The following is a 105,331-nucleotide window of genomic DNA, read 5'->3' as shown; positions in this document are numbered from 1 at the left end:
TTCAACCGCACAGCCTCTTCGACGGCGATCTCGTCGAAGGGGTTCATGCTCATCTTGACGTTGGCGATGTCAACGCCCGTGCCGTCGCTCTTGACGCGAACCTTGACGTTGTAGTCGACGACCCGCTTGACGGGGACCAGAATCTTCATGGTTGTTGCCTCTGTTGTACTGAAATGTTGGAAGGCATCAGCCCCCCAGTACGCCCGCTTCTTTCAGCCGGGCGATGCCTGCGGCGTCCCGGTGCAGCAGTTGTTCGAGGATGGCCGGGCCGTCGGCGCCGAGCGCAGGAATGTGCGCGCGGGGGCCCGCGTTGCCATGCGTCATCCGAAAAGGCGTGCCCGCGACGACGAAGGCGCCGGCGCCGTCGTTCATCTCGCACATCGTTCCGCGCTCGCGCACCGTCGGCAGCGCCATCGTCTCCTTGATGTCGAGATAGCGCGAACAAGGCACGTGGTGTGCGTCCAGGATGCGCTCGCACTCCTCGGCGGTGTACTGCGTGGCCCACTTCGCCAGTTCGGCCAGGAATTCGTCCCAGTGCTTCTGGCGTCCGCGGCCGGTGGCGAAGCGCGGATCGTCCAGCCATTCGGGATGGCCCGTGGCTTCGCACAAGGCGATGAAGTTGTCCTGCGTGGTGGGCGCCACCACCAGGTGCCCGTCGCTCGCCGGCGTCGGCTTGTAGACGAAGTGGATCGGCTGCTCGGGGAACTGGGCTTCGCCCACCTCGCACACCATCAGGCTGATCATCGAGTCGAGCAGCGACAGGTCGACATAGTCTCCCTTGCCCGTGCGCTGGCGCTGCACCAGCGCCGCCTGGATGCCGCCGAAGGCGAGCGAGCCTCCCAGCACGTCGGCGACGAAGATGCCTGTGTTGGGCGGCCGGCTGGCGTCGTCCTGGTAGGAGCGAAGCGCGCTGTCGAAGCCCGAGAGCGCATGCAGCGTCGGCGCGTAGGCCCCCTTGCCGTCGCCGGACTTGCCCTGGCCGAAGCCCGAGATCGAGCAGTAGACCAGCCGCGGATTGATCTCGCTCAAGGTCTCGTAGCCGAGGCCCAGTCGCTTCATCACGCCCGGTCGGAAGTTCTCCACCACCACATCGGCTTCCTTGACCAACTCATGGACGATGTCGCGCGCTGCGGGGCTCTTGAGGTCGAGCACGATGCTGCGCTTGCCGCAATTCAGCGACGCGTAATAGCTGCTGCGGCCTTCGCGCAGGGGAGGACGGCTGCGCGTGAGGTCGCCGGTCTTCGACTCGATCTTGATGACGTCGGCGCCAAGGTCGGCCATCAGCCGCGTGCAGTACGGACCCGACATGACGAAGGTGAAGTCGAGCACTCGCACGCCGGAGAGTGCACCCTGGGCGCTCGGAGAAATCGCGGGCATGAACGTGCTCAGCGAAAACCGAGCGCCCGACGGGCGATCACCATCCGCTGGATCTGGTTGGTGCCCTCGTAGATCTGCAAGACCTTGGCATCACGCATCATGCGTTCGACATGGTTGCCGCGTACGTAGCCGTGACCGCCGAGGATCTGCACAGCGTCGGTCGTGACCTTCATCGCGGTGTCGGTGCAGAAGCACTTGACCATCGAAGCCATCTCCGTGAGTCGATCGGTTCGACCGGCGTCGATCGCACGCGTGCACTTGTAGAGCAGGGCGCGCGCCGCCTCGATCTGGATGTGCATGTCGGCCAGCATGAACTGCAGGCCCTGAAATTCGCCGATCGCCTTGCCGAAGGCCTTGCGCTCCCTGGCGTAGGCGACCGCGATGTCGAAGGCGCCCTGCGCGACGCCTACCGCGCTAGCCGCGACCGTCGGACGGTTCAGGTCGAGGATGTGCATGCACGAGAGGAATCCCTTGCCTTCCTCGCCCATGCGGTTCTCCACCGGCACCCGCACGTTGTCGAAATAGATGTCGGCATGCGGCGTGCCGCGCTGGCCCATCATCTTCTCGCTCTGGCCGAGCGAGATGCCGGGCGACTTCATGTCGACGATGAAACAGCTGATGTTGTCCACGCCGCGCTTGGCCGTGTCGCCGGTCTTGGCGAACAGCGTGATGTAGTCGGCCAACGGCGCCATGGTGATGAAACACTTCTGGCCGTTGACCACATAGTGGTCGCCGTCGCGCACCGCGCTGGTCCGCATCGCGCCCACGTCGGAGCCTGCATGCGGCTCGGTGATGGCGACGGAGCTCACGACCCCGCCCTTGGCCACCAGCGGCAGCCATTTGCGGCGCTGCTCCTCGGAGCCGAAATGAAGCAACGGCAGCACGAAGGAGATCGTGTTCTGGTTGATGAGCTGGGCGCCGGTCATCGAGACCTTGGCGACAAGTTCCTTGGCCATGCAGGTCGTCGTGAGGTCGAGTCCCGGGCCGCCGTATTCCTCGGGCACCCTGGCCTGCATGAGGCCCAGTTCACCGAAGACCGAGATCAGGTGCTTCGGAAATGTTTCGGTCTCGTCCATCTCCTGGGCCAGCGGTGCGATTTCCTTGTCGACCACGCGTTGCAGGCTGTCGAGCAGGGCTTCCTGCAGTTCGGTGCGTTCTTCCATGTGTGTCTCCGTGAATGCGTCTGTGGAGCCAATGGTGCTTCTCGCGCCCGGACATGGAAATAACTGCGCCTGCACATCATCTGTGAATCGGCTTCACGGATGAAGTGCGCGCGGCCGCCGCGTTCGCGGGCTGACGTCGCGACAGCGACGACTACAGCATCGATGCAGATCGCGATGCCATCATCACGGCGATGCGTCGGACCCAGCGTCCATTCGCATGCCGCTTGCCGCGTCGAACAGATGCACCGCGCCCGTCTTCGGACGCAGGTGCATGACATCTCCCGGCGCCAGGGCCAGGCGATCATGGAACAGGGCGATCACCTGCGTATCGCCCAGGCGCAGGCTGAGTTGAGTCTCGGAACCCAGTGGCTCGACCAGCAGAACTTGCGCTGGCGTACCTTCGCCCGCGGCGCGGATCTCGAAGTGCTCGGGCCGGATACCGCAGACGGCCTCGCGTCCCTCGTGCAGGAGCGTGGCAGCCGATGAGAGGGGCAACAGTGCGCCTGCGGCCGCAAAGCCCTTCGGCGTGCAGCGACCGGGGATGAAGTTCATCGCCGGCGAGCCGATGAAGCCCGCCACGAACTGATTGGCCGGACGGTCGAAGAGTTCGAGCGGCGAGCCGACCTGCTCGACCCGACCCGCATTGAGCACCACGATGCGGTCCGCCATCGTCATCGCTTCGACCTGGTCATGCGTGACATAGACCGTGGTCGTCTTGAGGCGCTGGTGGAGGCCCTTGATCTCGCCGCGCATGACGATGCGAAGCTTCGCATCCAGGTTGGACAGGGGCTCGTCGAACAGGAACACCTGCGGATCGCGCACGATGGCGCGCCCCATGGCGACACGCTGGCGCTGGCCGCCGGAGAGCTGGCGCGGATAGCGCTCGAGCAACTGCGCCAGCCCCAGGATGTCGGCCGCCCAGCGCACGCGCTCGGCGATCTCCGATTTCGGCCGCCCGCGGTGCTCCAGCGAGAAACCCATGTTGGCCGCCACTGTCATGTGCGGATAGAGCGCGTAGTTCTGGAACACCATCGCGATGTCGCGGTCCTTCGGATCGAGGTCGGTCACGTCGCGCCCGCCGATCCGGACGCGGCCGTGCGTGACGGCCTCCAGCCCGGCGATCATGCGCAGCAAGGTCGATTTTCCGCAGCCCGAGGGGCCCACCAACGCCACGAACTCGCCGTCGTGGATGTGCAGGTCCAGCCCGTGGATGACCTGCACGGCGCCGAAGCGTTTCTGGATTCCGGAGAGAAGGACTTCTGCCATGAACGAGATTGGGATGTGGAAGCTCAGCCTTTGAGCCCCGTGTGGGCCAGTCCTTCGACGAACTGCTTCTGCGCCAGCACGAAGACGATCAGCACAGGCAGCGCGGTGAGCGTGGCCGCGGCAAGCTGGATGTTCCACATCGGCCCGCCGTAGGCATCGGTGTACTGCGTGAGCGCCTGCGGCAGCGTGAACTTGGATGGCGTCGACAGGAAAACGATCGGCTCCAGGTACAGGTTCCAGCTGTGGAGGAAGGTGAAGATCGCCACCGACGCCAGGGCCGGCCGCGCCAGTGGCAATGCGATGGTGCGGAAGATCTTGAAGCGCCCGAGGCCATCCACGCGCGCGGCTTCTTCCAGTTCCTGTGGCAGCGCGATGAAGAACTGGCGCATCACGAAGGTCGCGAAGACGCTGGGCGCGCCGAAGACCGGAATCAGCACCAGCGGCCAGTGCGTATTGACCCAGCCGAGCCTCAGGAACATCCGGAACAGCGGAACGATGGTCACTTCGGAAGGGATCAGCAAGCCGGTCAGCACGACGACGAACAAGGCATTGGCGCCGGGGAAGCGAATGCGTGCAAAGGCATAGCCGGCCATTGACGAGATGGCGAGCGTGGCCGCCGTCACCACCGCCGCGATCCATGCCGAGTTCCAGTACTGCTGCGCGAAGGGCTGGACCGTGAACACCTGCTTGTAGGTGCTCCAGTCCGGGTGCGTCGGAAAGAGCTGCGGCGGAAACACGAAGATGTCGCTGATCGGCTTGAGCGAAGACGTCAGCATCCACCAGGTCGGGAACACGAAGGGAATCAGCAGCACGCACAGCAGCCCGTACAGCACGACCTTCATGCGCGCGGAGATCTCACTGTTCATGGAAGACGAACTTCTTGCGCATCTGCCACTGGGCCAGTGTCAGCAACGCAACGATCGCGAACAGCACGATCGCCAGCGTCGAGCCATAGCCGAAGCGATGGAACTGAAAGGTCTGCTGGTAGAGGTAATACACCAGCACCGTCGTCGACACGCCCGGCCCGCCTTGCGTCAGCACTGCGATCTGTGCGAACACTTGCAACGAGCCGACGATCGTGATGATGGACGTCAGCAGGATCGTCGGGCTGATGAGCGGCAGCGTGATGCGGCGGAACTGCTTGAAGCGCGGCGCCCCGTCGATGCGTGCAGCCTCGTAGAGTTCGCGCGGCACGCCCTGCAGCGCTGCCAGGAAGAGCACCATGTTGAGCCCCACGTTCTTGAACACCTGCACCACGATCACCGAGAGCATGGCGGTGGCGGGCGCGCGCAGCCAGTTCGGCCCTTCGACGCCCACCAACTTGAGCACGCCGTTGATGCCGCCGTTGTGCTGCAGCAGGAAGCCCCACACGATGGTCCAGGCGACCAGCGAGACCACCACTGGCGAGAAGAACAGCGTGCGAAACACAGTGATGCCCGCAAGCTTCTGGTTCAGCAGCACGGCAAGCAGCAGGGCCAGGCTCATGTTCAGGACCACCAGCCCGGCCGAGAACAGCGCCGAGGCCAGCAGCACGCCGGGCAGGGTGGGGTCGCTCAGCAACAGTTCGTAGTTGCGCGCGCCGGTGTAGTTGAAGGTGTTGGCCAGCACGTTCCACTCGTGCAGCGAATACCAGAACACCAGCACCAGCGGCACGAGCACGAACACCAGCGTGCCCGCCAGTTGCGGCGCGGCGAACAGCAAGCCCGCTACGCTGTCGCGCCGCGCGATCGTCCAGAACGGCCGTGGCGTGGCGAGCGGCAACTCTGGCGCGGGATCTGGTGAACCAGCCATGGCGCTTGCAGCGGCGCCTTACTGCGCGAGCAGCGGGCCGATCTGGGCGCAGATCGCGCGTGTCGCCGCCGGGATGTCGGCCTGGGGCTGCCAGACCGCGTCGAGGCCGGAGCGCACCATCTGCTGGAGCCGCGCGAAGTCCGTGTGCGCAGGCATCACCTTGCCGGTCGAGATGCCCGAGACCACGACCTTGTCGAGTTGTGCCGGCGAAAGCAGCGCGTTGGTCTTGCCGAGCACCTCGGCGTTGAGCAGTGACTTGCGCGCCGAGGGGAAGAACTGCGCCAGCTTGGCCGAGTTCTCCGGGTTGGTCATGTAGCCGACGAATGCGGTCGCCATCGCCGCGTCCTTGCCCGCCTTCAGCACGCCGATGCCGGCCTGGCCGACGATCGCGTAGTCACCCACCGGACCCTTGGGTAGCGGCACCAGGTCCCAATCGAAGCGCTTGTCCTTGGGCAGCAGCGAAGCGCGGCTGATCTGCGTGATCGTCATCGCGGCGTCGCCGGCGAAGAAGTCGACGTTCTGGCCCGGTCCGGGAATCGCCTTCTTCACGAAGATCGCGTCGTGGATGAAACCCAGGGCATCGACCATGGGCTTGTCGGCGAAGGTGCAGCGCTTGCCATCCGCACTCCAGGGCGCCGCGCCCCAGGCATTCCAGACCGAGGACAGGTACTGCCATGCCTGGTAGTTGAAGTCGCGCACCACCAGGCCGCCCTTGCCGGACTGCGCCACTGCTTGCGCGGTCGCAATCGCATTGGGCCACGTCCATTGCCCGGCGGCGATGAGTTCCGCCGGGGTCTTGGCGCCCGCCTTTCGGATGAGGTCGTTGTTGACGAACACGGCGAAGGGCGAGGTCGAGAAGGGATAGGCGTAGAGCACGCCGTCCTTGGACCAGCGCTCGGCGGCGGACGGGCTGATCTCGGCCACGTTGTAGCCCGGCGTGGCGGCGAGCGCCTTGGTGAGCGGCACGAGCGCGCCCGAGTTGACGAAGTCGTAGGCGCTGGTTTCGAAGATCCAGGCCATGTCCGGTGCGTTGCCGCCGGCGATCTGCGTGGTCAGCGCGGTGGTGTAGTTCTCGAAGGGCAGCGACTCGAAGCTGACCGTGACGTCGGGGTGTTCCTTCTTGAAGCCTTCGGCGATGCCGTTGAAGAGCTTGAGGTGCGCTTCATTCGCGCTCCAGATGGTCATGCGCAGCTGGGTCTCGGCCGACGCGCCGGCGGCCAGGGCCAGCGACAGGGCCAAGCCGCCGGCAATGGCGCGGAGCGTGACGGACTTCTTGCGTTGGAACATGGTGGTCTCCTCGGTGTCTCGATATCAATAGGCGCGCACGTCGGGCCAGCGTGTTTCCACGCCTGCGCGCGCCAGCAGCGCCTGGAAGGTGGCGAGTCGTGCGTCGTCGGCCTGCACCTGATGCGGCGTGGCGTTGTGGTCGAGGCAATGGGCGGCCAGCATCCCGGCCACTTCGCCCACGTTCCATTCCACCGGGTGCAGCCGGTAGCAGCCATTGGTGATGTGTGTGGTGGCGATGTTCTTGCCGCCGGCCAGCAGGTTCGTCATGCGGCGCGGCAGCAAGGCGCCGAGCGGAATCTCGAAGGGGCAGGACGGCACGTCGATGTAGTTGTCGCCGCCCGTGGACGGGTGCAGGTCGATGCGGTACATGCCCACGCCCACGCTGTCGCGGTAGCGCACGGCGCCCCGGTCGCCGCGCACGGCATGCGACAGGTGCTGCTCGACGATGCGCGTCACGCCGAGGATGCGGCGACCCTCGCGGATATAGGGCGCCATGGCCAGGCCGTGCGAAGTGCCGGTGACGTCGCCGCGAAGCCGCAGTCCCGGAAAGCCCGCGCCGCCATCGGTGCGCGGCGCCTCGGTCTGCAGCCAATAGAAGACCGAGTGCGACAGCTCGGCCGCCGATTGCAGATGGCGCGCCTTCTCGGCCTCGGACACATCGAGGATCGAGCCCTCCATGTAGTCGATCATGGGCCAGTTCACCAGGCAGATGTCCGAGGCGTAGGCGCCCGGCGTGAAGTTGCGCCGCGCGGCGATGCGTCTGAACGTCCACAGGTTCTGGTCGCCGCCGCTTTTGCGCTGGTCGGCATCGACCAGCAAGGGATCGTCATCCGGGTTGGGCGTGAAGGAGCGCTCGGTGATCTCCAGCGTGCGCGGATTCGGCGCCTTGAAGCCCAGCAGCGGCCCGCCCCAGAAGTGCGGCTGGTACGCACGCCAGAAGTCGTAGTTGCGCGGCTTGTCGATGGTGTGGTCGCCGTCGACGTGGTCGATCGCGAAGCAGATCGAGACCGCCTGCACGTTGTGCGGCTGCGCCGTGGTCGGCGCGCTCGGTTCACCCGTGTCGGGCTGGCTCTCGAAACCGATCACGTACTCGCAGCCCGTCAGTGGCAGGAGGTCGCCCAGTTCGGTCGCGTCGATCACGAAGGCGGCTTCGACCGTGATCTCGTCGGCCGTGTCGCGATGGCGCAGCGTCACCGCGCGCACCGTGTCGCCCTGGGTGTCTGCCGCGATGGGACGGTAGGGTTGCAACACCGTCAGGCGGCCGGCGCCGCGATGGGGCGCCAGCATGGCTTCGAGCACCGCCAGACCGACGCGCGGCTCGGCGCAGATGCGGCTGACCCAGCCCGCGCCCGGGTTGAGTTCGTCCCACGCGCGGCTGGCCGCGGTGAGCGGGTAGTGGTCGCGGTAGTAGCGCCGGATGCCGTCGCGCAGCGTGCGATAGCGGCGTGTGACGCCGAACTGCTCCACCCAGCTGTGCTCGTCCGGCGGCACCGCCTGGCTGGTGAGTTGCCCGCCGATCCAGTCGTACTCCTCGCTCATCACCACCGTGCGGCCGGCTTCCAGCGCACCCAGCGCGGCGGCCACGCCGCCCAAGCCGCCACCGACCACGAGGATGTCCGTCTTCATTTCTCGCATGCTTGTGTCGTTCCAGTGGGTGAGTTCGCAGGGTTCAGCGCGCCTTCGCGGGGCCGAGGGTTTCGCCGCGGATCGGCTCGCAGGGCAGCAGCACTTGTTGCACCGCTTGCGTCATGCCGCCTTCCACGCGTCGCACGAGCATCGCGGTGGCTTGGCGACCCATCTCCTCGCGCGGAATGGCGAACGACGCGAAGCGCGTGTCGCTGCCTTCCGTGCGGACGTGCGAGCCCAGCGCCACGACTGAGAAATCGGCCGGCAACCCCAGCCCGCGTGCTCTTGCCGCACGCTCGAGGCGCACTGCATCGGCCAGTTCGACGCAGAAAGCCGCGGTCGCGCCACTGGCCAGCAACGCATCGAGCAACTCGCCGTCGTCGGCCGTCGTGTCCGGCAATTGAAGGACCAGTTCGAGGTCGTTGCCGAGCGCGGCTGTGAATCCCGTCCAGCGATCCAGCGGCGATTCGGCCGGGCCGATCGACCCGAGATAGGCCAGCCGCCGATGCCCCAGTTCGCGTGCCTGCCGCACCAGCGCGCCGGTGGCCGTCGCGTAGTCGCCACCGACGAAGGGCACGGGCCCGCCCGCATCCTCGCGCCGGCCGATCGCGACGAAGGGATAGTCGCCCGCCACCAGCCGCGCGAGTTCGGCCCGGTCGAAGGTCTTGCCCAGCACGATGCAGCCGTCGGCGATGCGCAGTCGGCCTTCCTCCGCAAATATCTTTCGCTGGACGCCTTCGCCTGCGCCGGTCAGGAGCAGCAGGTCGTAGCCGCGCGCCTGCGCCTCCTCCTCGATGCCGAACAGGAAGGGCAGGAAGAAGTCGGCGTGGGCGTTCGGGAAAGCCGGCTCGTAGGTGAACACGCCCAGGATCCGGTTCGAGCCCCTGGCCATGCGGCGGGCGATCGGATCGGGCACGTAGCCGGTGTCGCGAATGATCTTCTGCACCCGTTCGCGCGTTTCCTGCGGAATGCGCGCCAGCGCGTTCTCGGCGCCGTTGAGCACCAGGGACACCGTCGCCTGGCTCACGCCTGCGAGCTTGGCAATGTCTTGCTGGGTGATGCGGCGAGCGGCGGGCATGGGCTTTGCTGATGCGTATTACCGAGTTGGTAATGCGCATTATCAGCAAAACTTTCAAGAAAATCGAGGTGGCAAAGGCGAGGGATTTCCCGAGGAATTTCCTGGGGCTCAGGGGGTTTCGATCGCTCCGACCTCGAAGAGATACGACTGGGAGCGAAGCCTCCTCTTGTCGAAGCCGGCCTCCCAGGGAAACCGCTCTTTTCCGTCGGGCCACACGATCTGCACGTAGTTGTAGCGACCGCGTGCGAGCTGGGGAGGGACCAGCAGTTCGATGCGGGAAGCGTCTGCCGACCGTGGCATCAATGGAACCCGCGCGGCGCCGAGGACCATGACGCCTTCGTGCACGGGTTCGCCTGCCTTCACACGTTCCGCGATGACGTCGAAGACCCCCTTGGCCTGCGGCGGTGCGACGCCGAACATGATCAAGTCCGGATGCGCGAAGGTTTTCTGCAATCCGACCGTGTAGACGAAGGTCGCGGCCGTGTTCCTTGTGCCGACGCCCGCCATGGCCCAGCCTTCCCGCGCGATGCGGCGCTTGAGAGTCGCGACAACCTCGGGTTGGATGAACATCGATCCCACCATATCGCAGCAATGCCGAACAATCGTCCGGCGCCAGTATCTCGCGTCACCGAAAGCACTGACAACCAATCGCTGCGGGTGGGTGCGCCTTCATGGCGCTGACGTCTACCTCGTGGCCGTGTGAAGTTCGGCCTTGGCATCCCCGTCGGCCGCTGTCTCTTCGTACGCCCTGCCGCCGGGCACCAGGGCCGAGTGTGCGCGGCGCGAATGGATCAGCGGATAGAACATCTCCACGAACCAACGCTCCTTGCCGAAGGTTAGGTCGTCCTGCAGACCGACCTTGGCCGGGTAGCGACGGGTGATCTTGGCCGTGCCGAAGATCATGTCCCAAATGAACAGCAGATTGCCGAAGTTGCCCTTGTAGTGGCCGATGCCGTCGTCGTTGGTGAGCGCGTGGTGCGCCCAGTGCGTGGCCGGCGTCGAGACTGTGCGTTCGAGCACCCAGGCGAGGGGGTGCAGCCACTTCGTGCGGTACAGCGGCGCATCCCACGGCACGGCACTGTGCGCGCCCAGGATCACCGTGAGCTTGACCACGATGTAGACGAGGTAGGCGTCACCGAAACCCAGGTAGATGAGCACGCCGGAAGCCCACAGGCCCGGCATCATCAGGTAGTAGAAGAAGTTGTTCCGGTACGTGATGCGGATGCTCATGTAGTGCGCGGTGTGGTGCGCACGATGCAGCGGCCACAGCAGCGGCGAGTGCGAGATGCGATGCCACCAGTACTGCGTCATGTCGTCGGCGACCAGCAGGATCGCGCCCATGGCCCACCACGGCAGGTGCGCCCACGCCCCGCGCTGGCCGGGCATGGCCAGTTCGCTCAGCTTGCCCGTCACCCCGAAGATGAAGGGCTGCGACACCGCCAGCAGCGCCAGGAACATGAACAGTTCCAGCTTGGTGTCGTCCTTGGTGGCATTGAAGCGTTCGTGCTTGCCGGAGCGGATCTCCAGCACGGCAAAAAACAGGATGATCGCGACGAGCACGATGTTTTGGATGAGATTCACCAGGTTGTCTCCTTGGCTTTGATCGGCAGGCCGGGTCCTGTGTCTGAACGCCGGGGCTCTTGGAATGAGCGCGATTGTTCAGGCGAACTCCGATTGAGTCCAATGCATAGTTGGTCAAGAATGAATGCAGTGGACGCAATTGCCAATGAAGGAGCGGCTCATGGACCTCAAGCGCTGGGCACACATCGTCGCGGTCGCCGACCGGCGAAGCTTCATCCGTGCCGCCGAACAGGTGCACCTCAGCCAACCGGCGCTCACCCGCAGCATCCAGGCGGCGGAAGCCGAGCTGGGACTGCAGTTGTTCGACCGCGGAACGCTGGAGGTGGTGCCGACGCCCGCGGGTGAGTTCGTCGTCGCGCGGGCCCGGCAACTGGTGTTCAACAGCCGTTGCCTGGAACGCGACGTCGAGCTCTACCGCAGCCGCGGCCTGGGCGACACGGCGTTCGGCGCGGGTCCGTTTCCCGCAGCCACCTTCCTGAAGCCGCTGCTGGCCGCGATGCGGCGCGAGTTTCCCGGCATCAACCTGCGCGTCGAGATCAGCAACTGGCAACTGCTGCTGAAGCGCCTGCTCGAGGAAGACATCGAGTTCTTCATTGCCGACCACAGGGACCTCCCTTCGGACCCCAACCTGCATATCCGGCCGCTGCGCAGCGATCCGGGGGGCTTCTATGTGCGTGCCGGCCATCCTCTGACGGAGGGCGGCTCCGTCACGCTGAAGCAGGTCTGGACGCATGGCGTCCTCTCCGTGCGGTTGCCTGTCGACGTGCGCGCGGCGCTCTGTCGCCTTCTCGGCCTTGAGTCGTCGGCGGAAATCTCCCTGGCCCTCGAATGCGACGACGTCGAGGTGCTGAAGGACGTCGCGCTCGCCTGTGACTCGGTCCTGGCTGCGACGCATGCCTCCGTGACAAAGGAGGTCGCGGCCGGCAAGCTTCACCCGGTGAAAGTGACCGGGCTGCCACCTTTGTCAACGGAAATGGGCATCGTCACCCTGCGCGGTCGCACACCGTCGCCGATGGCCGAACTCATCATCAGCCGGTTGCCGAGCGTGGAGGCAGTTGCACCTTGAGGCGGGCCCGGCGCCCGGTGCCAACGATCAGGCGGGAGAGCATGTCGTCGAGCTCCGCATCGGTATCAAGCATCGGCCGTCGTCACGGGAGGCGAGGCGACCATCCGTCGAAGCGCATTCTTCTTGCGTACCTGCAAGACGAACGAGACCACCTGCCAGCCGATGAAAAATGCAATGAGCGCCATCAGCGTGCCACTGATGGGCCGCGTGAAGAACGTGGTGAAACTCCCACGGCTCAGCAGCAATGCGCGGCGGAAGTTCTCTTCCAGCATGGGGCCCAGGATGAAGCCCAGCATCAGCGGAGCGGCGTCCAGCTCCAGCCGCATGAACATGTAGCCCATGAGGCCGAACGCAGCCGTGATGTAGATGTCCTCCAGGCTGTTGTTCACACTGTAGGTGCCGACGCAGCAGAAGAAGAGGATCGACGGGAACAGCACGCTGTATGGGATCTTGAACACCGAGAGCCAATAGCGCACCAGTGGCACGTTCAGCACCAGCAGGAAGACATTGCCGATCCACATGCTGGCCACCAGGCCCCAGAAGAGCTCGGGGTGGCTGGCAATCATGTTCGGCCCCGGCTGGATGCCCTTGATGATGAAGGCCGCCAGCATCAATGCCATCACGGCGTTCTCCGGGATGCCGATGCTCATCAGCGGGATGAAGCTGGTGCGCGCTGCCGCCTCGTCGGCCGCGGCCTGGCCGGCCACGCCTTCGATGCAGCCTGTGCCGATCTCGTGCTTGTACTTGCTGACCTTCTTGTCGATGGCGTACGCCGCGAACTGCGCAATCGTGGGACCGCCGCCGGGCAGGATCCCCAGGAACGAGCCTACGACGCTGCCGCGCAGGGCGCTCGGGATGATCCGCTTGAACTCCGCCCACGTCGGGATCAGGTGGATCTTGCCGTTGAAGGGCGAGCGTTCCTCACGGGAATCAAGGTTCTTCGTGATCTCGGCGATGCCGAAGCAGCCCAGCGCGATGCTCACGATGCCGACGCCGTCGATCAGGAAGGGCAGGTCCAGCGTGAAGCGCGCGAGCCCGCTGTTCACGTCGGTGCCGACCGTGCCGAGCAGCACACCGATCATGCACATGGCCAGGCCGTTGAGCAGGCTGCCCGTGGTGACGAAACTCACGCACACGAAGCCCACCATCATCATGGCGCAGTAGTCCGCCGGACCGAAGAGGAAGGCCACTTCACCCAGCATGGGCGCCAGGAACGCCAGCACCAGGATGGCGACCGAGCCGCCGATGAAGCTGGAGACGCCTGCGGTGAACAGCGCAAGGCCCGTCTTGCCCTTGAGCGTCATCTGGTAGCCGTCGATGCACGCGACGATGCTGCTGGCGTGCGGGATCTTCATCGTGATGGCGCTCACGCTGTCGCCGTACTGCGCGCCGTAATAGATGCCCGCCAGCATGATCAGCGCACCCGTGGTGGGGATGGAGTAGGTCAGCGGCAGCAGCAGGCTGATGGTGGCCAGTGGGCCCAGGCCGGGCAGCAGGCCGACCAGGGTGCCCACCGTGCAGCCGATGGCGCAGAACAGCAGGTTCTGCAGGGTCAGGGCGTGTGAAAAGCCGAACGCCAGGTTGTTGAGGACGTCCATCAATAGAGCGGCAGGTTCAAGCCGAGGAATTTTTGAAGGACCAGAGCCATCGCGACCAAGGCGGCGGAAATCTTGACGTTGCGCACCCACGAGTAGGAAGTGCCGGCCAAGGTGGAGAAGAACACCATGAAGATGATCCCCACGATCATGTTCACGTAGGTGGAAATCAGTGCCAGGCCACAGAGACTCGCCAGGATGATGGCGATGTTCTTGAAGTTGAGGTTCAGTTGCACGCGCTCGACGTAGAACGATCGAATCACGGTGATCACGCCGATCAGCAACAAGAGTGAACTCACCAGCGCGGGAAACAATCCCGGTCCCGCGCGACTGAAATCCCCGATCGGGTAACGCAGCGCCTGAAGGCCGAAGGCGAGTGAGATCGCCATGAGGAATAGACCTCTGACAAGATTTCGGTTCATACGCTGAATTCCTCCGGATTCCACAAGAGCGGGCGCCCATGGTCATTTCCTGTTCCTGATCGGAATCTGACGGACGCGTGAGGGGAATTACGTACCGGGAATCAACAGAGAGACATTCGACGAGACTCGAATGTGTCTCGTCGATTTGACGTCAATCAGGCCGTCGTCGCATCCTTGCGTCGAAGGTCACCACTGAACCAGGACGGCAGCCACGAGCACGATCAACGCATAGCGCGTGAACTTGTAGACGGTGGGGTTCCAGGCCTTGAAGCGGCGCCGCCACCGGCCGGTGACGAGCGAGATGCGGAACATTCTGCTGATCAGGCCGGTGCGGTCGCCGACATCATTGGGCGATGCCGCCGCAGTCATCACGTAGCGGGCGAAGGCGCGGTTGATCGCCTCGGCCCAACGGAAGCGCAAGGGTCGCTCCAGGTCGCACAGCAGGATCAGCCGTGTGCGGTCGGTGTCGTTGCGCACCCAGTGAATGAAAGTCTCGTCGAAGACGACGGAGGCGCCGTCACGCCAGCTGTAGGGTTCGCCATCGACCCATATCCGGCAACGGTCGTCATTCGGCGTGGACAGTCCCAGGTGATATCGCAGCGAGCCCGCGTAGGGGTCGCGATGGCGCTTGAGTTCGGCGCCGGGCGGAAGCTCTGCGAAAAGCGCGCCCTTGATGCGGGGCACGCGCTGCAGCAACTCGACGGTGCGGGGGCAATACCGCGCGGCGGAGCGCGGCGATTCCTCATACCACTTGAGGTAGAAGCGCTTCCAGCCATGCTTGAAGAACGAGTTGAAACCCGCGTCGTCGTTCTTCTCCGAAGCCTTGATGCGGCGAAGGGCCGCCAAGGCCTCGGCCTCACCGCGGATCGTCTCCCATTCGGTCTCCAGCTCGCGCAGTCCCTCGAATTGATCCACGCTGACGTAGGGCGTCGTCGGCACGCGGGACAGCGTGTAGAGCATCACATTGAGCGGGGCCAGGAAAGCGGAATGATCGAACAACTGCTTGCGGAAGCGGTGACGCTCTTTTCCGCGCAGGTGCACGTAGATGATCGACGCCAAAAAAAAGCCCACCGCAATTGCTTTGAGCATCTTCTCTTCCCAATCTCCGGCAGCACACTCCCTTGCCCGATTTGGTATCGGAAGATAGTCCTTTAGCTGCTGCGTTGGTGTAGGGAAAATCCGACGTGCGCTGTGGCGCTTACCAGCACGCTCGACTCATTCAGCCTTGGGGGAGTGACGCTGCCACGGGGGCAACTCGGCGCCGCAGTCGCTGCAGAACTTGGCATCAGGCGCGTGGCCTTCGCTCAGGCATTCGTGACACGTGCGTGTGGTGGGTTCGTGACGCAGTCGTTGCGAGGTGAGTTCCGCACTCACGATGCCGGTCGGTACGGCAAGCGTGCCCCAGCCCAGCAGCATCATCATGGAAGCGATAAAGCGACCGATGTCCGTATGGGGTGCGATGTCGCCGAAGCCGACGGTGGTCAATGTGGTGATGGCCCAGTACACGCCAGTCGGGATGCTGGTGAAGCCGTTCTCGGGTCCTTCCACGAGGTACATGAGCGTCCCCATGATCACAACGACCAGCATCACGAAGGCCATGAAGACGAGGATCTTCCGCCTCGACGAAGCAAGCGCGTGCCCGAGGGCGCCGAATTCCGCGACGTACTCGGTGAGCTTGAGGATCCGGAAGATGCGCAGCAGCCGCAACAGCCGAACATCGATCAGCGCATTCGCGCCGGGCACGAAGACCGCGATGTAGGAGGGCAACAGCGCCAGCAGATCGATGATGCCGAACACGCTTCTCGCGTAGCGCAAGGGGCGCCGTACGCAGACAAGCCGGGCCACGTATTCGATCGTGAGCGCAATGGTGAAGGTCCATTCGAGGACGTCGAGCAAGGTCTCGTGCTTGGCGTGGATCGAAGCGACGCTGTCGAGCATGACCACGGCAACGCTGGCCAGGATCACGGCGATGAGCGCCAGGTCGAATCGACGTCCAGCGCGCGTATCGGCTTCGAAAATGATGGTGTAGGCGGTCAGTCTCCACCCATGATCGGGCCGTCCGAACTTTGAATCCGAGACCGGCGGGGAGGGTTGTGTTGCCATCGCCGGAATCGTATGCCATTCGCTCGCCGAAATGGTCGCGCGGCCTGCCGTCTGCATAATTGGTGCGCCCGCTCTTTTGTTCCCACACGATGCCCGTCGAGACCCCACGCGAAACGCAGACCGCACGCTTCCAGGAAAAACGCGACGCCATCCTGAGCGCGGCCGCCTCGCGGTTCAACGAGCAGGGCGTGAAGGGCGCGACGCTCGCCGACATCGCGGCCAGCGTGGGACTGGTGACCGACAGCGTCACCAACGACGCTGCCCCATCCCAGGCATGGACTCCCTGATCGCCGCTTCCGGGCGCGCCCTTGCCGCCGGCGATGCACTCGGTGCGCTCAAGCGGATCGCGCTGCGCGACGATCCGCCGGCGTTGGCCTTGCGCGGCATCGCCATGGCCCAGCTCGGCGAGCATCCGCGCGCCCGCGAGTTGTTGCGCCGCGCCGCGCGCGCCTTCGGCAGCCACGAAGTCCTGGCGCGTGCGCGTTGCGTCGTCGCCGAGGCCGAAGTGGCGCTGGCGATGCGCGATCTGGGCGGCTCGACGCGATCGCTGGCTGCGGCGGCCGCGACGCTCGAGGCGCATGCCGATCACGTGAATGCCGTGCAGGCGCGGCTGATTGCGACGCGACGGCTCCTGCTGCTCGGTCGCCTCGAGGAAGCCGCGGCGGCGCTGGCGCGGCTCGATGCGCGTGGCCTGGCACCGTCGCTGGCGGCGGTGGCCGAACTGACTGCGGCGGAACTGTCGCTGCGCTCGCTGCGCATCGGCGCGGCGCGTGCGGCGCTCGCCCGTGCGCAGGAGGCGGCCTCTCGCGCGGGCGTGCCGGCGCTGCTGGCCGAGGTGGCGGAAGCCCGGGCCGCGCTCGATCGGCCCGCGGCCCGGCGACTTTCCGTCGACGGCGAGCAGGCGTTGCGCCTCGACGAGGTTGCGGCGCTGCTGGCCTCGGACGCATTGGTTGTCGATGCCTGCCGTCGCGGTCTGCAGGTCGGCGACGCGTGGCGGCCGCTGGCGCGCCGGCCCGTGCTGTTCTCATTGGCGCGTACGCTCGCCGCGGCATGGCCCGGCGATGTCGATCGGGAAACGCTGATCGCCTGCGCTTTCCGCACCCACCACGCCAACGAGACGCATCGGGCGCGCCTGCGGGTCGAGGTCGGTCGCCTGCGCGCGCATGTCACGGAATTGGCGCTTGTCGAGGCCACCGCGCGGGGTTTCGCGCTCCGGCCGCGCGGCGAGCGCGCCGTCGTCGTCCTGGCGCCGCCGATCGATGGCGACCAGGGGTCGGTGGTGGCATTGCTCTCCGACGGCGCAGCCTGGTCGACCTCGGCGCTGGCGCTGGCCCTGGGAGCCAGTCAACGCACCGTCCAGCGCGCCCTGGCCGATCTCGAAGCCGCCGGCAGGGTGCGTTCGATCGGGCAGGCGAGGGCGCGTCGCTGGCTGTCGCCGCCGCTCGCAGGATTCACGACGATCTTGTTACTCCCCGCCGCGCTCTCGATTGAATAGAGTTGCCTTGTCGCGCCGGGCCCCGGCGCATCACAAGGAACTCGACATGACCGGCAAGACAAGCAGAAGCAGGCCTCACACCACGGTGCGTGCGGCCGAGATCGTGCGCGAATACGGCCCCTTCGAGGGCGTCAGCAAGGTCGCCGGCGTGACGCACGACGGCCACCACATCTGGGCCGCCACCGGCACCAGGCTCGTCGCCTTCGACCCCGAGAGCGGCGAGACCACGCAAACGCTCGACCGCGCCTGCGACGCCGGCACCGCCTTCGACGGCACGTACCTCTATCAGATCGCCGAGGAGCGCATCGACAAGATCGATCCGGCCACGGGCAAGGTGATGTCGTCGATCCCGGCGCCCGGCCACGGATACGACTCGGGGCTCACCTGGGCCGAGGGCAGCCTGTGGGTCGGGGAGTACCGCGATCGCAAGATCCACCAGATCGATCCCGAGACCGGCAAGGTCAGGCGCACCATCGAATCCAACCGCTTCGTCACCGGCGTGACCTGGGTGGACGGCGAGCTGTGGCACGCGACCTGGGAAGGGGAGCAGAGCGAGCTTCGCCGGATCGACCCGGCGAACGGCACCGTGCTCGAGCGGCTGGAGATGCCGAGCGGCACTGGTGTCAGCGGGCTCGAATCCGACGGGGCGGATCTCTTCTATTGCGGCGGCGGATCGAGCGGAAAGATCCGCGTCGTGCGGCGCCCGAAAACCGACCACCCGTCGTGACTGCAAGGAGCACATCATGAACACACTGAATCATCCCGTCGTGCCGAAGGCGCAATGGATTGCCGAGCGCAAGGCACTCCTGGCCCGCGAAAAAGAGCTGACGCGCCTGCGCGACCAGATCGCCAGCGAGCGCCGCGCGCTGCCATGGGCGCACATCGACAAGGACTACGTTTTCGAGGCCCCCGAGGGTCGGCGCAGCCTCGCGGATCTTTTCGAGGGACGCCGCCAGCTTCTGGTGCAGCACTTCATGTTGGGCCCGGGTTGGGCGCAAGGCTGCCCGAGTTGCTCCTACATGGCCGATCACATCGGCGGGATGCAGGTCCACCTCGAACACCGTGACGTCACGGTGCTGGTCGTCTCGCGCGCACCGCTCGCCGAGATCGAGCGCTTTCGCCAGCGCATGGGGTGGCAGTTCAAGTGGGTGTCATCGAACGGAAGCGATTTCAACTACGACTTCGGCGTCAGCTTTACGCCCGAAGAGCGCGCCAAGGGCGACGTGAACTACAACTTCAGCATGCGCGCCTTCCCGAGCGAGGAAGCGCCTGGCGTCAGCGTTTTCTACAAGGACGATGCGGGTGAAGTCTTCCACACCTACTCGACCTACGGTCGCGGCGTGGAGGTGATGATGGGCACCTACAACATGCTGGACCTCACGCCCAAGGGCCGCGACGAGCAAGCAGGGCACGGCATGGCTTGGGTGCGCCATCACGATCGCTACGAGCCTGCGCCCGTCGCCGCCGCGGCCTGAACATCATCGAGCACGCGTCATGGCAAACCTCTGGCCGTGGCTGGTGGTCGCGGGCGTCGGCGCCCTCCATGGGCTGAACCCCACCACCGGCTGGATGTTTGCCGCCGCCTGGGGCGTGCGTTCAGGCGACAGGGTGCAGGCGTTGCGGGCGCTGGTGCCGATCGCGATCGGGCACGTCACGTCGATCGCGCTCGTGGCTGCCGCGGTGGCGTTCGGCCTGTCGATGAATCGGGGCGTGTTGCAAGCCGTCGCGGCCGGGCTGCTTGTCGTCGGTGCGATCGTTCGCCTGACCGGCCATACGCCCAAGATGGCGCGCGCGCCGGCTGGTCATGCCGGCTTGGCGCTCTGGTCGTTCTTGATGGCCACCGCGCATGGCGCCGGATTGATGCTGGTACCGGCGCTGATCCCGATCTGCATGGGAGACACGTCGGCGCGCGAGATCACCGCATCGGGCTCGCTGATGCTGGCGTTTGCCGCGGTCGGCATTCACACCGCGGCGACGCTCGCCGTCACCGGCCTGATTGCTGCCGGGGCTTGCCGTGGATTTGAAGTCGGCCTTCGGCTACGGCGCCGATGCCGACCCTGAGCACGGAGATGCATCCTCAAAATTGATGATCAGAGCAGCCGTGACCCGGTACAAACTCGCACCCAAGGGTTTCGAGGCAACGGGGATCGGTGCGGCGCAAGTCCTCCCCATCCACCATCCGGAGGAAAAGCCATGGGAAAGATCATCAAGGCCGGTGCCTGGTGCAACGGCGAGATTGCCTATCTGGCATGGGAGGCCGACGCGCCCATTGCGGAATGCCTCGGCTTCATGATCACGCGGGTCCACGAGACCGGGCCTGACGCCGGCCAACGGCGCATCCTGCCCACCTGGATCGCCTTCAGGGACCAGTCGAATCCCGACTGGCTCGACCAGGACAGCTCGGTTTGGCCGATTCAGCAATATGAATGGCGCGACCTCACGCTGCGCCGCTCGCGAAACACGGCCACGGTGCGTCCGATCGACTTCAAGGTCCACTACGAGATCGTTCCCGTGGGCCTCCCAGCTCCGGGCAGGCCACCTGTGCCGCCTTCCGCGACGGCGATCTATCTGGATGCCAATGGAAAGCCTCGCTACCAAGGCAATCCGAGGCAGCTCTTCATCCTCGACAACGCCTTCTCGACTGCGTCCATCGACGTCACGCACGCCGCGGGCGCGTCGGTTCGCGCAACCTACACCAACGGCATCCTGTCCACGCAGAACCTGCTCCAGCAGTTGGAATCCGTGCAGGGAACCAAACCGGCCGGTGTCGCACCGGGTCCGACGACCGGGGTGACACCCGGGTTGCTGTCCACGCTCAAGAAACACATCCCGGTCGAGGGCGATCCGATCCGGGAGTTCCTGACGGCCGACGTGCTCTCTTTCCTGCTCGAGTTGCTTGATCGGGCCGAGCGCGACGGGGGCGAGCTGTATCTGGCGCTGTACGAATTGCACGACCCCGAACTGATCGGCCGCCTGACCAAGCTGGTGAAGTCCGGACAGGCGCATGTCATCTTGTCGACTGCGGGCTCGACGGATCCCAATCCGAAGAAGAATCCACCGGTGCCGAAGAAGCCGATGGTCTGGGATACCGAGAACCATGATGCCCGCGTGGGCCTGCACGCTGCCTCCGCCGTCAATGTGCAGGACCGGCTCTTCAACAACCAGTCGCACATCGGCCACAACAAATTCGCCATCTACGTGAAGGGCGGCGTTGCGCTGGCGGTGCTGACCGGCAGCACGAACTGGACGGAAACCGGCCTCTGCACCCAGTCCAACAATGCGATCCTGGTGGAGGACCCTCAGTTGGCCGCGATCTACCTGGACTATTGGAAGCGCCTGCTCGACGATCCGCAACCGGCAGGGCAAGCCGTCAGCGTGCCGGTGAACGGCAACAAGAAGATCGACGGCTTCGCCCCGAACAGCGGTGTGCAGGGCGTGGACCTCCGCACCGCGAACGCAAAGCCGATCGCACCCGTGACGCTGGCCGACGGCAGCACGACGATCGAGGTGATGTTCTCGCCGAACACGAAAACGAAGACCAAGAGCTCGAGTTCGCCGACGCCTGTCGATCTCGGCCGGGTCTACACGCTCATGGAGCATGCCAACAGCGCGATCCTGTTCCTGACCTTCCTCCCCGGGGTGAAAGGCGAACAGAACATCATCGGCGAGGCAGCGGCCCTTGCCGCTCAACGAGCGGGCCTGCTCGTGCAGGGCGCGATCAGCGACCCCAGTGCGTTGCCGCCGCCATCGATCGCCGGCGAACCGACAACCTACAAGAAGCCGGACGGCTCGACGGCAAAGCTGCCGGCGCCGGCCATCTGGTGGCCTGCGGGCCAGGATGGGCGAATCGCGATGGTCCGTGCCGCGGCGGTCACGGCGCAGACGGGAGACCTGGAGCCGGAGCTTTTGAGCGCCGGACACGCGATCATTCACGACAAGATCATCGTCATCGACCCGCTGGACCCGGTGGCCTGCACGGTGATCACCGGCAGCCACAACCTTGGCTACAAGGCGTCGTACCAGAACGACGAGAACCTCTTGATCATTCGTGGCAATCAGGCGCTGGCGATTTCCTATGCGATCCACGTACTGGATGTCTACGACCACTACGTCATGCGTGCAAAGCTGGCGGACAAATTGAGAAAGTCGCTGATCGCCACCGGAAAGCCGCCGCCGGTCGAGGTCGGTGGGTTTCTCGATCCGACTGCCAAATGGCAATCGAGATGGATCCAGGCTGCGCGGCCGCCTTCGAGCGCGGAGTACTTTCTCAATTCATGAGGACGCTGGCCGGGCTTCATGGCCGTGCGACGGTTCTGGCTCCAGTCTTGGCGATATTCAGCGTTCGCGCGCGGGCTCGCGACGCGCATAGAACTCCGCGACGCTGTCGAGTTCTTGTGCCGTCAAGGGCCGCACCATGTTGCGCATCTGGCCGAAGCTGTCGTTGCGGCGATCGCCCGACGCAAAAGCCTTCAGCTCCTTCAACAGGTACTCCTTCGGCATCCCTTCCAGCCACGGCGCGCCCAGCTTGTGGTCGATGCCGCCATGGCACGCCACGCACGGCACGATGTTTCGCAGCGGATCGCCCACGCGCACCAGCGCCGGTGCGCCCGGTTCATCGGCATGCACCGGCGCCGCGCGCGCCTTGGGCAGCGAGTCGTAGTACGCGGCGACATCCTGGATGTCGCGCTCCGACAGTCTGTTGGCAATGGTCTGCATGAATGCGCTGGTCCGGTTGCCGAGCTTGTAGTCATGCAACTGCTTGATGATGACCTCCGGATACTGTCCGGCGAGGTTGGGCGAGCCACCATCGCTCATGCCCTGCGCGCCATGGCACATGCTGCATTGCTGGATGGCAATGGTGGCGCCGCGGCCGGTTGCGTCGCCCGCACCGGAGCGCCCCATGGCGTTGGTCAGTATGACGTTGGTCGTGCCGGCGCCCGGCTTCGGCCACTCCTTCGCGGCGGTCCATTCACTGGGCACGCCTGCCGCCCGGCAGATGCTGTCCCAGACGCTCCTGGCGGTGAAGTCGCCGTGCCTCGACGGCAGCCACACGAAGCCCACGAGCAGCGCCACCGCGGTCAGCGCAACGAGTCCGAGCACGCTCCGGCGAAACCATCGGTTGCTCCACGAGAACATGCCGGCTTCCTGCATCACCGGCCTCCAATGGGAATGACAGGAACCGAGGCATTCTGCAGCGACGCCAACTGCGCGATCGGAAAGCCGTAGTTCACCACCGTGAGAGCGATCATCAGCGAGACCCAGAGCGCGAAGCCGTTCAATGCCACCGGCGTCGTCGCAGGCATGTGGATCGGTGTGCTGAAGCTGTAGGGCGCGGGTGCCGCGTCGCTCTTGCCCGCGCGTGCCAGGATGTAGATGAAGAGGAGGGCGGACAGCACCAGCATCAGCCCGCCGAGGCTCCCCGCGACGAGCGTCCAGCCCTGATTGCTGAGCGCCGGGTTCGAAAAGTCGAAGTACGACATGCGCCGCGGCTGTCCGAGCAGGCCGACCCAATGCCACGGCATGGTCATCACCATCATTCCGACGAACCACAGCCAAAGTTGCGTCTTGACGAGGCCGACCGGCAGTGCCTTGCAGCCGGTGAGTTGCGGCCACAGGTCATACGCCACCACGAAGTACATGATGACGATGGCGCCCGCGAAGATCAGGTGGAAGTGCCCCGTGACCCACTGCGTGTTGTGGACCGTCTCGTTGAGCTGGAAGCTCATGTTGATGAGCCCGCCCGCGCCGCCGAAGCCCAGCATGATGAACGAGAAGGTGACGGCCAGCATCATCGGATTGCCCCACGGCAGCGCCTTCACCCATCCGAAGATTCCCTTGCCGCCGCGCAAGCGCGCGGCGATCTCGACCGACGCGACGATCGTGAACACCGTGAGGAAGGTGGGCACCGCCACCATCGCCGTGAACGCCGCATGCACGAACTTGAATCCGGCCCCCACTTGCGGGTCGGCAAAGAGGTGGTGGATGCCGATGGGCATCGAGAACACGAGGAAGAGCACGAACGCGACGCGCCCCATCGTGTCGCTGTAGAGTCGCCCGCCGATGGCGCGCGGGACGATCGTGTAGAACGCGATGTAGGCCGGCATCAGCCAGAAGTACACGATGGCGTGCAGCGTCCATGAGAAGAACACGCGTGCCAGTCCGGCGTTGATCGTGTCCGTCAGGCCCAGCGCAGCGGGCAAGACCAGGAGAAGGATCTCGACCGCCGCACCCACCGATGTCCACGCCCACAGGTAGGCGCCGGCCACGTTGCCGAACATCGCCAGCGGCACCGTGGCGCCGGCGTTCCTTTTCTTCCATGCCCGCAGATTGACCGCCATGAGCGCGACCCAGATCCACGAGCCGACCACCACCAGCACGATGCCGAGGTAGTAGAAGGGGCTGCCGATCATCGGCGGGTAGAAGGTGTAGAGCACCGAGGCAAGGCCCAGCGCGACCGGCGTTGCCGCCGTCACGGTGCCGGCGACCACGAGCCAGAAGCCGGCCCATGCCCAGCGCAGGCCGATGAGCGGCTGCTTCAGCGCCAGTTCGCTGATGGCGTAGCCGAAGCCCATGGCCACCAGCGTCGGGAGGACATAACCCATCACCGTGCCGTGCGCGGTCACCGACCGGTAGTAGTGTTCGGGGTCGCCGACCCACGCGCTGAGCGGGCTGCGCACGAACATCTGCCATTCCCCCAGCACGATGGCCGCGCCGAACGCGATGAAGGCGATCCAGAAGTGCGCGAGCACGAGTTTTCTAGCGAGGAACACAGCTCATCCTCTCTGCGCCCTTGGCCTTGGCGAGGAACTCGTCGGCCGGCAGCACCTGCACATGACCCCACATTGCCTCGTGGCCCGTGCCGCAATACTCATGGCAAGGCATCAGGCGCTCGCCGGGCTTGTCGAAGGTGGCGGTGAAGGTCGCGACGAATCCCGGAATCAGCATCACGTTGGCGTTCGTCTTGTCGACGACAAAGCCATGCACGGCATCGGCGCTGGTCGCGCGAAAGGTGACCGACACGCCGGCCGGAACGACCAGGCATTGCGGCTCGAAGGAATACTGCTGCGCGACGAGCCGCACCACGACCTTGCCGTTCGCATCGACCGTGGTGCCCAGGTTGTTCTCGACGAACTCGCCCGACACGTGCAGCGTGCGCGGATCGACGGTCTCCACGCGGGACGGCGGCATCGACGCCCAATGCAGTCCGGTGAAGATCATCATCACGAGCAGCAGGGCGATGATGAGCATGACGATGATCGCCCAGCGCCTTTCCGCCCCGGCAGCAACCGCCTCCGATGCGTGCGACACGCCGGCGTTCATCGAAGTCACTGGATGGCTCCTCGCGGCAGGTAGACCAGAAAGTAGAAGAGGAAGACGATGGCGACCACGATGAAGGTGGCGAGCCCGACGACGGCAAAAGTGCCCGCCGGTCCACGCGCGACGATGTCGTCGACACGCGCATCCTCCCGCGCCGGGTCGGCGCCTTCGGCCGCGGTCGGAAGATCGGTGTGGGTTGCCATCGCGCGGGCCTTCCTTGCTGCTATTCGGGGACGAGCGTGCGCAATTCGCTGACGCTGGCGGCGGTCACCGGCGTCCCGCTGTTTTCCCATGCGACGCGGATATAGGTCACCACCGCCGCCACCTCGTCGTCGTTGAGGATGTGCGAGAAGGGCGGCATGCCGTGCGGCTTCGGATTGCGCTTCGTGCCGGGCGCATAGCCGCCGTTCAGCACCATGCGGATCGAATTCACCGGCGAACTCATCGTGATCGACTGATTACTGGCGAGCGGCGGAAACTGCGGCGGATGACCCTTGCCTTCCTCGCCGTGGCACATGAAGCACTGCGTCGCGTAGATCTTGCGGCCGAGCTCCATCACGTTCGGGCTGACCAGCCGCGCGCTGCTCGGCGGCGGCGGTTCGGAGTCGCGCTGCGGAAGCTCCTTCAAATAGACCGCCATGGCTTCGACATCCGCGTCGGAGAGGTACTGCAGGCTGTTGTAGACCACTTCCGCCATGGGCCCGTAGACCGTGGCCCGATCCGAAATGCCGGCCTGCAGGAGGTCGGTGATTTCCTTGAGGTTCCAGTTGCCAAGTCCTGCCTCGCGGTTCGACGTGAGCGAAGGCGCATACCAGTTCTGGTTGGGGATCATCCCGCCTTCGAACTCCTGCGACGTCTTCGAGCCGCCGAGCTTGTTGATGGCCGTGTGGCACATCGCGCAATGGCCAAGGCCTTCCACCAGGTAGGCGCCGCGATTCCATTGGACGGACCTGCTCTTGTCGGGCTGGTATTCGCCCTCCTTGAAGTAAAGCGCCCGCCAGCCGATCAGCAGGTCACGCTGATTGAACGGGAACTTCAACTCATGGGGCCGGTTCTGCTGGCTCACCGGCGGCACGGACATCATGTAGGCGTAGATGGCGTCCGAGTCCTCGCGCGTCACCTTGGTGTAGGAGGCGAAGGGCATCACCGGGTACATCAGCGAGCCATCGCGCGCGACGCCCTGATGCATCATTCGATAGAAGTCGTCGGCGGTCCAGCGGCCAATGCCGGTTTCATCGTCCGGGGTGACATTGGGAACGAAGAGGCTGCCAAAGGGAGTTTCCATCGCGCGGCCACCTGCAAACTGCTGGCCGCCGGGCGCGGTGTGGCATGCGATGCAATCACCGGCGCGGGCCAGATACTCGCCCCTCGTGATCACCTGGGTCGTCGGGCTCGCTTCAACCTTGCCGGGCTCCGTTGGCAGATACCCGGGCATGAAGTAGAGGAAGCCGGCGACGAGCACCACCACGATCGCCGACGCGGCGAGAAGGAGGTTGCGTGTTCCTCTCCGCATGGGGGCCTACATCTGGCTTCCGCACGACAAGGGCATGCGCTGGAGGTTGGACGATGCGGGAGAAACATCGCGCGGCGGATCCTGGGACGAGAGCCAGGTCGCCACCGCGTACACATCCTGTTCCGACAAGCGGTCGGCAATGCGCTTCATGCAATCGGGCTGCGCCGCTTGCCGGTTGCCCGTGCGCCAGCGCGTGAGCTGCGCAACGATGTACGAGGAACGCAATCCGACCAGTCCCGGGATGCCCGGCTCCATGCCGGTGAGCCCGGGGCCGTGGCAGGAGATGCAGGGTGGTATCTGCTTGCTCGCATCGCCCGCGACGGCGATCGTCGCGCCGCGTTTGATCACCGACTCCGGGGCAGTGGTCGGTTGCTTCGGTTCGAAGGCAGGCCGCTCTTTCGCGAAGTGCTCGGCGATCTCCCGCAGATAGGAGTCCGGCAGATAGGCCACCAGGTAGTTCATCGGCGGATACACCCGCTTGCCATCACGAAAGGCGACCAGTTGGTTGTAGAGATAGGCCGCAGGCTTGCCCGCAATGCGCGGAAAGTACGGGTTGCCGGTGCCTTGTCCCCCTTGGCCGTGACAGGTTGCGCAGCCTTGTACGCGCGCTTCCATCGAATCGACGGACTTGAAGGCGGGGATGGCCGGATCTTGCTGCGCCAAGGCGGCGGAGGCAAAAGCCATGATGAACACCGCAGTCGCCAGTTCAGGCTTCACGAACGTGGTCTCCTCTTTGGTCTGCGCGCCTGGATCGGCAATCACGGCCGGCGATCGATAATTATCTGACCGTCTCGACTGCCCGCATTGATATTTGTCAGTTCATGCGTGCGTGGTGCACGCCACTTTGCCTCACCCGCTAAAGTTGCGCCATGAACCAGCACGCCAAGGCCGACCTACGCCCGGCACGCACCGAGCAGGAGGTCCGCGTCGACCTCGCCGCGGCCTACCGCATGGCCGCGCAGAACGGCTGGGATGACACGGTCTACACCCATCTGTCGGCCAGCCTCCCCGGCGAGCCGGGCCACTACCTGCTGAATCCGTTCGGCGCGACTTTCGACGAGATCACTGCATCGAGCCTGGTCAAGGTCAACTTGCGCGGCGAGGTCGTCGATGGCTCCGGCGCACGCGTGAACCCGAGCGGTTTCGCGATCCACGGCGCCGTGCATGCCGCGCGACCGGAGGTCGAATGCGTGATCCACTTGCATACGCCCTGGGGCGTGGCCTTGTCGATGCTGCCGAACGGCCTGCAGCCAACCTCGCAATACGCGATGCGCCTGCACCGGCGGCTCGGCCGCCATGCCTACGAAGGGCTGGCGCTCGGCGTCGATGAGCAACGACGACTCGTCGCGGATCTCGGTGCGCTCGATGGCTTGATCCTCGACAACCATGGCACGCTGGTCGTCGGCCGCACCGTGGCCGAAGCCTGGATGCTGATGCACCTGCTCGAGCGCGCAGCGCAGGCGCAATTGCGCGCCATGGCGGCCACGGGCGGCGAAGTGCGAGTGGTCAGCGACGAACTCGCTGCGCGTACCTATCGTGAATGGGTCGGCGACGGCAGCGAATGGGATGGCGACGTGGAATGGCCAGCCCTGCTGCGGCGGCTCGACCGCGCCGCACCCGGCTATCGGGATTGACTGATTGAACGATTTATCTGGAGAACTCACATGCCCACCATCCGCGTCGAACTGTTCGAGGGTCGTACGGTCGAGCAGAAGCGCGCCCTCGCGCAAGCCTTGACCGAGGCCACCGTCCGCACACTGGGCGGATCGCCCGACGGCGTTGACATCCTGTTCTACGACATCGCGAAGCACGACTGGGCAACCGGCGGCAAGCTCTGGAGCGAGCCTGCGTCGCCGCCAGCCGGTTGAACCACGGCGCTCAGGCCCAACGCCGGACGGCTTCGGCGGTGTCGCTCGGCTTGGTGTTGAAGCAGATCCGGGCGCCAGGGGCCGCTTGGTGCACCACGTTGATCAGCCGCTCGAAGAGAAGGAAGTAGGTGGGAATGGTCCGGATACCGGCACCGATGACCACGCAGTCGAATGGCTTTTCGGAGAGCTTCCGAGCCACCACGTCCGCAGCCGTTTCCCCGAGATCGGTCAGGCAGAGCTCCGCTTCATAGCCCAGGCCGGCAAGCTTTGCCTGATCCGCATCGAGGCCGGCCCGAACCTTGTCGGCGTTCATGTCCGGCATGGTGCTGAAGTCGACCAGGCTCGGCTCCAATTCGATCACCAACACCTGCGTTTTCGTCATCGTCATCGGGATCTCCTTTGAAGCCAGGCTTTCGCAATCAGCCGCGCGTCACCTCGATGCTGTACAGCCCCCACGGACACAGCGCAAACCGTTCCTTGAGCGGCTTGTCCTTGAACGCGGCGAGCGTATCGGCCTCATAGATCGCCCATTGCGGCCCCAGTCCCCCGAGCGCCAGCGGCGTGCCGTCGATTTCCGTCGCGACGATCATCCGGTAGCTTCGCGCATCGGCCATCTTCAGCGGCACGACATAGCCGTCCACGGCGCGAAGGGCAAGCATGACGTCGCCGGCAGGCGCCACGCCCGCGGCTTCCACGACGCCGGTCAACAGCGGTCCGGCGAGCGAATGCATCTTGCCGTCGTACTCCAGCGTTGCGCGGATTCGAACGGCGGGCAGACGGCGCAAGGCTTCGGGATCGAAGACGTATGCCTTGTCGAACTTGACGCCATGCTTGACCATGAGCTGATCGAGCGCCGGATCGACGGGGCCTCTGTTGGTCTTGCCGATCGCACCGCTGACGGTCAGAAGGCCGGGACCCCGATGGGTCGATTCAGCGGCTGTCGCGTGAACCGAAGGGAGCAGGCCGGCGAGTGTCGCCGTGCCGAGGAAGCGTCGTTTGTTCATCGCGCAATTGTGGGGCGATGCACGGGGTAGCGTCCATCATCGCCGCGAAGCGGCGCCGATGGGTTCAGCGCTCCTTCTCCGCATCGCGACGCACGATTTCCTTCACCATCGCGGTGAACTGATTCGCGAGCATGTTGCGCACCACGATCTTGCCGATGACCGGCGGCACCGCGAAGTCGGGTACCACCCGACCCGAATAGCTCAGGCGTACGGTGCCGGCGGGCAGTATCTCGAGGGTGTAGCGGCCCTCCATCTCCCGGAGGTTCCCGCTAACGGCGCGCGCCATGACACGCCGCTGAGGTGATTCGACGACGGCCAGTTGCGTCTGCACCGCCTGCCTGAAGAAGAGGAAGTTGAACTCGCCGGTCTGCTCGACGAGGAGTCGGTCGGCATCACGCTGCACCACGCGGGAGGTGAGCATGTAGGGAATGAATTCGGCGAGGTGGTTGTAGTCGGTGATGACGGCCCACACCGTGCGCGAGTCCACCAGCATCTCGGCGGACGCCGTCACGGTGATGTAGTCGCCTTGGCCGTTGGTCTCGATCTCGACCTGCGGCACGTTGGCGGCCGCCTGGGCGCAAAGGGCCCCGGCAAGCAGCAGGGCCACGGCGCCCGCGCGCAGATTCGATGCTGCGCAGCCTGGCGCCGTCCTCGGAAGCATCACGTCCCCGTCTTCGCGGCGCGCTGGCTCCGATACTTCGCGATCTCCGCCTTCAGGTCGGAGTACTCTTCGCACGGTAGGAAGCAGAGCTTGTCCAGCACCTTCAATTCCTGCTCGGCCCGGGCAACGTCACCCATCTGCAGATAGGCTTCGCCGAGATACTCGTGCGCGCCCCTGTGCTTCGGGTTGATCTTCAGCGCCTTGTCATAGGAGGTCAGCGCTGCATCGATGTTGCCCATCTTGCGCTGCGCGTGGCCGAGCTCATTCCAGGCGTCGGCGTCGCCGGGACTGCGCGCGACGTAGACGGTCATGTGCGCCTCGACCTGCTTCCAGTCCTCCTTGCCGACTGCGGCCATGCCCGCCCTGAAGTCGGGGTCCGGATTGACATTGACCGCCTCGCTGCCGCCACCGCCGCCTCCACCGCCTCCGCCGCCGCCCCCACCTCCACCACCGCCGCCGCCGGCGGCCAGTGCGGACAGGCTGAAGGCAAGGGACACGCCGGAAATGAACATCACGATTGCATGTTTCATGGTGAGTTGCTCCTTGATGACAGGGAAATCAACGGTTGTCGATGCGGCCATAAACGCCGTGGGTCCCTCCGCTGGGCCCGGCGGCAAAGAACAGCGTGTTCGTGGGCTGGCTGTTGATGCCGTTTCCGAACGCGATTCCGCGCAGACCATCGATCATGACCGCGTTTCCGGCAGATGTGGAGAGCGTCCCCATGAATGCGCCGGTCGTAGGGTTGAAGGCACTGATCGTTCCGTCGCCTGTATTGGCGACGAGCAATGCGTTGCTGAAGGGCCCGAAGTTGGCCGGTGCCATCGCCATGCCCCACGGCACATTGAGCGCGCCGCCGGGCGCAACGAGTCGCGTGACGAGATGACCCGAGGTGTCGAAGACGTCGACGGCGCCGAGGCCGGCACCCGCGACCGGGTTGAGCTCCTGCGCGTCCTGTCTGGCGTAGCTGACGTAGATCTGACCGCCGATCGCCTGGATGCCGAACGGCGCATAGCCGGCCGGCATTGCCTGATCGACGAAGCTGCCCGCGACGTTGGCTTTCGCGAAGTTCGAGTCGAACATGTCGACGGTCGCATGATGGAAATCCGCCGCGTACAGGAAGTCCGACGCGCCTTGGCTGGCAAGCGCGAGGCCCGTGTAGACCGTGCCCGCGGCTCCGCCGTCGAAGACCGTGACCGCATGGGTCATGTCGACGCCGGGTGACCAGCCCGACAACGTGCCGGCTTGTCCTGCGAAGATGAAAGCGCTCGCGCCGGACATGCCGTTTGCCGTGACCATGAAGTCCTGATGGCCATTGAAGACGATGCCGGTTGGCATTGCGTTGCCAGAAACGCCGGGCGGGATCGACACGATCAATGATTGCGGAACGCCGTTGCCGTCATAGAGCGTCGAGGTCGATGACCCATTGTTCGCCACCCAGACAAACCCGCTCGGGTTGAAGGCCACGCCCCACGCATTGATGAGACGCGCGTCATTGCCGGAGCTGCCATAGATGTTGTTCGCGGCAGAGAGATCGGACACGAGGTTGGTCGCGACATAGCTCATGCCGGTGACGGTGCCCATGCCGGGGGGAGAGGCGGTGCCGGCGCCTGGGATAGTGCCCGGCACGAACCCGCCACCGGAATACCCGCCACCGCCGCCGCAGGCGGCCAACATCAATGCGCTCGCACAGGCGAGCCCGCACAACTTCAGGCGATAGGCTTTCATTGCATTTCCTTTCAGACCGGGCCCGGTGTATTCCGCACCTAGGCCGAAAGGTTCATGCGTCCACGCTTCAGAAAGTCAGAAGGCCAGCGACGCGCTCAGCACCAGCGCGCCGCGCGACGCTCGCGCGTAGGCCGTCGGGTAGACAGCGCTGCGGCCGCCCTCGACCCAGGCGAGTTGCACTTCCCACGCATCGCGCGCAACGGCGAGCCCCACGCTGCCATCGAGGTTCACGCCCCCGCCTTCGGTGGGGGCTCCGCCAAGGCGCATCAGGGCGCCGATGTGGGCGGTCACGCGTGTGATGGCCGAGATGGGCAGGCCGACGTTGAACTCGCCATAGGCCGTGCGGGTGCCGCTGCCGAAATAGTCGGGTGAATAGTGCAACCGCGTGTTCCACCGTTCGCCGTTCAGGCCGGTGAACACCTCGTAGTAGTCGTAGCGCGAATCCGTGCCGAAGTGAACACCGGTCACGCCGGCTTCCCAGCCGAGGCGATCCGACAGCCGGCCCGCATACCCCGCGTAGCCGAGCACCTGCACCTGCCATCGCGGCCGGTACAGCATCACCTCCGTGAGCGATGCGCCGCCAAACCATCCGCCGGGATCGTCGTAGGCGGCGCTCAGGCGAAGCGTCGGCTTTTCATTGCTGAGCGAAATGCCGCGGTAGCGATAGTCCGAGAGGAATGCGATGTTCCCGCCGACCTGTGCGAACGCGACGCCGCAGACGAGGAACAACGAGGGGCAGAGCGCGGCACGCAGACCGGCGGTCGGCATGTCACTGACGGACGTTGGAGGGTATCGTGGAGCGCGTCACGGTGCGGACGCAGGCATCATCGCCTGCGACGCGTGCCAGTGTGGCACAAGCGTTGATTCCTCCGCCGGGAAAAGATACGACGCTGGCGAAAGAGGGCGCCGCCGCGTTTCCTGGCGACCGCTCGCGCATCAGGGCGAACAGTCCCGTCACATGGGCTGCCGCGTAGGATGAACCGGACACGAGGTTCCAGCGGGCGCCGGGGAGGGTGGTCGGTACATCGCGTCCGGGTGCGACCAGGGCGCGCGGCAAGGCCGGCTCGCCGGTGTCGTCGGCGACGGCCACGACCCCGGCATGCGAAGCCGGGAAGCCGCCGTCCGGCAACTTTCGATCGACGGCACCGATGACGCTGATGTGACGTGAAAGCGCCACATCCAGCAGCCTGTCGAGCAGGCGATCGGGCGGCCCGCTGAGGCTCAGGTTGATGACGGCCGCATCGTGCGTGATCGCGAAGTGCAGCGCCATCGCAAGGCTCAGGCTCGAGCACAGCGTGGCCTGGCTGCTCTGCTGCCAGCAGGCGCGCAACGCGAGCAGCCGTGCGTTCGGCGCGACGCCGACAATGCCGACGCCGTTGTCTGCGCGCGCGGCGATGATGCCGGCGACCGCCGTGCCGTGATCCTCTGGGACGTCGCGATGGCCTTCGACGAAATTCTCCTTCAGCACCACCTGGCCCACGAGGTCGGGGTGCTGCTCGTCGACACCGCTGTCGACGATCGCGACGCGCACGTCGCGACCGGTGGACATCTCGTGCAGATCCAGCAGGTGCCAGGCCTGTTCCACCGGCTGAAGCGGGTACAGCGGGTCATCATGGCCGCGGGTCCGAAAAACGTTCATCGGCTGGGCCCACGCGACGCGTGGGTCGCGAGACAGGTCCTCCGCGACACGCTCGGGCAACTGGTCGTCCGGCACTGCCATCACGAAGCAGTCCACGCCCAGCAGCGGCATCACCCAATTGGTGATGAGCGTCAACCCGTGCTCGCGTGCCAGCGCGGCGGCCACGCGGCGGCGCGCACCGATCGCCGGGCCGTCGCCATAGCCGCCTGAATAGGCGTTCTCGGGTCGATAGTGCTCCGGCGGGAGGCGCAAGAGCAGCAGCACCTGCTGATTGGCCGCGGGCGAAGCCACTGCCGGGGTCTGATCGGGCGGCGCGGCGCGCGCGGGCGGCTGCATGGCGGCGAGGGCGACCAGCCATGCGACCAGAATCCACTTCAAGGTCATGGCGCCGCCCGGCCATCGAGCGATTCGACAAGCAGCACGGCGCTCTCCTTGCGCAGCCGCTGGACCGCCGCCGTTTCGAGGCCGGCCGGCACGGCCAGCAGATAGGCATCGGTCGCAGTCGGCCCGTAGACCAGCCGCGCCTCGCTGTCGCGCAGCACGCGCCGCATTTCCTGCTCGGTGGCCTCGGGCCGGAATCTCACGATCAGGTTGCCGCCGGCGGTTGCGCCAGAGGCTCCTGCCGGCCCGCCCAGTGCCCGGTAGCGCTGATCGGGCGCAAGCTGCACGAGCAGCACGCCGCTCAACGTCGCGACCAGGACGCACTGGCCCGCCAGTGCCCAGCGAGTCCACCCAGGGGTTCCGAGCCATCGGTCCTTCAGCCGCGCCCAGACGCCTCGGCGTTGTCGCGGCGGCGCATCGGCGGCGATGCGATTGCGCAACAAGGCGAATCCCTGGTCGGCATTGCCGGTGGCGGCGGGCTCTGAATGTGCGCAGGCGGACTGAATCTCCCGTTCCCAGGCCAACTCGGCCTGACAACGAGGACATTCGGCGATGTGCGCTTCTACGCGTGCGCGTTCCGCTTCGTCGAGGCTCGCGCCGACGTACCACGGCAGCAGCGCCTGCACCCTTTGATGCAGGTCGGTGCCGAGTTGAACGACTCGCCCGCTCATAAGCTAACCTCCGTGCTGCGCACTGCGGTGCGAGCTTGCTTGGGGCGGCCCGGCGCGGCGCTCATAGCCAATCCTCCAGCCGGCCGGAGAGCAGCGTCTTCAACCTGCGCCGGGCGTGGAACATTCGCGTCTTCACGGTGTCGACGGGGCAGCCGACGACCTCGCTGATCTCGCGATAGCCGATGCCGTGGAAATAGGTCAGGTGGACGACCGCACGCTGCTCGAAGGAGAGGTGGTCCATGGCCTGCGCCAGCACTGCGCGTATTTGCGACTGCGCCGCGTGGTATTCGGGACCGGACTCCGTCGGCGCGGGTTGATCGTCTTCGTTCTCCTCCGGCATGGGCTCGTCCAGCCGGCTCAGCGCCTTCATGGCCTTTCGGTAGGCGATGGCAAAAATCCAGGTCGATACCTTGCTGGCGCCGTTGTAGGTTGCGGCCCGGTTCCAGACGACCAGCATCGTGTCGTTGAGCAGTTCTTCGACCAGCCCGGGACGACGTGTCAAACGGTCGAGGAAGCGTGTGAGTCGCGGGTGATAGGCGCGGTAGAGCTGCTCGAATGCCGGCAATTCGCCGTTTGCGATTCGGCCGAGGAGGCCCACCTCGGCGCGCTCGGCCAACGCCACGCCCTCGTCGTGCGTGCGAACGGCATCGAGGGGCATGCTCGGCATGAGAGGCTCATGAGTGGCGGCGTCCAGCGGACTGTACGCCGTCGCTGCCTTCGCACGTGTTACTGGGGTCATCGAAGCCTCGTTGAACTTCGGCACAGCCCATCCTGACCCGGACGGCACTGGCCGACTGGAACGGTTGATTCCAGTTGACGAGGAAACGGTTCAATCGGGCGCAGGTCCCGAGGCCCCTGCGCGTGCGGACTATTGAACGGAAATCTTCTTGCTCGTCGCGGTCGCGTCGAAGATGAGCGTCGAGGGCCACGTCTGCCAGGTGACGCCCAGCACGTGCGGCGCGTTCGGATCGCCCCGTCTGGCAAAGGCGCCCAGGCTCTTCATCATCGCGTCGGACAACTGCAGTCGCCCCGGTTTGTTGGCCGTGGAGTTCGCGATGTTCGAGAACAGAGACGGCCCGAAATTGCCGAAGACGAACGGCAGGTCGAATGCATGCGCGGCGCCGTAGATGTCGTTCCACGGTGCCGGCTCCACGTCCCAGTCGAACCGGTAGTACCAGACATCGTTCTGCTGCGCCTTGAGCGCGTTGAGGATGTTGTTGCGGCTCGGAATGAAGAACACCTGGTTCAGCAGATCCGTCCTTGCATTGAAGCCCGTGACCGGCGTCGTCACCGGCAGGTATTGCGCGGGAATCCACTGGTCGATGCTCACCGTGGCCGGGCCGTTGGGGTTGTAGCTGAACTGCGTCGAGAACAGGGTTGCATCGCTCACCAGTCGACCGCTGACACCGCCGAGTGCGGGCGACAGCGCCAGGAAGGTGGGAAACAGCTTGGCTTCGTCACGCGTATTGCCGGCAAGGACCGGCACCCGCAGGTAGTTTCCGGCCTGGATTGCCGCGATCGGGTCGACCGGCAACACGGCGCCATCGGGAATCGGGCCCGAGCCCGCCAAGCCGAGCGGGGCCAGTTTGGTGAGCAGGGTGCCCAGCAGCGTCGCCGGGCTCTTCGAGCGGAGATAGGCCGCGATCTGCGCGGGCGGCTGGCTGGCTGCGTAGGCAGCCGCAGAGGCGGCGTCGCTGGCGAGGCCGTCAGCGATCAATTGGTTCGCGAGCAAGGCGTTGCCCTGAGCGAGATATGTCGATTCGGGGCTCAGCGTCGGGATGCTGCCTGGAGGCAGGTTCGTGCCCAGCGACAGGCCGCCGCTGAGTGGCACCAGGCGATGGAACAGCTTGTGGCGCGCATTCGTGACCACCGGGGAAGTCAGCAGCGCATAGACGTTGATGGCGCCCGCCGACTGTCCCATCAGCGTGACATTGCGCGGGTCGCCCCCGAAGGCATCGATGTCGCGGCGAATGAACTCCAGCGCCTTGACGATGTCGAGCAGGGCGAAGTTGCCGGAGTCCTCCACCGGATTCGTGCCGGACTTGAGTTGCGGCACATCCAGGAAGCCGAAGATGCCGAGGCGGTAGTTCACTGTCACGACAACGGCATGGGCCGCCTTGGCGAGCGCCGCGCCGTCGTAGACAGGGTCCGCCGTGTAGCCCGACACGTCGCTCCCGCCGTGGACGAAAACGATGACGGGCAGGTCGTCCCGGTCGTTCGCCGGACGCCAGATGTTCAGGTACAGGCAATCCTCGCTGCCCACGGCCTGGTTCAACGTCGTGCCGATCGTCGCGTCGTACCGGTTGTTGGCGCCCGGGCCATAGATGCGGCCGTACTGCGCGCATGCATTGGCGAACTGTTGCGTCGCCCTGGTCTTCTTCCAGGAATCGGGGTCGACCGGGGCTTTCCAGCGCAGCGCGCCCACCGGTGGTTTCGCGAAAGGCACGCCCTTCCATGCGATGGTTCCCGTGTCTCTCGAGTCGTCGACGCCGACGACCTTTCCGAAGTGCGTGTGACGCTCGATGTCAGGAGGATCGTCGCGACCCCACGAAGGTGTCTGCGACAGAAGCGTGACACACGCGACCACAAACCAGGCAGTACGCATCATGGGCTTGTCTCCTCCAAAGGCGGCAACGGTAAGAGCCGCGTCATGGGCCACCTACAGGAGAAACCCGACTTCCGTGCTGCGCCGGATTGATGATTGCCTTGATCAAACGTGCCGACATGGTGCCCAATCATGGCTCCTCAAGGAGAACGTCCCATGAGCACTGAACCAGCGGAAAAGCGCCGGCTCGACGACGCGCATGCGAATCTCGCAGCCTGGAAGAAGTGGGGGCCGTATCTCAGCGAGCGGCAATGGGGAACGGTTCGCGAGGACTACAGCGACAACGGCGATGCCTGGAACTACTTCACCCACGACCAGGCCCGCTCGCGCGCCTATCGCTGGGGCGAGGACGGCCTGGGAGGCATCAGCGACGACCACCAGATACTGTGCTTTGCCCTGGCGCTGTGGAACGGCCGCGACCCGATCCTGAAGGAGCGCGCCTTCGGACTGGCCAACAGCGAAGGCAATCACGGCGAGGACGTCAAGGAGTACTACTTCTATCTCGACTCGACGCCGACGCACTCGTACATGAAGTACTTGTACAAGTATCCGCAGGGGGCCTATCCGTACAACGACCTCGTCTCCACCAACCGTGGTCGCGGCAAGCAGGACCCGGAATACGAGTTGCTGGACACCGGCGTGTTCGACGACAACCGCTACTTCGACGTCTTCGTCGAATACGCGAAGGCGGCGCCCGACGATGTGCTGGTGCGGATCACCGCCTTCAATCGCGGTCCTGATGCGGCGCCGCTGCATCTGTTGCCGACGCTGTGGTTCCGAAACACGTGGACGCAGCAGGGTGGGGGCTCGAAGCCGGTGCTGGAGCGTGTGGCCTCCACCGGGCCTGCGACCGTCCGCGCCCGTCACACCGATCCGCTGTTCCTGGAATCGCTGGACGAGTACTACCTCCATGGCGAGGGCGACGTGCCGTTGCTCTTCACCGAGAACGAAACCAACAACGCGCGGCTCTTCGGCGGGACCAACGCGTCAGCCTATGTGAAGGATGGCATCCACAACTTCGTCATTCACGGTGACCCGGCTGCAGTCAATCCCGCGGGGCGGGGCACCAAGGTGGCGGCCCACTACCAGCTCAATGTCGGCCCCGGACAGTCGCAGGTCGTCCGCCTGCGGTTGACGACCCAAGGGCCCGATACGTTGCCGAAGCCGTTCGACGACTTCGATGCCATCTTTGCGAATCGATTGAAAGAGGCGGACGACTTCTACGCAGCGATGACGCCGCCCGCCGTGCGGGACGACCCGGATCGCGCGAATATCATGCGCCAGGCGCTGGCCGGCATGCTGTGGACCAAGCAGTACTTCTACTACGACCTCGATCTCTGGCTCGACGAGCACGGCGCGGGCAACCAGCTGCCGCAATCGGAGCGCCGCAAGGTGCGCAATCTCGATTGGGGCCACATGTTCAACGACGACATCATCTCGATGCCGGACAAATGGGAGTACCCGTGGTACGCCGCCTGGGACCTGGCGTTCCACATGATCCCGCTGGGCATGGTCGACCCGGACTTCGCCAAGCAACAGCTCGACCTGATGCTGCGCAACGACTATCTGCATCCGAACGGCCAGCTGCCCGCCTACGAGTGGAACTTCGGCGACGTCAATCCGCCGGTGCATGCATGGGCGACGATGCAGCTTTTCCTGATCGACAAGGAGCGTCGCGGCGACGACGGCGACATCGAGTTCCTCAAGTACGCCTTCTCCAAGCTGCTGGTCAACTTCACCTGGTGGGTCAACCGGAAGGACCGTACCGGCGCCAACGTGTTCGAGGGCGGCTTTCTCGGGCTCGACAACATCGGTGTGTTCGACCGCTCTGCGCCACTGCCCACGGGCGGCTACCTCGACCAGGCCGACGGGACGGCATGGATGGTGTTCTTCAGCCAGCAGATGCTTCGCATCGCGGTCGAACTGGCGCTGAGCGAGCCGTTGTACGAGGAGTTCGTCGAGAAGTTCTTCCAACACACGCTGTTCATTGCAGGCGCGATGGACCGCGTCGGCGAGCGGCAGGACGAGATGTGGGACGAGGAGGATGGCTTCTTCTACGACGTGCTTCGCCTCCCGGACGGTAGCGCCACGCGCCTGAAGGTCCGTTCGATCGTCGGGCTGCTGCCGCTGGCCGGAGTCGCCGTGTTCGAGGAAAACATCATCGAAAAGCTGCCGAGGTTCCGCGAACGTGCGCGCGTGTTCCTGATGCGGCATCCCGAGCTCGCGGCGAACATGCATCTGCCGCAGGAGCCGGGCGTGGCCAATCGTCGAATGCTGGCGATCGTCAACGAACAGAAGCTTCGCCGCATCCTCGCACGCATGCTGGACGAGAACGAATTCTTCAGCCCGCATGGCATTCGCGCGCTGTCGCGCGTCCACCGCGATCACCCCTATGTCTTCGAGCACGGCGGGCAGTCGTATCAGGTGGCCTATGTGCCGGGCGATTCCGACTCGGGAATGTTCGGTGGCAATTCCAACTGGCGCGGCCCGGTATGGATGCCGATCAACTTTCTGCTCTACACATCGCTGGCGCGCCTGTATGCGTACTTCGGCGACGATTTCAAGGTCGAGTGCCCGACCGGATCGGGGCAGATGATGAACCTTCTCGAAGTCGCAAAGGAACTGGGCGAGCGCCTGAGCCGAATCTTCCTGCGCGACGGCGAGGGCCGGCGGCCGGCGCACGGCGCCGCGCACAAGTTCAGCGACGATCCCCATTGGCGCGACCTGGTGCTGTTCTACGAATACTTCCACGGCGACTCGGGTGCGGGCATCGGTGCGAATCACCAGACTGGCTGGACCGGCTGCGTGGCGCGCATCATCCAGACGAACGCGGTGGTGACGAAGGACTTGTTGCTCATGCCGGGCGCCGAGGCGGCGGCGGCGCACGCACTGCGTGTTGCTGCAGCAGCCGAGAATTCCGCACGGTGATTTCGTGGACAAACCTCGCTGCCTCCCCCCTGGGCGGATGATCACCCGGACTATTTCGTCCACGGCAGCGAAGCCGATCTGGCGCGAGCACCACAGAACCATTGCCGCTTGTCAACGAAGAGCGGGTCATCGGTGTTCGCCTACGGGCGTATCAACACGTTGACACGTAGGCCGTCGACGTATAAACTCGTGTCAACATATGAAAGTGTGCGCGCCATGGCCAACTCCTCGCTCCGAGTCGAGCAGACCGTCCAGACCTGGGGCAACGGCCTCGCAGTACGCCTGACGGCGCCGGTGGCGCGTGCGGCGCATCTTGCCCGCGGCGTGCCCATCAGTGTTGAAGTTGTGGAAGGTGGAATCTTTTTGCGCGTCACTGGCAAGCCAACCCTGAGCCTGGCGCAAAAGCTCCAGGCCTTTGATCCGAAGCGCCATGGCGGCGAAATCATGGCGGGCGCACGGGTCGGCGCCGAAGTCTTCTGATGGCGGCGGACAGGCCGCGGTGGGTGCCCGAACGTGGCGACATCATCTGGATCGATTTCAATCCGCAGGCTGGCAGGGAGATGAGGGACATGCATCCGATGCTGGTGCTGTCTCCCAAAGTGTTCAACGACCGTACAAGCTTGGTCGTCGGCTTGCCGATGACCACTGCGGCTTACAACGACACGAATCCCTTTGCAGTTCGTTTCACGGGTGCCAAGGGTGTCGTGAGCTATGTGCTCGCGCATCAACCCAAGTCCTTTGATTGGCGGGCTCGGGGCGGCAAAGCGCATCCTTGGAAGCGGGTGCCGCCGGACGTACTCGAGGAGGCGTGCGGGACCTTGAATCAGATCGTCACGCTGACTGACTGATCAGCGAATGGCGTCCCGAGGTCTGCACAGGATCCACGGCCTGGTTCTGGTGCGAATTTTCCGTTCAGCCGTACGCCGTCGTGACTTGAACTCCAAGCGATGAAGTCAGTCGAACGATGCCGGTTCTCCGAATCGTGACAAAACGCGGCGGCAGTCACCACGACTACGCGGAAAGGAAGACACCATGATCGAAGGCGAGGTAGTGAATGCTGGTGCGTGCGACCCGGATAAGTTGCTCAAGGCGTTGGCGGTCCGCTATGGCTTGATCGGCGCGGAGCAGCAGATGGACGACGCGCTGTGGGCCTTCTCGATGGCCGTCGTATCACTTTGTGCCGAGGTCGCGGATGCCGGCGTTGAAGCGGAGAGAGGCGGCGGTCCCGGCGACCTCATTGGAGGCGAACTTCTTGATTACCGAGTTCGCGAAGCTCGCTACAGCGCTCCGTAGCGCGCGACTGATACCGCCATGCACGCCATCGTGACCATGGCGCGGCTGGCTTCCTCCACGATATCGATGCAGGTCTCTAGATATTCGTTGAGATGCTTGGCAGTCGCAGCGCGGGCCCTGGGCATGCTGATGATCTCCGCTGCGACCAGCGTGGCGGCGACGTTCCTTTCATTCCGACTCCTATCGACTGTCATCGGAGTTGTGGGTCCGCTTTGCCTGATTCTTGCAATCTTGGCGACGGTTGTCGGTCTGGCCGAATTCATGCACCTGACCCAGCAGCCCGATGAGGAGGCGGCAGAGTATGTCAGGCTTCATCCGCTGCGAGACTGAAGTCGAAGGCTTGGCGAAGATCGTTCCTGCGGAACTAAAGTCCGCGGCAGTCAAAGATCCCGGAGAGGGTCTTTTCGAATTGCCTTCCCGCCGCCTCCAGGAGAGATTTGAGACCTTCGCCGCGGCGGATCATGGCTTGGTCGGTGCCGTTGACGCATCCTCGGCGGAGGTCTTCAAGTTCCTTCGCCAGCTTCGCCCGAGTTTCTCTGGTGTGAGTCAGCAGTGTGTGCACTTCAGGGGCTGCCGCCGCGTCAATGGGACGCTGGCTCGACCGGGCCATTAGTTCGTCGATATGCCGGAGACGCGCCTCTGATTCACGGATGTGCTGCTCGACCAGAGCGCTTGTGCTTTGCATGATTGCCTCTACTCATTCTCAACGCGACATTCGTTTGAGTGTCATATGGATTAGAGGCGCGTTGATGTCTTGGGTTCCGAGGTTTCCGTATCGAATGGAGGAACACGTCCTCGACCCGGCGCGCGTCAAGACGCACCGGCATGGGTCTTTGCGCAGAGCGTCCATTCGACCATGATCGTGCTACACGGTGTGATTCACTCCTCGGTTTCGGAGAAGGTCAATGTCGATGCCGGATAGAAGAAGGCAGGTTGCATTCCACACATCAACGTCATGAAGACAAGGGGTGAACTCGCTGACAAAGCCTTGAGATTGAGCCGACGCTCGCGCTCGAGACATTCGAACAGGAACCACGCAACGCGTTCGTACTCCGCGATCTGCGACCGTGCGAGATACGTCAATCGAATGAAGTCTGTTGTCATGCGGATCTCCTCGTCTACTGCTCTATGAAGGCGCATTCCCGCTTCGCCGACGCGAAACCGGTAACTTGAGAATGAGCGGCTTGTTGGAATGATCGGCAGGTGACGTCTGGCTCAACGCACAGAGACGCGCGGCCTACCGCATCAAACAAGAAAGGCAGGAACGCCTTGAATGGGGCACGTAAGAACCATCGAAGTCGCAAGAAGTGATGAGCCGGACGAACACGCCTTCACCCAAGCGGGGGTGCCATGCATCTCGTCAAAGTGGGGCAGGATTCTTGGCATCACGTCCATCGAAGGGGTTGGGAGAAGGGCTTGCAGGCACCATAGCATGAGGAAGTTTGCACTTCAAAGGTGTAGCGTGAGTCGCACCAGAACGTAGGGTCATCGTCATGCAAACTCGCGGCGCAGTGGGTCACTCCGCAGCCGGCGGCTATCTGGCATGAACCATGAGGCCATTGCTTGATTGGGTCGACGGCCACTCGTACACTCGACCGCATGCGTCTTCCGTCTTTCATCAACAGTACCTGCAAAGCTGCAGTGCCCATGCCCTTTTCGGCGGGTGCTGTCCTGCACGCGTGCTGGTTCGCGGTGACTGCTCTGGGAGTTCGTCAGCCGGCCGCACATCCTTAAGCCCGGCGATCCACTTCCTCCCTTTCAGCGCAGACCATCGATCGCCGGGCACAAGCCCCGCGCGGTAGTGACCGCCGCTTTTTGCGGCTCGGTCACATTCGATTGGAGTGCGCCATGCATGCAACGATTCAGGGCGAGCGTACGCTCACCGAGCTTGATTTCGCTCGTCTCACCAAGCTGCTCAACGGTCACATGCCGCCGGAACTCGCGGACCTCCTGGCAGCAACGGAAGTCGTCCCGTCACGCCAGGTCGCGGTCGACATCGTCACGATGTATTCGCAAGTGGAGCTCGTCGACGTCCGTACGCGGCGTCGACAAAAGCTCACCGTCTGCTACCCGGGCCATGCCGAGCCCGCCGCAGGATTCATCTCCGTGCTCTCGCCAGTGGGCATGAGCATGCTCGGCTTGCGGGTTGGCTCTGTCGCCACATGGCAAACGCCGAGTGGAGAAGAAGTTTCAGCCGAAGTGGCAGCCGTTCTTTTTCAGCCCGAAGCCAGCGGCGACTACTCGATCTAGCGGCCCGGCGCGACGCCCCGTCGTTTACTCCTACTGCCTCGTCATCTCATGACGGAGCAGCGGGTTCCCATTTCTGCGACCCAGGAACGACCAATGAACATCAAATCAATCCTCGCCGTCACCGAGCGCCAGGCCGCGGTTCAGCAAGAATACGTCGGTGCCGACCTGGTCGTGGTTGGCAAACGCCGCCGATCGGCGGTCGCCGAGTTCTTCTGTGGAAGCGTGGCGCAACGTCTCTTGTCATGGTCGTCCAGCGATGTGTTGGTCGTGCCCCATGACCATCGTTCGTCAACGCGCGCCGCGGCGAAGCTGAGGCTCGAAGTTGAGCGAGTCGACGGGCGGGGAGCCTTTTTGTCGAACAGAGGGCAGGCACTGTGAACGGCGCACGCTATCTCACCGCGGAAGAATCGATGCTGTTGAGCCGGACTGCGGAACGCTTGCTGCGCTTGGCCGAAGTCGAGCTCAACCTGGGCGAGCACGTCCTCAAGCTGTTGAAGCAAGCGACGCTTCGCCAGATGGACTGCGGACGTGTGGACATCGCCAGCATCAACTCAACCGTTCAGATCCAGATGCTGGGTTGTGGCGATCAGCTCGAGTTCACGCTGGTTTGCCCAAAAGACGCGGATCCTGCTGCGCGCCGCGTGTCGATTCTGACACCGCTTGGGCTGAGCTTCCTGGGTCGCGCTGTCGGTGCGGTTGTACGCGTTCCCTTGGCGAGTGGGCATTCCAGGTTTGCGACGCTTCTCGCGGCATGGAAATGCGCGAAGCTCGCTTTTCATTCGGATTCCGAGGAGGTCCGCGACGTGTGCTGACCGCATGCGCTTCGGGCCCGCGCGCCACGTCAAGTCATCGCTTGCCAGGCGGCCCACGGCATGCGATTGTCTTCCACGGCACGAACGCCGGGCACGTTTTCCGCTGCGACGCGGGCCGCATTTCTCTCGTCTTCGCTTTCGAGCAAGCCGCGGTAGCTCACGATGCCGTCGCGAACATCCACGCCTGACCAATCGGGACGCCACCATCGCTGCTTCTCCAGTTCGGCCAGCAATCGCCGCCTGATGCCCTCGTCTGTCTGCGCGTGGGGCTGCTCAAGGGCCTGCGTCTTCTGGGCGAGTGCTCGGATCAGATCGGCACGGGTCACGATGCCGACCATTTGATTGCCGCGCAGGACAGGGACACGCCTGATGTGACGCGCCTCCAGGATCAACGCAATTTGCCGGAGCGACGTGTCCTCGGTGATCGAAACGACGTGCCGGGTCATGATGTCCTGAGCCCGGCCGGCGTGCGATTTGACGTAGGCGACCGAGTTTCTATCGGGCCTGATCAATCGTGCCCACCAGGAGCGGTCGGGTGCGCCGCCGTCGGTGCCGATCTCGTACCGGTGAAGAAGATCGCCTTCGTTGACTATTCCGACGACGCGTTCGTTCTCTGCGACCAGCACTCCGCTGATGCGCTTCTCGATCAGAAGCGCCACGATCTCACGCACTTGGGTGTCGGGCGCGATGGTGATGACCGGCGTAGTCATGATGTCCTTTGCATTCATCGCCAAGCTCCTTGTGTCATGGACATTTTTGGCTCCTTCACCACGATCATTCTTGGGTGAATGTTCGGTCAACCCGGGCGAGAAGTACAACGACATTTATTGGACTTTCAATGCAATATTGTTCATTTCAAACCCTGTGGACTCTCGTGCATGCGCGTCTCCATTTCGGAACCGAATTGGACAATCGCTCATCCAACGGCGACCTGACAGAGCCGAAAGACCCATGAACAAGCTTCTCGCCGCGCTGGGACAGCGGATTGCCGACTACCTCTGTGCGCCGAAGACGCAAGGCATCATGGTCGCGACGGTCTCGCCGGAACTGCTCGTCGCGACACTGCGGCCCGGTGACGTGCTGCTTGTGGAAGGCAACGCCAGGATCAGCGCGGCGATCAAGTACCTGACCCACTCCAACTGGTCGCACGCGGCGTTGTTCGTCGGCGATGCGATCCCCGGCGCAGCAGGCGATGCCAATCGCTGCACGCTCGTCGAGGCGGACCTGCGCTTCGGCGTGCGTGCCGTCCCGCTCGATGCGTATACCCTGATGCACACCCGCATCTGCCGCCCGGTCGGGCTTTCGCCACCGGACGTGCTGCGGCTGATCGACTATGCAGTCGACCGCATCGGTGAAGGCTACGACTTGAAGAACCTGGTCGATCTGGGGCGCTACTTGCTTCCGATGCCACCCGTGCCGGTACGGTGGCGGCGGCGCCTGATCGCGCTAGGCAGCGGCGATCCGTCGCGCGCCATCTGCTCGACGCTCATCGCGCAGGCCTTCCAGGCATTGCGCTATCCGATCCTGCCGGACATTACTCGCATCGACGCCGACGACCCCGACCGTCGGCACTGCCATCGGGAAGTTCTGCACATCCGGGACCACAGCCTGTACGCGCCGCGGGACTTCGACATCTCGCCCTATTTCGATATCGTGAAACCCGGACTGCAGCATGGCTTCGACTACCACGGGCTGGAGTGGTGCGACCGCGGCTGACGGCTGCGGGGCGCCGTTCATGCCGCCGACTTTTTTCGCACCAAGCGCTTCTTCGGGGTCTCGCGCAGAAGCCTGTTCGTCACGCCGGGCACGATATCGACCGAAGGATTCTTGACCGGCGATCGCCAGGTGATCTCCTGCCACAGGGGAAGGCCTGCGAGCGCCGGACTGGCGTTGGCCAGGTCGGCCAGGCTGTAGCGATCGAGTTCGTCCAGAAATGCCCGGGTCGCGCGGGCCAGCACCGCGGCGAGTTCACATCCACCCGTCAGGACGCATTGGTTGTCAGCGCCGAAGCACTCCACGACGGCAAAGTCGCTTTCCAGTTGACGAATCACCGTCCCGATCTTGATCCTGGACGGATGCACTGCCAGCCTCATGCCTCCGTTGCGGCCTCTGACTGTCTCGACCCAGCCGGACTTGCCGAGGATGTGAGTCACCTTCATGAGGTGTGCCTGCGAGATCCCATATGCGTGGGTCAGGTCGGCAATCGTCATCAGGGATTGGGTGCGGGTGGCAAGCACCAACAGTACGCGAAGCGAGTAGTCGGTGAAGAGGGTCAAGCGCATAACAACGATTTTAGCTATTGCTTTGACACCATCGGGCTGCGCAGGGTGACTGGGCGGGGCGCTCACGATTTCGCCCCAGCGACCCAGGCTTAATGGAGATAGGTGCCGACCCAGTCGGCCGCGACCTTGTGCGTGATGCCGAGCGCATCCAACTCCGAGAGCATCTGCGGCGAATAGATTTCCGCGAAAACATCCGCGGGGACGATCGTCCCACCCTTGCCCGTTGCAGTGGTCGAATGCGGGTACGCACGCACCAGCACCGACTCCGCCCGAGTCCAGAGTACCTGCATGAATGCGAGGGTATCGGGTTGTCCTTGAATGGCCGAGTACGTCAGCGGACTGCTGGATTTGGCTGCCAGCAGGTAGTGTTGCATGAACAGCATGAAATCGACCATGCCACCGATGTTTTCGTCGGACATGACATTCTCTTGAAAGAGATAGGCCATTTCGGGGGCGCCACGCACCGCCGCTTCCAGAGCGGCAGCACCCGCATAGGCATTGAATTCGTCCAGCAGCGAGGAAAAGTCGTTGCGCGAGTTGCCAGCTGTGTCCGTGATATAGGCGTCGAAGCGCGCGGCGCGGGAGACTTTCAACGCCGCCGGATACGTGCTGTCCACGATCACGCGATTTGCGGTGTCGCCCATGCGCGTGCCGGTCAAGTGAACTTGCCCATCGAGAAGGTATCGCGAGTACCCATCTCCGCTGCAAATAGCCGATATGAGGAAATCGATGACGTGATTCGTTTCATGAACGCCGGTTCCGAGCGTGCCAAGCGTCACCGCGCGACCCGAGCTTCGAACCCACCACATCACGTCGGCAGGTGAGCGCTTGAACACGTCGTAGCTGTGCGCGGCATCCTGGCTCAGAAGAACGTCGTTGACTTCCTGCATGTCAGCCCCGGTGATCGCAGGCGAGGGGAGCGGATTGCCGGTGATCCGTGGGCAATCCGTCAGTGTCAGCGTCACGCCGGGACCCGCCGCCTCCGTGGGGACGGGGTTCTTTGCAGGCGCCGGCGTTTCCTGCGCTGGGGCCGATTCGGTCGTGGTCGTCGTCGGGACGGCTGCGACGCCGCCACTGCCCGCGCCACCTCCGCCTCCACCCCCACCTCCGCAGCCGACAAGGGCGAAGGTTGCCAGGATGGCGGCGACGGAGTTTGCGAGTACCAATTTTTTCATGTGCTTTCGGACCAGTTCTCTCATGTTGATGGAAGGGTGCTGCCAAATGGCGACAGGCAAGTTACTTGTAGAACCAGTGGGCCGGCACGGTCACCAGTTCGGGCACCAACACCATCGCGAACATGATGACGAACAGCACCAACATGAACGGCATCACACCGCGGGTGACCGAGTCCATGCTCACCTTGCCGACGCCCGCCACTGTGTTCAGCACCACGCCCACCGGCGGGGTGATCAGGCCGATGGCGTTGTTGATGATGAACAGCACGCCGAAGTAGACCGGATCGATCCCCGCGGCATTGACCAGCGGCATCAGCACCGGGCTCAGGATCAGGATCGTGGGCGTCATGTCCAGTGCCGTGCCGACGATCATCACGATCACCATGACGCAGGCCATCAGCAGGCGCGGGCTGTCGAGCAGCGGGCTCAGCAGCCCCACGACCTGCCCCGGGATGTTGGCGACAGTGATCAGCCAGGCGCTCACGGCTGACGCGGCGATGATGAACATGATCAGCGCGGTCGTGCGCGCGGCCGAGATGAACACCTCGAGCAACTGCGAGAACTTGAACTCGCGATACACGAAGGTCGACACGATCACGGCGTAGACCGCCGCCACGACACCCGCCTCGGTCGGCGTGAACACGCCCATGCGCAGCCCGATGATGATGATGAACGGCATCACCAGCGCCCAGGCCGCATCGCGGATGGCGCGCAGGCGCTCGCCCCAGCTGACCTTGGGCGGCGGCTCGATCTTCTCGTGCCGTGCCAGCCAGCCCCAGGTGATCCACAGCGACCCGGCCAGCATCAGGCCCGGGAAGATCCCGGCGAAGAACAGCTTGGCGATCGAGACGTTGGCGATGACGCCGAAGACCACCAGGCCAATGCTCGGCGGAAACACCGGTGCGATGCTGCCCGCCGCGGCGATCAGGCCGGCCGAGCGCGCCTTGTCGTGGCCGGCGGCCATCATCATGGGCAGCAGCAGGTACGACAGCGCCGCCGCATCGGCGATCGCGGAGCCCGAGAGTGCGGCCAGCAGGCAGGCGGCGACGATCGACACGTAGCCGAGGCCGCCACGCACATGGCCCACCATGACCATGGCCACGTTGACGATGCGCTTGGACAGGCCGCCCACGTTCATCACCTCGCCGGCCAGCAGGAAGAAGGGAACGGCCAGCAGCGGGTAGCTGTTGGCGCCGTTGATCACGTTCTGCGCCAGGATCTGCGGATCCAGCATGTGCAGGTACGCCATCAGCGCGCTTCCGCAGACCAGGAGCGCGAACGAAATCGGGATGCCCACCGCCATGGCGGCGAGCAGGGAGCCGACGAAAACCAGCAGCGTCATTTCAGCCTTCCGATTCCTTGATGATGATCAGGTCGTCATCGCTGATGCGACCCGTGAGCAGTTTGAAGAGGTCGGCCGCGAGGACGAGCGCGGCGGACACGCTGAAGACCAGGCCCACGCCATAGACCCAGGCCATGGACCATCCGGTGGAGGGCGCGGAGACGTCCCAGTTGATGACCGTCTGCGTCCAGGAGCCGCTGAACAACTGCCAGCAGACCATGAACATCAGCGCATAGCCGATCACCAGGCAGACCTTGCGGCCGGCGGGCCCGAGCCGCCCGACCAGCACCTCGGTGCCGAGGTGGGCGTGACGGTGCATGCCGACCACGGCACCGAGGAAAGTGAGCCACACGAACAGCCAGCGCGACATTTCCTCCGCGATGTCGAGGCCCGAATTGAACACGTAGCGAAGGATCACGTTGGTGAAGACCAGCACCACCATGCCCGCCAAGCAGCCGGCGATCGCGAATTCGAGGAAGCGGCAGTAGCGGCGCAGGACGCGGTCGAACCAGAGTTCGTCGCCGCCGCCCTCTTCGGGTGAATGCGGCGCGAGAGTGGATGTCATGGGAGGAAGTACCTTGGGAATAAGAAGGGGTGGGACAGGATGCCCACCCCAAGTCGTTCAGTGAACGGGGAACACCCCGCTCCCGTTCGGCCGAACCTGATCGTTGCCTGTGCGGCGCTTCGACAGGCTCGGCGTGAACGTTCGGAGGCGTTACTTGGCGCTGGCGCGGATGCGGGCCAGCTCGTCGTTGTAGAGCTTCACGATGGCGGGGTCGTAGCTGGCCGCGAACTTGTCGGTCACGGGCTTGACGAGCGCGCGCATGCGGTCCGTCTCGGCCGGCGCGACCTCGTTGTAGACCATGCCCTTGGCCTTCAGGCTCGCCAGCGACTTCTGCGCCGCTTCGCGGCTGACGGCGCGCTGGTAGGCACGGGTCTCGTCGGCGGCTTCCTTCATGAAGCGCTGCTCGGTGGGCGAGAGGCTGTCCCAGAACTTCTTGCTCACCAGCAGGATGTTGGCGGCGTAGACGTGGTTGGTCCCGCTCAGGTACTTCTGCACTTCGTAGAACTTGTTCGACTCGATGACCGAGAACGGGTTCTCCTGCCCGTCGACTGCCTTTGACTCCAGCGCGTTGTAGAGCTCGCCGAACGGCAGCGGCACCGGGTTGGCCTTGAAGGCCTTGAAGGTTTCGAGGAACACCGGGTTGGGGATCACGCGCAGCTTGAGGCCTTCGAAGTCTTCGACCTTGGCGATGGGGTGCTTGCTGTTGGTCGCGTTGCGGAAGCCCAGGTCCCAGTAGCCCAGCGCCACCAGGCCCTTCTCTGGCAGCTTGGCGATCAGCGCCTGGCCGAGCGGGCCGTCGAGCAGGGCGTCGGCCTGCTCGAAGGTGGACACCGCGAACGGGAAGTCGATCAGGCCGAACTCCTTGACGATGCCCACGAGGGATGTGGTCGCCGGAGTGCTGATCTCCTGCACGCCGCCCTGCAGGGCCGACTGCTGCTGGAACTCGGAGCCCAGTTGCGAGGCTGGGTACTCCTGCACCTTGAGCTTGCCGCCGCTCTTGGCGGCCAGCAGTTCGGCGAACTTGTGTTCACCCAGGCTCACGGGGTGGTCGGTGTTGTTGATGTGGCCGAACTTGATCGTGCGTTCCTTGACGTCCTGCGCGTTGGCCGCCGCGGCGCCGAAGGCGAGCAGGGCGGCGCACACGGTGGTGCGGAAGAACAGGTTTTTCATGAAAGCTCCTCGAAAGGCGATGGATCGCCGGGTGGATGAGTGGATGTCTTGCTCCGAACGGGGCGACGGGACTTTAGGTGCGCCGCTCCGCTTCGTTCCGCGCAGCATAACTGTGTTCTGAATTTGAGCGTACAAGGGAAAACCCCTTTTTGTGCTCTTTGTGAGCTCCGGATTCGTCCCCGTTGACGTATGCGGGGGAGTCCCGTAACTTCGCGGGTTCCTTTTTTTGAAACTGTGTTCTCTCTGAGAGAACGTCTGTAGAACGCTTGCGAGATCGACATGACTCTTTTCAATTTGCGTAAATCCCTCTTGCTCCTGGCCTTGTGCCTGCCCCTCGCCGTCTTCGGCCAGCATGGTCACGACGAGGAAGACATCAACGGCGACGGGGGCGACAGGGAAGCTCCCTCCCAGGGCAGCGACAGAAAGGACGACGCGCCCGTGTTCGCCGGCGTGTGGAACGTCCGCTTCGACCGAGGCGGCAGCGCCGTGCTGGACCTGCATGACTGGGACGGCTTCTGGACCGAGAAGGGCCGTTCCATCATGCCCGCCGTCTGCCAAGGCAAGAAGCTGCCGCTGACGGTGCAACTCACCCACCCGGACCTTGGCCTTTCGTTCACCGTCTTCGCCTCGACGGTGGATCCCAAGTGCCCCAACATCAGCTACCGGTTCAATCCGGTCGATGCCGCCGCCAAAACGATGAAGGCCACGGCCAGGGGCAACGGCCCGGCGACGATGAAGCTGGTGCACAGGCAGAAGAAGTCGTAGCCGCTGGCCGTTCCCATAGCGCTTCATTCATGAAAAACAATGTCTTCTCAGGCGCCTGCCTGCTGGCTATCACTTCATTCGCGGTCCATGCTCAGACCGCCGCGCCGACCCTGGGCGAGGTCACCGTCTCCACACCTCGTGGAGCGGAGCCGGTGTTCGATGTCGCCGGCTCCGTTGACAGAGTCGAAGGCGCGGACATGCGCGACAGCCGCCTCGGCGTGAACCTGTCCGAAAGCATGAACTCGGTGCCGGGCCTGCAGATCCAGAACCGCCAGAACTACGCGCAAGACCTGCAGATATCCATTCGCGGCTTCGGCGCGCGCTCCACCTTCGGCGTGCGCGGCGTGCGCATGTACGTCGACGGCATTCCCGCGACGCTGCCCGACGGGCAGGGCCAGACCTCCAACATCGACATCGGCTCGATCGACCACGTCGAAGTCTTGCGCGGTCCCTTCTCCTCGCTCTACGGCAACTCCTCGGGTGGCGTGATCCAGACCTTCACGGAGACCGGCGAAGGCCCGCCCAAGCTGGGCTTCTCGATCGCAGGCGGCAGCTTCGGCACATCGCGCATCGGTTCCATCGTGAGTGGCTCCACGGGTGCAGTGGACTACCTGCTGAGCGGCACCCACTTCGAGACCGACGGCTACCGCGATCACAGCGCAGCGACGCGCGACATCGTCAACGGCAAGCTGGGTGTCACCTTCGACGACGGCAGTCGCCTCAGCCTGGTGGCCAACAGCGTGCACCTGGATGCGCAGGACCCATTGGGGCTCACTGCCGACCAGTACGCGCTGAACCCGCGCAGCGCGACGGTGGCCACGCAGTTCAACACCCGCAAGTCCGTCGACCAGACGCAGGCCGGCCTCACCTACGACCGCCGTATCAATGCCGACAACTCGCTGCAACTCATGGTCTACGGCGGCGAGCGCAAGACCAGCCAGTTCCAGGCCATTCCACCTTCGGCGCAGGTCAATCCGTTGAGTGCCGGCGGCGTCATCGGCCTGTCGCGCGACTACGGCGGTGTCGACCTGCGCTGGACATCCAGGATGCAGCTGGCGGATCGCCCGTTCGAGCTTGTCGCGGGGCTGGACTACGACGACCTGCGCGAGCACCGCACCGGCTACGAGAACTACATCGGCTCCGTGGCCAATCCGATCCTCGGCGTGCAGGGCCGCCTGCGGCGCAACGAGATCAACACGGTCAACAACCTCGACCCCTATGTGCAGGGCACCTGGCATTTCGCCGATCGCTGGACGCTCGAAGCCGGTGTGCGCCGCAGCAGTGTCGACTTCGACTCGCAGGACCACTACATCGTGGGGGCCAACGTCAACGACAGCGGCAGCGTGCGCTATGAGCAGACGCTGCCCGTGGCTTCGTTGCGCTACGAGGCGACGCGCGACCTGGCGTTCTACACCTCGGTGGGCCGGGGCTTCGAGACGCCGACGCTGAACGAGCTGTCCTACCGTCCGGACGGCCTGGGTGGGCTCAACTTCGCGCTGCAGCCGGCGACCAACGACAGCGTCGAGGTGGGCGCCAAGGCGCGGATCGTGGGTGGCCTGCTGACGGCGGCGGTGTTCCAGACGCGGACGGATGACGAGATCGTGACCGCCACGAATGTCGGCGGCCGCGCCACCTACCAAAACGCCGGCCGCACGAAGCGCGACGGCTTCGAACTGGCCTGGCAGCACGAGACGGAGAACCACTGGCGCACCCAGTTGGCCTACACCTGGCTCGACGCGCGCTACAGCGATCCGTTCTGCTCGACGGTCCCATGCACCGCGAACAGCTTCGTGCCCGCGGGGAACAAGATTCCGGGGATTGCGCCGCAGATGTTCTTTGCCTCGTTCGGCTGGGTACCGCCTGACGGTTGGCGCGCCGGCACCGAGCTGCGCGCGCTGGCGAGCGTCGAGGCGAACGATCGCAACACTGTCAGCGCGCCGGGCTACGGCCTGGTGGCCCTGTTCGCGGGCTATGTGAAGCACTGGCAGCGCTGGGAATTCAACGCCTTCGCGCGCATCGACAACCTTCTGGACAAGCGCTACATCGGCTCGGTCATCGTCAACGAGGGCAACTTCCGCTACTTCGAGCCGGCCCCCGGGCGCAACTGGACGTTGGGCATGAGTGCGGCGTATCGGTTCTGAAGGCAGCTGGGCCGCGACGGCCTGAACAGCGGGCGTTGTCCGATGGCCAACAAAGCGAGCGAAACGCCCCGCGATCCCGAGCGCGGGTCTTCGGTCGACTGCCTCATCTTGCGTTCCTTCACAAAAACGTCGGCGCTGGTGACAACCCTAGTTGATGCCCGATCGTCCACGTCTAGAATTCTGTAATGGAATGGCGTTCTGTAAGACAGAACTACCAAAAACCCACCAACCGCCCCGTTGTTTCTAACAAGGAGACACCCGAAGCCACAGGCCAGGCTTCTATCCGGTTCGTCGCCGGCGTCTTTGCCGGTGTTTGGGTCCGTGGCGACAAGGGACTGAAATCTCCCCAGCGCTCGCACCCGCATAACTCTTTTCCTACCGAGGGATCCAACATGAAGAAACTGTCCCCCATCACGCTCGCGATCGCTGCAGCGGTCATGGGCTTTACCGGCTCGGCTCTGGCTGCCAATGCCGCGGCTCAGGCCGCTGCTCAGGCGATCAAGGCCGAGGCCAAGGCCGACGGCCAGGCACTCGTCGATGCGGCCAAGGCCGATGGCGATGCACTGGTTGACGCCGCCAAGGCGCAGGGCGATGCGCTGATCGCAGCCGCCAAGGCCGCGACCTATCCCAATTCCGCGGCCAAGGCCGCCGCCGTGGCTGACGCTCAACTGCAGAAAGCGGACCTCATCGCCGCGGCCCAGGCGAAGAAGGATGCGCTACTCCTCGACGCCAAGGGCGACAAGGCCGAACTGAAGGCTCAGGCCACCATCGACGCCGCCGCGGCCAAGCAATCGGTCAAGGACTCGCTCAAGGACCATCCCAAGGTCGGCGGCAACCTGGGCAACCAGAACTACAGCGTTCTGGACCAGATCAACAAGGACAACATCAGCCAACTCGGCGCGGCCTGGCAGGTCAACCTCGAAGGCGGCGCCACGACCGGCGACAACCAAAGCTCGCCCGTGGTCTCCAAGGGCGTGATCTTCATGGAAACCGCGCAGGGCCACCTCCAAGCCATCGATGGCAAGACCGGCGCCATCAAGTGGACCTACAACCTGGGCGGCACCGGCGTGCGCCGCGGTCCGGCTGTCGGCGACGGCAAGGTGTTCACCATTGCCAGCGGCTACCTGGCCGCGGTCGATGAGCAAACCGGCGCGGAAATCTGGAAGGTCAAGGCCAACGCCAACTACGGCACGGTTCAGAAGGCTGCGGTGGTGTATGCCAACGGTCTGGTCTATGCCGGCTCGAACGACGGCAACGTCGGCACCGCCTTGGCGTTTGATGCCAAGACCGGCGCGGAGAAGTGGCACTTCTACAGCACGCCTCGCAATGGCGACGACCCGACGGGCGTCATTCCCACCTGGGGCAGCGACCCCGTGGCCGCCGAGGCGTGTGCCCGCGTGGGCGGCGGCGCGCCGTGGATGCACCCGGCGGTCGATCTCGAACTGGGCATGGTGTACTACACCTTCGGCAATGCGCGCAGCTGCGGCTCTTCGCAAAACGGCGCGACCCGTCCGGGAACGAACCTGTACACCAGCTCGATCGTCGCGCTGGACGCCAAGACGGGCGAATACAAATGGCACTTCCAGTCCGTCCACCACGGCATCTGGGACATGGACAACGTGATGGCTCCGGTGTTTGCCGACGTCAAGATCTATGGCGCGGACCGCAAGGTGCTGGCCTACGGCAGCAAGTCGGGCATGTACTTCATCCTCGATCGCAAGACCGGCGAAGCGCCCCTGGGCATCACCGAGCGGTCCGTACCGCAGGAAGAGCGCCAGTTGACCTCGGCCACCCAGCCGTACCCGAACCAGGGCGGCTATCTGGAGGACTGCGTGGCGCCGTCCGACCTCGGCGGTCCGATCCCCGGCAATCCGAACCGCGCGGTTCCGAACTATGCACAGGGTTGCATGTACGACGCCTTCTGGATGCAGAACCTCGGCGAGAAGAAGCCGATTCTGACGGCGCCGAGCCACAACGGCGGCGCCAACTGGAACGCCCAGTCCTTCAGCCCGAAGACGGGGCTCTTCTACACCGGCTATGCCGTCTCGGCGGCCGCTCACTACACGGAAGCAGGCTCCAACGGTCAGCGCGCCATCGGTGAATACCAGTCCGGCGGCATCGTGGCGGTGAATGCCAGCACCAACGAAGTCGAGTGGCGCGTTCCGGAACCCTATGACCTGGCGCATGGCAACGGTTTCCTGAGCACCGCCGGCAACGTCGGCTTCATCGGCATGCCCGACGGCAACCTGATCGCGCTCAACGCGAAGAACGGCAAGGAACTGTGGCGCTTCCAGACTGGCGCGGGCATCAGCGCCAGCCCGGTCTCCTACGAGATCGACGGCGAGCAGTACGTCGCCATCTATGCCGGCGGCACGGGCATTCCTTACGGCAACGCGGTGACGCGCGGCGACAAGCTGTGGGCCTTCAAGCTCGGCGGCACGCATACGCAGGCTGCCGCTCCGGCGCCGATCGACACGCGCCGTGCGGTGGGCGGAACGGCTACCGAAGGTTCGACCGTCAACAACACCGTGCTGCTGGGCCGCACCACGGCGACGAGCGCCGAAGCCGGGCTGACGCAGACGGCGGGTAACTACCCGAACAACCTGCGCGTGCCGCTGGGCACCACGGTGACGTTCACCAACCCCGAGAGCAACAGCCGCGAGTACTGCGCCACGCAGTTCTTCGAAGGTCTGTTCGATCCGCATCTGCGACCGGGCGAGTCGTACTCGTACACCTTCAGCAAGAAGGGCGACTACTTCTACAACGATTGCACGAACCCGCTGTCCACGGGCAAGGTGACGGTGTATTGATTGGTTGAATGGCCCCGCGCTTCGCGCGCGGGGCCATTTGCCTTTCCTCTTTCCTATTCGCAGTCGGTCAGGTTCGTCCTCTCCGCTGCGACGATCACGGGAGAACCGGCGACGGCGACGCCGGCTTGATGCCCGCGATCCCGCTGACGCTCACGGGGTTGCGGGCATCCCGCACGCAGGGCGCTGATTAATTCTTCTTGCCCCGCTTGGCAGGCGCCAGCGTCATCGTCGCCACGCCGCCGCCCTGGAGTCTGGCTTTCAGCGTCTGCACCTTGGCATCGGAAACCACCCTGAAGACGTACGTGATGTCCGGGCAGGATTTGTCGATGGGCGAGCCGAAGACGGTGAACTGAACGCCGTTGTCCGTGCCGCCCTGGATCGTCAGCGGCAGGCTCTTGCCTTGACAGACCTTGGGCATGACCGCGCGGCCCTTCTCTACCCACGACTCCCCTTGGGGCGAGAAGATCAGAACGGCGCTGCCGCCGCCGTCGAAGTGAACGTTCCAGACTCCGTTGTAACGGACGTCTTCGCCAGCGCCGCTGCTGATCTCACCCCCATCGTCACCGGCGGCCAGCGCCTGCGCGGCGGCCACGGGAAGGCACAGGGCCAGCAGAAGCAGGGATTTGCGCAGCGAGAAGATCGATTTCATGAGTGTTCTTTCATTCAAGTTTCGGAGGCTCGGGCGTCAATTCCTCTAAATCCAAGGAAGTGCTGATTTACTCACCACCCACCGTCGCGCTCATTGATCGGCGTGTCCTTAACTCCCTCTATCTCCCGGCGCGACGTAGATGAAGCGCCAGTCCCGGTAGGTGAGTGCCGACGTGAAGTCCGCGAGATCTCCGGCGTCATAGGGCCAGCCGAAACCGACCTGCTTCATCGGCGTGTCTTTCGACAGGCTGTAAACGCCCATGATGCGGTTGTCCGGCGCTGGCGTGCGCACCAGTCCCCATTCGGTCGTTCCAGTCATGGGGTCGATGAAGATCCGCCGCAGGTGCCGTTTGGGCACGGGCCAGCGGCGGTCGTCGAGCAGGTCTTCGAGCTTGGACGGGAAGCCCGGCCGTTGTCCGGCCGGCGTGTTTTCGTAGTAGCGGGCGATCGCGGCGGTGAATTGGCGGCCGATGAACATCAATTCCGCCTCGTGCTCGCGCTGCGCCTGGACGCGCCAGACCATGCCCGCGGCGGCAAGCGTGATCCCCATGACCGCGACGAGGAACAGCAGGCCGATGTAGGTGTAGCCGCCCTGGCTTTGCCGCCAGGTCTTACAGGGCCGAGAAGTCGGTGATGTCATCGCTGGTCTTGCCTGGCGCGCCGCTGTGGATGTCGTACACGTTGCCCGCGAGATTCGCGGCATCGGACGGCGGCTGCACGATCTGCCATGTCTCGCGTGAGCCGGTGACGGGGTCGATCGGCACTGCGCGCAGATAGTGCTGCGTTGCCAGGTCTTCGAGTTGTTCGGGGTAGCGGCCTTTGTCGGCGTAGTACTGGCCGATGGCGTCGCGCATCACCACCAGGGACTGCTTGAGCGTGGCTTCCTTGGCGCGTTCCAGCGAGCCGAAGTAGCGCGGCAGCGCCACCGACAGCAGCGTGGCGATGATGGCCATCACGACCAGCAGTTCGATCAGGGTGAAGCCGCGTTGTCTGGGCATGATGGATAGGGCTACCACTGGCTGTAGGGCGTGCCATTGAGGCCGGTGGCCTGGGAGGTCGAGAAGACGTCGAACACGTCCTTGCCCGATTGAGGGCGGTCCGGTGGCGAGGAATAGGCGCGCAGCCCCCAGGTTTCTTCCGGACGGCTGACGGACGCGCCGCTGTAGAACGGATCAGGCGGCACGCGGCGCAGGAAGTAGATGCGCCGTTTGGCGGGATCGTTCTCCTGCGGCACGCCATCGACCAGCACCCTGAGCGAGGCCGGATAGCCCGTGGCGTCGGCGGCGCGGGCGATGCGGCCTTCCTCGCCGGCCTGCTTGTAGGCATCGATCGCGGTGCGGATTTCGCGCAGCGCGTGGCGAAGTTCGGTTTCCTTGATACGGCGCGCGGTCAACTCCGCCATCGGCGCCGCGGCGGTCGCCAGCAGTGCCAGGATGGCGAGCGTGACCAGCAGTTCGATCAGCGTGAACCCGCGCATCGTGTTCCCTCGCCGCGCTTGGGGGGAAAGGGCGATCACTGAACCACCGACAGGTTGAAAGTCCGCGGCACCGACACGCGGGCGTTCGACTCCACGACGAGCATGTCGATGTCCGTGCTCGTCGGCGTTTTGGAAAGCACCTGGAACCGCACCGATCCCGGACGCGACGGCGTGCCTCCGGTGATGCCGGAGGTGAACAGCTCGACCGTCGTCTGTCCCTGACCGGCGCTCGAATCAGGCGCCACGCCAATCGGCTTGAGCACCGCCGGGTCGTAGTTGATCTGCACCTTCGCGGTCGCGGCGGTCGTGCCTTCGGGCAGTTTCAGGTCCAGCGTGACCGTCTCGCCGACCTTGACTTCCGCCGGCGCGCTGACGGCGATCTCCAGGCCCTGCTGGTTCGGCGTCGCAGCAGCCGGTTTGGCCGGCACCACCGCCGGCCCGCCGCTGCCCGTGCTGATCTCCATGCGCTCCATCTTGCCGACGCGCAGCGGCGCCGCGCCCGGCACGGCGTCGGTGCCGGCGGGGAACTGCGCCCGCACCAGTGCGGGCCGCGTCACGTTGCGCACGATGTGCGGCGTGATCAGCAGCACGATCTCCGACTTGGCGCCGGTCGTGGTCTCGTTGCGGAACAGCCGGCCCAGCATCGGCAGGTCACTTGCGCCCGGTATGCCGGTGTTGGACTTGCGGTCCTCGTTGTCGATCAGGCCCGCGAGCACCTGTGTCTCGCCGTCGCGCAGGCGCAGCGTGGTGGCGGCGTTGCGCGTGCCCAGGCGGTAGGCCACCGTGCCGGAGATGTTGAGCTGTTCGAGGATGTTCGACACCTCCAGCTCCACCTTGATTGACACGTCCTGGTCGAGGAACACGTTCGGCTCGACTTCGAGCTTGAGACCGGTCTCCAGATAGTTCACCGACGACGACACGCCCACGTTGGCGGTCGAGGTGGTGGTGATCACCGGCACGCGCTCGCCGATGTGGACGTGCGCCTTTTCGCGGTTCTTCACGCGGATGCGCGGGTTGGCGAGGATGTTGCTGCTGCCGTCGTTCTTCGACAGGTTCAGCAGCATCAGCGGGTTGGTGGTGAAGGCGCGCAGCCCAGTGGCCCTGCCGGGGCCGCTGATCTGGACCTTGTCGGGGACGGTGCCGTCGACGCCCACGCCATAGACGCCGATCGACGTCGGGTACTCGACGCCCAGGGTCTGGGCCAGCGAGGAAGACACTTCGAGCACTTCGAGATCGAGCATCACTTCAGGCTCGCCCAAATCCTGCGTGGCGACCAGTTGCTCGGCCAGTTGCACGGCCTCGGGCGTGTCGCGCATGATCACCAGGTTGAGCTTGTCGTCAACGAAGATGTCCTTGGTCTTGACCATCGCCTTGATCATCGCGGCGGTCTGCTTGGCCTCCGCGTTGGCGATGTAGAAGCTGCGCATCACCAGTTCCTGGTGTTCGCGCTGCTTGCCCTGCGTGGCGGGGTAGATCAGCAGCGAGTTGTCGTTGAGCACCTTGCGGCCCAACTGGTTGGTCATCAGCAGGATCTTGAGCACGTCCTCGATCGAGCTGTCGCGCACAAAGACGCTGGTGCGGGCGTCGGTCTTGACGTCGCGGTCAAGGATGAAATTGATCTCGCCGGCTTTCGACAGGATGCTGAAGATGGTCGCCAGCGGCGCGTCGCGCAGTTCCAGCGTCACGGTGCGCTTGAACGCTTCGCGCAGCCGCACCGGCGTGGCGTCGGTGTCGGTGTTCCGCGTCGTCACGGCCTTGGCGAGCGCACGGGCGTCGCGGTGGTTCGGATCTTCGGAGAGAACCAGTCGGGTGACCTGCTCGGCGCGCACCAGATCGCCCGCTTGCAGCGCGGCCTGACCTTCGCGCACGCGCGCGTCCTGCACGCGGGCACGGTTGACGGCGTCCAGCCCGGAGCGGCCCTGGTCCGACTGCGGATCGATACGCAAGATGAGGCGGTAATTGGCCTCGGCGGCATCGAGGTTGTCGAGCGACCTCAAGCGGTCGGCCTCGCGCATCAGCAGATGGATGATGCCGTTGCGCTGCACTTGGTACTCGGCGTAGATCTCGCGGTCGCGGGGGTGGGCCTTGACGTTTTGGTCCATCACGGCAAGCCCCTCTTCGATGCGGCCTTCGGCGATCAGGCGGGCGGCTTCGTCGGAGCGGGCCTGTTCGGGCGAGGCGCAACCGGCGAGCAGGGCCAGGGCAATCGCAGCCAGCGAGACGCGGGAGCGGACGAAGCGGTGGGGGCAGTTCATGTCGGGGTGAGTCAGTTTTCTTCCCAGCCGGGGGCGTGCTCGAGGCCGGCGGAATTGGATGGAGTTTCTTGCGCGGACGTGGCCGACGGGGCCGCGCGCGCCGGCGTGGAGGGGGGCGTCTGCGCGGGCGCGGCTGTAGGTGTGGCGGCTGCGGAGGTTGTGGCGGCAGCGGCTGGGGCGGCGGCCGAGGGCGCGGGCGCATCGTTGCCCGGCGCATCGAACGTCAGCGTGTGCGTGGGACCTTTGGGAATTTGCAGCGTGACCACGTCGTCGCCGAGCGCGACGACCCGCCAGGGAGTGCCGTCCAGCGGCCCGGGGCCATCGACCTGCACCACGTGGTCGCCGGATTGCAGGAACGCCAGCGTGCGGCCTTGCTCTTTCCAGCGGCCAAGGTAGCGGAAGGGCGGCGATGGCGGCGGTGGGGGGGGCGGCGGCGCCTCTGCCGCAGCGCGTTGCTGCTGGGCCATCGCCACGGCCTGCACCGCCGCCGCGGCCGCCTGCGCCGCGGCGGCGGCCTGGAGTTCTTCGGCGGTCGGCCCGTCGCGAAACGGATCGATGCCGCCGTGGCCGATGGCCGCTTCGACCTGCCGCTTGAGCCGCGCGATCGCGTCGTTGGCGGCCGGGGCGCGGTGGTCGGGCGCGTCGTCGGCGGGCTTCGCGGATTGCCTGGATGGCGACGAGGCGCGCGCCGGCCTGACGATTTCGTCGTCTTCGCGCCGATTGACGAGCCACATCGCCGCCACGGTCAACACGGCGGCGATCGCATACAAGCTCCATCGAGCCTTGGCAGGGATCTTCATGGCTCAGGGGGGAAGCAGGTAGAGGGACAGACGCAGCCGCGCCCGCAGCTTGTCGCCGCTCGACTCGCGCCGCACCTGGATGTCGTCAACAGCGACGGGAAGGGTTTGCAGCGCCTGGAGGATGAAGGCGCGGATCTGCGGATAGCTGCCGTTCACCGGCAGGTTGAGGCGGTAGCGCTGCATGCGGTCGTCCTGCACGCGCTCCAGTTGGTATTCGCCGGTGGGGATCTCGAGACCGTTGGCGATGCCGAGGCGGTAGATCACGGAGACCATGTGCACGGCGTCGTCGGGGCGCGCCAGACGGGCCTCGAAGGCGCTGAGCTGTTCGGCGGGGCTGGGCGCGGCGGCGGCGCGCGGGCGTTGCGCCGCTTCGGCGGCCAGCTCGCGCAGGCGCTCGTTGTCGGCGGAGAGCGGGCGCTGGGCCGTGGCCCACACCAGCGCGGCCACCAGCAGCAGCACGGCGCCGGCGGCATGAAGCCAGGCGGCGCGGTGGCGCATCAGCCACTGGCGCGCGGCGATGACGTTGATCCTGTTCATCATGGCGCGGCGGTCTCCGTCCAGTCCGCTTGCAGCGTGAAGGCGATGCGGCGGTTGTCGAGCGTGTCGTGCGAGAGGAGCAGCACGTTGGCGAAGGCTTTGGTTCCGAGCAGCTTCTTCGTGTACATCGGAATGTCCTGGAAGCGGCGCGCTTCGCCGCTGATGCGCACGCGGCGGTTTTCGGCTTCGGGCATCAGGCCGGTCAGCACGACGCCTTCGCCAGCGGCGGATTCGAGCGCGGTGAAGAGCGTCGGCCAGGGCACGGTGAGGTTGGCGAGCACCTTGGCGGAGCGCTTCGCATCCACCTCGCGGGCCCGGCGGCGGGCTTCGCTTTCGCGCACCGTCGGGTCCGCAGCCGGCGCGACGTTGGCCGCGGCGGCGAGACTCTTGTGCTCGGCGCTGGCCGACGAATAGCCCCATATCGCCACGATGAGCGCGATCGCGCCCACGGCCAGACTGGCCAGCGCGGCGGGGGACATCGCCACGCGGTTGTCGATGAAATCCATGCGCAAGGGACGCATGTGGGCGCTCCATTGCGTGAATACGGCGGCTTTCCGGAATCGCGGGTGTCTCAGGAAGTCGGTGATGTGTTTCACGTCAGACTCCCTGCAGCGTGCCGGTCAGCGGCACGGTTCGCACCCGCAGGTCGGATTCGGGGCCGAGCGCCAACGGCACGGTGCGGTCGCTTGCCAGCACCAGCAGCGACCGCCCTGACGCATCCGCATCGAGCAGCCGCGCGCGTTGCAGCATCGCCGCGATCTCGCCGCCCGCGTCCTGGCGGATGCGCAGGCCGCGCACGGCCCGGATACCGTCCCCGTCGAGCGTCGCCAGCACCAGCCGGTCGTCTTCGAGCACGCCGAACCAGCCGGCGTGGCCGATTTCGTCCTTGTCGAGCGCGAGCAAGGCGCCATTCATCGCGCAGGCCAGCAATGGCTGGATCCGCACCCGGCTCGCGCCGACGCTCGCGCAGGCGTGGCGCAAGCCGTCGATCAGCGACCGCGCCGCGCCGGCCACCAGGGCAACGCCGGTGCTGTCCGCGTCCATCACGATGCGCCAGTCATCCGCTGCCTCGCCATACACCGAGCGCAACACCTGCCGTCCCGCCGCCTCGCGTTCGGCGGCTCCATCGAGCAGCCCGGCATCGCCGACCGCCGCATGGCGCACGTGAAAGTTCGACAGCACGATGCTCACGTCACAGCCGCGATGCGTCGATTCGGCCAGTGCCGCCGCGAGGTCGGCGGCGGCGTCCTGCGTCTCGCGCACGATGCGCCGCGACTCCTGCGCCTTCCAGCCGCGCGGCGTTACCACGAGGCGCAGTTCCCGCGCCCCGACGAAAACCTCGACGCGATCACGCCACGAAGGTGACACGGTTGATTTCCTCCAGGCTCGTGAGCCCTTCTTGGACCAGTTCGACCGCCGCGTCGCGCAGAAAGCGCGTGCCGCCGCGGCGCGCTGCTTCTTTCAGGTTGCGGATCGGTTCCCGCGCCACGATCATTTCGCGCAGTTCGTCGGTCAGGATCATGATTTCGGCGATGGCGCGCCGCCCCTTGAAGCCCGTGCTGCGGCACTGCCCGCAACCGCGGCCAGCCATGAAGCGGAAGCTTGCGGCCTGCTGCAACGGAATGCCCGACTCGCTGAGCAACTCATCCGGCGGCACTGCCGGCACGCTGCAATGCGGACAGTTCAGCCGCACCAACCGCTGCGCGACGATGCCGTTCAACGCCGCGGCGAAGCTGTACGGATCGACCTCCATGTGCGTGAAGCGTCCGAGCACGTCGAACACGTTGTTCGCGTGAACGGTGGTGAACACCAGGTGGCCGGTCAGCGCCGCCTGCACCGCGATCTGCGCCGTCTCGGCATCGCGGATTTCGCCGACCATCACGCGGTCCGGGTCGTGCCGCAGGATCGAGCGCAGGCCGCGCGCGAAGGTCAATCCCTTGCGCTCGTTGACCGGGATCTGCAACACGCCCGTCAACTGGTACTCGACCGGGTCTTCGATCGTGATGACCTTGTCGCGCCCGTCGTAGGTCTCGGTCAGCGTCGCGTACAGCGTGGTGGTCTTGCCCGAGCCGGTCGGGCCGGTCACCAGCAGCATCCCGTAAGGCTCGCGCCCGAGCTTGCGGATCAGCACGCGGTCGGGTTCCGAGAAGCCGAGCACATCGAGCGTCAGCCCCCGCGCCTCGTCGGCCAAGCGCTGTTTGTCGAGGATACGCAGCACCGCGTCCTCGCCCATGGTCGAGGGCATGATCGAGACGCGGAAGTCGATCTCGCGCCCGCGCACGCCGACAGTGAAACGGCCATCCTGCGGCACACGGCGCTCGGCGATGTCGAGTTGGGCCATCACCTTGATGCGCGAGATGGCCTGCTCAGCTACTTCGGCGTCGCCGACCGCGCCGACGGGCACCAGCACGCCGTCGATGCGGTACTTGATCGCCAGACCGTGCGCTCCGGTTTCGAGGTGGATGTCGGAGACGTCGGCCTTGAGCGCGTCATAGAGCGTCGATCGCACCAGCCGCACCACGGGGCTGGAGTCTTCGGTGATGCTCTGGAACGACAGGGCTTCCACGTCGACGTCGCGCTCGCCCTTGCCGCGCACGTCGGGCAGCAGGTTGGCCATCGCCGACAGGCCCTCTTCGTGGCGAGCGAGGTAGGCCGCCACGTCGGCGTGATGCGCGAGCGTGAGCTGCGGCGCATGGCCGGCCTGCTCGATGCGGTCTTCGGCGGCGGCGGCATTGTCTTCGCGGAACGGGTCGCCGGTCACGAGGCGCAGCGCGCCATCGTCATCGGTCAGCGCGATCAACTGCGCCGCCATGCAATCGGAGAACGGCAGCAGCTCGAAATTCGGCGTCCAGCGGTGCAGATCCTGGATGCTCGCGCAACGCAGATGCAGCGACTGCGCAAGTTCGCGCGTGAACGCCTCGGGTTCCAGGCCCGCAAGTTCTTCGAGCGTCGCCACGATCGTGTGGCCGCGACTTGGCGCGAGGCGTCGCGCCTGCGCGAACAGATCGGGGGCGATCGTCAATTCAGACTCCCCGCGAGTTCGAAGATCGGCATGTACATCATCACCACGATGCCGCCGATGACCACGCCGATCAGCGCCATCAGGAGCGGCTCGAACAGCTTGGTGAACCAGTCCACCCAGCGCGCCAGTTCCTCATCGTGAAAGGCGGCGATGCGGTCCATCATCGTGGCCATGTCGCCGCTGCGTTCGCCGACGCGCAGCATGCGGGCGGCGACAGGCGTCGTGAGTCCGGTCTCGCCCATCGCCTGCGACGTGGCGACGCCTTCGCGGATGCGTTGCGTCGCCGCGAGCAGTTGCGCCCGCAGGTCTTCCGGCAGCAGCGTCGCCAGCATGCCGAGCGCGGGAACCATCGGAATGCCGCCGCGCAGCAGCATCGCCAGCGTGCGGTAGAAGCGCGCCAGGTGATAGACCAGCAAGCGCCGCCGCGCCGCCGGAATGCGCCGCATCAGCCGGCCAAACAGCGCAGGGATGCGCCGGGCCGACGCGGCGATGAATGCGAGCAGTGCCAGCGCGACGCCCCCGACCACCAGGCTGTGCTGGTTGATCATGCGGCCCCAGTCGATCAGCAACTGCGACAGCCACGGCAGTTCGCGCCCCGACTCGGCGTAGATCTCGGAGAAGCGCGGCACCACGTAGCCGAGCAGGAACAGCGTGACGAGCGCGCCCACCGCCAGCAGCACCATCGGGTAGATCGAGGCCGAGACGACCTTCTTGCGCACCAGGTCGAGCCGCTCCTTGTATTCGATGAAGCGCGTCAGCGCCTCGGGCAGGTCGCCCGTGCGCTCGGAGGCGCGGACGGTGGCGATGTACAGCTCGGGGAAATGGCGCGAGTTGCCTTGCAGCGCCTGCGAAAAAGAGCGGCCTTCATAGATCGCGCCGCGGATCTGCTCGAACACCTGGCGGACCTCGGCCCGCGTTTCCTTCTCGACCATCACTTCGAGCGTTTCCGGCAGCGAGAGACCGGCGCGCAGCAGCGCGACGAGTTCCTGCGTGAATTGCAGCAGCGGAAAGTTCTGCTTCAAAAGCCGGCCGAACGCGGCGCCCGCAGCGGCTCGCTGCCGCGCCGACAGCACCACAAGCCCCTGGGCCTGCGCCAGCGCCGTCGCCGAGGAGGCATCGGCGGCCTCGAGCGACAGTGAGACGACCCGCCGCTGCCCGTCGAGAGCGCGCACATCGAACCGCATGCGTTTTATTCCCAGCTCGTGATGTCGGCTGCGTCGCCGGTTCCGCCGGGCTGTCCGTCCTTGCCGAAGGAGAACAGGTCGAACTCGTCGTGATCGCCAGGCGCCTTGTATTGATACGGCTTGCCCCACGGGTCGCCCGGCACCGGGCGCTGGAGATAAGGGCCATTCCATTTCGCCGTGTTGGCCGGGCGCGTGTTCAGGGCAGCGAGTCCCTGCTCGCTCGTCGGGTAGGCGCCGGTGTCGAGCCGGTAGGTATCGAGCGCCTTGCGCAGCCCATCGATCTGCGCCTGGGCGCTGCGCACCTCGGACTTGCCGACCTGCGAGAAGTAGCGCGGCGCGACGTAGGCAGCGAGCAGGCCGATGATGACCATCACGACCAGCAGTTCGAGCAGCGTGAAGCCGCGCTGGCGCTGGTTCCCTCGCCGGGCTTCAATCCGTTGATGCATGAGACACCTTCTTGCCCGGCGAGTAGATGTCGTTGATGTTCCAGTGGCCCGCCGTGGGGACGGGGTTGTTCAACATCGATACATCGATGACGAACGGCTTGCCGGCGGCAATCGCCTGTTGCAGCACGGTTTCGAACTCGGCAGCCGACTCGATCTTGACGCCTTCCGCGCCGTAAGCGCGGGCGATGGCGGCGAAATCCGGCGAGTAGGGCTTGCCGTCCTTGGTAAACACCGTGCCGAAGGTCGTGTCAAAGTGGGCCTTTTCCAGACCCGCGATGGTGCCGAAGGCGTTGTTGTTCATCACCACCCACACCACGGCGATGTCGCTTTCCACGGCAGTCGCCAGCATGGCCGGGTTCTGGCCGAAGCCGCCGTCGCCGACGAGCGCCACGACCACCTTGTTCGGGCAGGCCAGCTTGGCGCCGAGCGCCGCGGGAGCGCCGAAGCCCATGGTCGCGAAGCCGCCCGGCGTGAGGATGCTGCCCGGCGTATAGATTGGGAACTGCTGGCCGACGCCGTTCTTGTTCCAGCCCACGTCGGTCGTGATGATCGCATCGCGCGGCAACACGCGGCGCACGGCGGCGAGGATGCGCTCGGGCTGCATCGGATAGGCGTCGTTCTGCGCCAACTTCTCGTTGCCCTTGACGAAATCGGCGTGGTACTGGGCGATCTCCTTGACCAGCGCCTCGTTCTTGCGGCCCTCGGGATAGAGGCGGCGCGCCACGCGGTTGAGCACCACCAGCGCTTCCTTCAAGTCCGTGACCACTCCGATGTCCGCGGGGAAGTTGCGCCCGATTTCGTTCGGATCGATGTCGATGTGGATCAGCTTCGACGGCGGAAAGCTGAAGGTGAACTCCGGCTCCCAAGAGCTGCAATCGGCCTCGCGGAAGCTCGTGCCCAGGCCGATCACCCAATCGGCGCCGAGGCATTTGTCGTTGACGAACTTCGTGCCCCAGAAGCCCGTCATGCCGAGCACGAGCGGATGGTCGTCGGGCAACGCGCCCTTGCCCATGAGGCTGTGCGCCACGGGCAGCGAGAGATGCTCGGCCAGTCTGCGCAGTTCTTCCGCAGCATCGGCCAGCAGGATGCCGCCGCCGGCATAAATCACCGGCTTCCTGGCTTCGGCGATGGTGCGCACGATCTTCTCGGCGACGACTTCATCGAGCGAGGGCTTGAGCAGATGCGGCGTGTGGTGGCTCAGACGCTCGAACAGCCGGGTATCGACTTCCGCCGAGAAGATGTCCATCGGCACCGACACCAGCACCGGCCCCGGACGACCGCTCTCGGCCAACTGGAACGCCTTGTCGAGGATCTGCGCGAACATGTCGGGCCGATCGACGCGCCACGCGCGCTTGACGAAGGGGCGGTAGATTTCGTGCTGCGACGCGTCGGCGTGCAGGTTCACTTCCTGGTGCGGATGCTTGCCGTAGTAGTGCGTCGGAATGTCGCCTGCGATCACCACCATCGGGATCGAATCCAGGGCGGCGTTCGCCACGCCCGTTGCCGCATTCGTGAGGCCGGGGCCGAGGTGCGACAACATCACGGCGGTCTTCTTCTTCGCCCGCGCATAGCCGTCGGCCATGTGCGCGGCGACCTGCTCGTGGCGCGTGTTCATGAACTTGACCTTGGCTCCATCCAGCGCTGCGATCACGGCGATGTTGGTGTGGCCGCACAGTCCGAAGAGGTATTCGACGCCGCGGCGCTCAAGCTCGCGGACCAGTTGTTTGGCGATGGTTTCTTTCATGGTGTCTCCTTAGGTGAAATTCAACGCTCGACCGCGCGCTTGGCCGGTCCGGTGTAGGTATAGGGAATGGACGGAGGCATCGGCCCCTTGATGCGGGCGTTCTGCTGTTTCTGCTCCCACGCATGGGCCAGGATGCCGATCGAGCGCGAAAGCACGAACAGGCCGCGCCCGAGTTCGGGCGCGAAGCCCAGTTCGCAATAAATGGCGGCGGTCGCGCCGTCGATGTTCATCGGAATCGGCGCGCCCTTGCGGCGCGTGAGTTCCTCGTCGATGAGCTTGCCGATGACGGCGAAGCGGCCCGAGACGAAGCCGCGTTCACGCGCTTCATCGACCATCTTCATGAGCTTCACCGCCCGCGGATCGATGCCGTGGAAGCGATGGCCGAAGCCCGGAATGATCTTGCCGTGCTCGGCGATGAAGGCATCGAGGCCGGCGACGACGTGCTCCATGTGCGGCGCGGCGTCGCCCGCGATGCGGTCGATGCCGTACATCAGTTCCATGCACTGCTGGCCCGCGCCGCCGTGCACGTCGTCAAGCACGTTGACCGCGCTCGCCATCGCGCCGTTGACTGGCAGGCCGCAGCTCACGGCCATCCGAGAAATCGCGATCGACGGCGCATGCGGGCCGTGATCGACGCCAGCGACCATCGCCGCTTCGAGTAGCGCCGACTGCTCGCGCGTCGGCAACTCGCCGCGCAACAGCAGCCACGCCATGTCGGGATAGCTCACGCGACCGATCAGGTCCTGAATCGGATAGCCGCGGAAATGAATCTTGCCCGGCTCGATGTCCACGATGCTCGTGGACCACCAGTCGCTGGCCTGCTTGACCAATTGCTCGGGTGGGCGCTGGGTGAGGTCGGCCATGTCAGCCCTCCGTGGCGTAGCGGGGAAAGGAAGTCATACACGATGGATGTTTCATCTCAGATCGCACTGTCCTCACGCAATTCGGCGATCTGGCTCGCCGTGTAGCCAAGCCCGCCGAGGATTTCGTCGGTGTGTGCGCCGAGCACCGGCGGCGGCGTCTCGGCTCGCGGATCGCCGCCGGAGAGCTTGAAGCCCGTGCGCCCTACGCGCACTTCGCGTTCAGCGCCCGGCACGTTGCTGAAGGTCTGGACGAATTCGCGCAGCGTCAGTTGTTCCGAGCGCAGCACATCGGGCATGTTGAGCACGCTGCCCGCGGGAACGCCGGCGCGGGTCAGCAACTGTTCCCACTCGTTCGCCGGTCGCGTGGCAAGCGCGGCTTCGATCTCTTGCGTGAGCGCGGCACGGTGCTGCTTGCGGCTTTCGCGTTCGGCAAAGCGCGGGTCATGCGCGATGCCGGGGCGGCCAATCACGCGGGTCAGCGTCTCGAACTGGTCCTGCTTGTTGGCCGCGATGTTCAGCGGTCCAGATCCGGTGCGGAAGGTGCCCGACGGCGCGGCGGTGAAGTTGTCGTTGCCATGCGGCTGCGGCTCGGTGCCCGCGATCAGGTAGTTCGAGACCACCCAGCCCATCGCAACCAGCGCTGAGTCGAGCATCGAGACGTCGATGAAGCCGCCTTCGTCCGTTGCGTTGCGGCGCAGCAGCGCGGCGCAGATGGCGAACGCGCCGACCATGCCGCTCACCGTATCGGCCACCGGGTAGCCTGCGCGCAGCGGCGCGCTCTGCGCGTCGCCGGTCACGCTCATCATGCCGCTCAAACCCTGGATGATCTGGTCGTAGGCGGGTGCGTCGCGCATCGGGCCTTCCTGGCCGAAGCCGGTGATTGCGCAGTACACGAGCTTCGGGTTGTGCTTGCGCAGTTCCTCATAGCCGAGGCCGAGGCGCTCCATCACGCCGGGACGGAAGTTCTCGACCAGCACGTCGGCCGACGCGACGAGGCGCCGCAGCAATTCCTTGCCCTGCGGCGATTTCAGGTTCGCCGTCATCGACTTCTTGCCCGCGTTCTGCGCCAGAAAGGAGGACCCCATCAGCTTTGCGTTGAGCGAGCGGTCGTTGCCCAACTGGCGGGCGAGGTCGCCGCTGTTGGGTGCCTCGACCTTGATCACCTCGGCACCCATCAGCGCCAACTGGTAGGCGCACAAGGGGCCAGCCAGCACGTTGGTCAGGTCAAGCACGCGGATGCCCGCGAGCGCCTTGATTGTCGTCATGCTGTTCATCGGCGAATGAAGGGGTTGGGCACGTCGAGGTCCGACGAGACCCAGACGCATTTCGTGTGCAGGTACTCCTTGATCGTCTCGGTCCCCGATTCACGCCCGATGCCCGACTCCTTGTAGCCGCCGAACGGCGACGTGAAGCTCGTCGCGCGGTAGTTGTTGACCCACACCGTGCCGGCCTTGATCTTCTCGGTCATCAACATCGCCCGCTTGAGGTTCTGCGTCCAAACGGCGGCGGCGAGGCCAAAGTCGATGTCGTTGCCGATGCGGATTGCGTCCTGCTCGTCGTCGAATGGAATCACCACCAGCACCGGGCCGAAGACTTCTTCCTGCGCGATGCGCATGTCGTTGCGCACGTCGGCAAAGATGGTCGGCTCGACGAACTGGCCGCAGCCCAAGTCAGGCCGGCTGCGTCCGCCGATCACCAGGCGAGCACCTTCCTTCTTCGCAATTTCGATGTAACCCATGATCTTCTCGAACTGCGGCTTGGTCGAAATCGGCCCCACCTGGGTCGCGGGGTCCTTCGGATCGCCGAGCTTCACGTCGCTCATGAAGGCCGTCAGCTTCTCGAGAAAGCGATCGTGGATGCCGCGCTGCAAGAGCAGCCGCGAGCCAGCCTGGCAGCTCTGGCCGGACGCCGCGAAGATGCCTGACACCACGCCCTTGACCGCCTGATCGAGGTCCGCATCGTCGAACACGATGTTGGGCGACTTTCCGCCCAGCTCCAGCGTCACGGTCTTGAAATTGCGCGCCGCGATTTCGTAGATCTTGCGCCCCGCGACCGAGCCGCCCGTGAAGCCGATGTGCGCCACGTCCGGGTGCGTGACCAATGGTTCGCCGACTTCCGGCCCCAGCCCCGTGACCACGTTGACGACGCCCTTCGGAAAGCCCGCCTGATCGAACAGCGCGGCAAACTCGACCATCGATGCCGACGTGAATTCCGACGGCTTGATCACCGTCGTACACCCCGCGGCCAGCGCGGGAGCGAGCTTCCAACTGGTCAGCGTCAGCGGCGAATTCCACGGCGTGATGATCGCCACCACGCCTTTCGCCTCATAGCGCGTATAGGCGAACACGCCTTTCTTGTCAGTAGGAATGACATCGCTATGCACCTTGTCGGCCAAGCCCGCGTAGTAGCGAAAGTAATCCGCCATGTAGCGCACCTGTGCGACCACTTCGGTGGCGAGCTTGCCGTTGTCGCGCTGCTCGATCAGCGCCAGACGGTGAGCATTGGCGGTGACCAGATCGGCGAGCTTCCACAGCAGCCGTCCGCGCTCCGACGGCGTGAGTTGGGACCACGGGCCTTCAAAGGCGCGCTGCGCTGCGGCAACGGCGAGCGCCACGTCGTCGGCGTTGCCGCGGGCGATCTCGCCCCAGGTCTGGCCGGTGTAGGGGTCGTCGGTCGGCAGGTACTGGCCGGAGGCTGGCGGCACGCTCGCGCCGTCGATGTAATGCTCGTATCTGGGAAGTGCTGGAGTGCTCATCGTTCAAGGGCCGTCGGGCTGGAAAAGAAGGTCAATGCGGTGGGTTGGCTCAGAGGCGGGCTTCAATCGGTCGTTCCGTCCATCATAATAGAGTTCTATTTATAAACACCTAGGGCAAACTCGGAACGCACAGGACAATTAATGCTGCCTGGGGGACAGCTTTGGACTGCGATGCCGATGACCCTCGATATCTACCTTGGAGGAATTCGAATGACTGACGAAACCGGCGTGGCGGCGGTTGACCGCGCTTTGACGATCCTCGACGCCCTGACCAGCGAGAAGTCGACGCTCGCCGACCTGGCCAAGCGCACGGGTCTCTACAAGAGCACCCTGCTGCGCCTGATCAAGTCGCTTGAAAGGTTTGGCTATGTCTTGCGCGACTCCGACGGCTGCTACCGCCTCGGCTCCAAGGTGCTGTACCTCGGCTCGCTGTACCAGAAGCACTTCAACGCCAGCGAACTGGTGCTGCCGGTGCTGCGCAAACTGGTCGAGGAATTGAAGGAGGGCGCCTCCTTCTACGTCGTGGACGCCGACTGGCGCGTGGTTCTGCACCGCGTCGAGTCTGCGCAGGCGGTGCGCGATTCGGTGCGTGAGGGCGACCGCTTCGCGCTCACCAGCGGCGCTTCCGGCCATGTGCTGTGCGCCTTCAACGGCGCCGCCGGCAAGCGGTTTGACCTCGTGCGCCAGCAGATGTACGCCGCTTCCTTCGGCGAGCGCGACCCAGAAACGGCCGCCTTCGCCGCCCCCATCTTTGGCCACGGCAACCGCCTGGTCGGCGCGATCAACGTCTCCGGTCCCCGCTATCGCATCGAGGCGCTGGGGGCGGAGAAGATCCTGCCGCCGCTCTTCAGATATGCCCGTGAACTCACCGCCACCTTCGGCGGCAACCCCGCCGTCGCGGCCTTTGGTGGCTGGCAGCCGCATTCATTGCCGCGGATGAAGAAATCGAAGTAATCGGCGTGCCGGCTGTTCGGGGGAATGGCGGGCTTCACCCGAAGACTGCTGTCATCAATAGATCTCGAACTCCGCGTCCCCGGCGCGGATCTGCTCCGGCCCCGTCCAGGCAGCGGCAGGCGTCGCGGTCTGCCCCGTCCACCATCCACTGACAGCCAGACGCTTGCCTTTGGCAAACGGAGACACATGGCTCACCAGATGGGCGCCTTCCGGCCCCACGTTGAAAAGAGCCAGCGTGTTGAAGGAGGCTGGCAGGTAGCTGTTCGTCGGGCACCAGAAGAACGAGCCGCCCCACTCGGAGCGCCACTCTTTCGCCAGATACCACACAAAGGTCACCTGACGATGCGAATTGGCGTCGTTGGCCGCCACGTCGTTGTGCGGATGCAGATAGTCGCCCGGCAGATACCAGTTGGCGAAAAACTCCGTCGGCCCGGTGCAGGAGCGGCCCGACAGCCGCGTCATCCACTCCTTCGTCTTCGGCGAATCGAAGATCCTGGAACACTCGGCGATGTCCTCGGGATACTCCTCGGCGTTCGAGAGATCGTGATAGTGATAGTGGAAATGCGCCTCGTAACCCTCCTGCACGCGCCAGGCCGTGCTGTTGTCGAGGCTGCGGTGCATGCGCTCGGCAAAGTCCGCCTCGAAGGCGTCCCGGATCAGGACCAGCTTGCCGACCGCCAGCCGAGGGACGATGTCCGGCAGCGCAACGCGGACCGATGGGCGCAGATAAGTTTCGAGCGACGGCAGGCCGGCGTCCGCCTCGGCCCTGCCGTCGTTCGCCTCCGTCATCGGGCGTCGCATCTGCGCCATGTCGAGCGTCCGCGCCGTGTTGAGCGCGGCGTCCAGCGCTCCCGCTTGCAGCGGCCCTTCATGGACGTGGACAATGATGCCGTCGCGCACGATCATCAGCGTCGGAATCGACGTGATGTTGAAGCGCGAGCCGATCTCCGGTTGTTCCTCGACGTTGACCTTGGCGAACAGAACGCCGGGGTGGCAGACCGAGGCGGCAGCGAACACCGGCGCGAACTCGCGGCAAAACGCCGAAGACGGCGCCCAGAAATCGACGACCGCCAGTGACCAGCCCTCGATCGCCGATTCGTAGTTGTGCCGGGTCAGCTCGAACGCGCCCGGGGTCACGCCCGGAATGACGACCGGAGCGCGGGCTGGCATAGGCGGCCTGTGCAGCAGCGAAATGATCGGCTGCGTCGGGTTGTTCGCGGATTTGCGGTCTCGATGCTTCTGTTTCATGGGAGCCTGCCCGGTGAGGGTGTTTTCAAAGGAAAAACGCGACGGGGATGTCGCCATCCCCGCCGCGTTCATGATGCCTGAGTCAGTCGGATCTCAGCGCACGTCTGCCCACGAACCAGCTTGCGGTTGAGCCGCGCTTTGCAGCGGGTTGAACCACTTGTCGTCGCGGACGTTCCCGTTGGCGTCAGGGCGATTGTCGTTGCCCTGGCAGAACGGCTCACGGCCCATGACCGAAAGGAGCCCGTGCACGACGTGCTGCTTGAAGTAGGCCTGTGTCGTCGCCGAGATGGCAGCGTTGCTGTTGCTGCTCGCATTCGGGTCGAATGCATTGCTGAAGTGGCCCAGCGTGGTGATCCACGCCTTGCCGCCGTCGTAGTACTGGCACCACGAGACCGGGTGGAACGAGTGACCGGGGCTCGTGCCGCCGCGGCCCGTCGAGAGCGTGTTGTCGTCCACGGCGGCCAGGAAGCGGACCTTGGTCGGGAACGGCGCCAAGTTGTACCACTCGTCAGCGAAGTGGAACTGCTTGGGCAGACCAGCGGTCGAGACGTCAGCCTGGTTCACGATGACGATGTCGCCAGCCTGGGCCGAGCCGTGGTCCATGTAGTTGGCGTTGCCGAGCAGACCTTCGTAGTAGGGCCAGTTGTATTCAGCGCCGAACACGTTGTGCATGCCGGCAAAGCCGCCGCCCGCGCGCAGGAAGTTGCGCAGCGACGTCTTGGCCTGATCAGTATTCAGGTTGCTGGAAGACAGGTTGCCGCCGGGGTTGTTGCCCGTGCCGATGGCCGTGCCGGCCAGGTTGGTGTAGCCCTTCGCGCCTTCGGAGACGAAGGTGCCGTGCTTGGTGAACGTGTCGCGGGTCGGGCTGGCCATGATCAGGGCGTCGTAGGTGCCGATGCTCAGGCCGGCCAGCACGTTGACGTCTTCAGTCCAGGTGACCGTGACGCCTTGTTCTTCCATCCACTTGGCGACAGTCTTCTGATAGATGTTGGCGTCGGGGATATTGGCCGAACCCGTCACGCTGCCGGCGGTCGTCTGGGCCGGGCCGAGGTTGGCGTGGCGCGGACCCGCGGTGCGCGAGTAGATCATGATCCGGTTCTTGACGTTGCCCTTCCAGGGGTGGTAGCAACGCGGGTCGATGCCACGGCAGACGTTGTAGGTCGGATCCATGCTTTCGGCGGGGCCGTTGCTGTTGAACTGGACCTTGACCGTCGGCTCGGCCGCCTTCAGCCAGGGGTGGCCGATGTCGAACGTGGTGATCGCCTTTGCGGTGGTCTTGGCGGCGTCGGCGTCGATGGTGGACTGTGCTTTGAACTGGGCGCCCTGCGCCTTGGCGTCGGCGACCAGCTTGTCCTTCTGCGCTTGGGCATCGAGGACGAGGTTCGACTTCGCCACCTGGGCAGCGGCCAGGGCGGCAGCCTTGGCTGCCGAGTCGGAATAAGACGCGGCCTTGGCGGCGGCGACCAGCGCATCGCCCTTTTCCTTGGCGGCGTCGACCAGCGTATCGCCCTGAGCCTTGGCGGTGGTGAGCAGCGCGTCGGCCTGGTCCGAGGCTTGTTGCTTGACGGCCTGAGCAGCGGCTTGGCCGGCGGCATTCACCTGGGCCTGCTCCTCGGCGGTGAGCGCCAAGGCCGAGGTGGCTGCCAAGCCCAGAGCCAGCGCCGAGATGGCGAGGCTCAGTGCGTTGAGTTTCTTCATGCTTTGTCCTTTTTTGTTGAGAGTTGTTGAATCTGCTGGGGAGGCGGCGCGGATCGGATGGTGGTACTTTGTGCGTTCTCTCTAACAGAACGGAGTTTCGTTTCCGTGGCGAGAGTTTTCCTGATGGCAAGTTCCACGCCATTCGGGAAAACCCAGGAATGCCGGGTTTCTCCCTAATAAAAATGTCGCATCGTTGCGCCCCTCCGGTGCGGCGATGGACACATCAGGGGGGCGACGATCACGATGACGATCCGAGAAGTCGACCGCATCAAGACGATGCAGGCGTTGGTGGACTGCATGCTGCGAACTGCCTGGACAACTCCGCGATGGAAGGCTTCTTCGGTACGCTCAAGTCCGAACTCTTCTGCGTGCAGGAGTTCTCCAGCGTGGAAGAGATGGAGCACGTCATCGATGCTTGCATCCGCTACTACGGTCGCGGTGGGGACGGGGATTGCTCCCGCCCCGCACGATCAGATGAAGCAGCTCGACGGCAAGACCAAGCTGCAAGCTCTTGCCGACCGCGGCTACTTCAATGCAAGGAACTCAAGGAAGCGGGCATCACGACCTACGTTCCCAAGCCGATGACCATCGGCGGATCAGCCATGTGCGAGGTCCGCCAATGGACGCTCAGGGTCGTTGTGCAACTGGTAGCCGTACCACAAGCTTCCTGCGATGCGATGCGCGAGTTCATCGGCGCGTGCTTGCAGATCAGCGTTGTCCAGCGACTGCGTGGTCTCGCGAAACAGATGGAGCCAATGGTGGAACAGCTCGATCCTCAACTCCGGCAATGCCGCGTGCTTGGGCATCGGCGCTCCTCGGTAGCGGGCCGTGCCTCGCAGCACCGACGACCAGAAGTCCACCATCTTGCCCAAGTGATGTTCCCAGTTCGAGACATGGGCTTCGAAAATCGGCGCGAGCACCGCATCGTTGCGTACCTTTGCATAGAACGCATGGACCAGTCGCACCACGTCCGCTTCGGTGCACAACTCGGGATTTGGCATTGAGAGCCTTCGAGAGTTCTAAAAGAAGTAGTCTATATCGATCTTAAAAGATGGAGACTCGAATGGTCAATACGAGGTCCATCCACGCAGCGGCAGTGCCGTCTAGCTGGCTCGCTTCCGCGTCGCGCGCTTGGCGCGTGGCGCGGAAGCAGGGCTGGCCACATGCCGCAACCCGGCGACTGCAGGGTTGACGATCTTTGCGTCCGCATTGGCGGCATAGACGGCGTAGGCAGGATAGAGAAATTCCGGTGCTCCGGGCACGCGATGCAACCGCCCGCTTTCCAGGTGGGCGCGAATGACGTCGAGGCGAAAGTAACCGGCTCCGCCCGCCGACAGCAGGTATTCGCTCCCGAGCGGCCCCAATCCCGCGATCACGCCGGCATTGGACAGCGCGGGAAATGCCAGATCGTGCTGCGCTGCAAAGTCAGGTCCCCAATCCACATAGACATAGTCGGCAGGGCGCGGCGCCTGGCCGCGCTTCGTGGTGACCATGACGAGCTTTTCTTCAATCAGCAGTTCGATCCGCAGGCCGGGGCGCTGCTGCGGCGCGTAAACGATGGCCACGTCGAGCACGCCCTCGGCCACCCGGTTGAGCAAGTCCTCCGGAAAACCGACTTCGGTCCGAATGGCCAGGTGATGGGCAGCAGTGCGCATCCAAAGCAGCCAGTTGAGCAGCAGCGGATCCCACAAGCTGATCTCGCATCCGACCGTGAGCACGGCGCGCCGACCGGGTGGCACCGCGACTTGATGACGCGCGCGCTCCCAGACCTGCACCAAGGTCGAAGCGGAACGGAGGAACTGCACGCCCGCCGGGCTGAGCGTGGCGCCCGATTTGTTGCGCACAAAGAGCTTTCGGCCGAGGAGTTCTTCCAGCGTTTTGACGCGCGCGCTGACGGCCGTTTGCGTCACATGCAGCCGCTCTGCGGCGCGCTGGAAGCTGCCCGTTGCGACGATCTCCAGAAAGGTTCGAGCCAGGTTGATGTCCATGGAGTGCGCATCCTTGAATCTTGGAGAACATCAAAATTATTGCATTCAAATAACAATCGATATCGTTTTACTTTGTGCGCGCCGGACCCGAATATGACTCCTGAACCACCATTCGTGCGTGGTCAGCAAAAGGAGCACACCGTGGCGAACAGCGATCTGATATTCCCGGTCCCGGACGAGTGGACGTGGCGCGGGTGGATGGACGAGCCGACCTATCGCGAAGCGTACGCGCGCTCCTTGCGCGAGCCGCAGGCGTTTTGGGCCGAACAGGCAAAGTCGCTCGACTGGTTCAAGTCTCCGACCCGGATTCGCGATGTTTCGTTCGAGCCGGGTGACGTTCGTATTCGTTGGTTCGAGGACGGCGTGCTGAATGCGAGCGTGAACTGCCTGGACCGGCACCTGCACGATGGATCGCACCCCGCGATCGTCTGGGAGGGCGACGATCCGTCGGAAAGTCGAACGATCAGCTACCTCGAACTGTGCGCCGAGGTGTGTCGTTTGGCCAATGGCTTGAGGTCCTTGGGCGTTCGCAAGGGCGACCGCGTGACGATCTACCTTCCGATGGTCCCGGAGGCAGCCGTGGCGATGCTCGCCTGCGCACGCATCGGCGCCATTCATTCGGTGGTGTTTGCGGGCTTCTCCGCGGAATCTCTGGCGAACCGCATCCAGGACTGCGAATCGAAGTTGCTGATCACGGCCGATGAGGGCGTGCGGGGCGGCCGCCGCCTGCCGATGAAGGCCAACGTGGACGAGGCCTTGAAACAATGCCCGAGCGTTGCGACCTGCGTGGTGCTGCGTCGAACCGGCGGCATCGTCGATTGGATCGAAGGCAGGGATCTCTGGTACGACGCCCTGGTTGAGAGCCAGCAAGCCTGGTGCGAGCCCGAACCGATGCGTGCGGAGGATCCGCTGTTCATCCTGTACACGTCCGGGTCGACCGGCAAACCGAAGGGCGTACTGCATACGACGGGCGGCTACCTGCTCGCCGTCTCGCTGACTCACAAATACGTGCTGGACTATCACCCGGGCGATGTGTTTTGGTGCACGGCTGATGTGGGCTGGGTGACCGGGCACAGCTACATCGTCTACGGTCCGCTCGCCAATGGCGCAACGACCGTGATGTTCGAGGGCGTGCCCAACTACCCCGACAGTGCGCGCTACTGGCGGGTCATCGACAAGCATCGCGTCAGCATCTTCTACACCTCGCCGACGGCCATCCGGTCGCTGATGCGCGAAGGCGATGCACCCGTGAGACAGTGCAGTCGCCATTCGCTGCGGCTGCTCGGCACCGTCGGCGAACCGATCAACCCGGAAGCCTGGCTCTGGTACTACAACGTCGTCGGCGAGGCCCATTGCCCGATCGTCGACACCTGGTGGCAAACGGAAACCGGCGCCGTCGTGATCGCACCGCTGCCGGGCGCCACCGCGACCAAGCCCGGTTCGGCAACCTTGCCCTTCTTCGGCGTCGAGCCGGTCATCGTCGACGAGCAGGGGCGTGTTCTGGATGGCGCTTGCGAAGGCATGCTGTGTCTTCGTGACGGGGGCCCCGGAATGCTGCGCACGCTCTACCGCGATCCTGAGCGGTTCGTGCAGAGCTACTTCAGCGCCTATCCAGGGCTCTATTCCACCGGGGACGGCGCGCGGCGTGACGAGGATGGCTATTACTGGATCACCGGCCGTGTCGACGACGTGATCAACGTGTCCGGGCACCGACTCGGGACCGTCGAGATCGAAAGCGCGCTCGCCGCGCACCCCGAGGTGGTCGAAGCCGCCGTGGTCGGCTATCCGCATTCGCTCAAGGGACAGGGGATCTACGCCTATGTGATCTTGCGGGCCGACGCCCGTCCGACCTCCGCGTTGCGTCACGACCTCAGGCGATGGGTGCGCCAGCAGATCGGCCCCATTGCCGCACCCGATGCCATCCAGTGGGCGCCGAGCTTGCCCAAGACCCGCTCCGGCAAGATCATGCGACGTGTCCTGCGCAAGATCGCCGCCAACGAGATGTCCAATTTCGGCGACACCTCGACGCTGGCGGACTCATCCGTGCTCGAGGGACTGATCAGCGGCCGTCGCATCGTCGCGACGGCTGCGTAGCGCCCGGAAGGACCCGTCATGCATCCGACGGCGCTTCATCCTCCCGGTCGCTCGACGCTTGTCCAACGGGACCGCCCGCGGGGGGCGTCCAGCACGATGGTCGTGAAGCGGGCACGCGACGCGGTGTCCGACGACGACGGCATGCGCGTTCTGGTCGATCGCCTTTGGCCACGGGGCCTGACGAAGGACCAGCTGACGGTTGACCTCTGGCTCAAGGAGGTAGCGCCCAGTCACGCATTGCGCCGCTGGTATGGCCATGACCCGAGGCGCTGGGAGTCATTCCAGGAGAAGTATCGGGCCGAACTTGCACAGCGAGACGACCTGCTGCAGCTGCTGGACGACCTGCGCCGTCGCGGTCGAGTGACGCTTGTCTACGACGCCAGCGACACTTCCCACAACAACGCGGTCGTGCTGCGCGACGTTCTGAGCGAGTGGCGCGACGCCTCGCCACGATCGAACAGGAGTTCGACATGAAAGTCATCGACATCATGACGGCGCCGGTCATCAGACGATCCGGCCGCACGCGGAAAGTCGACCTTCCTTCAATCTACCTACCCTGAGGAGCAGAACATGTTTCACCGAATCCTGGTTGCGACGGACGGCACTGCGCTCTCGGACAAGGCAGTGACGAGTGCCATTGACCTCGCGGCGGAGAACCGCGCCGAGCTTGTCGCGCTGACGGTGGTGCCCCGCTATGCGAGGAGCTACTTCGATGGCGTGATGGTCTTCACGAACGAAGATGTTGCGCGCATCGAAGGCCAGTCGGCACGTAGGGCGCAAGACCGCCTGGATGTCGTCGGCGAGCGCGCCGAAGCAAGCGGGGTGAAGGTAAAGACCGCGACGGTCGTCTCGGACATGGTGGCCGACGCCATCATCGCCGCGGCGAAAAAGCACAAGAGCGATCTGATCGTGATGGCCTCGCATGGCCGGAAGGGAATTGCGCGTCTCTTGCTCGGAAGTGAAACCCAACACGTGCTGACGCACTCGAAACTGCCGGTTCTCGTGTTGCGCTGAATGGACTGCAGCGGTTTTTGAGCGCTTCTGCGGTACCAGGCAAGGTCCGGTCAACCCTTGTAGCCCATGACGCGCGGCAACCACAGCACCGTCTCGGGGACGAACGTGATCAGCGCAAGCACCACGATCGCCGCGAGGATGAAGGGCGTGGCTTCGCGCACGATGGCCAACAACGGTTGCTTCGTCATGTTGGCCACCACAAACAGCAGCAGCCCGAAGGGCGGCGTCAGCAGGCCGATCATGATGTTGACCACCACGACCACGCCGAAGTGCACCGTGTCGATGCCGAGCGCCTTCACGGCCGGGATGAAGATTGGCACGATGATGAGCAGGATGGTCGTCCCCTCGAGCAGGCAACCGAGCACGAGCAGGATGGCGTTGACCATCAGCAGAAAGCCAATCTTCGACAGGTGAAAGCCTGCGACGAAGTGCTGCACCGACACCGGGATGGCCTCTATCGTGACGACGTAGTTGAAGGCGAGCGCACCCGCGATCAGCATGCCCACGGAGGTGGTGGCCTTGGCGCTCGACAGCAGCACCCCGTACACCTGCCGCGGAGAGAGGGAGCGGTAGATCAGCGCCGCGGCCAGCAGCGCATAGGCCGCGGCCGCTGCTGCACCTTCGGTCGGTGTCATCACGCCTCCATAGATGCCCACCAGCAGGATCACCGGCAGCAGCAGCGCCGGAAAGGCGTCGATGGTGATGCGCGGCACTTCGCGCCATTGCACCGGCGGCTCGACCGGGTAGTTGCGACGCCGCGCGATCACGCCGTTCATCACCATGAAGGCCACACCCAACAGCAGGCCGGGGATCACGCCGCCAAGGAACAGATAGCCGATCGACGCATCCGACACCAACGCATAGATCACCATCGGGATCGACGGCGGAATGATGGGGCCGATGATGGCGGCCGAGGCGGTGATGCCCGCCGCGTACGCCACGGGATACTTTCCACCGCGCGACATCATGCCGATGATGATCCGGCCGATGCCCACGGCATCCGCAATGGCCGAGCCCGACATGCCGGCGAAGATCACGTTGGAGACGATATTGACGTGGCCCAACCCGCCTCGGAACCGCCCTACCAGCATGAGGCAGAACTTCAGCAGCCGGTCGGTGAGGCTCCCGGTGTTCATCAGATCGGCCGCGAGGATGAACAGCGGCACGGCCAGCAACACGTAGCTGTTGTAGAGCCCGTTCAGGATCTGCTCGGCCACCGTCCCCGGGTCGAGGCCGGCCACCAGCAGATAGAAGATCGATGCGGCGATCATCGACAGGGCGACTGGCAGCCCGAGCAGCGCGAGCGCGATCAGCACGACCACGCACATTGAAAAGGGCGAAAGGCCCATCATGGATTGCCTCCCCCCGGCAATTCGACGGCCGCCGCAGGCGCCGCGCCGCGCCATGCACGCCACGCAATCACCGCCTGGCGCACGATGCATACGACTGCAAACAGCACATAGATGGAATAGAGGTAGTCAAAGCGCATGCCGAGGAAAGCGGAATGCTCACGTCGCATGAAGGCAACGTAGCGCCATGTGGCGGGCAATGACAGGGCCGTCAACACGATCATTGCCACGCTGGCGATGACGGTGAAGACGCGTCGCACGCCCGAAGGCACCGCGTTGTAGAGGATGTCGAAGCGCACCTCGTCGGCATCCGCGACGATGAAGGACGCGCCCCACAGCACCACCCAGACCCAGCACAGCACCGTGACCTCTTCCGTCCACCCCAATGGCCGGTTCAGCACGTAGCGGAAAAATATCTGCAGCAGGAACGAGACGAACATGATGCCGATGAGCGCGACAGCCACGTCGTCGGCGCGGCGCTGCAGCCAGCGTCGGGCCGCCGAGCCCCCTGTCCGGGCGCCCGGCCGTGGGGATTCTTGAGTCATCGATCGAGGACCCGGGGTCAGAGCGCGTTGATGCTTTCGAGCGCGCCCTTGGGCCATTCGCTGCCGTACTTGTCGACATAGCGCTTTTGCGCAAAGGTGCGGAAGGCGGCCACATCGGGCGTGTAGACCTTCTTGCCTTCGGCCTTCAGTGCAGCGATCACGTCCCGCTCCTGCCCCTCGAATTTGGCCGTGTAATCGTCGATCGCCTTCTCGGCGGCCGCGCGGAACCGCGCCTGCTGCTCCGGCTTGAGTTCCTTCCACGCCTTTGACGACACCGCCATCACATCGAAGCCGACGACGTGGCCGGTGAGGACGAATTGCGTCGTCACTTCGTCGAACTTCATGAGCTTGCTCAGCACCAGCGGATTGTCCTGTCCGTCGATGGCCCCGCTCTGCAACGCGGTGTAGACCTCGGCGAAAGCCACGGGTGTCGGGTTGACGCCGATCGACTCTCCGAGGAATTGCCAGAACTCGCCCGGCGGCATACGCAGCTTGATGCCGGCCAGGTCCGCCGGCGTCTTGATCTGCCGGTCAGGCTTGAGGTTGACGTGGCGCGAGCCAAAGTAGACCGGCGTGATGACTTCGATCTCGAGTTGCTCGCGCGCAATCTTGACGAACTGCTGGCCGACCTCGCTCTTGAACGTCTTCTTCAGGTGCGACACGTCGCGGAACAGGTAGGCCGACGTCAGCAGCGACCAGGCCGGCAACTGCTTGGAGATGTCCTGCGGCGCGAGGTTGCACATCTCGAGGTTGCCGCGCTGCAGGGCCACCAGCTCGGTGCCCTGCTTGAACAGCGTGTTGCCCCAGAACGGCTGAAAGTCGATGTCGTTCTTCATGGCGACTGCGAAGGCCTTGTAGGCGTCGGCGCGCGGATCCTGCTCGGTGAAGGCACAGCTGAAGCGCATCTTCGGCCCGCTCTGCGCGAGGGCCAGTGGCGAGACGGCAAGGGCAAGCGCAGAGGCTCCGGTCCGCAGGACGGTGCGACGGGGAATCGACATTGGCATAAGTTGTCTCCACTTGTTAATTCATCCGACATTACGGAGTTTGTCGAATGAAAACAATAGGCTTCAACGATAAGCAGGACGTGCGCCTCCGCCGTATGATCGCTTCGCGCCTTGGGCCCCACCGATGGCGCGAACAGGAATGCTGAGACACGCAATGCTCGAAGAAGCTCGGCAGATGGATACCGTCGGCGAAAAGACCTACCAGCGACTGCGCGCGGACATCGTGTCGGGGCAGCTCGCTCCCGGTGAGCGGCTGACCCTCGACCGCATGCGCGACGCCTACGAAGTCAGCGTCGGCACACTGCGAGAGAACCTGAACCGGCTCTCGTCCGAGGGTCTGATCGTGGCCGAGGGTTCACGCGGATTTCAGGTCACGCCCATCTCGGCAGCCGACCTGCGCGAGGTGGCCGCCATGCGCTGCCTGCTCGAAGTGCATGCACTGCGCGAATCCTTCGAGGCGGGCGACATGGAATGGGAAGGCAAGGTCGTCGCCGCGCATCACAAGCTGGCCTCGATGGAACGCCGCATGAGCGCCGAGGAGCGCTCCAACGCGCAGGCATGGAAGCGCTACGCCCGCGAATTCCACCGTGCGCTGATCTCCGCTTGCGGCTCCCTCTTGCTGATGCAGACCCACGCCATCATCTACGACCGCTACCTGCGCTACCAGATGGTGGCGGCAGGGTACCGCGGCGAAGTCGCCGCCGGTGAGCACCGGCGTCTGCTGAGTTGCGCGCTCAAGCGCGACTGGAAGGGCGCGCAGACTGCACTCACCAAGCATGTGCAGGACTCTGTGAAGCACATGATCGACAAGGGGCTGGTGGTCTGAGCTTGAGCAAGTGGTGCCATCGGACCATTTCCGTCCCAGAGCTCGCCCAGAGGCGCTACGTGCCAGCCTTGAGCTTTTCTTCGGCATAGAGCGAGAGTTCAACCGTTCGCTCGAGCAGCTGTTCCGCGGGCACTCCCGCAAAGTTCTTGAGCACGAGCTCCTTGACATACAACCGCACCAGGTATCGAAGCTGCAATGCGCGGTTCTTCGTCGCGAAAACGAAGTCTCGATGCCCGTTGTTCACGACGATGACGTTGCGCTCGGCATCGAATCGCGATCTCCAGAGGGCCCCTGCTGCCCGTTCGAACGTATAGCCCGGCAGTCCCCGCGCATTCGCGACCGCGGGATTCATCGGGAGGTCGAGGCTATCTGTCACCGTCACGAGTGCCTCTGCGCTGAAGCTGAGTTCACGCTGCTTCACGGTCACTCGCAGGCGTACCAGGCCAGGCGTTTCAGTCGCTGAAAATTCGACTTCCTGGTCGGCAGTGAAATCGATCGACCCCTCGCCCTCGACGATCTCCCAGGCAAACAGCAGATCTTGCGTCACACGCCGGCGCGATCGATCGCGCGGCAGCGCCCTGAAGCGCCGTCGCTCCTTGACCGGCACCGTGCTCGCCGCCGGCGATATGACGACACCGAACAACGGGCCCGCGTGGTCGAAAAACTGCAGCTGTTCGCTCCCGTTTACCGACGGTTCTTCAACGCCCAGACCGGAAATTCCGTCCGGCAGCGAGGCATCCCCTACCGCCGCTTTGGAGGTTCCGCCGTCACGATATTCGCGGTCCTGAATGTCGAACCAGTCGTATTCTTCGGGCGGGAGGGCCAGAAGCGCCTCGCGAAACGCTCGCTGAATCGCACGCATTGACTGCTGGCTCGCCTGCTCTTCCTCGGCTCGCAACTGGGCCTCGATGACGACGTTCACTGCGGCTTCGAGAGGCTTCAGCGCTTCAAGCAGGGCGGCGAACCGCTCGTCATGGATAACGCCACTGCGCGTGCCCGGGGTGAGGTTCAGGAACGGCGCGTCCACCAGACCTTGGAGATATCGAGAGGACCAAGGCACGCTCTCAAGCCCTGGCAGGGTCGCAAGATCCTCGACGACCCTTGTCCCGGACCGGCTCAGCGCAACCCGGCAACTGTCGGCCGGCTGCGCAAGGTACAGCTCTGCATAGGCATCTCCGAACGGCGTGCGCACGGACGGCAACTGGTGGAGAAGTCTCCCTTCGTACGCTCGAGGCTCGACTTCATACTGTTTGCGCGCGAGATTGTCGATCACGATCACCCGGACCTGCTCATTGCGTAGGCGATCGCGCAGCTCGGAAGCAAGGAACCACTGAATCTTTTCTCCGCTCAAGTTGCGGATGCCCTCAAGCAGCGGACTGATTTTGAGCTCGGTGCCGCGCTCGGCGAACAGCACACGCCGCTGAGTGACCTCGTAGCGAGAGTCGCCCCTGCTCATCGACATCTGGTAGGCGCGCTGATCTGCGCCGGCCGACACCATCGTCAACGTGTCGCCGACGGTCCAAAAGCTCAAGAGTCCGATGCCGAACTCGCCCTGCAGTCCATTGCCACGACCCTCAGTCTTCAGACGCCGTTTGATCGAGTCGCAGATATGGGTTGCGACATACTTGAAATTGGGCAAGCCCTCCTCGTCGCGGGGCACGCCATCGCCGTCGTCCTTGATCGAGAGATAGTGCGCACCGTGGTCCCGGCCGCGGGTGATCGTGACGTTCCTGGCGTGGGCGTCGATGCTGTTTTCGACGAACTCGGCGATGGCCTTGAGCGGATTGCTTTGCGAGAGCGCGATGATCCGGATGGCATTCCAATCGTCGCCTATCTTGAGCTTGCCTCCGTCAGATGGCCTGTCTTTGCCGGAACCTTTCGCTCGCGGGCGTGGTTGCGAACCTGTCTTCAGAATTGCTTTCATGAGACCACCGCACAAGCCGAATCCGACCTGTATCCCTCTGCAGAAATCCAAGCAAGGGAGTTTATGTCATCGGTCCGTGCAAGGCCATGAGAGCTGCAAGGCGTAGCTGCCTACTTGAAGACCTTGCCTTGCATTCCGGACGACGTGGTGTTCGTCGAGACGATTCCCTGCCGGCGTGCTCGGCGACATCCTGCGCGAGGTGGACGACGTTCAGGCGGTGTGCCAGTTGCTGGAGCCGCGCATCGTGGTGCTGGAACGCGTGTCGCTTCCCGACGTCGTCCTGAGGGGGTCGGGGGCAGTCCTCAAGGCGGCCCCTCCCTTAAGGGTGGGGCCAATGTTGTTGGGTGGGGATATCGTTTGACACATGACCCGTCCAGATCGCGAATTCCACGTTGCAGCCTGAGGAGATTCAAGATGGCCCTACTTCGTCAATGCCTGATGGAGCTTCGCGTGATGCGCCGTGAGTGGTCCTCGTCGCAAGACTTCTGGTGCGACGCAGCGCCAAGCGGGGCCAGGGGCGATTTGTCCTCCGCTCACAGCCAGTGCGCAGGCGTTTCCAGCGGCGTGCGTTCGATCGGATCAAGCACGGCGAGCTTGCCTCCTCAGGCTCAGGAGGAATTCCGCGCCAGTGCGTTGTAGATTGCATCAAGCAACTGGTGCTGCGGATAGGGTTTCTGAAGGAAATCAACTGCACCCTCTCGGATGGCCTTGACTGCGGTTGCAATGTCGACGCTGCCACTGATGAAAACGATCGGCAATTGAACACCCGTCTCGTGCAGGCGCTCTTGCAGTGCGATTCCCTTCATGCGCGGCATCTGCTGGTCAAGCACAAGACAGCCACGCCAATCCGGCTCAAAAGCAGCCAGGAACTCGAAAGCCGAAGCGAAGACCTCGACGCTCAATCCAAACGAAATTACCAGCTCGCGAATCGAATCACGACAGGCGTCATCGTCGTCAACGATGAAAACAGTAGGTTCCCTCAACTTCGCACCTGCGCTGTTCCGAACTGTCGAGGCTTGTCACGTTCTCAGAGCAATCACCCCGGCCTTGAAGCGAGTCGATGACATTGCACCTACGGTGCAGAGATATCAATCATGTGGGACATCAGCGCACCTTGCTGATCACCGGAGGCCACCAAGAGCCATCCAGAACTGATGGCGGGGTCTCCTTGGGCCAATACAAGCGGAACATGGGGATGAATCCGCCCGACGGCGCCGGGAGCCAGTTCGACTCCTTGTCCGGACCAGGGCTGTCCTTCTGTACGTACAGATCGATCGAGCCGTCGGCGTTGGCCTTGAGTTGATTCCGCAAACTCACGGTATACCGATTCAAGGCATTGGGGATGAAGAAGTACTGATCGTCGTACATCGTCAGCGACCAAAAGCCGCTTGCAGGTGGTAAATCGCTTTTGCTCTTGAAGCGAACGACATACTTGTTGCGCGCGGCATCCAGTGGCTCGCCGTCGGCATCCTTGAGTCCGACGACATAGACCGCGTCCTTCGGCGCGTTGGCAGGAATGCCGAACGCGGAAAGCCAGGCGCGGGCCATATAGTCAGTGCCGTAGTGACCGACTTTGAGGTTGAGCAGCCAACCGTTTTTGGTTTGACCAGAATCCTTGGTGTATTCGACGATCTTCGCCCATGCCGTCTTGGGGGCTTCCTCGATCGCCTTGGCCACGGCCGGGTCAAATTTTCGAAGGTCGAACTTCTGCCCAGGGACAATCCCGATTTTCGCCATCCTGGAAACCATCGGGCCGTCGTCGGGCGCCGGTGGATTGTTCTTCATCAGTTCGGCCATCCATTGGAAATAGCTGGCCGCATCAAGTGCATTGACGTTGTCACGTACGGAGCGCTTCATATCGACGCTCGGATCGACCTTCGTCGGTGGCGGATCGTATTTCTTTCCCCAGGAACTGAGAGGCTGAAGCCTGTACTGGTCCTGTAGTGCCCAGACCGCCTTGTAGTCCTCGGGCGAACCGGTGGAGTAGGTTCGCGCCAGAATCCAGACGGTAGATGTCGGCGACTTCACCTGCTTCACGCCGTCAGGGAGCTCCCCGGTCCAACCCGGCCCGGTGATGGCATAGGTTTGAGCCTTCTGGCCCGTGGTACGAGAGCCGGGATCGAAAATCACCGGCACCCATGCATCGTAGAACTCCCAGACATAGTACCGATCGCCCATGTCCGGCCAACTGACCACCCACGGCTCCTTGGAGACATCGATGAACGCATTGGAATACAGCGTGTCCGCGTTTGGCGCCGTGACGTCACGGTAGGCGGCGGACGGATACTCGCGCAGATTGGCGAACTGTCCCATTGGCGCGCGCGTCGTGGTCGGCTTCTCCACGTTGGTGATGACCTTGCGCGACATCTCCACCGAGATCAAGGAGTACCCGTAGACATAAGCATCGACCGCGATGTTCTTCGCCTCGTCCGCGCTCAGCGCCTGGGCGGCTGCGCTACCCGCGACAAGGCTCGCGGCCAGCGCCCAGCTTGTAACAGCACTAGACTTCATAGATCCGGTTTCTCCATGTTGACCATTTCTGGCATTCGACGGCGCCCGAGCCAAGTGCCAAGGCATCCGGCCGGATTCAGACACGATGTTGCTCGTCGTCACCCTTCGAGGGAGGTTAGTGGCTCGTGAATCCGCCCACCACTCATTTCGCGCCAAGTGCCCCGAGGGGCAGACTCGACGCTCCGCCAGTGATCTCGGTCACGGCCATGGCTGGCGTGTCCGCGATGGTCCGTCACGCATTCGGCGAAAAGGTATTGAGACAGGCCAAGCAAGCGGCGATGCTCGACATTGAACTGATCGAGCACCACGACTGCTTCATTCCTCAGGCGACCATGACGGGCTTTCTGAAGGAAATCGAGCGACGCGCGGGGGAGCCACATCTTGGCTTGCTGGTCGCGCCTCACCTCTCCGTGACCCGGTATGGGCGTTGGGGCGAGTACGTCCTGGCCGCGGACACGCTACGCACAGCGATCGATCGTGCGGTGTCCACCTTGGGCTATCACAGCACGGGGGATCGGATGGAATCCTCGGTGGACCGCGGGACGGCGCGTCTGAGCTATTTCAACGCGGCGCGTGGGTGGCCCGGCTACGTCCACGTTGCCTGCGGCAGCGCGGGGGTGATGCTCAGCCTTTTTCGCTCCTATCTGGCGTCGAACTGGCTCCCACGACATGTCGAACTGGACATTCCTCGTCCACGAGAAGCATCGCTCTTCGAGGAAGCGTTTGCTTGTCCTGTCGTATTCGACGCGAGCGCCGTCTCGATCTGTTTCGATGCGCATTGGCTGAACGGCCCGGCGTCGCGGCGTCCCTCCATGAGGTTGGTCACGATCGAGGATGTCGCCCGCTCCCGAGCGGGGCCGGCAAGCCTTGACAACTTTCCGGCGGTGGTCACGGCTCAAGTTTGGGCGCAGGTCCTTGCCGGCGAGGGCTCGATCGATAGCGCCGCACGGGCGCTCGATACCAGTGTCCGCTCGCTGCAGCGGGCGCTTCATCACCACGGCACTGACTTCCGAGAACTGGTGAACGTCGTTCGAGTTCAGCGAGCGAAAGAACTGCTGGGCGGGAGCCAGGCTTCGATCACCGAAATTTCGACCGAGCTTGGATACTCGGCGCCGGCGAACTTCGCCCGTGCGTTCAGAAAGGCAACAGGAGCAGCACCGCAGGACTTCCGCAGAAAGCCTGCCACGGGCTGGTAAGGGTATACACCGGAATGGCAAGAAAAGACTAGGAAGTGTCGGCAAGTGACTTTGCGCCACTGGAGACGCAGATCGAAGATCCACGGACCTCCTAACCAACGCGAGTCCATGATGATCCTGAACAACCCGAACCTCGATGTCCGCAAGACCAACCGCGCCATCGACGAACTCCTGAAGGTGACGACCAATCCGCGTCACCGTTTCATGCTCGAGGCCTACCACCGACACCGCTTTCTCGAGATCGCTGGCCGCTATGAGGAGATCTTCGCGCCGGACATGACGGTCGACAATCCCACCTACCATTTCGAAGTGGCCGGCAACAGCGCCACACTCGCGGGCCGTGAGTCCGTCAAGGGGTTCTATGCCGTCTGGGCGCAGACGAACCAGTCGATCTTCTACGCAGAGGACGAACAGATCGCGGTCGCCGACAACTTCATCGCTTCGGTGTCGACCATGTACCAGCAGACGCACGGCAAGACGCTGGTCGCCAACGGTATCCAGGTGGACGACGAGAACGCGTACTACCTCATCCGCGTTCCCGGCATGCAGATGTTCTGGCCGTACGACGACCAGTGCCGTCTGCTGGGCGAGGACGTGTGGGAACCGAATCCGGCGGCGCGCACGCTGACCAAGCTGGCGCCGTCCGAAGTGCTGACGAGCGAACAATCGGGCAAGCTGCTGGAGCCGTTCATCAAGCCCTTGCGTTCGTTCGAAGAGGCCGTGCTTCAGGCCGCCTGAGCCGGATCAACTCGGCAATGGGCTTCGTTGAAGAGGGCTCACAGGACCACGCCTTCCGACGCGGCGGCGAGGGTGGTCATGGAGCTCGGTATGAATATCCCCCGTCGTTCATACAAGAGGGAAGAGGGCACAACGCCATACGTCGCAGAGCGTGCGTTGGATTCGGTGGAGCGGCCTCAGCTACGCACCAGGCCGCAAGCCTGAAGGAGTTCCAGTGGCGGGCAAGACCTGTTCCGAGTACGCTCCGTGCCTCGACCTGAAAGACGGACGGACCAAGGGGCGGGCACGTCCGTGATGTGAATTTGCTCCATCGAATCAATCGAGGAGAAAGTCGTGAGCAATCAAGCCAAGCCGAAGAACCAAGTTTCGGATGATGGGAAGATTCGTACGCATCTCCCGATGCGCAACACGTCGAGGCCCGGCCTTATCACTTACGACGCGCGGGACCCCGACACCAAGTTTCCGCCGATCGACCAATTGCGTCCACCCAAGGGCGCGCCCAACGTGTTGATCATTCTCATCGACGATGCCGGGTTCGGTTCGGCCAGCGCCTTCGGCGGCCCTTGCCACACCCCAAACGCGGAGAAGCTGGCCGCGGCCGGCCTGAAGTTCAACCGCTTTCACACCACGGCTCTTTGCTCGCCGACGCGCCAGGCCTTGCTGACCGGCCGCAACCACCACTCCTGCGGCATGGGTGGTATCACCGAAATCGCCACAGGGGCCCCGGGCTACAGCTCGGTGCTTCCCAACTCCATGTCACCCCTGGCGCGCACGTTGAAGCTCAACGGCTATTCCACGGCCCAGTTCGGCAAATGCCACGAGGTGCCGGTGTGGGAGACAAGTTCGGTGGGCCCTTTTGACGCGTGGCCGACTGGCGGCGGCGGCTTCGAGTATTTCTACGGTTTCATCGGGGGCGAAGCCAACCAGTGGTATCCGAGCCTGTATGAAGGCACCAATCCAGTCGAGCCGAAGAAGACGCCAGAGGAGGGCTACCACTTGATGGAGGACATGACCGACAAGGCCATGTCCTGGATCGGGCAGCAGAAGGCCCTTGCACCCGACAAGCCGTTCTTTGCCTACTTCGCGCCCGGCGCCACCCACGCGCCCCATCACGTGCCCAAGGAGTGGGCCGACAAGTACAAGGGCAAGTTCGACCAGGGATGGGACAAGCTGCGCGAGGAAACCATTGCCCGGCAGAAAGCGCTAGGCGTGATCCCGGCCGATTGCGAACTCACCGCGCGCCACGAAGAAATCCCCGCCTGGGGCGACATGCCGGAAGCGCTCAAGCCGATCCTGCGCCGGCAGATGGAGGTCTACGCAGGCTTCATGGAGTTCACCGACCATCACGTCGGCCGCTTGCTCGACAGCCTGGAGAAGCTCGGCATCCTCGACGACACGCTCGTCTACTACATCGTCGGCGACAACGGAGCCTCCGCCGAGGGCACGTTGAACGGTGCCTACAACGAGATGGCCAATTTCAACGGGCTCGCCGCACTTGAAACACCTGAGTTTCTGATGGCACGCTACGACAAGCTCGGCGGTCCCGAGTCGTACAACCACTATGCCGTGGGCTGGGCCCACGCAATGAACACCCCTTACCAATGGACCAAGCAGGTGGCCTCCCACTGGGGCGGAACACGCAACGGCACGATCGTCCATTGGCCGAAGGGGATCGAGGCCAAGGGAGAGATGCGTTCGCAGTTTCATCACGTGATCGACATCGCGCCGACGATTCTCGAGGCGGCGGGCCTGCCCGACCCGGTCGAGGTCAACGGCGTGGCGCAAGACCCGCTCGAAGGCGTCAGCATGCTGTATGCGTTCAACGACGCGAATGCAGCAGAGCGGCACGAGACGCAGTACTTCGAGATGTTCGGCAACCGTGGCATCTATCACAAGGGCTGGACCGCGGTCACCAAGCACGGGACGCCGTGGGTTCTCGTGGGCCGCAAGACCGTGGCGCTCGACGACGATGTCTGGGAGCTCTACGACACGACCAAGGACTGGAGCCAGGCGCGTGACCTGTCGAAGCAGATGCCCGAGAAGCTGCACGAGCTGCAGCGCCTGTGGCTGATTGAGGCAACACGCTACAAGGTGCTGCCCATCGACGATCGGGTGGTCGAAAAGATGAACCCCGATACCGCAGGCCGGCCCGTCCTGATCAGGGGAAAGACGCAGTTGTTGTTCGGCGGAATGAGCCGGCTGTCGGAGAACTGTGTTCTCAACCTCAAGAACAAGTCCCACTCCGTCACTGCCCAGATCGAGGTCCCAGGCTCCGGCGCGCAGGGGGTGATCATTGCGCAGGGCGCGAACATCGGCGGATGGAGCCTGTACGCGCACCAGGGCAAGCTCAAGTACTGCTACAACGTGGCGGGCGTGAACCACTATTTCGTGGAGTCCGCAGACCCGCTGCCGACCGGCGAGCACCAGGTACGCATGGAGTTCGCGTACGCGGGAGGGGGTCTAGGCAAAGGCGGCCAGGTGACGTTGTTCGTCGACGGAAAGAAGGCCGGCGAGGGTGCTGTTCCGATGACTCAGGCCATGGTCTTCTCCGCGGACGACGGCTGCGATGTGGGCGAAGACAGCGGCGCACCGGTGTCTCCCGACTACGGACCCAAGGACAACGCGTTCAACGGGCGCGTCAAAGGCGTGCAACTTGCCATAGCCGACGCCGCAGAAAGCGTTGATCATCTGGTCTCGCCGGAAGATGCCCTGCGCATTGCGATGGCGCGGCAGTAGACGCATCGACCGCTGGCGATGGTTTGCCTTGGCGATTAAATTGCGTTGCCATCGGCAGTACCTGCGACTGGCATCAACGCGATGGTTGCCTTGGCGATTTGCGCGCGGCGCTCGAACTCTGCGTTGACCAAAGCCACCAGAGCTTCCGCCTCGGTGCGGCTGATATCGCATTCACCGCTGGGCGAGCCTTGCACCTGAAAAAGAAGCTTGCGCACGCATGCGCCGGCGCGATACGCCTCTCTCAATGCGCTGAGTTCGGCTTCGACTTGCTTGGCCAGCGCGGCGCGATCGACTTCGGGTTTGTGGAGCGAGTTCTCGCCGGCGGGGCGAACGTTCGGGTGGCGCGCGGGTGCGCAAGTAGGGTGTGCCATCAACGGCCTCCAAGGATTGCGGTTTGCTACAACCGCCGCCCTCGCTGTCAAACGATGGCGGCGACTCGAACGGGTTGACAGACCGGGCAATCCAAGGAAAACCGGCGAGCCTCACGGCTCCCCGTCCGAGCCGCCAAAAAATTGGTGGCGCGAACAGCGAAGCCGCAGACTCTGTGCGGGACTGCGGCTTGCGTTCTCAGATTGCTTCGGGCTGTCAAACCCGATCACGTCGAGTTTTGACGTGATGGGGCGGAGTATAGCGATGGGGTGTGGAGTGTGAAGACCACGACGCTCGCCTATGGAGACTGTTGTCTACCGATCTTCAGACCGAAAACGACAGCGAGGTAGCCGAGCATCAGGCTGATCACAACGTACACCGCCGCGACGATAGCGCTCATGGAAGACGCCGCCATCAGCACCGTCACGCCGTAGGCAAAACTCGAAAACGTCGATAGCCCGCCCGCGACGCCTGATCCGAACAGCGTGTTGACGCTGTCGGACACCAGCTTTCGACTGTGCAGCGCCGTCACGAACCCGAGCAACAACGAAGCCACCAGATTCGCAGCAAGGATATCGAGCGGGAAGCCGTGCGTCATCGTTGGCGTCACGATCATGAGGAGTTCTCGGAGAATGGCGCCCACAGCTCCGCCCGCGAAAATGAAAACGGCAGTCTTGATCACGGCATCACCTCGCTAACCTTGTGCTCGGGCGATCGCGGAGCCGAATACTGCGGCAAGCAAGCCGACTGCAGTCGAAAGAAGCAGATAGGACACTGCAAGCGCTGTTCGCTTCCCTGCGACCAGCTCCGCGGCGCCGAGCTGCATGCTGCTGAAGGTCGTGTAGCCCCCTAGCAACCCGGTGAGGATGGCGGCATTGAGCACCGTGCCGTAGCGGTCATGCCAGTCGACGTTGAACAGGACAGACAAATATCCGATGACGAAGGCGCCCGAGACATTCGTCAGGAAAGTGCCGAGCGGAAAGTCACCGCGGTAGCGTTCCCCGATCGCTCTTCCAACCCCCCAGCGCAACAGCGACCCCAGGCCACCACCCACGCCAACCCACAGAACGTCTACCGGGTTCATTTTGGTCTCCTCAGAGAAGGAGCACGTGCAGCTTGAATTGTGGCAAAGAGCTCGGTGGATCTTCACCCCCGCCGCCGTAGTTGACCCGCTCTGAGGAGGCCGCGACCCGACAGGGTCGCGGTCAGGCCACGCGATTACTTGATCTCCACCACTTCGTAGTTCGCATAGCCGAATTCATTACCACGCGCGGCCACGTACTTGTCGCCGACCTTGTAGACCGTCACGTTCCACGGCACGCCGTTCATCGTGGTGAGGACGCGCCCGTCCTTGATCTCGTACTTGGCGGCGATGCCGAACGCCGCACCGTGCATCGCGCTGAGGATTTGATCCGGCGCGGTCTGCTTGCCGTCGACGCTGTTGATCCAGCGCTGGCCGCTGCTCTCGTAAAGCATCTCGAACTGCTGGCCGGTGACGGTGTTGCGCACCTTCATCGACTTGTCGACGATCAGGGCCTTCAGGTCCGCGTCGGCGAGGGGTGTGGCGCCGCGACTCTTCAGTTCCTCGACCGTCGTGCCGGCCTTTGCAGTCTTCGCTGCTTCGGGCGTGGGGGTGTACCAGATGGGTGAGGTCCACACGCGCTCCTGCACGGTGGAAGCAACGTCCGCCGGCGGCGGCACGCCCAGCTTGGCCGCGTCGTAGGTGCTCCAGCGCGGCGTTGGGATCTGCAGCACGCGGGCGTAGTAGAAGGCGTGCACCGAAGGATCGAAGTCGGGGTCGGTCCAGACCTTCTTCAATTCGGTCACGCCGATGGTGTTGGTGTAGGTCGCCTTCGAGATGTTGACCGTCGAGCCCACGGGGCCTACGCGGCCATTCGCGTCGAGCTTGCGGTTGCCCGACCATGCGACGTCATAGATCTTCTCGAAGGTCTGGCCGCTCTTCGTCCAGCCCTTGATGATCTGGATGCGGTCGAGGTTTCCGTCGTCCGGGTCCTTCACGGCCCAGACCACGAAGGACGGCGCCTTGCCGGCCACAGCCGGAAGATCGCCACCCATCGGGACGCCGTTCGCATAGGCGGTGTGGACCCAGTTTTTTTCCTTCCACAGTTTCTCGTCGTAATTCCAGCCGCCGAACAGGCGCACCGGAATGCGCACGCCGCTGGTGCCGTACACCTCCTTGCGTTGCATCGCCGCGAAGATTGATTCACGCGTGTTCTCTTCCGCCCACACGCCGCCGAGGCCGGAGACGCTGGTCTGGATCACCGACATGCCGGATTCGACCCGCCCCGCAAGCCGCGCCTTGGCCGTCCCGTCCGCAAAGCCGTGCGAACCGAAGTTGTTGGATTGGGAGTAGGGAACGACCGTGTTGTGCGAATCGCTGGCGCCGACCACGCCCATCTTGTAGGGGTTGTAGCCGCGCGAGGCCTGCATCGCCAGGCCGTTCTCGTAAGCCTCGCGGATGTAGCTGCCATTGATGTTCGAGCTGCTGTTCGGTACTCCGAGCAGGAAGCTCATGATCTCGTAGCCCGCGAATTCGTCATTGGGCGAGAGGCCCGGATGCGTTTCGGAGGTGCCCTTGACCTGGTGGATCTCGGTGAGGAATTCGTTGCGCATGCGCGTTTCGGCCCACGCGGCATCGATGGGGCGGCCCCGATCGTCCACATCCACCGGGAACATGAGGCCGTCGCTGAGGTTCGCGTTGTGCGAGATGGCGAGAACTTCGTTGCCCTCCTTGCGTTGCCCGTCCATCCACGCCCAGAGGGCTTCCGGGCGGTCCGAATCGATGGCCGAGAAGGGCAGGGCCGGCACGTGCTTCGAGTCCTTGAAGAACACGTTGCGGTGCATGTTGCGGTTGTTGGGCGCCGAGGTCCATTCGTAGGCAACGAAGGTGGTGAACTTGCCCGGCTTGTAGTACTTGTCGGCAATCTCGATGTTCTTCTTCCAGACAGTGCCGGCCACTTCGGGGCTCACCAGTTCCTTGATCGGCTCATGTTTCGCCAGGCTGGCTGCCAGCCATTGGAACGTCGCGTTGAACTCTGCCGGCGTCTTGGCCTGCAACCTCTTGCCCACCTCGGTCTTGCTCAGCGCCGAGGTGGGATCGTTGGCAATCGCCAAGACACCGACGTATTCCGAATGGTCCGTCACACCGTGAAAGTCGAGCGGGCGTCCCTTGATCTTCACATCGAAGCCGCCCGGATGCTTCACCGGAAAGCCCAACGAATACTTGTAGGCATCCTCCGGCGTGGTGACGTGGTTGCCGATCAGGTAGGCATCCATGGACCAGCTCGTGTGCGAGTGGGTCTGGCCAAAATAGACGTTGCGGTCGGGGTTGCCTTCGGCCGCCCACGCAGGCGCAATAACGAGCAACAGCAAGGCGCCCTGCAGCGCGCGGGTACCTGCACGATGTCTGGTCTTCATGATGCACGCTCCTTGGAGTATTGAATTTGCGCGCTCAGGTCCAGAAGACCGCAACGCGCTCGAAAAACCAGAATGCGGCCAGCGTCCCGACCGCATACGACGCGATGGCAGGCGCACGATGAACGGCGAATGCCGGCGGCCGCAAGCGCAGCAGCAGCGCGCGCACCGCAAGCACTGCGCCCACGAACACAAGCTGACCGATTTCGACGCCGACGTTGAAGAAGAAGAGCGCCAGCGGCAACTCGTTCTTCGGCAACCCGATCTCCGCGAGCGCGCCCGCAAAGCCGAAGCCGTGCAGGAGCCCGAAGCAGAAGGCCACGACCCACGGCCAGCGCGCGACGAAGCCCGGCTCCCCGCGGTTCTGGCGCACGATCTCGACGGCGAGCAGCAGGATGCTCAGCGCAATCGTCGCCTCGACCGGCGGCCCCGGCACATGCACAACGCCGAGCGCGGCGAGTGCGAGCGTGATGGAGTGCGCCACCGTGAAGGCCGTGACCGTCTTCACCAGCATCCATCCCCCGCGCACGATGAGCAGCAGTCCGAAAACGAACAGCAGATGGTCGAAGCCGCCCAGGATGTGCTCGACGCCATGCACGAGGAAGGCCCATGCGACCGCCGTAGCGCCGGGTGCCGCCGCCACATCGATCCACGGCTGCACGGGCCGCACGAGCGTGGTCGACTGCGTACCGTCGCGCAGCGACACGCGAACCAGCACATCGGTGATGCTCGCCTGCAGGCCGACGAACTCGATGCGCTGTCCGATCAGTCCGGCCGGACCGGCATCGATCATGCGCCGCTCGATCAGCGCGTCGTCGAGTTCCTTCTGCTTCGGCTCCACGACATTGCGGACCGTCTCAGGAAGGCGCAGGGTCACCGGGAGCCGCATACCCGCGTAAACCGGCGTGCGCCAAAGCACGTCGTATCGGCCGGCACCGATCTCGTTGATCTCCAGATAGGCAGGCCGTGCGTCGTGCGCCTGCGCGACGGGGGTTGCGGCGAGCCAGAAGAGCAGTGCCGCGACGAGCGGCAGCCAGGGCCTGACGTTGCGGGCCGTCATTTGTTGGCGGGAGGCGCGACCGCCGCGCTCACCGCTTCCGGGTTGTCTATCACGATCTTGTAGCGCGCCCGCAGCCCATCGAGCGTGGCCTGCTTTTGCTTCGCGCGTTGCTCGGCCAGCCAGTCTTCCTTCGCCTGCTCTGCAACAGTGTCGAAAGCCGGTGGGTGGCTCTGTGTCAGCGCATCGATCCAGACAAGGTGCCAGCCGTAGCCCGATTCGATCGGGCCGCGCCATCCACCCGCCGTCTGCTGGAAGACACTGTTGGCGAACTTCGTTCCGAAGACACGGGCGACGCGGTCCTGCGTCTCCTCGGTGTAGGCGTTCTGGAACATGAACGCATCGCCGCCAGCGGCGTCCTTGTCGGCAGCCTTTGCGCCGAGCGCGGCGAGTTGTTTGCTCGCCTGCGATTGCGCGTTGGTGCCGCGCTTGTCGGATGAAAAGTAGAGATGGTGGAAGGTGATGAGCGGCTCGGGCGCATAGCGCGCCTGGTTCTGCGCAAACCACGCTTCGAGTTCTCCCGGTGCCGGTTCGCGCAGCGTCGCCACGTCTTCCGCGAGGAAGTCCATCTTCTGGGCCAGGCGGCGCCGGACGATGGTGTCGTCCTTGTCCAGGCCCAGCGCAAGCGCCTCACGGTAGAGGACTTCTTCCTTGAGGTGTTCTTCGATCAACCCGCGCAATTCGGTCGGCGTCGCGGGCCGTTGCCACTGCGCCAGCCAGGAGATCTGGATGCGGCGGATGTCGTCGGCGGAGACTTCGATCTTACGCGGATCTTCCTTGCTCGCTGACCCGTGCAAGCCGCCGTAGATCACGAACAGCGCGAAGCCCGCGAGAAGGAAATGCAGCAACGGCTCACGCAACAGGCGCCTCAGGCGCGAGCGAGGCCCTGGCACGGATGAGGTGGCCTGTGCGTCTGACTTCATCGTGTGCGCTGAACGGAGGGTGCTTTTTCTTGATTCCGCCTGTGGAGGACGCTCCAACACGCGAAGTCAGCATACGCCGACGGCTGTCCGTGTGCACTCTCACCAAAGGGCAGTTGACACGGAGTGAAATCCGCGCGTTACGGAGGCCCGTCTGGGCTCGAACCGGCCTGCTGCTGAAACTCCCCAGGTGTCACACCGGCGTGACGCCGAAACGCACGGCTGAAGTTGGCGGCATCGCTGAAGCCGAGCTGCTCGGCCACCCGTGCCACCGTCGCCCCCCGCTGCCCGAGCAGCTCGCGTGCACGCTCGAAGCGCACCTGTTGCGACAGGTCGCGGAAATTCAGATGCTCCTTCTTCAGGTTGCGGTCGATGGTGCGCGCGGAGATGTTCATCCGCTGCGCGATGTCGTCGAGCGTGACCTGCCCCTTTGACTCCCGCAGCAGCATGGCGACATAGTCGCCCCAGCCCGCGTCCGGAACCGGCCGGCGCTGCAGGGATTGCATCCGCTCCTCGATCTGTTCGACCACTTGCGGCGCCGCCATCGGAAGCGGCCGGTCGAGGAGGGCACTGTCCATGGACACCGTGACACCGGGCAGGGCGCCATCATCGAAGTGGAAGCGTGCCGCGCCCAGGTTGGCGTAGCGCGCATGGTGCTCCGGGGGCGGCATCCCCATGTGGATGTCGTACGAAGCCATGTCGGGCCCGAACAGCATCTCGAACTGGTTTTGCACCGACAGCGCGATCACGTCCATGACGAAGCGCATCGTCTGCACGGGCATCGCGGCCACCGGGCTGAACACCGCCTCGCCACGATCCGGCCAGCGCCGGTACCTCATCGTGAACAGCTCGTTGATGAAGTGGTAGTAGCGGCTGGTGAGCCGCAGCATGTGGTCGAGATCCCGGCAACTGAGCATGGCGTAGCCGAGGAGGTCGTGCGAGTTCAGCTTGATCAGCCGCCCGGCCTCGAAGCCGAGATCTGTGCGGCCCGTGAGGCGGTACGCCGCAATGATCAATGCCTCCACCTCCGTCGGCAGCAGCATGCCGTCGCTGCGCTCGAAGCGGCTCGCTTCGAGCTTCGCCATCTCCAGCAGACGCGTCGTGTCCACCTTCTGCGCCGCAAGAAAACCCAGCAGCAGCGACAGGTAGCGCACCGGGACGCGTTTCGGCGAAGCGGTCATCGCGGGGCTCCGGACAGGGGCGGGTATCCACCAGCTTGTCGGAAATTGACAAGCAAGTGTCGGCAAGTGACTTTGCCGAAATCAGCCACTTTTTCGATCATCCATGTACTCCATCCGCACTCACTTACTTCTTCCGGCATTGCGGAAGAAACCCCCATGTTCGACGAACTCATCAGCACCTCGATCCTTGCCGGGCACCACCGCTCGGGCACGGCGATTGTCTCCACGATCCGGGGTCGCCGGAAGTACCTGGAGCGTGACGGGTCATGAGCATCAGGAATCTTCGCGGCAAGCGCGTGCTGGTCACCGGCGCCCTTCGCCGCGTGCTGCTGATCGACGCCCGAAAGATGGGCGACTGCTGACTCTTTTCTTTCCCCCGAGCGGGCACTCAAGTCCCGCCTTCACTGCAAACCTCCGAGGAGACTTTTTTCGTGCCCCACCGTGTTTTTTGCGCGCCCGCCAGCATCCATCGTCTCAGCGCGGTGACCACCGCCGCGCTGGCCCTTATCGCCATCGCTCCGCTCTCCCACGCCATGGAGATCGACACCGGCAATCCGGATATCGTCCTGCGCTGGGACAACACCTTGCGCTACAACCTCGGCCAGCGCGTTCAGGGCCAGGACAAGGCCATTCTGGGCAACCCCAACTTCGATGACGGCGACCGCAATTTCAACAACCACTCGCTGATCGCCAACCGCCTGGACCTGCTCAGCGAGATGGACCTGGTGGTCGACAAGAAGTACGGCTTCCGCCTGAGCGGCGCGGCCTGGGCCGACGGCGCCTACAACAGCCTGGACAACCACAACAACGCGACGGCCAACACGCTGTCCTATGGCCTGCCGACGGCCGGCATCCTGTCGCCCTACACCAGCCGCTACGCCAAGGGCCCGTCGGGCGAACTGCTGGACGCCTTCGTCTTCGGCAACATGGACTTCGGCGACACGAACGTCGGCCTGCGGCTGGGCAAGACCACTGTCTACTGGGGCGAGAGCCTGCTCGGCGGCGGCGCCATCCACGGCATCTCCTACGGCCAGTATTCGCTGGACCTGTGGAAGGCGCTCGCCACACCGGGCATCGAAGCCAAGGAGCTCTACCGCCCGCGCAACTCGGCCACCCTGCAGGTGCAGCCGAGGCCCGACCTGTCGCTGTCGGCACAGACCTTCTTCGACTGGGAGAGCGCACGCTATCCGGAGTCCGGCAGCTACCTGACGGTGAACGATGCCTTGCTGCACGGCGGCGAATCGCTCATCGCGGGACCGGGCCAGCGCCTGCTGCAAGCCACCAACTCGGAGCCGAACAAGACTGGCGACTTCGGCCTGTCGGCGCGCTGGAGCCCGGAGTGGCTGGACGGCACCGCCGGCCTGTACGGCCGCCGCACGGCAGACATCCAGCCGCAGCTCGCCCTCATGCCCGCTGTCGCCGCGGGCGTGCCCGCCGCAGCCTGCACGCGCGCCGGACTGCGCCCCGTCGGCCCGAGCACCTGCTACATCAATCCAGGCGCGGCCACACTGCCCCAGATCCAGGCCGGCTACGTGGGCCAGTACCAGGCCTTCTATGGGCGCGACATCGACATCTACGGCCTGAGCCTGTCGAAGAACGTTGCCGGCCTGAGCGTCGGGGCGGAGCTCAGCTACCGCCAGAACATGCCGCTGCAGAGCGTGCCGGTGCAGGTGCTGCCCGCACCCCTGGTCAATCCGGCCACGGGCGCGATCTCGCTGGCGCAGCTCGCCCAACTCGGCGGCGACACGCCCGGCGCACGCGGCAACACGATGCACGGCGTGTTCAACCTGCTGGGCACCGTCTCCAAGACGCCGCTCTTCGACAGTGCCACCTGGAATGCCGAACTGGTGTGGAATCGCTGGCTCAGCGTCACGCAGAACCCCGGTGCCTTCAAGGGCAGCGCGCTCTACGCGGCCAACCCCGCGAACGTCGATGCGGTCAGCAAGGACTACTTCGGCCTGGGCCTGAACTTCACGCCCACCTGGTACCAGGTGTTCCCGAGCGTGGACATCTCGCTGCCGCTGAGCTGGGCGGGTGGCCTGTCGGGCAACTCGGCCGTGCTGACCGGCGGCAACAAGAACGCCGGCTCCTTCGGCATCGGCATCGCCGCGGACTTCCAGTCCAAATACAACCTCGCGCTGCGCTACGTCGGCTTCTACGGCGACTACAGCACGACGCCGACCGGTGCCATGAATGTGCCGAACGGCACCTACGCCAGCCTGTCCGACCGCGGGCATGTGCTGCTGACTTTCAAGGCGACCTTCTGAGTCGCCCCCACCGCAACCCTCACGGAGACAAATCCCATGAAGACCACCCGCCTCAAGACACGCCCGCTCTGGGCCGGCGCGCTGCTCGCGCTGGCCGCCCATTCCGCCCTCGCCGCCGTCTCGGCCGATGAAGCCAGGAAGCTCGGTACCACCCTCACGCAAACCGGTGCAGAACGCGCAGGCAACGCCGACAAAACCATCCCCGAGTACACCGGCGGCCTCACCACGCTGCCCTCGGGCTACGAGAAGGGCTCGGGCATCCGCCCCGACCCGTACGCCGCCGAGAAGCCGCTCTACGCCATCACGACGCAGAACATGGCGCAGTACGAAGGCAAGCTCACCGCCGGTACCAAGGAGCTGCTGAAGAAGTACCCGACCATGCGCGTGGACGTCTACCCGTCGCACCGCTCGATGGCCTTCCCCAAGTACGTGCTCGAGAACACGGTGAAGAACGCCACCGCCGTGAAGACCACCGACGACGGCCTGGGCCTCGAAGGCACCTTCGCGGGCATTCCCTTCCCGATCCCCAAGACCGGCAACGAGGTGATGTGGAACCACCTGCTGCGCTTCACCGGCCAGAGCTCCTACACGCAGTACGACTCGATCAACGTCGACTCGTCGGGCAAGGCGGTGCTGGCCACCACGGGCCAGATCTACATGGACTACCCGTACTACGACCCGAAGCGCACCGGCGCCTCGAGCGACAGCGACATCTACTTCCGCACCAAGATCGCCTACACCGCACCCGCGCGCCGAGCGGGTGAAGCGCTGCTCGCGCAGGACTACATCAACCCGATGAAGAACGGTCGCCGCGCCTGGCAGTACCTGCCCGGCCAGCGCCGCGTGAAGCTCGCACCGGACATCGCCTACGACACGCCCAACCCCGGCTCGGCCGGCGCATCGACCTACGACGACGCCTGGGTCTTCAACGGCGCCATGGACCGCTACGACTTCAAGCTGGTCGGCAAGCAGGAGATGCTGGTGCCCTACAACGCGTTCAAGCTGATCTACGCCAAGGATCCGTACGCGGTGACCACGCCAAACCACCTGAACCCGGACTATGTGCGCTGGGAGGCGCATCGCGTGTGGGTGGTCGAGGCAACGCTGAAGGCGGACAAGCGCCACATCTACGCCAAGCGCACCTTCTACATCGACGAGGACAGCTGGATCGCCGTGGCTTCGGACGAATACGACGCACGCGGCCAGCTCTACCGCGCCGGCTTCGTCTATTCGAACCCGGCCTACGAAGTGCCGGCACCGACCAGCGTCGGCCAGTCGTTTCACGACTTCACCACCGGCGGCTACAACATGACCGGGCTGATGGGCGCCTACAACGTCGGGCTGAAGTTCATGGAGCCGCAGTCGGCCAACGCCTGGTCCGCGGACGCCCTGGCCGGCTCCGGCGTTCGCTGAAGCGGAGTGGACGTGCAACGCAGAAGCATGCTGCTGGCGGCGCTCGGCTCGCTGGCCGCCTCCGGCGCCGCCACGGCAGCGGCCAGCGAGGTGCTGGACCGCCCCGCGCGAATGAGCCCGCTGGCGGATCAGCGCCTCATCACGGGCATCGCGCGGGCCGGCGAGCGGCTCATCGCCGTCGGACAGCGCGGTCACATCGTGCGCTCCGAAGATGGCAGTCGCCATTGGACGCAGGTGCCGGTTCCGGTCAGCTCAGACCTCACTGCCGTGAGCTTTGTTGATGGCAACGTCGGCTACGCGACCGGCCATGACGGCGTGGTGCTCGGCACGCGCGACGGCGGGCAGAGCTGGACGGGCCTGCTCGAC

The 105,331-nt window shown here is 64.5% G+C and carries 104 protein-coding genes and 2 pseudogenes; 34 read left to right on the top strand and 72 right to left on the bottom strand.

The genetic code is table 11. From position 1 onward, the window contains the following. From AC1DHL_RS24480 to AC1DHL_RS24430, 11 genes and pseudogenes are all read right to left on the bottom strand, one after another. Positions 1–149, bottom strand: a pseudogene (locus tag AC1DHL_RS24480) (electron transfer flavoprotein subunit beta/FixA family protein); the annotation flags it as partial. A gap of 37 nt (positions 150–186) precedes the next feature. Then, positions 187–1,377: a CaiB/BaiF CoA transferase family protein gene (locus AC1DHL_RS24475; protein WP_478163664.1), complete on the bottom strand. Its 1,191-nt coding sequence runs from the start codon at positions 1,375–1,377 to the stop codon at positions 187–189. Between the two features lie 8 nt (positions 1,378–1,385). Next, entirely contained in the window at positions 1,386–2,540 is a 1,155-nt protein-coding gene (locus tag AC1DHL_RS24470; protein ID WP_478163663.1) for an acyl-CoA dehydrogenase family protein, read from the bottom strand. 183 nt (positions 2,541–2,723) lie between these two features. Then, the gene (locus tag AC1DHL_RS24465) at positions 2,724–3,806 is read right to left on the bottom strand and encodes an ABC transporter ATP-binding protein (protein WP_478163662.1); all 1,083 of its coding nucleotides are present in this window, start codon (positions 3,804–3,806) and stop codon (positions 2,724–2,726) included. A 23-nt stretch (positions 3,807–3,829) separates the two neighbouring features. Then, positions 3,830–4,672 carry a carbohydrate ABC transporter permease gene (locus AC1DHL_RS24460; RefSeq protein ID WP_478163661.1) on the bottom strand — a complete coding sequence of 281 codons (843 nt, stop codon included), beginning with the start codon at positions 4,670–4,672 and terminating at the stop codon, positions 3,830–3,832. Next, on the bottom strand, positions 4,662–5,597 hold the full coding sequence (locus AC1DHL_RS24455; protein ID WP_478163660.1) for a carbohydrate ABC transporter permease: 936 nt from the start codon (positions 5,595–5,597) through the stop codon (positions 4,662–4,664). Before AC1DHL_RS24455 ends, AC1DHL_RS24460 begins: the two co-directional genes overlap by 11 nt. Positions 5,598–5,615: 18 nt before the next feature. After that, positions 5,616–6,884, bottom strand: a complete 1,269-nt coding sequence (locus AC1DHL_RS24450; protein WP_478163659.1) for an ABC transporter substrate-binding protein — start codon at positions 6,882–6,884, stop codon at positions 5,616–5,618. A 24-nt stretch (positions 6,885–6,908) separates the two neighbouring features. Continuing rightward, complete coding sequence (locus AC1DHL_RS24445) at positions 6,909–8,510, bottom strand: FAD-dependent oxidoreductase (RefSeq protein WP_478163658.1); 1,602 nt, start codon at positions 8,508–8,510, stop codon at positions 6,909–6,911. 43 nt (positions 8,511–8,553) lie between these two features. Next, positions 8,554–9,588, bottom strand: coding sequence for a LacI family DNA-binding transcriptional regulator (locus AC1DHL_RS24440; protein WP_478163657.1), 1,035 nt, complete (start codon positions 9,586–9,588; stop codon positions 8,554–8,556). Between the two features lie 108 nt (positions 9,589–9,696). Continuing rightward, positions 9,697–10,158: a DUF4262 domain-containing protein gene (locus AC1DHL_RS24435; protein ID WP_478096638.1), complete on the bottom strand. Its 462-nt coding sequence runs from the start codon at positions 10,156–10,158 to the stop codon at positions 9,697–9,699. A gap of 114 nt (positions 10,159–10,272) precedes the next feature. Then, complete coding sequence (locus AC1DHL_RS24430) at positions 10,273–11,172, bottom strand: sterol desaturase family protein (RefSeq protein ID WP_478163668.1); 900 nt, start codon at positions 11,170–11,172, stop codon at positions 10,273–10,275. A gap of 157 nt (positions 11,173–11,329) precedes the next feature. Between AC1DHL_RS24430 and AC1DHL_RS24425 the strand changes: the two genes are divergently transcribed. Continuing rightward, positions 11,330–12,235, top strand: coding sequence for a LysR family transcriptional regulator (locus tag AC1DHL_RS24425; protein WP_478096640.1), 906 nt, complete (start codon positions 11,330–11,332; stop codon positions 12,233–12,235). A 65-nt stretch (positions 12,236–12,300) separates the two neighbouring features. Here the strand turns inward: AC1DHL_RS24425 and AC1DHL_RS24420 are convergent, their stop codons facing one another. The 4 genes from AC1DHL_RS24420 to AC1DHL_RS24405 form a co-directional block, all read right to left on the bottom strand. Then, entirely contained in the window at positions 12,301–13,833 is a 1,533-nt protein-coding gene (locus AC1DHL_RS24420) for a tripartite tricarboxylate transporter permease (protein WP_478163656.1), read from the bottom strand. Then, positions 13,833–14,252, bottom strand: coding sequence for a tripartite tricarboxylate transporter TctB family protein (locus AC1DHL_RS24415; protein ID WP_478163655.1), 420 nt, complete (start codon positions 14,250–14,252; stop codon positions 13,833–13,835). Before AC1DHL_RS24415 ends, AC1DHL_RS24420 begins: the two co-directional genes overlap by 1 nt. Positions 14,253–14,438: 186 nt before the next feature. Then, on the bottom strand, positions 14,439–15,341 hold the full coding sequence (locus AC1DHL_RS24410; RefSeq protein ID WP_478163654.1) for an aspartyl/asparaginyl beta-hydroxylase domain-containing protein: 903 nt from the start codon (positions 15,339–15,341) through the stop codon (positions 14,439–14,441). A 126-nt stretch (positions 15,342–15,467) separates the two neighbouring features. After that, positions 15,468–16,355, bottom strand: a complete 888-nt coding sequence (locus tag AC1DHL_RS24405) for an ion transporter (protein WP_478163653.1) — start codon at positions 16,353–16,355, stop codon at positions 15,468–15,470. Positions 16,356–16,444: 89 nt separating this feature from the next. Here AC1DHL_RS24405 and AC1DHL_RS24400 point away from each other — a divergent pair, with 89 nt between their 5' ends. From AC1DHL_RS24400 to AC1DHL_RS24375, 6 genes are all read left to right on the top strand, one after another. Continuing rightward, the gene (locus AC1DHL_RS24400) at positions 16,445–16,642 is read left to right on the top strand and encodes a hypothetical protein (RefSeq protein WP_478163652.1); all 198 of its coding nucleotides are present in this window, start codon (positions 16,445–16,447) and stop codon (positions 16,640–16,642) included. Next, complete coding sequence (locus AC1DHL_RS24395; protein WP_478096651.1) at positions 16,630–17,850, top strand: helix-turn-helix domain-containing protein; 1,221 nt, start codon at positions 16,630–16,632, stop codon at positions 17,848–17,850. Before AC1DHL_RS24400 ends, AC1DHL_RS24395 begins: the two co-directional genes overlap by 13 nt. A gap of 46 nt (positions 17,851–17,896) precedes the next feature. After that, entirely contained in the window at positions 17,897–18,577 is a 681-nt protein-coding gene (locus AC1DHL_RS24390) for a Vgb family protein (RefSeq protein WP_478163651.1), read from the top strand. 16 nt (positions 18,578–18,593) lie between these two features. Continuing rightward, entirely contained in the window at positions 18,594–19,325 is a 732-nt protein-coding gene (locus AC1DHL_RS24385; protein ID WP_478096655.1) for a DUF899 domain-containing protein, read from the top strand. A gap of 19 nt (positions 19,326–19,344) precedes the next feature. After that, positions 19,345–19,911 (top strand): hypothetical protein, encoded by a 567-nt coding sequence (locus tag AC1DHL_RS24380; protein ID WP_478096657.1) that lies wholly within the window; start codon positions 19,345–19,347, stop codon positions 19,909–19,911. A gap of 132 nt (positions 19,912–20,043) precedes the next feature. Then, a complete protein-coding gene (locus AC1DHL_RS24375; RefSeq protein WP_478163650.1) occupies positions 20,044–22,128 on the top strand; it encodes a phospholipase D-like domain-containing protein in 2,085 nt (694 codons plus the stop codon). A 57-nt stretch (positions 22,129–22,185) separates the two neighbouring features. On the opposite strand, the gene AC1DHL_RS24370 is transcribed toward AC1DHL_RS24375, so the two are convergent. The 6 genes from AC1DHL_RS24370 to AC1DHL_RS24345 all read right to left on the bottom strand — a co-directional run bounded on the left by AC1DHL_RS24370 (position 22,186) and on the right by AC1DHL_RS24345 (position 27,364). Next, positions 22,186–22,752 (bottom strand): c-type cytochrome, encoded by a 567-nt coding sequence (locus tag AC1DHL_RS24370; protein ID WP_478096660.1) that lies wholly within the window; start codon positions 22,750–22,752, stop codon positions 22,186–22,188. Between the two features lie 248 nt (positions 22,753–23,000). Further along, a complete protein-coding gene (locus AC1DHL_RS24365) occupies positions 23,001–24,620 on the bottom strand; it encodes a b(o/a)3-type cytochrome-c oxidase subunit 1 (RefSeq protein WP_478163649.1) in 1,620 nt (539 codons plus the stop codon). Then, the gene (locus AC1DHL_RS24360; protein ID WP_478163667.1) at positions 24,607–25,170 is read right to left on the bottom strand and encodes a cupredoxin domain-containing protein; all 564 of its coding nucleotides are present in this window, start codon (positions 25,168–25,170) and stop codon (positions 24,607–24,609) included. Before AC1DHL_RS24360 ends, AC1DHL_RS24365 begins: the two co-directional genes overlap by 14 nt. 5 nt (positions 25,171–25,175) lie before the next feature. Continuing rightward, on the bottom strand, positions 25,176–25,370 hold the full coding sequence (locus AC1DHL_RS24355) for a hypothetical protein (RefSeq protein WP_478096663.1): 195 nt from the start codon (positions 25,368–25,370) through the stop codon (positions 25,176–25,178). Between the two features lie 20 nt (positions 25,371–25,390). Beyond that, complete coding sequence (locus tag AC1DHL_RS24350) at positions 25,391–26,680, bottom strand: c-type cytochrome (protein ID WP_478163648.1); 1,290 nt, start codon at positions 26,678–26,680, stop codon at positions 25,391–25,393. 6 nt (positions 26,681–26,686) lie between these two features. Continuing rightward, positions 26,687–27,364 carry a c-type cytochrome gene (locus AC1DHL_RS24345; RefSeq protein WP_478163666.1) on the bottom strand — a complete coding sequence of 226 codons (678 nt, stop codon included), beginning with the start codon at positions 27,362–27,364 and terminating at the stop codon, positions 26,687–26,689. A gap of 185 nt (positions 27,365–27,549) precedes the next feature. On the opposite strand from AC1DHL_RS24345, the gene AC1DHL_RS24340 reads away from it, so the two are divergent. Together AC1DHL_RS24340 and AC1DHL_RS24335 are read left to right on the top strand one after the other, a co-directional pair. Further along, on the top strand, positions 27,550–28,314 hold the full coding sequence (locus AC1DHL_RS24340; protein WP_478163647.1) for a class II aldolase/adducin family protein: 765 nt from the start codon (positions 27,550–27,552) through the stop codon (positions 28,312–28,314). Positions 28,315–28,344: 30 nt separating this feature from the next. Next, positions 28,345–28,548 carry a 4-oxalocrotonate tautomerase gene (locus AC1DHL_RS24335; protein WP_478096669.1) on the top strand — a complete coding sequence of 68 codons (204 nt, stop codon included), beginning with the start codon at positions 28,345–28,347 and terminating at the stop codon, positions 28,546–28,548. A gap of 10 nt (positions 28,549–28,558) precedes the next feature. Here the strand turns inward: AC1DHL_RS24335 and AC1DHL_RS24330 are convergent, their stop codons facing one another. The 10 genes from AC1DHL_RS24330 to AC1DHL_RS24285 all read right to left on the bottom strand — a co-directional run bounded on the left by AC1DHL_RS24330 (position 28,559) and on the right by AC1DHL_RS24285 (position 37,237). Then, the gene (locus AC1DHL_RS24330; RefSeq protein WP_478163646.1) at positions 28,559–28,936 is read right to left on the bottom strand and encodes a hypothetical protein; all 378 of its coding nucleotides are present in this window, start codon (positions 28,934–28,936) and stop codon (positions 28,559–28,561) included. A gap of 31 nt (positions 28,937–28,967) precedes the next feature. Further along, on the bottom strand, positions 28,968–29,552 hold the full coding sequence (locus AC1DHL_RS24325; RefSeq protein ID WP_478163645.1) for a putative pterin-binding protein: 585 nt from the start codon (positions 29,550–29,552) through the stop codon (positions 28,968–28,970). A 64-nt stretch (positions 29,553–29,616) separates the two neighbouring features. Next, positions 29,617–30,213 carry an SRPBCC family protein gene (locus AC1DHL_RS24320; protein WP_478163665.1) on the bottom strand — a complete coding sequence of 199 codons (597 nt, stop codon included), beginning with the start codon at positions 30,211–30,213 and terminating at the stop codon, positions 29,617–29,619. Next, positions 30,213–30,743 (bottom strand): tetratricopeptide repeat protein, encoded by a 531-nt coding sequence (locus AC1DHL_RS24315; RefSeq protein WP_478163644.1) that lies wholly within the window; start codon positions 30,741–30,743, stop codon positions 30,213–30,215. Before AC1DHL_RS24315 ends, AC1DHL_RS24320 begins: the two co-directional genes overlap by 1 nt. Before the next feature lie 28 nt (positions 30,744–30,771). Next, the gene (locus AC1DHL_RS24310; protein ID WP_478163643.1) at positions 30,772–31,938 is read right to left on the bottom strand and encodes a TIGR03118 family protein; all 1,167 of its coding nucleotides are present in this window, start codon (positions 31,936–31,938) and stop codon (positions 30,772–30,774) included. A 75-nt stretch (positions 31,939–32,013) separates the two neighbouring features. Beyond that, positions 32,014–32,706: a TorF family putative porin gene (locus tag AC1DHL_RS24305; protein ID WP_478163642.1), complete on the bottom strand. Its 693-nt coding sequence runs from the start codon at positions 32,704–32,706 to the stop codon at positions 32,014–32,016. Position 32,707: 1 nt separating this feature from the next. After that, positions 32,708–33,961, bottom strand: coding sequence for a S8 family peptidase (locus AC1DHL_RS24300; protein ID WP_478163641.1), 1,254 nt, complete (start codon positions 33,959–33,961; stop codon positions 32,708–32,710). Next, entirely contained in the window at positions 33,958–34,629 is a 672-nt protein-coding gene (locus AC1DHL_RS24295; RefSeq protein ID WP_478163640.1) for a zf-HC2 domain-containing protein, read from the bottom strand. The genes AC1DHL_RS24300 and AC1DHL_RS24295 overlap by 4 nt, the downstream gene beginning before the upstream one ends. Positions 34,630–34,690: 61 nt before the next feature. Further along, entirely contained in the window at positions 34,691–35,296 is a 606-nt protein-coding gene (locus AC1DHL_RS24290) for an RNA polymerase sigma factor (RefSeq protein ID WP_478163639.1), read from the bottom strand. Positions 35,297–35,497: 201 nt separating this feature from the next. Beyond that, a complete protein-coding gene (locus AC1DHL_RS24285) occupies positions 35,498–37,237 on the bottom strand; it encodes a carboxylesterase/lipase family protein (protein ID WP_478163638.1) in 1,740 nt (579 codons plus the stop codon). Positions 37,238–37,390: 153 nt separating this feature from the next. On the opposite strand from AC1DHL_RS24285, the gene AC1DHL_RS24280 reads away from it, so the two are divergent. The 5 genes from AC1DHL_RS24280 (at position 37,391) to AC1DHL_RS24260 (ending at position 41,785) form a co-directional block, all read left to right on the top strand. After that, positions 37,391–40,162 carry an MGH1-like glycoside hydrolase domain-containing protein gene (locus AC1DHL_RS24280; protein WP_478096691.1) on the top strand — a complete coding sequence of 924 codons (2,772 nt, stop codon included), beginning with the start codon at positions 37,391–37,393 and terminating at the stop codon, positions 40,160–40,162. Positions 40,163–40,378: 216 nt separating this feature from the next. After that, positions 40,379–40,642 (top strand): AbrB/MazE/SpoVT family DNA-binding domain-containing protein, encoded by a 264-nt coding sequence (locus tag AC1DHL_RS24275; protein WP_478096693.1) that lies wholly within the window; start codon positions 40,379–40,381, stop codon positions 40,640–40,642. Next, positions 40,642–41,010, top strand: a complete 369-nt coding sequence (locus AC1DHL_RS24270; protein WP_478163637.1) for a type II toxin-antitoxin system PemK/MazF family toxin — start codon at positions 40,642–40,644, stop codon at positions 41,008–41,010. Before AC1DHL_RS24275 ends, AC1DHL_RS24270 begins: the two co-directional genes overlap by 1 nt. Before the next feature lie 184 nt (positions 41,011–41,194). Further along, positions 41,195–41,455: a hypothetical protein gene (locus tag AC1DHL_RS24265; RefSeq protein WP_478163636.1), complete on the top strand. Its 261-nt coding sequence runs from the start codon at positions 41,195–41,197 to the stop codon at positions 41,453–41,455. An 18-nt stretch (positions 41,456–41,473) separates the two neighbouring features. Then, positions 41,474–41,785: a hypothetical protein gene (locus AC1DHL_RS24260; protein ID WP_478096699.1), complete on the top strand. Its 312-nt coding sequence runs from the start codon at positions 41,474–41,476 to the stop codon at positions 41,783–41,785. A gap of 34 nt (positions 41,786–41,819) precedes the next feature. On the opposite strand, the gene AC1DHL_RS24255 is transcribed toward AC1DHL_RS24260, so the two are convergent. Both AC1DHL_RS24255 and AC1DHL_RS24250 read right to left on the bottom strand, forming a co-directional pair. Further along, positions 41,820–42,140, bottom strand: a complete 321-nt coding sequence (locus AC1DHL_RS24255; RefSeq protein ID WP_478096701.1) for a hypothetical protein — start codon at positions 42,138–42,140, stop codon at positions 41,820–41,822. Positions 42,141–42,334: 194 nt separating this feature from the next. Further along, positions 42,335–42,559, bottom strand: coding sequence for a hypothetical protein (locus tag AC1DHL_RS24250; RefSeq protein WP_478096705.1), 225 nt, complete (start codon positions 42,557–42,559; stop codon positions 42,335–42,337). A 744-nt stretch (positions 42,560–43,303) separates the two neighbouring features. On the opposite strand from AC1DHL_RS24250, the gene AC1DHL_RS24245 reads away from it, so the two are divergent. From AC1DHL_RS24245 to AC1DHL_RS24235, 3 genes are all read left to right on the top strand, one after another. After that, entirely contained in the window at positions 43,304–43,705 is a 402-nt protein-coding gene (locus AC1DHL_RS24245; RefSeq protein ID WP_478096706.1) for a GreA/GreB family elongation factor, read from the top strand. A gap of 93 nt (positions 43,706–43,798) precedes the next feature. Beyond that, positions 43,799–44,083 carry a universal stress protein gene (locus tag AC1DHL_RS24240; protein ID WP_478096708.1) on the top strand — a complete coding sequence of 95 codons (285 nt, stop codon included), beginning with the start codon at positions 43,799–43,801 and terminating at the stop codon, positions 44,081–44,083. 68 nt (positions 44,084–44,151) lie between these two features. Next, positions 44,152–44,517: a GreA/GreB family elongation factor gene (locus AC1DHL_RS24235; RefSeq protein WP_478163635.1), complete on the top strand. Its 366-nt coding sequence runs from the start codon at positions 44,152–44,154 to the stop codon at positions 44,515–44,517. A 29-nt stretch (positions 44,518–44,546) separates the two neighbouring features. On the opposite strand, the gene AC1DHL_RS24230 is transcribed toward AC1DHL_RS24235, so the two are convergent. Beyond that, complete coding sequence (locus tag AC1DHL_RS24230; RefSeq protein ID WP_478163634.1) at positions 44,547–45,341, bottom strand: CBS domain-containing protein; 795 nt, start codon at positions 45,339–45,341, stop codon at positions 44,547–44,549. Positions 45,342–45,468: 127 nt separating this feature from the next. Between AC1DHL_RS24230 and AC1DHL_RS24225 the strand changes: the two genes are divergently transcribed. Beyond that, on the top strand, positions 45,469–46,233 hold the full coding sequence (locus AC1DHL_RS24225; protein ID WP_478096712.1) for a YiiX/YebB-like N1pC/P60 family cysteine hydrolase: 765 nt from the start codon (positions 45,469–45,471) through the stop codon (positions 46,231–46,233). A 17-nt stretch (positions 46,234–46,250) separates the two neighbouring features. On the opposite strand, the gene AC1DHL_RS24220 is transcribed toward AC1DHL_RS24225, so the two are convergent. The 5 genes from AC1DHL_RS24220 to AC1DHL_RS24200 form a co-directional block, all read right to left on the bottom strand. After that, entirely contained in the window at positions 46,251–46,865 is a 615-nt protein-coding gene (locus tag AC1DHL_RS24220; RefSeq protein WP_478163633.1) for an RrF2 family transcriptional regulator, read from the bottom strand. Positions 46,866–46,888: 23 nt separating this feature from the next. Further along, complete coding sequence (locus AC1DHL_RS24215; protein WP_478163632.1) at positions 46,889–47,998, bottom strand: hypothetical protein; 1,110 nt, start codon at positions 47,996–47,998, stop codon at positions 46,889–46,891. Between the two features lie 37 nt (positions 47,999–48,035). Continuing rightward, complete coding sequence (locus tag AC1DHL_RS24210) at positions 48,036–49,316, bottom strand: TRAP transporter large permease (protein ID WP_478096718.1); 1,281 nt, start codon at positions 49,314–49,316, stop codon at positions 48,036–48,038. Between the two features lies 1 nt (position 49,317). Then, the gene (locus AC1DHL_RS24205) at positions 49,318–49,881 is read right to left on the bottom strand and encodes a TRAP transporter small permease (RefSeq protein WP_478163631.1); all 564 of its coding nucleotides are present in this window, start codon (positions 49,879–49,881) and stop codon (positions 49,318–49,320) included. Between the two features lie 150 nt (positions 49,882–50,031). Beyond that, positions 50,032–51,051 (bottom strand): TRAP transporter substrate-binding protein, encoded by a 1,020-nt coding sequence (locus AC1DHL_RS24200; RefSeq protein ID WP_478096722.1) that lies wholly within the window; start codon positions 51,049–51,051, stop codon positions 50,032–50,034. Between the two features lie 279 nt (positions 51,052–51,330). Between AC1DHL_RS24200 and AC1DHL_RS24195 the strand changes: the two genes are divergently transcribed. From AC1DHL_RS24195 to AC1DHL_RS24185, 3 genes are all read left to right on the top strand, one after another. After that, positions 51,331–51,816: a hypothetical protein gene (locus AC1DHL_RS24195; protein ID WP_478163630.1), complete on the top strand. Its 486-nt coding sequence runs from the start codon at positions 51,331–51,333 to the stop codon at positions 51,814–51,816. Between the two features lie 29 nt (positions 51,817–51,845). Then, on the top strand, positions 51,846–53,957 hold the full coding sequence (locus AC1DHL_RS24190) for a TonB-dependent receptor domain-containing protein (protein WP_478163629.1): 2,112 nt from the start codon (positions 51,846–51,848) through the stop codon (positions 53,955–53,957). A gap of 392 nt (positions 53,958–54,349) precedes the next feature. Then, entirely contained in the window at positions 54,350–56,767 is a 2,418-nt protein-coding gene (locus AC1DHL_RS24185) for an outer membrane protein assembly factor BamB family protein (protein ID WP_478096728.1), read from the top strand. Between the two features lie 187 nt (positions 56,768–56,954). On the opposite strand, the gene AC1DHL_RS24180 is transcribed toward AC1DHL_RS24185, so the two are convergent. From AC1DHL_RS24180 to AC1DHL_RS24105, 16 genes are all read right to left on the bottom strand, one after another. After that, positions 56,955–57,416, bottom strand: a complete 462-nt coding sequence (locus AC1DHL_RS24180) for a hypothetical protein (RefSeq protein WP_478096730.1) — start codon at positions 57,414–57,416, stop codon at positions 56,955–56,957. 108 nt (positions 57,417–57,524) lie between these two features. Then, positions 57,525–58,055 (bottom strand): type II secretion system protein, encoded by a 531-nt coding sequence (locus AC1DHL_RS24175; protein ID WP_478096732.1) that lies wholly within the window; start codon positions 58,053–58,055, stop codon positions 57,525–57,527. After that, positions 58,027–58,413: a type II secretion system protein gene (locus tag AC1DHL_RS24170; protein WP_478096734.1), complete on the bottom strand. Its 387-nt coding sequence runs from the start codon at positions 58,411–58,413 to the stop codon at positions 58,027–58,029. The genes AC1DHL_RS24175 and AC1DHL_RS24170 overlap by 29 nt, the downstream gene beginning before the upstream one ends. An 11-nt stretch (positions 58,414–58,424) precedes the next feature. Continuing rightward, on the bottom strand, positions 58,425–58,892 hold the full coding sequence (locus AC1DHL_RS24165) for a prepilin-type N-terminal cleavage/methylation domain-containing protein (RefSeq protein ID WP_478096736.1): 468 nt from the start codon (positions 58,890–58,892) through the stop codon (positions 58,425–58,427). 35 nt (positions 58,893–58,927) lie between these two features. Beyond that, positions 58,928–61,147 (bottom strand): secretin N-terminal domain-containing protein, encoded by a 2,220-nt coding sequence (locus tag AC1DHL_RS24160; RefSeq protein ID WP_478163628.1) that lies wholly within the window; start codon positions 61,145–61,147, stop codon positions 58,928–58,930. Positions 61,148–61,158: 11 nt separating this feature from the next. Beyond that, on the bottom strand, positions 61,159–61,947 hold the full coding sequence (locus tag AC1DHL_RS24155; protein WP_478163627.1) for a hypothetical protein: 789 nt from the start codon (positions 61,945–61,947) through the stop codon (positions 61,159–61,161). Between the two features lie 3 nt (positions 61,948–61,950). After that, positions 61,951–62,487 carry a hypothetical protein gene (locus AC1DHL_RS24150; RefSeq protein ID WP_478096742.1) on the bottom strand — a complete coding sequence of 179 codons (537 nt, stop codon included), beginning with the start codon at positions 62,485–62,487 and terminating at the stop codon, positions 61,951–61,953. After that, positions 62,484–63,080 carry a PilN domain-containing protein gene (locus AC1DHL_RS24145; RefSeq protein WP_478163626.1) on the bottom strand — a complete coding sequence of 199 codons (597 nt, stop codon included), beginning with the start codon at positions 63,078–63,080 and terminating at the stop codon, positions 62,484–62,486. The genes AC1DHL_RS24150 and AC1DHL_RS24145 overlap by 4 nt, the downstream gene beginning before the upstream one ends. 1 nt (position 63,081) lies before the next feature. After that, entirely contained in the window at positions 63,082–63,852 is a 771-nt protein-coding gene (locus tag AC1DHL_RS24140) for a hypothetical protein (protein WP_478163625.1), read from the bottom strand. Further along, entirely contained in the window at positions 63,833–65,500 is a 1,668-nt protein-coding gene (locus AC1DHL_RS24135; protein ID WP_478096826.1) for a GspE/PulE family protein, read from the bottom strand. The genes AC1DHL_RS24140 and AC1DHL_RS24135 overlap by 20 nt, the downstream gene beginning before the upstream one ends. Positions 65,501–65,502: 2 nt before the next feature. Beyond that, positions 65,503–66,690 (bottom strand): type II secretion system F family protein, encoded by a 1,188-nt coding sequence (locus AC1DHL_RS24130; protein ID WP_478163624.1) that lies wholly within the window; start codon positions 66,688–66,690, stop codon positions 65,503–65,505. 5 nt (positions 66,691–66,695) lie between these two features. Continuing rightward, complete coding sequence (gene gspG / locus AC1DHL_RS24125; protein WP_478163623.1) at positions 66,696–67,136, bottom strand: type II secretion system major pseudopilin GspG; 441 nt, start codon at positions 67,134–67,136, stop codon at positions 66,696–66,698. After that, positions 67,120–68,880, bottom strand: a complete 1,761-nt coding sequence (locus AC1DHL_RS24120) for a thiamine pyrophosphate-binding protein (RefSeq protein ID WP_478163622.1) — start codon at positions 68,878–68,880, stop codon at positions 67,120–67,122. Before AC1DHL_RS24120 ends, gspG begins: the two co-directional genes overlap by 17 nt. A 20-nt stretch (positions 68,881–68,900) precedes the next feature. Continuing rightward, positions 68,901–69,743: a citryl-CoA lyase gene (locus tag AC1DHL_RS24115; protein WP_478163621.1), complete on the bottom strand. Its 843-nt coding sequence runs from the start codon at positions 69,741–69,743 to the stop codon at positions 68,901–68,903. 56 nt (positions 69,744–69,799) lie between these two features. Then, positions 69,800–71,008, bottom strand: coding sequence for a CaiB/BaiF CoA transferase family protein (locus AC1DHL_RS24110; protein WP_478163620.1), 1,209 nt, complete (start codon positions 71,006–71,008; stop codon positions 69,800–69,802). A 5-nt stretch (positions 71,009–71,013) separates the two neighbouring features. Further along, complete coding sequence (locus AC1DHL_RS24105; protein WP_478163619.1) at positions 71,014–72,498, bottom strand: aldehyde dehydrogenase; 1,485 nt, start codon at positions 72,496–72,498, stop codon at positions 71,014–71,016. Between the two features lie 210 nt (positions 72,499–72,708). Here AC1DHL_RS24105 and AC1DHL_RS24100 point away from each other — a divergent pair, with 210 nt between their 5' ends. Next, positions 72,709–73,452, top strand: coding sequence for an IclR family transcriptional regulator (locus AC1DHL_RS24100; protein WP_478096760.1), 744 nt, complete (start codon positions 72,709–72,711; stop codon positions 73,450–73,452). A 54-nt stretch (positions 73,453–73,506) separates the two neighbouring features. Here AC1DHL_RS24100 and AC1DHL_RS24095 read toward each other — a convergent pair whose 3' ends face one another. After that, a complete protein-coding gene (locus AC1DHL_RS24095; protein ID WP_478096762.1) occupies positions 73,507–74,772 on the bottom strand; it encodes a thioredoxin domain-containing protein in 1,266 nt (421 codons plus the stop codon). A 21-nt stretch (positions 74,773–74,793) separates the two neighbouring features. Continuing rightward, on the bottom strand, positions 74,794–76,398 hold the full coding sequence (locus AC1DHL_RS24090) for a ThuA domain-containing protein (RefSeq protein WP_478096764.1): 1,605 nt from the start codon (positions 76,396–76,398) through the stop codon (positions 74,794–74,796). A gap of 158 nt (positions 76,399–76,556) precedes the next feature. Here AC1DHL_RS24090 and AC1DHL_RS24085 point away from each other — a divergent pair. After that, positions 76,557–76,817: pseudogene (locus AC1DHL_RS24085) on the top strand (IS3 family transposase); the annotation flags it as partial. Positions 76,818–76,994: 177 nt separating this feature from the next. Here AC1DHL_RS24085 and AC1DHL_RS24080 read toward each other — a convergent pair. Then, positions 76,995–77,399: a group III truncated hemoglobin gene (locus AC1DHL_RS24080; protein ID WP_478096766.1), complete on the bottom strand. Its 405-nt coding sequence runs from the start codon at positions 77,397–77,399 to the stop codon at positions 76,995–76,997. A gap of 102 nt (positions 77,400–77,501) precedes the next feature. Further along, positions 77,502–78,386: a LysR family transcriptional regulator gene (locus AC1DHL_RS24075; RefSeq protein ID WP_478096768.1), complete on the bottom strand. Its 885-nt coding sequence runs from the start codon at positions 78,384–78,386 to the stop codon at positions 77,502–77,504. Between the two features lie 141 nt (positions 78,387–78,527). On the opposite strand from AC1DHL_RS24075, the gene acs reads away from it, so the two are divergent. The 3 genes from acs to AC1DHL_RS24060 all read left to right on the top strand — a co-directional run bounded on the left by acs (position 78,528) and on the right by AC1DHL_RS24060 (position 81,494). Further along, the gene (gene acs / locus AC1DHL_RS24070; RefSeq protein ID WP_478163618.1) at positions 78,528–80,480 is read left to right on the top strand and encodes an acetate--CoA ligase; all 1,953 of its coding nucleotides are present in this window, start codon (positions 78,528–78,530) and stop codon (positions 80,478–80,480) included. Between the two features lie 96 nt (positions 80,481–80,576). Further along, positions 80,577–80,954, top strand: coding sequence for a DUF488 domain-containing protein (locus AC1DHL_RS24065; protein ID WP_478096772.1), 378 nt, complete (start codon positions 80,577–80,579; stop codon positions 80,952–80,954). Between the two features lie 96 nt (positions 80,955–81,050). Next, complete coding sequence (locus AC1DHL_RS24060) at positions 81,051–81,494, top strand: universal stress protein (RefSeq protein WP_478163617.1); 444 nt, start codon at positions 81,051–81,053, stop codon at positions 81,492–81,494. A 50-nt stretch (positions 81,495–81,544) separates the two neighbouring features. Here the strand turns inward: AC1DHL_RS24060 and AC1DHL_RS24055 are convergent, their stop codons facing one another. From AC1DHL_RS24055 to dctP, 3 genes are read right to left on the bottom strand one after another with little or no spacing between them, the layout of a single operon-like run. After that, complete coding sequence (locus AC1DHL_RS24055; protein WP_478163616.1) at positions 81,545–82,846, bottom strand: TRAP transporter large permease; 1,302 nt, start codon at positions 82,844–82,846, stop codon at positions 81,545–81,547. Further along, positions 82,843–83,388, bottom strand: a complete 546-nt coding sequence (locus AC1DHL_RS24050; protein ID WP_478096775.1) for a TRAP transporter small permease — start codon at positions 83,386–83,388, stop codon at positions 82,843–82,845. Before AC1DHL_RS24050 ends, AC1DHL_RS24055 begins: the two co-directional genes overlap by 4 nt. 17 nt (positions 83,389–83,405) lie before the next feature. Beyond that, positions 83,406–84,386 carry a TRAP transporter substrate-binding protein DctP gene (dctP, locus tag AC1DHL_RS24045; RefSeq protein WP_478096777.1) on the bottom strand — a complete coding sequence of 327 codons (981 nt, stop codon included), beginning with the start codon at positions 84,384–84,386 and terminating at the stop codon, positions 83,406–83,408. A 160-nt stretch (positions 84,387–84,546) separates the two neighbouring features. On the opposite strand from dctP, the gene AC1DHL_RS24040 reads away from it, so the two are divergent. Further along, positions 84,547–85,218 (top strand): GntR family transcriptional regulator, encoded by a 672-nt coding sequence (locus tag AC1DHL_RS24040; RefSeq protein ID WP_478096779.1) that lies wholly within the window; start codon positions 84,547–84,549, stop codon positions 85,216–85,218. A 55-nt stretch (positions 85,219–85,273) separates the two neighbouring features. Here AC1DHL_RS24040 and AC1DHL_RS24035 read toward each other — a convergent pair whose 3' ends face one another. Continuing rightward, positions 85,274–87,142, bottom strand: coding sequence for an ATP-binding protein (locus tag AC1DHL_RS24035; protein ID WP_478096781.1), 1,869 nt, complete (start codon positions 87,140–87,142; stop codon positions 85,274–85,276). Between the two features lie 175 nt (positions 87,143–87,317). Here AC1DHL_RS24035 and AC1DHL_RS24030 point away from each other — a divergent pair, with 175 nt between their 5' ends. Further along, positions 87,318–87,503, top strand: coding sequence for a hypothetical protein (locus AC1DHL_RS24030; protein WP_478096783.1), 186 nt, complete (start codon positions 87,318–87,320; stop codon positions 87,501–87,503). A 247-nt stretch (positions 87,504–87,750) separates the two neighbouring features. Here AC1DHL_RS24030 and AC1DHL_RS24025 read toward each other — a convergent pair whose 3' ends face one another. Both AC1DHL_RS24025 and AC1DHL_RS24020 read right to left on the bottom strand, forming a co-directional pair. Beyond that, entirely contained in the window at positions 87,751–88,125 is a 375-nt protein-coding gene (locus AC1DHL_RS24025; RefSeq protein WP_478096785.1) for a response regulator transcription factor, read from the bottom strand. 121 nt (positions 88,126–88,246) lie between these two features. Then, positions 88,247–89,653, bottom strand: a complete 1,407-nt coding sequence (locus AC1DHL_RS24020) for a DUF1254 domain-containing protein (RefSeq protein ID WP_478163615.1) — start codon at positions 89,651–89,653, stop codon at positions 88,247–88,249. Positions 89,654–89,841: 188 nt separating this feature from the next. Here AC1DHL_RS24020 and AC1DHL_RS24015 point away from each other — a divergent pair, with 188 nt between their 5' ends. The 3 genes from AC1DHL_RS24015 to AC1DHL_RS24005 all read left to right on the top strand — a co-directional run bounded on the left by AC1DHL_RS24015 (position 89,842) and on the right by AC1DHL_RS24005 (position 94,323). After that, positions 89,842–90,849 carry an AraC family transcriptional regulator gene (locus AC1DHL_RS24015; protein WP_478096789.1) on the top strand — a complete coding sequence of 336 codons (1,008 nt, stop codon included), beginning with the start codon at positions 89,842–89,844 and terminating at the stop codon, positions 90,847–90,849. A gap of 108 nt (positions 90,850–90,957) precedes the next feature. Then, positions 90,958–91,587, top strand: coding sequence for a hypothetical protein (locus tag AC1DHL_RS24010; RefSeq protein WP_478163614.1), 630 nt, complete (start codon positions 90,958–90,960; stop codon positions 91,585–91,587). Positions 91,588–91,920: 333 nt separating this feature from the next. Then, a complete protein-coding gene (locus tag AC1DHL_RS24005) occupies positions 91,921–94,323 on the top strand; it encodes an arylsulfatase (RefSeq protein ID WP_478163613.1) in 2,403 nt (800 codons plus the stop codon). Between the two features lie 35 nt (positions 94,324–94,358). Here the strand turns inward: AC1DHL_RS24005 and AC1DHL_RS24000 are convergent, their stop codons facing one another. From AC1DHL_RS24000 to AC1DHL_RS23970, 7 genes are all read right to left on the bottom strand, one after another. Next, entirely contained in the window at positions 94,359–94,694 is a 336-nt protein-coding gene (locus tag AC1DHL_RS24000) for a hypothetical protein (RefSeq protein WP_478163612.1), read from the bottom strand. Positions 94,695–94,990: 296 nt separating this feature from the next. After that, positions 94,991–95,374 carry a CrcB family protein gene (locus AC1DHL_RS23995; RefSeq protein WP_478163611.1) on the bottom strand — a complete coding sequence of 128 codons (384 nt, stop codon included), beginning with the start codon at positions 95,372–95,374 and terminating at the stop codon, positions 94,991–94,993. Between the two features lie 12 nt (positions 95,375–95,386). Further along, positions 95,387–95,776, bottom strand: a complete 390-nt coding sequence (locus AC1DHL_RS23990; RefSeq protein WP_478163610.1) for a fluoride efflux transporter FluC — start codon at positions 95,774–95,776, stop codon at positions 95,387–95,389. A gap of 134 nt (positions 95,777–95,910) precedes the next feature. Further along, positions 95,911–98,130 (bottom strand): DUF3604 domain-containing protein, encoded by a 2,220-nt coding sequence (locus AC1DHL_RS23985; protein WP_478163609.1) that lies wholly within the window; start codon positions 98,128–98,130, stop codon positions 95,911–95,913. Positions 98,131–98,164: 34 nt separating this feature from the next. Beyond that, the gene (locus AC1DHL_RS23980; protein ID WP_478163608.1) at positions 98,165–99,187 is read right to left on the bottom strand and encodes a HupE/UreJ family protein; all 1,023 of its coding nucleotides are present in this window, start codon (positions 99,185–99,187) and stop codon (positions 98,165–98,167) included. Further along, complete coding sequence (locus AC1DHL_RS23975; RefSeq protein ID WP_478096799.1) at positions 99,184–100,107, bottom strand: peptidyl-prolyl cis-trans isomerase; 924 nt, start codon at positions 100,105–100,107, stop codon at positions 99,184–99,186. Before AC1DHL_RS23975 ends, AC1DHL_RS23980 begins: the two co-directional genes overlap by 4 nt. Positions 100,108–100,244: 137 nt before the next feature. Then, complete coding sequence (locus AC1DHL_RS23970) at positions 100,245–101,285, bottom strand: helix-turn-helix domain-containing protein (protein WP_478163607.1); 1,041 nt, start codon at positions 101,283–101,285, stop codon at positions 100,245–100,247. A 431-nt stretch (positions 101,286–101,716) separates the two neighbouring features. On the opposite strand from AC1DHL_RS23970, the gene AC1DHL_RS23965 reads away from it, so the two are divergent. From AC1DHL_RS23965 to AC1DHL_RS23955, 3 genes are all read left to right on the top strand, one after another. Continuing rightward, positions 101,717–103,552 (top strand): DUF1302 domain-containing protein, encoded by a 1,836-nt coding sequence (locus AC1DHL_RS23965; RefSeq protein WP_478163606.1) that lies wholly within the window; start codon positions 101,717–101,719, stop codon positions 103,550–103,552. 36 nt (positions 103,553–103,588) lie between these two features. Beyond that, on the top strand, positions 103,589–104,965 hold the full coding sequence (locus AC1DHL_RS23960) for a DUF1329 domain-containing protein (protein WP_478163605.1): 1,377 nt from the start codon (positions 103,589–103,591) through the stop codon (positions 104,963–104,965). Between the two features lie 12 nt (positions 104,966–104,977). Then, a partial coding sequence (locus tag AC1DHL_RS23955; protein ID WP_478163604.1) for a WD40/YVTN/BNR-like repeat-containing protein occupies positions 104,978–105,331 on the top strand: 354 nt, incomplete at its 3' end.

Source organism: Variovorax sp. 10L426 (assembly GCF_056395305.1).
Note: the sequence above shows the minus strand (reverse complement) of the source record. Positions and strands in the feature narration are given on the sequence as shown.

Bases quoted from the DNA above. Each gene is read 5' to 3' on its own strand.
- AC1DHL_RS24130 (WP_478163624.1), bottom strand. From the start codon at position 66,690: ATGCGGTTCGATGTGCGCGCTCTCGACGGGCAGCGGCGGGTCGTCTCA.
- AC1DHL_RS24270 (WP_478163637.1), top strand. From the start codon at position 40,642: ATGGCGGCGGACAGGCCGCGGTGGGTGCCCGAACGTGGCGACATCATC.
- AC1DHL_RS24265 (WP_478163636.1), top strand. From the start codon at position 41,195: ATGATCGAAGGCGAGGTAGTGAATGCTGGTGCGTGCGACCCGGATAAG.
- AC1DHL_RS24245 (WP_478096706.1), top strand. From the start codon at position 43,304: ATGCATGCAACGATTCAGGGCGAGCGTACGCTCACCGAGCTTGATTTC.
- AC1DHL_RS24010 (WP_478163614.1), top strand. From the start codon at position 90,958: ATGATGATCCTGAACAACCCGAACCTCGATGTCCGCAAGACCAACCGC.
- AC1DHL_RS24335 (WP_478096669.1), top strand. From the start codon at position 28,345: ATGCCCACCATCCGCGTCGAACTGTTCGAGGGTCGTACGGTCGAGCAG.
- AC1DHL_RS24395 (WP_478096651.1), top strand. From the start codon at position 16,630: ATGGACTCCCTGATCGCCGCTTCCGGGCGCGCCCTTGCCGCCGGCGAT.
- AC1DHL_RS24420 (WP_478163656.1), bottom strand. From the start codon at position 13,833: ATGGACGTCCTCAACAACCTGGCGTTCGGCTTTTCACACGCCCTGACC.
- AC1DHL_RS24090 (WP_478096764.1), bottom strand. From the start codon at position 76,398: ATGAAGAAACTCAACGCACTGAGCCTCGCCATCTCGGCGCTGGCTCTG.
- AC1DHL_RS24150 (WP_478096742.1), bottom strand. From the start codon at position 62,487: ATGATGAACAGGATCAACGTCATCGCCGCGCGCCAGTGGCTGATGCGC.
- AC1DHL_RS24065 (WP_478096772.1), top strand. From the start codon at position 80,577: ATGGTCGTGAAGCGGGCACGCGACGCGGTGTCCGACGACGACGGCATG.
- AC1DHL_RS24445 (WP_478163658.1), bottom strand. From the start codon at position 8,510: ATGAAGACGGACATCCTCGTGGTCGGTGGCGGCTTGGGCGGCGTGGCC.
- AC1DHL_RS24215 (WP_478163632.1), bottom strand. From the start codon at position 47,998: ATGAGAGAACTGGTCCGAAAGCACATGAAAAAATTGGTACTCGCAAAC.
- AC1DHL_RS23970 (WP_478163607.1), bottom strand. From the start codon at position 101,285: ATGACCGCTTCGCCGAAACGCGTCCCGGTGCGCTACCTGTCGCTGCTG.
- AC1DHL_RS23985 (WP_478163609.1), bottom strand. From the start codon at position 98,130: ATGAAGACCAGACATCGTGCAGGTACCCGCGCGCTGCAGGGCGCCTTG.
- AC1DHL_RS24195 (WP_478163630.1), top strand. From the start codon at position 51,331: ATGACTCTTTTCAATTTGCGTAAATCCCTCTTGCTCCTGGCCTTGTGC.
- AC1DHL_RS24160 (WP_478163628.1), bottom strand. From the start codon at position 61,147: ATGAACTGCCCCCACCGCTTCGTCCGCTCCCGCGTCTCGCTGGCTGCG.
- AC1DHL_RS24400 (WP_478163652.1), top strand. From the start codon at position 16,445: ATGCCCGTCGAGACCCCACGCGAAACGCAGACCGCACGCTTCCAGGAA.
- AC1DHL_RS24055 (WP_478163616.1), bottom strand. From the start codon at position 82,846: ATGATGGGCCTTTCGCCCTTTTCAATGTGCGTGGTCGTGCTGATCGCG.
- AC1DHL_RS24290 (WP_478163639.1), bottom strand. From the start codon at position 35,296: ATGCCGAGCATGCCCCTCGATGCCGTTCGCACGCACGACGAGGGCGTG.
- AC1DHL_RS24275 (WP_478096693.1), top strand. From the start codon at position 40,379: ATGGCCAACTCCTCGCTCCGAGTCGAGCAGACCGTCCAGACCTGGGGC.
- AC1DHL_RS24020 (WP_478163615.1), bottom strand. From the start codon at position 89,653: ATGAAGTCTAGTGCTGTTACAAGCTGGGCGCTGGCCGCGAGCCTTGTC.
- AC1DHL_RS24405 (WP_478163653.1), bottom strand. From the start codon at position 16,355: ATGGCAACACAACCCTCCCCGCCGGTCTCGGATTCAAAGTTCGGACGG.
- AC1DHL_RS24300 (WP_478163641.1), bottom strand. From the start codon at position 33,961: ATGACCTTGAAGTGGATTCTGGTCGCATGGCTGGTCGCCCTCGCCGCC.
- AC1DHL_RS23980 (WP_478163608.1), bottom strand. From the start codon at position 99,187: ATGACGGCCCGCAACGTCAGGCCCTGGCTGCCGCTCGTCGCGGCACTG.
- AC1DHL_RS24155 (WP_478163627.1), bottom strand. From the start codon at position 61,947: ATGAAGATCCCTGCCAAGGCTCGATGGAGCTTGTATGCGATCGCCGCC.
- AC1DHL_RS24415 (WP_478163655.1), bottom strand. From the start codon at position 14,252: ATGAACCGAAATCTTGTCAGAGGTCTATTCCTCATGGCGATCTCACTC.
- AC1DHL_RS24180 (WP_478096730.1), bottom strand. From the start codon at position 57,416: ATGAAATCGATCTTCTCGCTGCGCAAATCCCTGCTTCTGCTGGCCCTG.
- AC1DHL_RS24460 (WP_478163661.1), bottom strand. From the start codon at position 4,672: ATGAACAGTGAGATCTCCGCGCGCATGAAGGTCGTGCTGTACGGGCTG.
- AC1DHL_RS23975 (WP_478096799.1), bottom strand. From the start codon at position 100,107: ATGAAGTCAGACGCACAGGCCACCTCATCCGTGCCAGGGCCTCGCTCG.
- AC1DHL_RS24380 (WP_478096657.1), top strand. From the start codon at position 19,345: ATGGCAAACCTCTGGCCGTGGCTGGTGGTCGCGGGCGTCGGCGCCCTC.
- AC1DHL_RS24240 (WP_478096708.1), top strand. From the start codon at position 43,799: ATGAACATCAAATCAATCCTCGCCGTCACCGAGCGCCAGGCCGCGGTT.
- AC1DHL_RS24225 (WP_478096712.1), top strand. From the start codon at position 45,469: ATGAACAAGCTTCTCGCCGCGCTGGGACAGCGGATTGCCGACTACCTC.
- AC1DHL_RS24295 (WP_478163640.1), bottom strand. From the start codon at position 34,629: ATGAGCGGGCGAGTCGTTCAACTCGGCACCGACCTGCATCAAAGGGTG.
- AC1DHL_RS24375 (WP_478163650.1), top strand. From the start codon at position 20,044: ATGGGAAAGATCATCAAGGCCGGTGCCTGGTGCAACGGCGAGATTGCC.
- AC1DHL_RS24255 (WP_478096701.1), bottom strand. From the start codon at position 42,140: ATGCAAAGCACAAGCGCTCTGGTCGAGCAGCACATCCGTGAATCAGAG.
- AC1DHL_RS24390 (WP_478163651.1), top strand. From the start codon at position 17,897: ATGACCGGCAAGACAAGCAGAAGCAGGCCTCACACCACGGTGCGTGCG.
- AC1DHL_RS24000 (WP_478163612.1), bottom strand. From the start codon at position 94,694: ATGGCACACCCTACTTGCGCACCCGCGCGCCACCCGAACGTTCGCCCC.
- AC1DHL_RS24425 (WP_478096640.1), top strand. From the start codon at position 11,330: ATGGACCTCAAGCGCTGGGCACACATCGTCGCGGTCGCCGACCGGCGA.
- AC1DHL_RS24385 (WP_478096655.1), top strand. From the start codon at position 18,594: ATGAACACACTGAATCATCCCGTCGTGCCGAAGGCGCAATGGATTGCC.
- AC1DHL_RS24060 (WP_478163617.1), top strand. From the start codon at position 81,051: ATGTTTCACCGAATCCTGGTTGCGACGGACGGCACTGCGCTCTCGGAC.
- AC1DHL_RS24200 (WP_478096722.1), bottom strand. From the start codon at position 51,051: ATGAAAAACCTGTTCTTCCGCACCACCGTGTGCGCCGCCCTGCTCGCC.
- AC1DHL_RS24440 (WP_478163657.1), bottom strand. From the start codon at position 9,588: ATGCCCGCCGCTCGCCGCATCACCCAGCAAGACATTGCCAAGCTCGCA.
- AC1DHL_RS24050 (WP_478096775.1), bottom strand. From the start codon at position 83,388: ATGACTCAAGAATCCCCACGGCCGGGCGCCCGGACAGGGGGCTCGGCG.
- AC1DHL_RS24450 (WP_478163659.1), bottom strand. From the start codon at position 6,884: ATGTTCCAACGCAAGAAGTCCGTCACGCTCCGCGCCATTGCCGGCGGC.
- AC1DHL_RS24435 (WP_478096638.1), bottom strand. From the start codon at position 10,158: ATGTTCATCCAACCCGAGGTTGTCGCGACTCTCAAGCGCCGCATCGCG.
- AC1DHL_RS24260 (WP_478096699.1), top strand. From the start codon at position 41,474: ATGCACGCCATCGTGACCATGGCGCGGCTGGCTTCCTCCACGATATCG.
- AC1DHL_RS24330 (WP_478163646.1), bottom strand. From the start codon at position 28,936: ATGACGATGACGAAAACGCAGGTGTTGGTGATCGAATTGGAGCCGAGC.
- AC1DHL_RS24360 (WP_478163667.1), bottom strand. From the start codon at position 25,170: ATGAACGCCGGCGTGTCGCACGCATCGGAGGCGGTTGCTGCCGGGGCG.
- AC1DHL_RS24175 (WP_478096732.1), bottom strand. From the start codon at position 58,055: ATGACATCACCGACTTCTCGGCCCTGTAAGACCTGGCGGCAAAGCCAG.
- AC1DHL_RS24165 (WP_478096736.1), bottom strand. From the start codon at position 58,892: ATGCGCGGGTTCACGCTGATCGAACTGCTGGTCACGCTCGCCATCCTG.
- AC1DHL_RS24095 (WP_478096762.1), bottom strand. From the start codon at position 74,772: ATGAACGCGGCGGGGATGGCGACATCCCCGTCGCGTTTTTCCTTTGAA.
- AC1DHL_RS24350 (WP_478163648.1), bottom strand. From the start codon at position 26,680: ATGCGGAGAGGAACACGCAACCTCCTTCTCGCCGCGTCGGCGATCGTG.
- AC1DHL_RS24305 (WP_478163642.1), bottom strand. From the start codon at position 32,706: ATGCCGACCGCCGGTCTGCGTGCCGCGCTCTGCCCCTCGTTGTTCCTC.
- AC1DHL_RS24310 (WP_478163643.1), bottom strand. From the start codon at position 31,938: ATGAAAGCCTATCGCCTGAAGTTGTGCGGGCTCGCCTGTGCGAGCGCA.
- AC1DHL_RS24210 (WP_478096718.1), bottom strand. From the start codon at position 49,316: ATGACGCTGCTGGTTTTCGTCGGCTCCCTGCTCGCCGCCATGGCGGTG.
- AC1DHL_RS23960 (WP_478163605.1), top strand. From the start codon at position 103,589: ATGAAGACCACCCGCCTCAAGACACGCCCGCTCTGGGCCGGCGCGCTG.
- AC1DHL_RS24035 (WP_478096781.1), bottom strand. From the start codon at position 87,142: ATGAAAGCAATTCTGAAGACAGGTTCGCAACCACGCCCGCGAGCGAAA.
- AC1DHL_RS24470 (WP_478163663.1), bottom strand. From the start codon at position 2,540: ATGGAAGAACGCACCGAACTGCAGGAAGCCCTGCTCGACAGCCTGCAA.
- AC1DHL_RS24170 (WP_478096734.1), bottom strand. From the start codon at position 58,413: ATGCCCAGACAACGCGGCTTCACCCTGATCGAACTGCTGGTCGTGATG.
- AC1DHL_RS24315 (WP_478163644.1), bottom strand. From the start codon at position 30,743: ATGAAACATGCAATCGTGATGTTCATTTCCGGCGTGTCCCTTGCCTTC.
- AC1DHL_RS24230 (WP_478163634.1), bottom strand. From the start codon at position 45,341: ATGTCGTTGTACTTCTCGCCCGGGTTGACCGAACATTCACCCAAGAAT.
- AC1DHL_RS24040 (WP_478096779.1), top strand. From the start codon at position 84,547: ATGCTCGAAGAAGCTCGGCAGATGGATACCGTCGGCGAAAAGACCTAC.
- dctP (WP_478096777.1), bottom strand. From the start codon at position 84,386: ATGTCGATTCCCCGTCGCACCGTCCTGCGGACCGGAGCCTCTGCGCTT.
- AC1DHL_RS24340 (WP_478163647.1), top strand. From the start codon at position 27,550: ATGAACCAGCACGCCAAGGCCGACCTACGCCCGGCACGCACCGAGCAG.
- AC1DHL_RS24205 (WP_478163631.1), bottom strand. From the start codon at position 49,881: ATGACATCCACTCTCGCGCCGCATTCACCCGAAGAGGGCGGCGGCGAC.
- AC1DHL_RS24410 (WP_478163654.1), bottom strand. From the start codon at position 15,341: ATGCTCAAAGCAATTGCGGTGGGCTTTTTTTTGGCGTCGATCATCTAC.
- AC1DHL_RS24110 (WP_478163620.1), bottom strand. From the start codon at position 71,008: ATGACGACAATCAAGGCGCTCGCGGGCATCCGCGTGCTTGACCTGACC.
- AC1DHL_RS24475 (WP_478163664.1), bottom strand. From the start codon at position 1,377: ATGCCCGCGATTTCTCCGAGCGCCCAGGGTGCACTCTCCGGCGTGCGA.
- AC1DHL_RS24185 (WP_478096728.1), top strand. From the start codon at position 54,350: ATGAAGAAACTGTCCCCCATCACGCTCGCGATCGCTGCAGCGGTCATG.
- AC1DHL_RS23990 (WP_478163610.1), bottom strand. From the start codon at position 95,776: ATGAACCCGGTAGACGTTCTGTGGGTTGGCGTGGGTGGTGGCCTGGGG.
- AC1DHL_RS24080 (WP_478096766.1), bottom strand. From the start codon at position 77,399: ATGCCAAATCCCGAGTTGTGCACCGAAGCGGACGTGGTGCGACTGGTC.
- AC1DHL_RS24320 (WP_478163665.1), bottom strand. From the start codon at position 30,213: ATGCTTCCGAGGACGGCGCCAGGCTGCGCAGCATCGAATCTGCGCGCG.
- AC1DHL_RS24190 (WP_478163629.1), top strand. From the start codon at position 51,846: ATGAAAAACAATGTCTTCTCAGGCGCCTGCCTGCTGGCTATCACTTCA.
- AC1DHL_RS24465 (WP_478163662.1), bottom strand. From the start codon at position 3,806: ATGGCAGAAGTCCTTCTCTCCGGAATCCAGAAACGCTTCGGCGCCGTG.
- AC1DHL_RS24455 (WP_478163660.1), bottom strand. From the start codon at position 5,597: ATGGCTGGTTCACCAGATCCCGCGCCAGAGTTGCCGCTCGCCACGCCA.
- AC1DHL_RS24250 (WP_478096705.1), bottom strand. From the start codon at position 42,559: ATGACAACAGACTTCATTCGATTGACGTATCTCGCACGGTCGCAGATC.
- AC1DHL_RS24370 (WP_478096660.1), bottom strand. From the start codon at position 22,752: ATGGGGCGCTCCGGTGCGGGCGACGCAACCGGCCGCGGCGCCACCATT.
- AC1DHL_RS24345 (WP_478163666.1), bottom strand. From the start codon at position 27,364: ATGGCTTTTGCCTCCGCCGCCTTGGCGCAGCAAGATCCGGCCATCCCC.
- AC1DHL_RS24120 (WP_478163622.1), bottom strand. From the start codon at position 68,880: ATGAAAGAAACCATCGCCAAACAACTGGTCCGCGAGCTTGAGCGCCGC.
- AC1DHL_RS24355 (WP_478096663.1), bottom strand. From the start codon at position 25,370: ATGGCAACCCACACCGATCTTCCGACCGCGGCCGAAGGCGCCGACCCG.
- AC1DHL_RS24285 (WP_478163638.1), bottom strand. From the start codon at position 37,237: ATGATGCGTACTGCCTGGTTTGTGGTCGCGTGTGTCACGCTTCTGTCG.
- AC1DHL_RS24115 (WP_478163621.1), bottom strand. From the start codon at position 69,743: ATGGCCGACCTCACCCAGCGCCCACCCGAGCAATTGGTCAAGCAGGCC.
- AC1DHL_RS24100 (WP_478096760.1), top strand. From the start codon at position 72,709: ATGACTGACGAAACCGGCGTGGCGGCGGTTGACCGCGCTTTGACGATC.
- AC1DHL_RS24105 (WP_478163619.1), bottom strand. From the start codon at position 72,498: ATGAGCACTCCAGCACTTCCCAGATACGAGCATTACATCGACGGCGCG.
- gspG (WP_478163623.1), bottom strand. From the start codon at position 67,136: ATGCATCAACGGATTGAAGCCCGGCGAGGGAACCAGCGCCAGCGCGGC.
- AC1DHL_RS24075 (WP_478096768.1), bottom strand. From the start codon at position 78,386: ATGGACATCAACCTGGCTCGAACCTTTCTGGAGATCGTCGCAACGGGC.
- AC1DHL_RS24325 (WP_478163645.1), bottom strand. From the start codon at position 29,552: ATGAACAAACGACGCTTCCTCGGCACGGCGACACTCGCCGGCCTGCTC.
- AC1DHL_RS24280 (WP_478096691.1), top strand. From the start codon at position 37,391: ATGAGCACTGAACCAGCGGAAAAGCGCCGGCTCGACGACGCGCATGCG.